This window comes from Actinosynnema sp. NPDC004786, assembly GCF_053601135.1.
The window spans coordinates 47,146-162,240 of record NZ_JBSGBG010000003.1; the positions used below are offsets into that span (position 1 = coordinate 47,146).

The window sequence follows — 115,095 nt, forward strand, 5'->3', positions numbered from 1 at the left end:
CGGCACCGCGCCCACTGCCCGCACCGCGCCCACTGCCCGCACCGCGCCGACGCCGGCACCGCGCCCACTGCCCGCACCGCGCCCACTGCCCGCACCACACCGACGCCGGCACCACACCGACGCCGGCACCACGCCCGTGCCGCGCCGACGCCCGCCATGGCGGGAGCCGGGCTCTTGTCACGCGGGTGCGGCGCGTCCCCCAGCCGCTCCGCCGCACGGTCGGGCCGCGCACACACCCGCACGACGCTCACGCCATGCCCACCCGTGGCGGGAGCGGGGTTTCCGTCACGCGGGGTGCAGCACGTCCCGCAGCCGCCCCGCCGCACGGTCGAGCTGGGCCCGCGACGGCAGCACCGCGCCGCCGACCCGGGTGAACTCCGTGAGCCCGAGGTCCGCGAAGAAGAACGGCGGCATCGCGTGCACCAGCAGGTCCGCCGACCGCTGCCCGCCGCCGCGCGGGTTGAGGATCAGCCGGTCCACCCACGCGTCGACCCGGAAGACGGTGTCCGCCAACGGGTGCACCCGCACGTCCAGCCCGTGCCCGCGCAGCACCGCGACCACGTACAGGTCACGCAGGAACCCCAGGAACTCCGACACGACCCGGTTGCGCAGGGCGGCCCGCCCCTCCGGACCCGCCTCGGCCACCACCTCGCGCGCCGGCGTCCACAGCATCGCCCGCGTCCGCTCGTCGGCCTCGCAGAACTCCCGGAACTCCGGCCAGCCGGGTAATCGGCCCAACGCCTCGACCACGTGGTGCGCCACGTGCGCGAAGGCGAACTCCGGCCGCCACTCCCGGATCAGCGGCACGTCGGCCGGCCCCGCCCGCGGCGCGCTCCGGCACGCGGCCTCGACCTCGTCGGCGGTGATCCGGTGCACCGCCACGGCCTCGTGCGCCATCACGTGCGCCACGACGTGCTTGCGCCTGCCGTACCAGTGGTTGAAGTGGAACCGGGTCTCCTGGGTGACGTTGAACAGCCGGCGCACTTCCATCGCGGTGGTCATGACGCGCAGAGTACGGACGACCACCGACAGTTCCGGCGAAACCGCAGGTCAGGTGATCTTCAGCTGCGCCCGGTCGGCCGCCGAGCGGCCCGCGTCCCACCCCGCCGCGCTGCGCACCACCGTGCTCTTGGCCACGGTCCGGGTGAACATCGCGCCGAAGTACTCCTCCACCGCCTTCTTGCGCTCGGCCAGCACGGGCAGCAACCGGTCGTCCTCCGGCACCTCGTTCGCCGACCGCAGCCGTTCCCCGATCCGGTGCGCGTACGACAGCAGGAACGACTTGCGGAACGCCGCCGACCGCTCCTCGTCGCCCTTGCGCGCCCCGTCGCCCGCCGCGACCATCGCCCGCGTCGCCTGGACCAGCAACGACGCCGACAGCAGCTCCACGATCTCCAGGTCCAGCTCCTCGCCGACCAGCGCCACGAACCCGAGGTCGTACACCACGGCGCGGCAGCGGTTCGCCTCCGCGACGACGTGCACGATCTGCGCCTTGCCGTCGAAGTACCGCTTGTCCAGCCACAACCGCCGCGACGTCGTGGACGGCGCCTCCGCGGGCATGCGCTCCAACGCGTGCCGCGTGACCAGCTCCTGCGCCTTGGCCGACAACGCCTCCGCCTCGTCCGGGAACGCCGTCGACTCGGCCTTGGCCAGCAGCCCGCGCACCCGGTTGAGGATCTTCGGGTCGACGTGGTGGTGGTCGAACGCGGCCAGGGGAGTGCCCGGCACCGGCACGATCACCGGCAGGGCGGGCAGCGTGAGCAGCACCCCGAGCACCGCCACCGCGGCGGCCACGGCGTCGTCGCGCAGCTCGATGTGCCGGGCGGCCCACTGGTCGAGGTGCGGTTGGCCGGTGTCCCACCAGACCGTCGCGCCGATCTCCGCCAACTGCTCGCGCCAGCGCGGGTGCAGCGCCGGGTACCGGGACGCCTCCGACGCCAACGAGTCGACGAGGAACGACAGCGCGCGCTCGTCCTCGTTGCGCCTCACGACCTCGTACACGTCGTACGGCAACCAGCCGTGCTCCCACAGGTGCTCGAACGCGCGCCTCAGCACGGCCCGCACGGCGTCGTCCACTTCGGCCGGTGAGAGGGGGGAGGTGCGCGGCAGCCGGGCGCGGCGGTTCACCGCGGCCCGCCACAACGCCTCGCGCAGGGAGTCCACGACCGCCGATTGTCCCCTTTCGGGTGCGGTGTCGGTGCGGCCGGTGCGCGTTGCGGCCCGACCCGGCGGTCGACGTGCCAGCCTCGCGCGGTGATCCGGAAGACCCAGGGGCCGAAGCGGCGGCCGATCGTGGTGGTGCACCGTCCACAGGGGATGCCGCTGACCGCGGCGCAACGCCGGGTCCTGCACCGCTGCCACGGCCTGCCGCGCCTGCTCGACCCGCTGGAGGCGGAGCTGACGGTGAGCTGCGCGGTCGCCGACGTGCGGCCGGACGAGGAGTTCTGGGCGGGCCTGATCGAGCACGCGGTGTCGCTGCCCAGCCGCCGCAACCACACCCTGCTGCGCGTGCTGGCCGCCGTGCTCACCGGCCGCCCGCGCGAATGGGCGGGCAGCGCCGTCACTCCGGCGGGACCACCCCTGACCGCCGGCCGCGCCTGGATCTGCGACCGCTCGCTGGATGCCGGCTACCTGGCCCTGATCTGCGCGTACGCGTTCGCCGACGACGAGCACGGCATGGTGTTCCTCATCGACGAGCTGGCGGGCGGCCTGGTGCGCCGCGCCTTCGTGACGCGGGACGTCACCGCGGCCCACCACCGCCTGTCCGAACAAGGCCCGCTGGCGCCGATCGGAGCCGAGGCCGCGCACTGGCTGCTGGCCAAGTCCTACGACCGCCTGGACCGCGACCCCGACGCCACCGTCGACCCGGACGTCCGGCGGACGCGCCTGCTGGCGAACCGGCGGATCGCGCTCGCGTTCGGGTGAATCCGTTCGATTACCTTTATTTGCGGATTGGAGTGGTCGCGGTCGCCTGCCCCGCTGGTCCGAATGGCGAAAAAATTCCCTCAACAGGGCAATATCTGGACCGCCTCCGCATACCGTACGGTCGTGTTGTTGGTCGATTTGACACGCCACGGGGGTAGCGGATGTCACGATCAGGCGAGGATCGGGAAGGCGCGGTGGGTGCGGACAACGTGGTGTCCGGAGTGGTCTCCGGCGGTGCCGTGCAGGCCGCGGTGGTGCACGGGGGGATAACGTTCCACAATGCACCGTCCACTCCGCCGCCCGTGCCGAGGCAATTGTTGGGGGCCCCGGCGCATTTCACCGACCGGGCCGCCGAATTGACGGAACTGGACGAGGCGCTGGTGGAGAACCGGCGCGCCGGAACCCGCATGTTCGCGGTCCTGAGCGGCCCGGGAGGTGTCGGCAAAACCGCGCTGGCACTGCATTGGGCGCACACCGCGCGCGACCGGTTCACCGATGGCCAGCTCTACGTCGACCTCGCCGGGTTCAGCGGATCCAGCCCGGTGCCGCCGGAGGACGCGCTCGGCCTGTTCCTGCGCAGCCTCGGCGTGCCGTCCCGCGAGGTGCCGGTCGAACTCGCCGAGCAGGCGGCCCTGTACCGGTCGCTGACCGCGGACAAGGAGCTGCTGGTCCTGCTCGACAACGCCCACTCGGCCGCCCAGGTGCGTCCCCTGGCACCGAACTCGCCGTCCAGCGCGGTGCTGGTGACCAGCCGCAACCGGTTGCCGGGCCTGGTGGCGGAGGGCGCTCGGCTCGTCGACGTGGGTCCGCTCGGCAAGCTCTCGGCGGTGCGGTTGCTGGAGAAGGTCGCGGGCAAGCGCCGGGTCGAAGACGACCCCGAACGGGCCGAAGCCCTGGTCGGCATGTGCGGTGGCCTGCCGATCGCGGTCCGTGTGGCGGCTGCGAGGCTCGCGAGCCGTCCCCAGTGGTCGGTGCGGAAGGTCGTCACGGAGTTGAGCGATGAGCGCAGTCGGCTGTCGATGCTGTCCGCGCCCGAGTTGTCGGTGCAGACGACGTTCGACCTCTCGTACCGGGCGCTGCGGCCCACCGCGGCGGCCCTGTACCGCGGCCTGGCGCTGCACCCCGGCAGGGAGTTCGGCGCCTCCGTGGCGACGACGGTGGTGGATCGGGGCACGTCGCACGCGTTGCTGGAGGAACTCGTGGACGGCAACCTGGTCGAACCCGTCGGCGAGAGCAGATACCGCTTCCACGACCTGCTCCGGCTGCACGCGCGGAGCAAGGCCAACGCCGAGGACGAAGCCGAAGAGCGGGCACGCACCGTGCGGCGGATGGTCGAGTGGTACCTCCGCGGCGCGATGGCGGCCGATCTGGTCGTCACACCGCATCGGCGCAGGCTGCCCTACGAGTTCCTGACCGCGTCGGAGGACCTGCCGGAGTTGCCCGACCGCGAGTCGGCGTTGGCGTGGCTGGAGGAGGAGCGGGCGAACCTGATCACGTGCGGTCGGGTCGCCGCGGAACGGGAGTGGTGGGAGCTGGCCTGGCACCTGTCCGACGTGCTGTGGCCGCTGCTGCTCCACCACAAGCACTACCGCGACCGACTGGAGATCGACCAACGCGGTGTCGAGGCGGCCCGCCGGTGGGGCAACCGGTTCGCCGAGGCCGACATGCTCAAACGACTCGGCATGGTGTGCACCACGGTCGGCCGGTTCGACGAAGCCCGGGACCACCTGCAAGCCTCGACCGCCGTCGCGGAGGCGATCGGTGACCCGCGGGGCGCGGCCGACGCGACCGAGGCGTTGGCGTTGCTGCACGTGGCACGCGGCCGGCTCGCCGACGCGGTCGCGCTGTTCGAGCAACTGGCCCGGACGAACCGGGAATTGGGGAACCGGCGGAGCCTCGGCCTCACGCTGATCAACCTCGGGCGGGCGCTGACCGGTCTCGGCCGGACCGGCGAGGCGTCGGGGGTGTTGCTGGAGGCGGCGGCGCAGTTCCGCGACCTGGACCCGCCCGACCCGTACAACGCGGCACGGGTCGTGCTGGCCCAGGCTACGGCACACCTGCGCGCCGGCGACCTGCCGCTCGCCCGCAGCACGGCAAGCAGCGCGTTGAACGTGTTGAGCGCGCTCGGCTCGAAGCAGGGCATGGCCGAGTCGCATCACCTGCTCGCCGAAGCCGCAGAGCGGCAAGGGGGCGTTGAGGAGGCCGCAGAGCACTGGCACCAGGCTCTGCGGCTCTACACCGAGATCGGATCCTCACAAGCCGACCACATCGCCCAGCGGCTCGCCGGGCCGGACCGCCGCCCCCAGCCACCCGCACGCGACAGCTGACCGGAGCGCCCGGTGGTTCGCGCACCACACGGGCAGGCCGCGCGTGCTCAACGCGCGCGGGTCCAGCCTCGCCACGTGCCACGCGTAGAGCGACTGCACGGCCGAGAGCACGACCGCCTCGACGTCGAGGCAGCGCGCCGTGGTGGCGGAGAACGTCAACTCGACCACCTGGCCGAGTTCCGTCCGCACCACGATCCGGTCCACCGACACGGCCGCGGCCAGCGCGGCGAACGGGTTGTCGCGCAGCATCCCCGCGGTCGGGTCCTCGTCCGACGCGGTCGTCTCACGCACGACGACATCGGCCAGCCCGTCCGACCCGGTCGTCCACCGCACCACCGGTTCGTTCATCGCGACTCCGCGGGTGGCGTCGGGACCGGCGGCACGGCGCGGTGCCGTCCCGGTTCGGGGATGTCGAGCAGCTCGTACATGACGCGCCGCAGCTCCGCCGACGACCGGCCGGGCTGGGACGTCAGCCGCTCGCGCACGGCGTCGCCGAGTTCAATCGACTGTGCCGCAGCGCGCTCGAACAACTCGAGCACGGGCGTGTCCGGCACCAGCCGGGGCGCGGTGCGGCGCAGTAGCTCCTGCGCCGACCCGCTGGACGTCGCGACCCGCACGGGCGCGTCGACCAGCACCACCGGCCGACCGATGGCCGCCGCGTACACGCCGACCGACCCGTGGTCGGCCACGACGTGGTCTGCGGCGATCAACGCGGCGCGCCAGTCGACGTGCGGCCCGACCACGACCAGACCCGCGTCCCGGCACTCGGCCAGCCACGCGTCCACCTGCCGCCTGCCGTGGCCGAACCACGCGCCGGGGTGCACCAGCGCCACCACCCGGAACCCCTGCGGCGTCAACTCCTCCAGCAGCCGCGGCAACAGGTCCTCGAACCGGGCGAACAGCGAATCCAACCCCCAGGTCGAGCTGACCACCACGGCGCGCCGGTCGGGGCCGATGCCCAGCGCGGCCCGGTACGCGTCGCGGTGCGGGAGGCTCGCCACCAGCCGGTCGTAGCACGGGTCACCCGCGACGACGGCCACGTCGAGCGCTTGCGGGCACTGCCGACGCAGCACGTCCCGTTCGTCGTCGTGCGCGAGGACCAGCGCCTTCGCCAGCACCCGGCCGTTGTGCAGGAGCCGTTGCGCGTCCAACCCGTAGACCACCGGCTCCCCTCCGGTGGTGAACGACTTCCCGTACCCCGCGCCGTGCGGCATCAGCACCACCGGCGCGTGCAACTCGTGCAGCCCGCCGTAGGACGCGGCGACGGCCAGGTCGAACCTCTCCCGGACCGCCAGCTCCCACGGCCACACCATCCCGCCGGTCGACCGCAGGAACTCGGCGACCCCGTTGCTGAAGACGTCAGGCGCCTGGGTGAAGACGACCTGGAGCCTCGTGTCGGTCTCGATCAGCTCCACGGCTTCCAGCAGGCGCTGCCCGCTGGTGACCGTGTGCACCACGGCGAGGACCGACAGGCACCCGGCGCGGCTGACCCACTGCGACGCGTCGAGCCCGATCGGCACGCGCGGCCACTCTGGACGTGTCATGCACTCCCCCTCGTGCTCCAATCCCTGGGAGAAGAGTGGCGGTCGCGTTTGCCACCGACTTGCAGTTCGCTTGCATCTGCCGATCGTCGTCCGGTCATTTAGGCAATTCGGACGCAAATCCACCGCGGAGTCTGCGGAACCTGCAGTGTGTGAAGCACACTGTGGGCAAGGGCAAGCTGGCCAGCGAAAGGATGACGCTGGTGGAGTTCAAGATCATCGGAAAGACGCGATTACACATCGACGGGAATGATTTCGATCTCGGGCCGGCCAAGCATCGTGGCGTGCTCACATTGCTGCTCTACCACTTCCCGAGGCCGGCCCAAGTGGACACCATTGCGCAAGTGCTGTGGCCGGGCAGTACGCCGGAGCAGGTGAGACGCAACCTGCAGCCGATCATCAGCAGGCTGCGTTCCATTCTGGCCAAATCCGGGACAGGTGCCTCGATCCCCAAGGAGGGCAACGCCTACCGGTTGGTGTTGCGCGATGCCGACCTGATCGACTACCACCGTTTCCGCAATCTGGCGGCGAAGGGGCGTGAGGCTGCGTCCCGGGGTGACCACCGCAGTGCGAAGGCATTGCTGCGCGATGCGCTGTCGTTGTGGAACGGCCGGCCCCTGGAAGAACTCGGCGGGTTGTGGGCCGACCATTGCCGTGACCAAATGGAGACATTCGACCGGGTGCCCGCGTTCTACGCGTTGCTCGACAGTCAGCGTCAGCTCGGTGAGCACCTGGAGGTGATGGCCGAGGCCGGCAGGCTGACCGCCACCCTGGCGCCGGACGAGGCCTTCGCCGGTCTGTACATGCGCTCACTGGACGCGCTCGGGCGTTACTCGGCAGCACTCGACTTCTACGCCGTGTTCAGCCAACGGTTGTTCGAGCACGTCGGCGCGGAGCCCGGACCGGAGCTGCGTGACCTCTACCGCAGCATCCTGCGCAAGCAGGAGAGCACCGCGCTGCCGGGCGAGACGGCGCCGCACCAACTGCCACGGCCCGCCCGAAACTTCACCGGCCGCGAAGATCTGCTGGCCGAGCTCGACGCCCTGGTCGGCGACGGCGACCAGGGCCGGGTCGTCGCCCTGCACGGCATGCCCAGCGTGGGCAAGAGCCAGCTCGCACTGAAGTGGGCCGCGCGGCACCGAGACCGGTTCCCGGACGGGAACCTGTACCTCGAACTGCGCGGCGCCGGACCGGGTACGAGGGTCGCAGCCGACGACGTGCTGGCGTTCCTCCTCCGGTCGCTGGGCGCCGAGCGAATACCCGCCACCGGCGGCGAGCGACAGTTCGAACTGCGCCGGCTGCTGGCCAACCGCAGGATGCTGATCCTGCTCGACGACGCTCACGAGAGTGCGCAGGTCAGGCCCGTCCTGGCGGCTACGCCGCGATGTCTCACGATAATCACGAGCCGCACCCGGCTGATGGGACTGAAAGTCCTCGACCACGTCGACCTGGTATTCGTGCCCCCACTGTCCACCACCGACTCGATCACCCTGTTGCGCAACGAGATCGGTCACGAGCGCAGCGATCGCGACCCGGGGGCGTTGAGAGACCTGGCGGGTCTGGCGGACGGGCTGCCGTTGGGCTTGAGGATCATCGCGCAGAACGTCGCGAACCGGCCGAACACCTCGATCGGCGATCTCGTCGACGAGTTCAAGGGCCAGGACGGGCTGGGGATCCTCGGGTCCGTGCACGACAGCGACGACGAGAGCGCCACGCTGCCCGCGGCCTTCTCCTGGTCGTTCCGCGACCTCCCTCGGGATACCGCCCGGATGTTCCGGCTCTTGGCGTTGAACCCGACCGCCGAGTTCGACGCGGACGCGGCCGTCGCGCTCCTCGGCGAGCCCTACGAAGTCGTCAACGCGCACCTGAGCACGCTGGTCCGCGGCAACCTGCTCGACTACGGCGTCGTGCCACGGCGTTTCCGGCTCCACGACACGCTGTACGGCTACGCCCTGCTCCTCATGCGTCGCGATGAGCCGGCCCAGGCGCGCAGGAGTGCGATGACGCGGCTCCTCGACTGGTACCTCGCGTCGTCCGGTTCCGCCGCGCACATGCTGGACCCGCAGACCTCGCCGGTGCCGCCACTACCGGGTGTTTCCGCGACACCGGTGACGTTCGCCGATCAAGCGGACGCGTTGCGGTGGCTCACCAGGGAACGCGCGAACCTGGTCGCCGCTGTTCCCCACGCCGTGCGCCACGGGTTCCACCAGCACGCCTGGAGGCTGTCGGCGAACTTCCACGAGGCGTATGATCGGTCCGGGTATTTCGAGGACGTACTCGTCAGCCATCGTGCCGCGCTGAAATCCTGCACGGCTCTCGGTGACCTGGAAGCGCTGAGTGGTACCCACAGCAATGTCGGGATGATGCTCTACCGCCTGCACAGGTATGCCGAGGCGCGAGAGCATTTCCAGGCCGGTTTGGAACTCGCCCAGTCCATCGGCGCGCACGAGATCCAGCTCATCTGTTCGCACAACCTGGCCGGCATCAAATTGGCGCTGGGTGAAGTCGGCGCCGCGATCGAGTTGTATCACGAAACCCTGGACGCGGTGCGGGAGTCGGGCTACCGGGACGGTGAGGCGTACGCGCTGAACGAACTCGCGAATGCTTATCGGAAGGCCGAGCGGGACGATCTCGCTCTCGACTACTACTGCCAAGCACTTGCGATTCGCCGTGCCATCGGCCACATCCGCGGCGTGGCCACGACGCTCACGGACCTCGGTCGGCTCCTCTTCGACAAGGGTGAGCCCGAGGAGGCACTGCATCGGCTCGTGGAGGCGCTGTCGCTGCACCCGAAAGGCGGTGACCGGGCTCGGACCGCGGACGCGCTCGTGGCGCTGACCGAGGTGGAGTACGACCTGGGCCGGTTCGCCGAGGCCATCGGCCACGCCGAGGAGGCGGCTTCGACCTGCGACGTGATCGGGGCACGAGACGGACAGGGGCGTGCTCTGCACGTCTGGGGTCATGCGCTCGTCGCGGTCGGGCGCGTTGACGAAGCCGAGGAGAGGTGGGTGCGAGCCGCCGAGGTGCTTCGCGGAGTGCAGGAGGTGGAAGTTCGGATTTTGTGGGAGCACCTGCAAAATGTGAAGGAGATTCGCAATGCCATCCCTCACCCCCGCGCGCCTCTTCCCGAGCTGAGTGGAACTCCCTCGCGCGAGATTACGGAGCGTCATCAATGGGAACGTTCTCACACGATCAAGTGAACGGTCAGGAGTGGCGATCGAAAGGTTATCCATCATAAGTTGCATCTCTTTCTCACGAAAGAGTGGGTGATACCCGGACGAGGGGTACCCGGTGCGATGTGGCCCGTGGGGCGATGATCTACTACCGCCGTGTTGCATACGCTCACCTCAGCATGCAAGGCAGTCGTCATTGCGTCGGCCGCACCCTTCATCGCCGCTGTATTCATGCTCGGAGGCAGCGGCGAGGCGTCCGCGACACCGTCCGATGGCGGGGGGACAACACAAGCGGCTGTCCCGGCTGCGTCCCCCGGCCTGATCTGGATCTGCTGGCCAGGTCGAATCGGCTGACCGACCGATCCGCTTCCACGCCCGAAGGAGACCTGATGGGATCGTACTTACGAAGAACTTGCAGTACCCGTCGTAGAACGTCCGAGGCGCCAACCTGAGAAGTGGGCGGGAACACACGTTCCCGCCCACGCCGTTGTGACGTTGCGGTGGGTCACAAAGAGAGAAGGGCCACCACAACGTGGTAGCCCTTCTCTGGTGGTGCGCCGCCAGGGACTCGAACCCCGAACCCGCTGATTAAGAGTCAGCTGCTCTGCCAGTTGAGCTAGCGGCGCGTGGACTGTCTTGCTCCGTCCGACGTGGAGAACATTAGCACAGCGTCTTACCGGGCTCCCAATCGCCTGGTCAGGGCCGGTGTGCCGCCCTGGTGCAGGGGGAACTTCGCCTTGGTAACGATCCAGCATCTCGGGCAACATCGTCAACCCTCCAGGCGTCACCTTGTCAGGGCACGTAGACGGCCTGCTGTTGCAGGCCGTCGCGGCGTTCTGGGGATGAACCGGAGGATGGGGATGCACCGCAAGCGGGGGGCGCGCAGAGCGCTGGGAATCGTCGCGATCGGGTTGGTTGCGACGTTGATCACAAGTTGCTCGTCCGGTTCGGCGGCGACCGGGGACGCCGCCGGCGGCGAGACCCCGACCACCTCGTCCACGCCCCCGCCCAAGCCGGTGTCGCTGAGCACCGGCCCCGCGGACGCGGCGGTCGACGTGGCGCCCGGCGCGCCGGTCGTCGCCACGGCCACCGACGGCAGGATCACCTCCGTCTCGCTGACCAACCCCGAGGGCAAGGTCGTGGCGGGTGAGTTGAGCGCCGACGGTCTGCAGTGGACCAACACCGAACCCCTGGGCTACCAGAAGACCTACACGCTGACCGTGACCGGCGAGGGCGCGGACGGCAAGCCGGTGACCAAGACCTCCACCTTCACCACGGTCAAGCCGCGCACGCAGACCCTGCTGGCGGAGGTGTTCCCGCTCGACGGCATGACGGTCGGCGTCGGCCAGCCGCTGCACTTCAAGTTCGACGAGCCGGTCACCGACAAGGCCGCGGCGGAGGCGATGATCTCGATCACCACCGAACCGCGCGTCGAGGGCGCGTTCTACTGGTTCGACGACCAGAAGGTGCACTGGCGCCCCCGCGAGTACTGGACGCCCGGCACCAAGGTCGCCATCAACGCCCGCATCTACGGCAAGCACCTCGGCAACGGCGTCTACGGGCAGGAGGACCACGTGTCCTCGCTGACCATCGGCGACGCCGTCATCCACGAGGCCGACGGCCAGACCCACCAGGTCGTCACCAAGATCAACGGTCAGGTCGCGCGCACCATGCCGACCTCGATGGGGGACGCGCAGAACACCACCCCCACGGGCACCTACGTGACCATGGAGAAGTACGACCACATGGTGATGGACTCCCGCACCTACGGCCTGTCCCTGGACGCGGGCGGCTACGTGACGCCGGTCGACTGGGCCGTCCGGATGTCCCACTCCGGCATCTTCTTCCACGGCGCGCCGTGGTCGGTCGGCGACCAGGGCCGGCGCAACGTCAGCCACGGCTGCCTGAACCTCTCGCCCGAGAACGCCAAGTGGGTGCACGACATCTCCAAGCCGGGCGACGTCGTCATCGTCACCAACTCCGGCGGCCCGGCGCTGGAGCCCACCGACGGCTACGGCGACTGGCAGATCCCGTGGGAGGAGTGGGTCAAGGGCGGCAAGCGGTAGGGCTCACAGGTCCGTGACGCGACCCGCCGCCACCGCGAGGCGGCGGGTCGTGCGCACCGCGTCCAGCATCCGCCGGTCGTGCGTCACCAGCAGCAACGTGCCGGTGTAGGACTCCAGCGCGGACTCCAGCTGCTCGATCGCGGGCAGGTCCAGGTGGTTCGTGGGCTCGTCCAGCACCAGCAGGTTCACCCCGCGCGCCTGGAGCAGCGCCAGCGCCGCACGCGTCCGCTCGCCGGGCGACAGCGAGGCCGCCGGCCGCAGCACGTGCGCCGCCTTCAGCCCGAACTTCGCCAGCAGCGTCCGCACGTCGGCGGGGGCCAGGTCCGGCACCGCCGCGCCGAACGCGTCCAGCAACGGCTCCCCGCCCAGGAACAGGCCGCGCGCCTGGTCGATCTCGCCCACCACCACGCCGGAGCCCAGCGACGACGACCCCGACGCGAGCGGCACGCGGCCGAGCAGCGCCGCCAGCAACGTCGACTTGCCCGAGCCGTTCGCGCCGGTGATGGCGATCCGGTCGGCCCAGTCCACCTGGAGGTCCACCGGTCCGAGCGTGAACGACCCCCGCGTCACCACGGCCGACCGCAGCACCGCCACCACCGCGCCGGACCGGGGCGCGGCGGCGATCTCCATCCGCAGCTCCCACTCCTTGCGGGGCTCCTCGACCACGTCCAGGCGCTCGATCAGCCGTTCGGTCTGCCGGGCCTTGGCCGCCTGCTTCTCGGTCGCCTCGGTGCGGAACTTGCGCCCGATCTTGTCGTTGTCCGGGGCCTTGCGCCGGGCGTTCTTGACGCCCTTCTCCATCCAGGCGCGCTGAGCCCGGGCGCGCTCCTCCAGCGACGCGCGCGTGGCCGCGTACTCCTCGTAGTCCTCGCGGGCGTGCCGGCGGGCGATCTCCCGTTCCTCCAGGTACGCCTCGTAGCCGCCGCCGTAGGACCGCACCTGCTGCTGCGCCAGGTCCAGCTCCACCACGCGCGTGACCGTGCGGGCGAGGAACTCGCGGTCGTGCGACACCACCACGACGCCCGCCCGCAGCCCGGTCACGAACCGCTCCAGCCGGGCCAGGCCGTCCAGGTCCAGGTCGTTGGTCGGCTCGTCGAGCAGGAACACGTCGTACCTGCTCAGCAGCAGCGACGCCATGCTCGCCCGGGCCGCCTGGCCGCCGGACAGCGCGGTCATCGGCAGGTCGAGGGACACGTCCAGGCCCAGTTCGGCGGCCACCTCCAGCGACCGCTCCGGCAGGTCCGCGCCGCCCAGCGCGAGCCACCGCTCCAACGCGTCGGAGTAGCCGTCGTCGCCGGTGCCCGCGGTCAACGCCTCGGTGGCCCGGTCCAGCTCCGCCTGCGCCGCCGCCACGCCCGTGCGGCGGGCCAGGAACTCGCGCACCGTCTCGCCCGGCCGCCGCTCCGGCTCCTGCGGCAGGTGGCCGACGGTCGCGGTGACGGGGGAGAGGCGGATCACACCGCGCTCGGCGGGCAGCAGCCCCGCCAGCGTCCGCAGCAGGGTGGACTTGCCCGCGCCGTTGACGCCGACCAGGCCGACCACGTCGCCGGGCGCGACGACCAGGTCCAACCCGGAGAACAGCACGCGGTCGCCGTGCCCGGCGGCCAGGTCTTTCGCGACGAGGGTGGCGCTCATGACGACTCCAGGGCACAAGACAGACGCCCCCCGACGAGGCGTCGAGGGGCGTTGCGCTTGGGGTGAGTGACGGGACTTGAACCCGCGACACCTGGGATCACAACCCAGTGCTCTGCCAGCTGAGCTACACCCACCAAGACCGGCTGACCCGGCGCGTGAAGCATACAGTGCCCCACCGCCAGGTCTGAAATCGGCCCTACTCCGGCCGGTCGGCGGCCAGCAACTCGGCCGCCACGGCCTGCGCCTGCTCCGACGTCGGCCCTGGTTGGGGCACGAACGCCGTGCGCCGGTAGTACGCCAGCTCGCGGATCGACTCCTTGATGTCGGCGAGCGCGCGGTGCGCCAGGCCCTTGCCCGGCTGCGCGTAGTAGATGCGCGGGTACCAGCGGCGGCACAGCTCCTTGATCGACGACACGTCGACCATCCGGTAGTGCAGGTGGGCGTCCAGCTCCGGCATGTCGCGGGCGATGAACCCGCGGTCGGTGGCGATCGAGTTGCCGGCCAGCGGCGCGGTGCGCGGGTCGGGCACCCACTCCTTGATGTAGGCGAGCACCTGCGCCTCGGCGTCGGCCAGCGTCACGGTGGACCGCCGGACCTCCTCGGTGAGCCCCGACTTGGCGTGCATCTGCATGACGACGTCGGGCATCGAGTCGAGCGCGGTGTCGTCGGCGTGGATCACCACGTCGACCCCCTCGCCGAGCACGTTCAGCTCCGCGTCGGTCACCAGCGCCGCGATCTCGATCAGGGCGTCCTTGCCCAGGTCGAGGCCGGTCATCTCGCAGTCGATCCACACCAGGCGATCCATCACCCGCGCGAGCCTAGTCGGCCGGTCGCGCCGGCCCCGCGCCGCTTCGGGTGGCGGCCCCTACCAATCTCATTACGCTCGGGGCAATGACGGCCCAGAGCGACATCGCAGCCGGTTACGCGTCCGAGGGCGCGGCCGTGGAGCTCGGCGCGGTGCTGGTGGACGGTCGGGTGGAGCCGACCGCGCGGGTGCGGCTGCCGCTGGCCACGCTGAACCGGCACGGCCTGGTCGCGGGCGCCACGGGCACCGGCAAGACGAAGACGTTGCAGCTCGTCGCGGAGCAGCTGTCGGCGGCGGGCGTGCCCGTGGTGATGGCCGACGTGAAGGGCGACCTGTCCGGGCTGTCGCGGCCGGGGGAGGGCGGCGAGCGGGTCGCCGCGCGCGCCGCCGAGACGGGGGACGACTGGCGGCCGGAGGCGTGCCCGGTGCAGTTCCTGTCCCTGGGCACGGGCGGCGCGGCGGTGCCCGTGCGGGCGACCGTGACGAGCTTCGGGCCGATCCTGCTGGCGAAGGTGCTCGGGCTGAACGACACCCAGGAGTCCACGCTGGGGCTGATCTTCCACTGGGCCGACTCGCGCGGGCTGCCGCTGCTGGACATCAAGGACCTGCGCGCGGTGATCACGCACCTCACGTCCGACGAGGGCAAGGCGGACCTGAAGGGCCTGGGCGGGGTGTCGTCGGCGACGGCCGGGGTGATCCTGCGGTCGCTGGTGAACCTGGAGGCGCAGGGCGGCGACACGTTCTTCGGCGAGCCGGAGCTGGACCCGCGCGACCTGATGCGCACGGTCGACGGGCGTGGCGTGGTGTCGCTGCTGGAGTTGGCGGATCTGCAGGCCCGGCCCGCGTTGTTCTCCACGTTCCTGATGTGGTTGCTGGCGGAGCTGTTCGAGGTGCTGCCGGAGGAGGGCGACCTGGACCGGCCGAAGCTGGTGTTCTTCTTCGACGAGGCGCACCTGCTGTTCGCGGACGCGTCCAAGGCGTTCCTGGAGCGCATCACCCAGACGGTGAAGCTGATCCGGTCCAAGGGCGTCGGCGTGTTCTTCTGCACGCAGTTGCCGACCGACGTGCCGAACGCCGTGCTGTCGCAGTTGGGCGCGCGGGTGCAGCACGCGTTGCGCGCGTTCACGCCGGAGGACCAGGCGGCGTTGGCGAAGACGGTGAAGACGTACCCGACGACGCCGCACTACGAGCTGGACCGGGCGCTGACGTCGTTGGGGACGGGCGAGGCGGTCGTGACGGTGCTGAGCGAGAAGGGCGCGCCGACCCCGGTGGCGTGGACGAGGTTGCGCGCGCCGCGGTCCTTGATGGACACGATCGGGCCGGAGGCGATCGAGGAGGCCGCGGCGTCGTCCGAGCTGCACGGGAAGTACGCCGAGACGGTGGACCGCGAGTCGGCGTACGAGAAGCTGACCGCGAAGGTGGCTCCCCCCGGGCACGATAAGGCCGCCGAGCACGAGGAGGCCCCGGAGCAGGAGGAGCCGGCCGAACGCCGTCGCGCACGCGAGGAGCCGGGCGTGGTGGAGCAGGTGCTCGGCAACACGGCGGTGAAGTCGTTCCTGCGCTCAGCCGCGAGCGCGCTCGGCCGCGAGATCACCCGCGGGCTGTTCGGGACCAGTCGCAAGCGGCGGTGAATGCGCGTGGGACCCACGTGGTCCACGTGATATCCTGTGGTCGTGTCGAAGCGGAACGTCACACTTCAACTGGATGACGAGGTCATCAAGAAGGCGAAGGTGTTGGCGGCGCGTGAGGGCACCTCGCTCAGTGCCCTGCTGGCGCACCAGATCACCGTGCTCGTGGCGGCCGACGAGCGTTACGAGGCGGCCAAGCGGCGCGCCTTGGCGGCACTCGACCACGCCTCGGACCACGGTGGTCTGTCCTGGAACCGTGAGGACCTGTACGACCGGTGAGCGATCACACCCGACGTGTCTTCGTGGACACGAACGTCCTGGTATACGCCCACGACTCGGCCGCGGGCGACCGGCACGTCATCGCGCGGGACCTCCTGCGCCGCCTCTGGGCCGACGGCACCGGCGCGTTGAGCACCCAGGTGTTGCAGGAGTTCTACGCCGTCGCTACCCGGAAGCTGAAGCCCCCCATGACGAAGGCCGAAGCCCGCCGGATCGTCGCGGACTACGGCGAGTGGTGCGTGGTCGACACGGACCCGCTGCTGATCGTGTCCGCGAGCGACCTGGAGGAGCGGGACACCTTGTCGTTCCGGGACGCCCTGATCGTCGAGGCGGCCCTGCGCGCCGGCGCCGGGACGCTGGTGTCCGAGGACCTCCAGGACGGTCGCGTGTTCGTGACCCTGACCGTGCGCAACCCGTTCGCCGGCGGAGGTTGATCAGCCGCGAGCGCGCTCGGCCGCGAGATCACCCGCGGGCTGTTCGGAACCAGTCGCAAGCGGCGGTGAGGGTTTGACCTTCAGGGACAGGAACGCGGCCGTGACGCTGAGCAGGCCGGCCGCGTACCAGGCCGGGGCGTAGTTGCCGAAGTGGTCCCGGGTGAGGCCGGCGGCGGTGGCGGCGAAGGCCGCGCCGATCTGGTGCGAGGCGAAGACCCAGCCGAAGACGACCGGGGCGGACAGGCCGAAGACCTGGCGGCACAGGGCGACGGTCGGCGGCACGGTGGCGACCCAGTCCAGGCCGTAGAAGATGATGAACACGAGCATCGACGGGTGCACCGAGTCGTGGAACAGCTGCGGCAGGACGAGCAGTGACGCGCCGCGCAGCGCGTAGTACACGGCCAGCAGGACCCGCGAGTCGACGCGGTCGGTGAGCCAGCCCGACAGCACCGTGCCCACGATGTCGAAGACGCCGACCAGCGCGAGCAGGCCCGCGGCGGTGGTGGTGGGCATGCCGTGGTCGTGGGCGGCGGGGATGAAGTGGGTGCCGACCAGGCCGTTCGTGGTCGCGCCGCAGATCGCGAAGCCCGCCGCCAGGAACCAGAACGGGCCGGTGCGCGCGGCCCCCGCCAGCGCGCCCAGGGCCCGGCGGGCCGCGCCCCCGGTCGGCGCGGGCGCCGGCACGACCGCGTCCCCGCCGTACGGCGGCACGCCCAGGTCGGCCGGGTGCTCGCGGAGGAACAGCAGCACCAGCGGCACGACCGCGAGAGCCGCGACGGACACCACGACCGACGCGCTGCGCCAGCCGGACGACTCCGACAGCGCCGCCACCACCGGCAGGAACACCAGCTGGCCCGTCGCGCCGCCCGCGGTGAGGATGCCGGTGACCAGGCCCCGGTGGCGGACGAACCACCGGCCGGTGATGGTGGCCACGAACGCCAGCGCCATCGACCCGGTGCCCAGGCCGACCAGCACGCCCCAGAACAGCACCAGCTCCCACGCCGTCGACATGAACACGGTCAACCCGCTGCCCACCGCGACCAGCGTCAGCGCCGAGGCCACGACCTTGCGCACGCCCAGCCGCTCCATCAGGGCCGCGGCGAACGGCGCGGTCAGCCCGAACAGCAGCAGGTTCACCGACACGGCGAAGCCGATCGTGCCGGTGGACCACCCGAACTCCCGCCGCAGCGGTTCCACCAACGCGCCCGGTGCGGCCCGGAACGCCGCCGCCCCGACCAGCGCGACGAACGCGACGCCGGCGACCACCCATGCCCAGTTCTGCCTGCTGCGGATCACGTCGGCAAGCTTCGGCGATGCCGCCCCGCCGCGAACAGTGGCTCGAATGCCATAGTGGGTCGAGATCCAGCCAAGATCACGGTTCGAGGAACGGGCGCAGCAGACCCGGCACGGCCTCGTCGGCCACCGCGAGCCCGTCCGCCTCCGCCACGTCGATCACGTGGTACGCCCCGTCACCCGCCGCGGTGGTGGCCGAGATCGTGACCAGGCCCGCGCGCCGCTGGAAGAACGAGCGCGAGACGCGCCAGCCGATGACGCCGGTGCGTTGCAGCGCCACCGTCTCCCGGATCGCCGAACCCGCGCGGGCGACCAGGTACCGGTCGGTCAACGCGTGGCCCAGCGACCGGTAGCGGTCCCAGCCCAGCGCGGCGGAGAAGGGCACCAGCGCCAGCACGACCTGCCACGTCCAGCTCGGCGCGAACCACGCCAAGACCGCCGCGAGCGCCAGGAGCGGCACGACGGCGCGCACCATCCGCCGGCGCAGGGCGGCCACCGGGTGCCGGCGCAGCGGCGTCCCCGTCGGCGACTCCTCCTGCCGCAGCACGGCCGCGGACACCCGGTGCGCCTCGGCCACCGGCGCGGGCGGCAGCAGGAGGTTGCTCTCGCCCTTGCGCCCCAGGCCCGTGGTCACGGTCTTGGCGTGCGCGCCGCGCCCGGCCCGCAGCAGCAGCGGCTCGACCAGCTCCACGCCCCGAAGCCGTTGCTCGGCAACGGAAACCGACCGGGTGGTGAGCAGGCCCCGGCGCACCCGGACGGTGTCGTCCGGCTCGCGGGTCAGCCGGTAGCCCCAGAACTGCACCACGTACACCAGCACCGAGCCCAGCGTCGCGATCAGCAGCACCGCGCCGCCGAACAGGGCGATCGTCAGCCCGAGGGGCTGGGCGGCGACCCAGTGCACGGCCTCGCTCATCGGGTCGAACACCTCGATGTCCAACTCGCGCACCAGGTTCGCCACGAAACCGAACAGCGCGCCCGCCGCCACGAGGCCGGACAACGTCAGCGGCGCGTACCGCAGCCACCGGTTGTCCCACTGGGACAGCACGACGCCGGTCCGCTCCTCCTCCGCCGCCGCGCCGGTCGCCGGGACCTCCGCCTTGGCGATGGTGAGCAGCAGCACGCGCAGCCGTTCCGCCTCGGCCGACGACACCGCGTCCAACGTCAGGCCATCCTCGCCGGGCTGGTCGCGCTGCCCCGTGCCGACCCGGATCGCGGACAGCCCGAACAGCCGGTGCCCGAGCTTCGCGGTCAGGTCGACGGTGCGGATCCGGTCCCGCGGCACGGCCAGGCGCTTGCGGACGACCAGGCCGGTGTGCATCTCCACCTGCTCGGTGGTGATCCGGTACCGGGTGGTGAGCCAGCGCAGCAGGCCGAACAGCACGATCGCGGCGATCACGCCCAGGCTGACCAGGATGCGCCACGTCTCGCCCTTGCCCAGCACGAGCAGGCCGACGAACACCGGCACCAGGCCGAGCAGCTCGTTCAGCGGCCGGACGATGAGCATGCGCACGTCCAGCCGGTGCCAGTCCACCACCGGCTCCACGTGCTCCGGCGCGGCGGGCAGCTCCGTGGTCACGTGGCATCACCCGGCGTGGCCTGCGTCGTCGTGGTCAGCTCGTCGGCCAGCCGCACCGCCTCGTCGTGCTCCAGGCCCTCGATCAGCACGGGCCCCGCCGCCGAGGCGGTGGTGACGGTGACCGTGGACAGGCCGAGCAGCTGCTGCAACGGGCCGCGCTTGGTGTCCACGGTCTGGATGCGCGACACCGGCGCGATCCGCCACTCCTGGTTCAGCCAGCCGGCCAGCGTGTAGACCGCGTCCGGGGTGGCCTCCCAGCGGTGCACCCGGTACCGCCACCGCGGCATCACCAGGGTGTGCGCGACGCCCAGCACGAGCGTGGCCAGCGCCGCGGTCACCTGCCACGGCGACGCCACGAAGAGCAGCGCCACCGCCTGCGGCGCCAGCAGCACCGCCCAGCCGATCACCGCGTGCAGGGTCCAGAGGGTGATCGACTTGCGGCTCACCTGGTGCCGCGGCGCACGCAGGCGCAACACTTCGTTGCTCACGCCGTCCACTGTGCCTCAACGCCGGGCCCGCGTGTGCGCCAACCCGACCCGCGGCGCCGTCAGGGACGGCGCGACCCGGTCACGGCTGCGCGCTGTACGGCGCCTGGAACACCCTGGCCGTGGCGCTCTCGCCCTGGACGGCGACGGCGGTGGGCACGCCGACGACGACCGCGAGACCGGCGCAGATGGCGAGCGCGGCCATGATCCTGTGCAGGGAGTGCACAACCATCGTCGAACTCCGTTTCGATCGTAGCGGCGTGGTCGGCAGGGGCAGCCGGACCCGATCCGCGGGTGACGCCGAAGAGCGTCCAAGCGGAGCATGGCACACGGCGGTCCTCACGGTCATCACCCACTTCCGCCCCTGCTCGTTGGGCAATACCCCCGGAGCGGGAGCCCCGATCGTCGGGGACATCCCACCACTTCCGGTAACGAGCCCGGAACCGGGAAGTGACTCAGTCGCGCGCCGACCGCGCCCTCGGCTCCTCGTCCAGGTCCACCCACCACACCGCCGCGCCCGCCCGGTCGCGCACGCCGATGGTCCGGTAGATGCGCTGGAGGTGGTTCTGCACGGTCTTGGGCGACAGCCCCAGCTCCGCCGCGATGCCCGTCGTGCTCTCGCCGGCCGCCACCCGCCGCAGCACCTCGATGCCCCGCTTGGTGAGGCCCGCGCGCAACGCCCGCGCGATCCGCCGGTTGTCCTGCTCCGCGGTGGCGGAGCTGCGCAGCGGGTCCGGCCGCGCCACCCGCGCCGACCGCGGCCCGAACGTGCGCTCGGCCAGCTGGTCGACCAGCCGCGCGGACAGGTCGTGCTCCCGCATCCGCAGCAGGTCACGACCTTCCTGCAACTCCCACAGCCGGTACTGCTCCAGCTGGGACCGGGCGTGGTGCAGCGCCGAGTCGAGCTTCCCGGCCCGCTCGAAGGCCACGCTCAGCGCGCCGTGCGCCCGCACCGCGACCTCGCGGGCCAGCGCGCCCATCGCCAGCTCCGCCGCCCGCGTGAGCAGCCGCACCTGGTCGTCGTAGCGCTCCCGCACGCCGCTGATCCGGGCCCGCGCCATCAGCAGCTCGGCCCGCAGCACGGGCCGGTCCTGCCCGGCCAGCAGCCGGTCGGCCCGCTGGCACGAGCGCAGCGCCCGGTCCACCTCGCCGAGGTCCAGCCGCACGTGCGTGAGCAGCAGGTTCAGCCGGGCCATCCGCAGCGGCTGGTCCAGGTGCTTCCACCGGTCCCGGGCCTGCGCGCACAGCTCCTCGGCCCGCCGCAGCTTGCGCGTGCACGGTTCGCCGTCCAGGCTGCACCGGCTCGCCGCCGACCGCGCCAGGCAGTGCTCGTGGTACTGGGTGCGCAGGACGTTCGCCTGCTCGAACAGGATCGAGCCGATCAGCTCGACGTCCTTGGTCAGCTCGGCCAGGCCCAGGGCGCGCGCCAGCGAGTGCAGCGACCGCTCCCGCGAGTCCAGCCGCAGCTCCACCACGGCCTGCGCGAACCCGCACCACGCCTGCAACCCGACGTGCCGGTTGGCCGCCGCGATGGCCCCGACCCGGTCGATGGTGTCCAGCGCGCCGGGCAGCAGGCCGCGCTTGCCCAGCGCCACGGACTGGACCAGCACGCTGTGCGCCACGCCTTCCGCGTCGTCCAGCCACGAGAACGCGGCCACCGCCTTCTCCGCGGCCTCCAGCGCGTCGCCGGGACGTCCCTCGTCCAGCGCCATCCGGGCCTCGCGCAGGTTGGTGACGGCGGCCTCGCGCGGATCGGCCGCTCGCTGGACCGGAATGGTCATCGTGTGGTCGCCCCCGTGCGCCGCTGCCGGACTGCCGCACGGCCGACGGTACTCACCGCAGCTCCCGCTTCAGCACCTTTCCCGTCTCGTTGCGGGGCAGGGCGTCGAGGAAGACCACCTCCCGCGGCACGGAGAACCTGGCCAGGTTGGCGCGCACGTGCTCGCGCACGGCGTCCTCGTCCAGCGCTCCGGGCTCGTCGCACACCACGTACGCGGCGAGCCGTTGGCCGAACCGCTCGTCCGGCACGCCGACCACGGCCACCTCCCGCACCCCGGCCAGGCCCGCGAGCAGGTCCTCGACCTCGCGCGGGTACACGTTCTCGCCGCCGGAGACGATCATCTCGTCGTCGCGGCCGGAGACGAACAGCAGGCCGTCCGCGTCGCGGTGGCCGACGTCGCCGGTGGACATCAGGCCGTCGCGGACCTCCTTGCCCGCGCCGTTGGTGTAGCCGTCGAAGAGCATGTCGTTGGCCACGAAGATGCGGCCGGTGACGCCCGCGGGCACCGGGGCGCCGTCGTCGTCCAGGATCGCGAGCCGGGTGCCGTGCGGCGGCCGGCCCGCCGTGTCGGGGTGGCGCGCCAGCTCGTCGGGGCGGGCGATGCTCACCCACGACACCTCGGTGGAGCCGTAGAGGTTGTAGAGGACGGGGCCGAACTCCGCCAGGCACCGGCGCGCCACCGGGGGCGGCAGCGCCGAGCCGCTGGACGCGATCACGCGCAGCCCCGGCAGGTGCGGGCGTTCGGGCAGCTCCAGCACGCGTTGCAGCATCACGGGCACGACGAACACCGCGTCGGCGCGGTGCTCGCGCGCGTCGGCGAGGACGAGCGCCGGGTCGAACCGGCGGCGCAGCACGAACGTCGCGCCGAGCACGAGCCCGATCTGGAACGCGGCCAGGCCCCAGGTGTGGAACAGCGGCGCGGGCACGGAGAACCGATCGCCCGCCCGGAGCGGGATGCGCGAGAGCAGCGCGGCGGCGGGCGTGAGGCTCGCCGGTTCCGGCCGCCGGGCGCCCTTGGGCGCGCCGGTGGTGCCGGAGGTCAGCACGATCATCCGGCCGCGCGGCGGCCGGCCGGGCAGCGGCGTGGCGGGGGAACCCGCGATGAGCTGCTCCAGCGTCTTGCTCCTGGTCGTGCCCTCCACCCACGCGATGACCCGGCGGACCTTGCGCGGCGCGTGGGTCAGCAGGCCGCGGAACTCGGTGTCCGCGACGACCACGGAGACGTCCTGCTCGCGCAGCACGGCGGTGATCTGCCCCGCGCTCAACCCCGTGTTGAGCAGCACGGTGTGCGCGCCGAGCTTCACGCAGGCCGCCACCGTCTCGACGAACCCGCGGTGGTTGCGGCACAGCACCGCGACCTTCGAGCCCGCCCGCACGCCGAGGTCGTGCAGGCCGTGCGCGAGCCGGGTGGTGCGCTCCTCGACCTCGGCGTAGGTGAGCGCGCCCGCGTCGTCGATGATCGCGGGCCGGTCGGGGTGCCGAGCCGCGCCGGTGGCGAACCCGAACGCCACCGTGATGTCCCACTTGAGGTAGGCGTCCAGCACGCCGAGCAGCCGTCCCGGACCCATCGGCCGCACGACGCCGGCGCGCACGAGCGTGACCAGGGCGCGCAGCACGCCCAGCGCCCGCCTCACCGCGCCACCCGCGGGGTCGCCGGGCGGTCCCGGTCGGCGTCGAGCGGCGACGCGGGGTCGCCCGGCCTGGCGAAGTAGGTGCTCACGGGTTCGATACTGACATTACCTACCCGTGAGTAGGAAGAGTGCGGGGTGAAATCGGCGACCCCGCGATCAGATCTCCGGGGTGCCGGACGCGTTCACCACGGCGTCGCGCAGGGCCGCGCGCAGGCGCCCCACCTCCAGCGGCGTCAGCACGGCCGCCTCGCCCGGCGGCACGGTCACCACGACGTGGCCCTGGCTGACGAAGACGGTCATGTCACGTCGGCGCGACGCGATGTCGCGGCAGGAGATCTGCCACTCCTTGCCTGTGTTCACTGCCCTTGCCCTCCAGGGTCTCGACACGGGTGCTCGGACCAGTCCGGGCGCTCGCGGTGGGGAGACGCACGGGGGTTGGTGCCATGACGGGACTTCCGCCGGGCGATCGCGCCGAGCTGTCGTTAGCCTCGCACGCGTGCGTCGCCGCAGTCACCTGGAAGGGTGAGAAATGGGCTGGAACCGCAACGGATCGTGATGTTCGGGCGGTGTTCGGTGCCCTTACAGGCAGGAGCCGCTGTCCGGCCGGTGGTCCGAGGCGATCAGGCGCTGGAGCAGCTCGTGCAGGCCGCGGGCCTCGTCCGGCGTCAGGTCCGCGGTGAACTCGCGCTCCACCTGGGCGTGCAGCTCCTCGACCGCGCACTGCACGGCCCGGCCCTGCTCGGTGATCACGGGCACGCGCACCCGCCGGTCGGTCGGGTCCGGCTTGCGCACGATCAGGCCCGCGCGTTCCAGTCGGTCCAACTCCGCGGTGAGGGTGGTCTTGTCCAGCCCGAGCGCGTGCCCGAGGGCGAGCTGGGTGCGCCGGAACTCCTCGCTGGCCAGGGCGGTCAGCACGATCTGCCCGCGCGTGGTGATGCCGTGGCGGCCCGCCGCCTCCTGGGCGACCGCGCCCAGCTTCTGCGCCGCGCGGTGCAGCAGCCAGTTGAGGCCCGCGCGGCTCGTGCAGCCGGGGTCGGCGGGGTGGTCCATACCCCCGAGCATACGCGAGGTGTGAGATATTCTGATCTGGGAATATCTTGACGCGGAACTACTCCGGTCATATGTTCTGAATCAAGAACTTCTTGGGGAGGAACAATGTCCCACCTGCTGCACATCGACACGAGCCTGCGCTTCGAGGGCTCGGTGTCGCGCGAGGTCACGAGGGGTTTCGCGGACGCGTGGCGGGCCGCGCACCCGGACGGCGGGGTCACCTACCGCGACCTGGCGGCCGACCCGCTGCCGCACGTGGACCCGGCGTCGCTCGCGACGCGGGGGACCGAGGCCGACCGCCCGCTGGAGCGGCTGCTGGTGGCCGAGGTGAAGGCCGCGGACACCCTGCTGCTGGGCGTGCCGATGTACAACTACGGCGTCCCGTCGAGCCTCAAGGCGTGGCTGGACTGGATCATGGTGCCGGAGCTGTTCGTCGACCAGGCGACGGGCGAGGGCCCGCTGACCGGCAAGCGCGTCGTGGTGGTGACCGCCCGGGGCGGCTCCTACGCGCCCGGCACGCCGCGGCACGCGTTCGACTTCCAGGAGCCCTACCTGCGGGCCGCCCTCGGCATGATCGGCCTCGACCGCGACCTGGAGTTCGTGCACGCCGAGTTGACCATGGCGCACACCGCGCCGCAGCTCGCGCAGTTCCGCGAGCAGGCCGTCGCCTCGCTGGAGGACGCGCACCGCGCGGTGCGCGAGCTGGCCGCCGCCTGAGGGGGAGGGGGTGGCGGGCCGGCTCGGGGACGGCCCGCCACCTCGGCGGAGACGATCTCCCGGGCTGTCACACTGGTCCGGGAGGTGCGATGTCCGAGCCGATCGCCGCGGTCGTGGTCCGTGCCGCCGAGCTGACCGCCCGGGGGCTGCCGCGCCAGGCGATCGAGCTGCTCCGGCCGGCGCTCCTGGTCAACCCCCTGCACGGCGAGGCGTGGTGCCGGCTGGCCGCCGCGCACCTCGACGCGGGCGAGCCCGACCCCGCGCTGGACGCGGCGAAGCGCGCCCTGGTGCTCGACGGCGACCCGGCGTGGGCGCAGCGGCTGACCGCGTTGGCGTTGAGCGAGCTGGGCCGGCACGTCGAGGCGGTGGTCGCGGCGCGGGAGTGCGTGCGGCGCAAGGCGGGCGACTGGCGGTGCCAGGTGGTGCTCGCCGAGGTGCTGGCGAACAGCCCCGACGGGCGGCAAGAGGCCGTGGCCGTCGCCCGGGAGGCGACGCGCCTCGCGCCGACCGAGGCCCGCGCGTTCCAGGTGCTCGGCGACGCGGCGCTGCGCGTGCGCGACTGGGGCGTCGCCGAACGCGCCTATCGCACCGCGTTGCGCCTGGACCCCGACGCGGACGACGTCCGCGCCAACCTGGCGACGGTGCGGCGCAAGCGCGGCGGCGCGCCCATCCCGCCGCCGTCCGGCGAGGCGCTGACCGCCGCGCACGCCGTGCTCTGGCCCGCGTTGTCCAGGGTCGCCGCGCTGCTGGTCGCCGGCGGGCTGCTCCTGCTGCTCGCGGGCATGCCCAAGCCGACGCCCGCGCTCGGCTGGTTCGCCGCCCTGCTCGTGGTCGGCTGCCTGGTGGTCGTGGGCGCGGCGTCGCTCCGGGCGCCGCGCGCGGTGCGACGGGCGGTGGTCCGCCTGCCCGCGCACCGGCCCCAGGTCGCCGTGGTGGCGACGATGTTCGGGCTATCCGCGGTGGTGCTGCTCGGGTGGGCGGTGGCGCTGCTGCTCGGCGCGACGACGATGCAGCCGTTGGTGATCGCCTGGCTGTGCGCGCTGCTCGGCGGAACCGTCGTCGTCCTGGGCGGCGGTCGGTAGCCTGGTGCGGGGAAGGAGTCCGATGACCCGGCGCGCGCTGCTCGCGATCCTCGCGTTGATCGCGGGTTTCGTCGTGTCCGGACCCGGCCCCGCCACCCCCGTCGAGGCGGTCGCCGCCGTCTCCTCGACGGTGGACGCGGCCCACCTGCCCGGCACGGCCGCGCGCACCACCACCGCGCACCCCGTGCAGGTCCACCTGGGCCAGCCGCTGGACGGCGTCCAGCCCGCGGTGCACGTCCCGCCCGCGCCGCCGGTGCGGGTGGACGTCCTCGACCCCACCCACGCCACGCCCGAGCACGCCGGCCAGGCGCCGCTCGGTGAGCGCGCGCCACCCCCGACCTCCGGTAGCTGAACCCCCCACCGTTCACCTCACCCGGAGGTCCCTCCACCATGCCGCGCCCCGACGCGCGGCGAGCGTTGATCGTCCGCGGGCTCCTGGCCCTCGGCGTGCTCGCCGCGTCCGCGTTCACCCTGCTCACCGTCCAACCGCGCCTCGGCCTCGACCTGCGCGGCGGCACCCAGATCGTGCTGGAAACCCCGTCCGAAGCCACCTCCGACGCCACCGACCGCGCGATGGAGGTGCTGCGCCGCCGCGTCGACGAGCTGGGCGTGGCCGAACCCGTGCTGGCCCGCTCCGGCGACCACCGCATCGTGGTGGAGCTGCCCGGCGTGCAGGACCCGACCGAGGCCATCGAAGTGCTCGGCCGCACGGCGCAGTTGCGCGTGCAGCCGGTCACCGGAGTCGGCGACGTGCCCACGCCCGAGGGCGACTCGGTCGGCCTGGGCGAGGTCGTGATGACCGGCGAGGGCATCGAGGACGCCCGCGCCACGCCCAACGCGCAGGGCGTCGGCTACGTCGTCGGCGTCGACTTCCAGGGCGACGCGCCGCGCGCGTGGCAGCGGGTGACCGCCGAGGCGGCGTGCTCGCCGCCGGGCGACCCGAAGCGGCGGGTGGCGTTCGTGCTGGACGACGAGGTCGTGTCCGCGCCGCAGGTCGACCCGTCCGTCGCCTGCGGCACCGGCATGATCGGCGGCAGCACCCAGATCACCGGGCGGTTCAGCCAGGCCGAGGCCGAGGAGCTGGCGCTGGTGATCCGGTCCGGCGCGCTGCCCGTGCCGGTCGAGGTGGTGGAGCAGCGGACCGTCGGCCCGACGCTCGGCGCGGAGGCGATCGAGGCCAGCGCCCGCGCGGCCGTCATCGGCGTGGCGCTGACCGGGCTGTTCCTGCTGTTCGTCTACCGGCTGGCCGGGCTCGTGGCCGTGGTCGCCCTGGTCGGCTACGCGGCCGTCGCGTACGCGGCGATGCTGGCGATCGGGGCGACGTTGACGTTGCCGGGGTTGGCCGGGTTCGTGCTCGCCATCGGCATGGCGGTGGACGCCAACGTGCTGGTGTTCGAGCGGTCACGGGAGGAGTTCGCGCGGCGCAAACGCTTGCCCCGCTCGGTGGACGAGGGGTTCCGCGGCGCGTTGAGCGCGGTCGCGGACTCGAACGTCACCACGCTGCTGGCCGCGGGCCTGCTGTTCTGGTTGGCCACCGGCCCGGTCAAGGGGTTCGGCGTCACGCTGTCGATCGGTGTGATCGCGTCGCTGTTCAGCGCGTTGGTGCTGAGCCGGGTGCTGCTGCGGCTCGTCATGCCGGTCCTGGAACGGCGGCCCCGGTGGAGCGGGCTGCACTCGTTGGGCCGGGTGCGGACCTGGCTGACGCAGCGGGGGATCGAGCTGTACCGGCGGCCCCGGCGCTGGCTGCTCGTGGCCGGCGTCGTGGTGCTCGCGGCCATCGGCGGGTTGTTCGTGCGCGGGCTGGAGCTGGGCGTGGAGTTCACCGGCGGGCGGATGCTGGAGTTCACCGCGGCGTCGGTGGACACCGGCCGGGTGCGGGCCGAGCTGGCGTCCGCCGGGTTCGGCGACGCGGTGGTGGTGACGTCCGGCTCCGACGGCCTCTCGGTGCGCACCGGCCCGATCGACTCGGCCGCCGCGACCAGGCTCGGCGAGGCCGTCGACCGCGCGACCGGCGGGGCGGAGCAGGTCAGCAACGAGCTGATCGGCCCCAGCCTGGGTTCGGAGCTGCGGCGCAACGCGCTGATCGCGCTGGCCATCGCGGTGGCCGCGCAGCTCGTCTACCTCGCCGTGCGCTTCGACTGGCGGCTCGGCGTGGCCACCGTGGTGGCGCTGGTGACGGACGTGGTCGTGCTCGTCGGCGCGTTCGCGTGGCTGGGCAAGACCGCCGACGCGGTCTTCCTGGCCGCGCTGCTCACCGTGATCGGCTACTCGGTGAACGACTCGGTGGTGGTGTTCGACCGGGTGCGCGAGCTGCGGCGGACGCGTGCGCCGTTCCCCGACGTGATGAGTTCGGCGGTGCTGCAAACCCTGCCGCGCACCGTGAACACGGGCATCGGCGTGCTGTTCGTCCTGGCGGCGCTGCTGGTGCTCGGCGACGGCTCGCTGGCCGACTTCTCCACCGCGCTGCTGATCGGCCTGGTCGCGGGCACGATCTCGACCGTGCTGACCGCCGCGCCGGTGGCGATCGTTTTGGAGGGCCGCCGCCGATGAGCACGCGGTCGCCGTCCGCGTGGCCGTCCACAACCGACACACCGGCCGCGGCCGGTCCGCGGTCGGACCGGCTCACGCGGCTCCTGCCGAAACGGCCGGTCGTGTAGCAAGGTGTGCACATGACCGGATTCGCCGCGTACCAGAACGAGATCTACCTGCAAGGGCTGGCGGGGACCGTGCCGCCGTTCACCACCGACCCGGAGGGGTTGGAGGCGTCCGCCCGGGAGCGGCTCGGGCCGGGGCCGTTCTGGTACGTGGCGGGCGCGGCCGGTGGTGGGGCGACGGCGCGGGCCAATCGGGAGGCGTTCGACGACTGGCGGATCGTGCCGCGGATGCTCACCGACGCCACCGAACGGCACCTCGGCACGTCGTTGCTCGGCACGGACATGCCCGCGCCGGTGTTGCTCGCGCCGGTCGGGGTGCAGTCGATCCTGCACCCCGACGGCGAGCTGGCGACCGCGCGGGCGGCGGCGGAGTTGGGAGTGCCGTTCGTGCTGTCCACGGCGTCCTCGCACACGATCGAGGAGGTCGCGGAGGCCGCCGGTGACGCCGCGCGCTGGTTCCAGCTCTACTGGCCGAACGACCCGGACGTGGCGGCGAGCATCCTGGACCGGGCGCGCAAGGCCGGGTACACGGTCCTCGTCGTCACGCTCGACACGTGGACGCTGGCCTGGCGGCCGCACGACCTCGACCAGTCGTACCTGCCGTTCCTGCGCGGCGTCGGCACGGCGATCCCGTTCTCCGACCCGGCGTTCCGGGCCGGGCTCGCCGCGCCGCCCGAGCAGGACCGGCCGATGGCGATCCTGCGGTGGGTGCAGCTGTTCACCGGCGCGGACCGGTCGTGGGACCAGTTGTCGTTCCTGCGCGAGCACTGGGACGGGCCGATCGTGCTCAAGGGCATCCAGCACGTGGACGACGCGCGCAAGGCCGCGGACGCCGGCATGGACGGCATCGTCGTGTCCAACCACGGCGGGCGGCAGGTGGACGGCGCGGTCGGGTCGCTGGAGGTGCTGCCGGAGATCGCCGACGCGGTCGGCGAGCGGGTCGAGGTGCTGTTCGACTCCGGCATCCGCAGCGGGGCGGACATCGTCAAGGCGTTGGCGTTGGGCGCGAAGGCCGTGCTCGTCGGCCGCCCGTTCGCCTACGGCCTCGCGCACGGCGGCCAGGTCGGCGTCCGGCACGTGCTGCGGGGCCTGCTCGCCGACTTCGACCTGACCCTCGGCCTGTCCGGGCACCGCAGCCCGGCCGAACTCAACCGCGAGGTGCTGCGTCGGCGCTGAGCTGCCGCAACCGGTGCTGCACGGTGGCGAAGTCGGCCGGCTGCACGGTGATCCACGGCGTGCCGTCGCCGCCGGTCGTCTTCGCCGACAGGTACCGGCCGCCGACCGTGTCGAAGTACGTCAACGGCGCGGCGCACCGGTGCTTGCGCCCGAACCGGTCCCGGCGCGCGGCGTAGAGCTGGCCGCCGCCGGTGCGCCGCTCGGCCAGCAGCCTGCGCAGCTGCTCCACCTCGGCCGCGTGCCCGCCGGTCGGCCTGCTCGCCTGCAGGAACGACCCGCCGTCCTCGTCCGGCCGGGGTTGGCGCGGCTTGTCGTGCAGCGCGTCCGCGGGCAGCGAGAGCACGGGGCCGCGCCCCGGCTTGGCCTCGGGCAGCACGGACACCAGGGACGGCACCGCGTCCTCGGCCCGGACCGGTTCGAGCACGAAGTGCCGGTCCGCCCGCAGCACGACGCGCAACGCGTCGTCACCGGACTGCGCCACCAGGGCGGTGCGCGTCGCGTCGTCGCCCTGGTTGAAGAACGCGTAGTACTCGACGCCCGCCTCGGCGATCAGGCGCAGCGACCGGGCGAGGTCGGCGTGCACCTGCCTGCCGCGGGCGAGGCCGAGCCGTTCCAGCTCGTCCCAACCGCGGCGGGCGAGGTCGGCCAGCCCGGTGACGTCGCCCTCGGCCAGCCGGCCGCGGTCGAACTCGACCTGCGTCAGCAGCGCGTTGTGCAGCGTCGGCAGGCCCTCCGCCTGCCACGCGTTGTAGAGCGCGACGACCGGGACGGCCACCCTGGTGCGCAGCACTTCGCCTCACTCCCCGATGACGGGCGGTGCCACCAGCGTCCCGTCGCCGAAGATGTCCTCGGTCTCCTGCAGGTACGACGCGGACTTGTGCTCCTTGTCCTCGTCGCCCTGACCACGCGCGCCGCCGGCACCCATGCCCGCGCCCATCCCGGCCGCGCCGGGACCGCCACGCGCGCCGGCCGAGCCGCCGGGCCCGAACCCACCGGAACCACCGGGCCCGAAGCCGCCGCGACCCTCGTTCGGCCCCAGCGCGCCGGACGCCCCGCCGGGTCCGAACGCCCCGCCGGGACCGAACGCCCCGCCGGGACCGCCGCCGCCGGGCCCGCCCATGCCGGGCATGCGCCCCGCGCCGAGGCCGCCTCCGCCACCACCGCCGCCGCCGGGCATGCCGGGACGGCCGCCGCCGGGCACACCCGGTCCGCCGGGCACGCCCGGGACCCGGTTGCGGGGGTTGTTGGGGTTGCGCGGGTCGTTCGGGTTGCGGGGGTCGTACGGCAACCGCGGGTCGTAGGGCAGCCGGGGGTCCTGCGGCAGCCGGTCCTTCGGCAGCTCCGGCGGCCGGTAGCCGATGTCCGGCTGGGGCCGTTGGGGATCCGGCTGGACCCACGACGGCCGGGTCGTGTTGTCGGTGGTCGTGCCCGGCGGCGTGACCTGCGGCGGCTCGGTCCACGAGGGCTTGGTCGTGCCGGTGCCGGTGCGATCGGTCGTGCCGTCGTCGGCGCCCTTGCCGGTGCCGGTCTCGTCCTCGCCTTCCCGGCCGGGCTTGGGCGGCGGGATGACGGTCTTCTCCTGCTCGACGTTCCCGGTGATCTCGTCGGGCTCGGGGAAGTACGGCATCGAGTTGCCGGCCGACGTCGTGGCGCTGCCGTAGGTGTTCAGCACCTGGAGGTTGTGCGAGTTGACCTCCTGGCTCTGCTCGACCGCGTCGTCGTAGTCGGTGTTCCACGGGATCGCGTCGTTGTACCAGGGCTTGTCGGGCACCTGGACGGGTTCCCGCAGGCTGCCCTTGGCCTCGCGGAACGCGCGGCTGATCTCGCCGGTGTTGTCGCCCGCCGACGTGGCCAGGTCGCCGGTCACCTCCGACCAGCTCGCCAGCGGCGTGGTGTTGGAGCGGGCCGCGTCGCCGGCGGCGCCCTCCCAGACCGCGCCGGACGCCCGGACCGCCGCGTTGATCATCTCGGCGATCTCGCCGTGCCCGGCGGCGATCCCGAGCCAGGTCTCACGACTGGCGTCCGTGGTCTGCTCGGGTCCCCTGCCCTCGTGGAACCAGCCGTAGATCGCTTCCGGGGCCACGCACATGTTGAGCAGACCCTGGGCATCGCTGTCGACGGCCACGTCCTACCCCTTCAGGTTCCCGATCACGGTCTCCGCGATCTCGCTGGACACGGAACACGGTTCGGTGTACTCGGGCAGCTTCTTGTCGTTGACGCGGACCTGCACCGCGAAGCCCTTGCCCTCGGCCACGCCGACGGCGGTCGAGCACGCGCCGTGGGCCGCGTCGGTCAGGTCGCTGTTGACCGCGGGGTACCCGGCCACCTGGGTCGGCTCGAACACCGGGAGGTCCTCCCGGTTGGCGTAGACGCCGTTCAAGCCCTTGCCCTTGTCCAGCACCACGAAGACGAAGCTCGTGCCGAGCGCGCGGTCGTCCGGGTACCACTGGCAGGCCGTGCCCGCCGGGTCCGGGCGTTCGGTGCCGGCCTTCGTCACCCCCCGGGCGGAGAGCTGGTCGGCCTTCAGCGCCGCGCACGGGCCGCTGAACTTGGCGAGGTCCAGTTCCGGCCCGGTGATGGCCGGGACGTCCCCCGTCGCCGCCGAGGTCGTGGTGGCCCCCGCCGCGGCGGTGCCCGTGCTGTCGACCGGTGTCGGGGTGCCGTCGTCCTTGGTCGTGCACCCCGACGCGACCAGGAAGGCCGCCGCGGACACGATCACCAGCGCTGCTCGCCTCACGCCTGATTCCCCCCGCCCCTGAAGGCGTCGGTGTTCGCCTGCTCCTGGCCCTCGTAGTTGTCCAGGGAGGCTTGGATGCTCTGGATCGTACGGTTGAGGGCCTCGATCGCCTTCAGGCTCGCCCACCCGTAGCCACCGGGATCACCGCCGGCGGTCTGGGCGATCGTCGTCGCCGCCGACTCGCTGTAGGGATCGTTGCCGGGCCCTCCGGAGATCGTGAAGGTCCACGCCTGGTCGTAGAGGCTCTGCAGCCGGTCGCGGGCGTCGGCCAGGCCGTCGATCAGCTTCTGCGCCTGTGCCAGGTCGACGGTGAAGTGCGTCTGACCTGCCACGAGACCGGAACCCGCCGGGCCGGCGGACACCGTGTCCGCCACGAACCCGATCTTGCCGATGAGACCGCCACCCCCGGCGTCCACCATCGTCGCGCTCCCCTCACGCCGAACTACCGGAAGTGATGATGGCACAGGGTCTTCGCCCCGTCGGGGCTTCCGGAACGGTTACTCCTTCCGGGGAACGGCGTCCGATTCGTTCAAGACGCGGTAGTGCGGTCGGGCCTACCGTCGAGCGCATGATCGAAGCAGCTCGTTCCTTCATCCGGCTCAACGCGCGGGTCCTCGAACAACGGCGGTTCCTGCACCTCTTCGAGGGCGGGTCCGGTGACGCCGTGGCGACGGCGGTGCTGGCCTACCGCAACGACGACGGCGGGTTCGGGCACGCGCTGGAACCCGACGGGCGCGGGCCGGACAGCCAGCCGCTGCACACCTACACCGCGTTGTCGCTGCTCGCGGAGGTGGGCCGGACCGAGCACGCGCACCCGGCGTGCGACTTCCTGGCCACGATCGCCAACCCGGACGGCGCGGTGCCGAATTGCCTGGACACGCCCGGCGCGCGGGCCCCGTGGTGGCAGCCCTCCGGCGAGAGCGACCTGCTGGTCACGGCGTTGCTGGCGAGCGCCCTGCACCGGATGGGCGTCGAGCACCCGTGGCTGGACGGGGCGACCGAGTTCTGTTGGCGGCGCATCGCCGGGCTGACCACGTCGCACCCGTACGAGGTGAACGCCTGCGCCCGCTTCCTCGACCACGTGCCCGACCGGCCGCGGGCGGAGCGGGAGGCCGAACGGCTCGGCGCGCTGGTGCGCGAGCAGGGGTTGGTGGACCTCGGCGACGGGCGGGCCCCCGAGGGGTACGCGGCGGGGGAGACGCACAAGCCGCACCAGTACGCGCCGACGCCCGACAGCCTGGCCCGCCGCTGGTTCAGCGACGAGGAGATCGGCGCGGACCTCGACGCGGTGGCCGCCGCGCAGCAGGACGACGGCGGGTGGACGTTCCCGTGGGCCGCGTGGACGCCCGTGACGACCTACGAGTGGCGGCCCATCGTCACCATCGAGGCATTGCTGGCGCTGCGCGCCTACGACCGGATCAGCTGACCCAGCGGCACGCCGGCCAGGTCGCGCACCTCGCGCGACAGGTGCGCCTGGTCCGCGTACCCGGTGCGGTGGGCGATGTCGGCGAAGGGCACCCCGGCCCACGCCAGCTTGACCGCCCGGTCGAACCGCAGCACCCGGTGCAGCACCTTGGGCCCGTAGCCGAACGCGGCCAGGCTGCGCCGGTGCAGTTGCCGTTCGCTCAGGCCCAGGTCGGAGGCCAGGTCGCCGACGCTGGTCGAGGACACGGCCGACGCGATCGCGCGCACCAGGGGCGCGGGCGGCGTTTCCCGCAGCCGGTCCAGCGCGGCCGCCGCCAGCACGTCGCACGGGTCGTCGGCGGCGCCCAGGGCGTCCTCCAGGCGGGCCGACGGCCCCCACAGCTCGGCCAGCGGCACGCGCTGGTCGCGCAGCTCCACCCCCGGCACGCCGAACGCCGCCGGCCCCACGCCGGGACCGAACCGCACGCCGAACACCGTGCCCGGGCCGAGGGCCGTCAGGTGCCCGACCGTGTCGGGACCGGCCACGAACACCGCGCCGGCGCCGGCCGCGTAGATGATGTCCGTGCACCCGTCGGGCACCACCAGGGCCGGGGCGTCCGACGTCGCGGTCCGGCGCCAGACGCACGCCAGACCGGGGAACGGGCGTTCCGCGTACACCCCGCCGATGGTAGTGGCGGGCCGCGCAAGGAGGAGGCGTGCGCGGCCCGCCACGGGCTCTCACGTGCCGAAGCGGATCCAGTTCAGGCTCACGTACGGCGCGGGCTGGCCGCTGGTGAACGTGATGTAGACGTCGTGCGTGCCGGTGACGCCCGAGATGTTCGCGGGCACCGTGCGCCAGCTCTGCCAGCCGCCGGTGTCGGCGATGGCGAAGCTGCCGATCGGCGCGGCGGTCGGGCTGTCCAGCCGGACCTCGACCAGGCCGCTCACCCCGCCGGTCGCGCCGGACGCGGCCCGGGCGACGAACTGGGTCGCGGTGCGCGAGCCGAACCGGACGCCGGAGAACCGCAGCGAGTTGCCGTTGGCCAACTGCGCCACCGCCTGGCCGCCGTCACCGGACACGATCGTGCCGCCGGACCGCGACGTGGCCTGCTCGGCCTGGATGTCGCTGAACGCGTCCCACCCGCTGCCGCCGGGAGGGTTGGTGGTGGTCGTGGTGGTGGGCTGCGTGCCGCCGCCCGCGGTCCACACCGCCACGTAGTCCACCACCAGCGAGTGACCGGACTGGGTCGCCGAGGTCGGCGTGCCGAAGCCCGCGACGCCGTTGGGGAACGCCCCGCCCATGGCGAGGTTCAGCAGCAGGAAGTAGCCCGCGTGGCCGGTCATGTTGTTCCACGTGGTCGCGTCCATCTGGTTCTGGGTGACGCTGTGGAACTGCTGGCCGTCCACGTACCAGCGCAACGCCTTGGGCGAGCTGCTGTCGTCCCACTCGAACCGGTAGGTGTGGAACGCGGACTGGCACGTCGAGCCGGGGCACGCGCGGCTCGCGCCCAGGCCGTTGGTCTCGTTGCACGGCCCGCCGGGGTTCACGCCGCAGTGCAGCACGCCCCACACGGAGTTGATGCCGTTGACGTTCTCCATGATGTCGAACTCGCCGATGGCGGGCCAGTTCCAGTAGTTGCCCCGGTACGGCGAGCCGAGCGCCCAGAACGCGGGCCAGTAGCCGAGCGCGGCCTGGCCGGTGACGTTCGGCATCTGGATGCGGCCCTCGATGGCGAGCTTGCCGCCCGCCGGCGGCCGGAAGTTCGACCGCTGGGTCTCGATCCGGGCCGACGTCCAGTTGCCCGAGCCGTCGCGCAGGGCGGTGATGCGCAGGTTGCCCGAGCCGTCGAGCTTGATGTTGTTCGTGCTGTTGGTGTAGTTCTGGATCTCGCCGGTGCCCCAGTTGCCGGGACCGCCGGGGTAGCCGTGGCCGAGGTCGAAGATCCAGTTCGAGGACGACGGCAGCGTGTTGGCCGCGCCGTTGAAGTCGTCGCTCCACTGCAACGTCCAGCCCGACGGGGTGGACGGCACCGAGGCGTTGGCCGACAGGGTCGCGACGACCGCGAGCGGCACGGCGGTGATGAGTGCGGCGGCGGTGGCGACGACCCGTCGTCGTCGGCTCCGGCTGGGCTCCATGAGCGGTGACCTCCTTGTCACTGTCCTGGGCGTTCGGCACGGACACCGTGCCCGCGCACTCATGAGAGCGCTCTCATGATGATCGTTCAAGCGACCGAACGGCGCAAAAGCCCGCTACTTGGCGTCGGCGTAGCTGTCCACCGGCACGGCCTTGAGCGGGAACCGGACCGGGGTGGCCCCGAACACCAGCCGCGACGCCTCCTCGCCCGCCGCCGTCACCTCGGCGCACACCACCCCCGCCAGTTCCTCCGGGCAGTGCACCAGCACCTCGTCGTGCTGGAAGAACACCAGGTGCGCGCCGCGCGCCGACCGGTGCAACCGCCGCCGCAGCGCGCCGAGCAGCGCCGCCGTCCAGTCCGCCGCGCTGGCCTGCACCACGAAGTTGCGGGTGAACCGGCCCCAGTCCCGCGCCGCGCGCCGGGACCGCCGCAGCGCGTCCTCGCCGTCGTCGGTGTCGCCGGTCGCGGCGTGCCACGCCTCCGACGGCGGCGGGCTCGTGCGGCCGAGCCGCGAGCGCACCACGCGCCCCTGCTCGCCCGCGAGGGCGGCGGCCTCCACGTACCCGACCGCCTCGGGGAACCGGCGGCGCAGCACCGCCATCGCCGGACCGGCGTTGCCGCCCGTGCCGCCGTACATCGCGGACAGCATGGCGGTCTTCGCCTTGCCCCGGTCGCCGTCGAACGCCTCCGCCGCGAGCGAGGTGTAGAGGTCGTCGTCCGTGGAGACCTCGGTGAACCGGTGGTCGTTCGCCAACGCCGCCAGCACCCGCGGTTCGAGCTGCGCCGCGTCCGCCGCCACCAGCTTCCACCCCGGGTCGGCCCGCACCGCCTTGCGCAGCGTGCGGGGGATCTGCAACGCCGCGCCGCCGCGCGTCGCCCACCGCCCGGACACCACGCCGCCCACCACGTAGTCCGGTCGGAACCGGCCGTCCGCCACCCAGGTGTCCAACCAGGACCAGCCGTGCGCCACCCACAGCCGGGCCAGTTCCTTGTACTCCAGCAGCGGCTCGACGGCCGGGTGGTCGACGCCCTTGAGCACCCACGCCCGCGCCGACGGGATGTCGATGCCCTCCCGCGCGAACGCGCGCACGATGCCCGGCGGGTGGTCGGGGTTGACCGGCTTGCCGCCGAACGCGGCCGTGATCCGGTCCGCCAGCTCCGCGAGCCGCGCCGGCCGCGCGCCGTTCACCGGGCGCGGGCCCAGCGCGTCGACCAGCAACGCCTCGTGCACGTCCGCCCGCCACGGCAGGCCGAAGTGCGTCATCTCCGCGGCGGCCAGCGCGCTGGCCGACTCGGCGGCGAACAGCAGCCGCAGCCGGTCCGCGTGCGGCAGCGTGGCGACCAGCCGCTGCTGCTCCGCGTGCACGGCGACGACCGCGTCCACCGGGTCCTCGTCGCCGGGCAGCGGTTGCTGCTCCGGCTCGAACAGGGTCGGCTGCGACTCGCGCCTGCGCGGACCCTGGTCGACCGGCACGGGCAGCCCGCGCAGCCGGGCCAGCGCCGCGGCCAGCCCGCGCGGCTCGGCGTGCCGGCCCTGGTAGGCCAGCAGCAGGTACTCCACGTGCGCGAGGTCCTGGCACCGCTCGACCCGCACCCCGTGCGCCAGCAGGTCCGGGTAGACCTCCGCCGTCTCCGCCCAGACCCACCGGGGCCGGTGCCGCGCCTCCAGCTCGGCCACCGCCGCCGCCAGGTCCGAGGTCCGCACCACCGGGCCCTCGGGCACGCCCGCGTCGGAGAGCGCGCGCAACCGCCCCGCGTTCCCGCCGTCCGACACCAGAGCCATGAGCACGTCCCCGATTGTGCTCGCCGGCACCGACAGTCCCGGTGGCCGCCGGTCACCCGATCGTGGCGGAGGCGTGCGGGCCAGGATGTGCCGGTGGACCGCACCCCCTCGCCCGGTGAGCTGCTGGACCCCAGGCGGGCGGTGGTGCCGTTCCACGGCCGGGTCGAGGAGCTGGCCGCCCTGACCCGGTGGCGCGACGGCGACGGGGTGCTCTCCGTGCTGCTCCTGCACGGCCCGGCCGGGGTGGGCAAGACGCGGCTCGCGGTGCACTTCGCCGCCGGCTCCACCGTCCGCGTCGTGGACGACGCCGACCTCATCCCGTGGCACGACCTGCGCTACCTGATCTCGGCGGCCACCGACCGGACCCGGATCCTGCTGGTCGCGCGCGACGCCGGTTGGTGGTGGTCCGCGGTCCGGCAACGCGCGGCCGACCTCGGCTGCGCCTGCGCCGAGCTGGCCGTCGAGGCCCGCCCCGACGAGCACGGCCCGTCCTTCGCCGCCGCCTGCGCCCACTTCGCCGACGTGCTCGGCCGGCCCTGCCCGACCGTGATGCCGCCGGACGTGCCGACGCTGCACGACCTGCACCTGGCCGCGCTCGCCGCCGTGCACGGCGCGTCCGCCGACGACCCGGTGGGGCTGGTGCGCCGGCTCATCGCCGTCGACCCGAACCCGCCCACCCGCGGCCGGTTGGCGGAGGACGTGCTGGCCGTCACGCTGCTGGACGAGCGGATCACGCCCTCGCGCACGCCCGAGGCCCTGGAGACCCTGCTCCGCGCCGCCGACCGCTGGCCGCACGTCCGCCGCCGCGCCGAGGAGCTGTTCACCACCGAGCCGGACCTGGCCCGCACCGCCACCTGCGCCACCCTGCGGGCGCTGGTCGAGTCGCCGACGGCGGCCGCGGCCGTCGCCCGGCACGTGTTCGACGACCCCCGGTTCCACGGCGACCCGCTGCCCGCGCTGCTCACCCGGACCCTGCTCGACCACCGCGCCGCCACCGCCGGGAAGCCGGAACTCGCCGAGCTGCACGGCGTGCTGGCCGCCCGCGCCGCCCTCGCCGGGCTCCACGAGGAAGCCCTCGCCGCCGCCCGCCAGGAGGTCGCCCGGTACCGGGAGCTGGCCGAGGAGGACCCGGTCGAGCACCGCCCGGCGCTCGTCGACGCGGTGGCGGACCTGGCGTTGCGCCACGTCGCCGTCGGCCGCCCGGAGGACGCGCTGGCCACGTCGGAGGAGGCGGTGGCGCTGTGCCGGGTCGCCGCCGCCGAGGACGAGGACTGCGTGCCGCACCTGGCCGGCGCGCTCGACCGGCTCGGCCAGCGGTACGCCGCGGTCGGCCGCCGGGACGAGGCGCTGACGGCGGTCGGCGAGGCCGCCGCCCGCTACCGCGACCTCGCCGCCGCGCACCCGGCGCTGTTCCGGGTGGACCTGGCCAAGGTCACCCACCACCACGCGGTGCGGCTGTTCGACGCCGGCCGCCCCGACGAGGCCGCCCGCGTCACGCGGCTCGCGCTGGCCCGGTGGCGCGAGGTGGCCGAGGCGGACCCGCGCTACGAGGCCGAGTTCGCCCGCACCCTCGCCGCGCTCGCCGACCTGCTGTCCGGGCAGGGCAGGCGGGACGAGGCAGTGCCGGTGGTGGAGGAGTCGATCGGGGTGTTGCGCAGGCTCGCCCGCGCCAACCCGCGCGACTTCGAACCGGAGCTGGCGGGCGCGCTGGGCGGGCTGAGCGCGTTGCTGGGCGCGCTCGAACGCGACGCCGACGCCGTGCGCGCGGCCGAGGAGGCGGTCCTGGTGCGCCGCCGGATCGCCCGTGACGGCGACCCGCACGCCGTCGGCCACCTGGCGGTCGCGCTCGGCGACCAGGTCGAGGTGCTGCGCGGCCCGGAGCGCCTCACCGCCGCCGAGGAGGCGGTGGAGCTGCTGCGCCCGCTGGCGGTCCGCCACCCGGTCGACCACCAGGTCCCGTACGCCGTCGCGCGGTCGCGGCTGGCCCGGCTGCTGCTCGCCGCCGGCCGCGAGGACGAGGCGCGGCGGCTCGTGGACGAGGTGCTGGCGGTGGCGCCGCGGTTGCCGCACCGACCACCGGTCGCGCACGCGGCCACGCTCGCCTCGGCGTTGCGGGACCTCGCGGACAGCCTGGCCGCGCACGACCACGGCCACCTCGCGCTGCGCGCCGCCGAGCAGGTGGTCGGCATCCGGCGCGACCTGCTCGGCCGCAGCCGGTCCGCGCCGGTCGCGTACGCCGTGGCGCTGCACCGGACCGCCGTGCTGCTGCACGACCGGTCCGACCCGGAGGCGTCGGGCCGCGCCCGGCTGGCCGTGCTCGTGTGGCACCTGACCCACACGGCCGACGAGCTGGCCGCCGAACCCCGTTACGCCGACACGTTGTCGCTGTACGCGCGGGTGTGCGCCGAGTCGGGCCGGCACGTGGAGCGCGCGCTGTCGTTGGCACACCGGGCGATGGTGGTGCTGCGCAACTCGCACGCCACGCCGGACGTGTTCATGCGGGCCGAGGAGGCGGTGGACGCGGTGGTCCGGGCGCACGCCGACCCGGAGGCGGCGCGCGCCCGGATGCGCGCGATGTCGGAACCGGCTAACCCGTGGTGACCAGCGAGCGCAGGAAGAACGCCACGTTCGCGGGCCGCTCGGCCAGCCGCCGCATGAAGTAGCCGTACCACTCGTCGCCGTAGGGCACGTAGACGCGCATGCGGTTGCCCGCGGCGGCGATGCGGCGCTGCTCGTCGGGCCGGATGCCGTACAGCATCTGGTACTCGTAGCTGTCCGGCGACCGGTCCGCGGCCAGCTCGCCCGCGATGGCGATCAGCCGCGGGTCGTGCGAGGCGACCATCGGGTAGCCCTCGCCCGCCATCAGCACCTTCAGGCACCGCACGTACGAACGGTCCACATCGGACTTGTCCTGGTACGCCACCGACGCGGGTTCCCGGTACGCGCCCTTGCACAGCCGCACCCGCGACCCGGCGTGCGCGAGGTCGCGGCAGTCCTGCTCGGTCCGCTTGAGGTACGCCTGGAGCACCGCCCCCACCCACGGGAAGTCCACCCGCAGCTCCCGCAGGATGCCCAAAGTGGAATCGGTGGTGGTGTGGTCCTCCATGTCCAGGGTGACCGTGGTGCCGACCGCGCCGGCCGCCGCGCAGATGCGGCGGGCGTTCTCCAGCGCGATCTTCTCGCCGTCCACGGGCAGGAACTGGCCCACCGCGGACAGCTTCACCGACACCTCGGCCCGCGCGGTGTGCCCGGCGCGGTCCAGCCGGGCCAGCAGGTCCAGGTACGCCTCGACGGTGGCGTCGGCCTGCGCCACGTCCCGGGTGTCCTCGCCGAGGTGGTCGAGGGTGACGTACCGGCCGTCGGCCAGCACCTCGCCGGTGGTGGCGACGGCCGCGTCCACGTCGTCGCCGGAGATGAAGCGCTTGACCACCGGCCGGGTCAGCGGGGTGCGTTCGACCAGCTCGCGGATGGCGCCGGAGCGCGAGGCGGCGAGCAGCGCGGAGCGGAGCATGATCACCCCTGGTGCGGGTAGCGGTAGGAGGTCGGAGCCGCGAACGTCTCCTTGATCGACCGCGGGCTCACCCAGCGCAGCAGGTTGTGCACCGAGCCCGCCTTGTCGTTGGTGCCCGACGCCCGGCCACCGCCGAACGGCTGCTGGCCCACGACCGCGCCGGTCGGCTTGTCGTTGACGTAGAAGTTGCCCGCGGCGAACCGCAGCTCGTTCTGCGCGTGCACGATCGCCGCCCGGTCCTGCGCGATGACGGCGCCGGTCAGCGCGTACGGCGCGGCGCCCTCCATCTGCCGCAGCACGGTGTCGTAGTCGGAGTCCTCGAAGACGTGCACGGCCAGCACCGGGCCGAAGTACTCGGTGGTGAACACCTCGTGCTCCGGGTCGCTGCCCAGCAGCACGGTCGGCCGCACGAAGAAGCCCTCGGAGTCGTCGGCCGTGCCTCCCGCGACGACCTCCAGCCTGTCGTCCGCGTGCGCGGCGCGGAGCACGCCGGACAGCTTGTCGAACGCGCGCCGGTCGATGACCGCGCCCATGAAGTTCGACAGGTCCGTGACGTCGCCCACGGTCAGCGACTCCACGTCGGCGAGGAAGTCGTCCTTCACCCGGTTCCACACCGAGCGGGGCAGGTAGGCGCGGGACGCGGCCGAGCACTTCTGGCCCTGGTACTCGAACGCGCCGCGGACCAGCGCCGTGCGCAGCACGTCGAGGTCGGCCGACGGGTGCGCGAGCACGAAGTCCTTGCCGCCGGTCTCGCCGACGATGCGCGGGTAGGACCGGTAGTTCGCGATGTTCGCGCCGACCTGGCCCCACAGGTGCCGGAACGTGCGGGTGGACCCGGTGAAGTGGATGCCCGCGAGGTCCGGGTCGGCCAGCGCGACCTCGGACACGGCCAGGCCGTCGCCGGGCAGCAGGTTGATCACGCCGGGCGGCAGGCCCGCCTCCTCGAGCAGCCGCATGGTCAGGTGCGCGGCGAAGCTCTGCGTCGGCGACGGCTTCCACAGCACCACGTTGCCCATGAGGGCGGGCGCGGTGGGCAGGTTGCCCGCGATGGCGGTGAAGTTGAACGGGGTGATCGCGTAGACGAAGCCCTCCAGCGGGCGGTGGTCCGTGCGGTTCCACACGCCGGGGGAGGACTGCGGCTGCTCGGCCAGCAGCTGCCGGCCGAAGGAGACGTTGAAGCGCCAGAAGTCGATCAGCTCGCAGGCGGCGTCGATCTCGGCCTGGATCGCGGTCTTCGACTGGCCGAGCATGGTGGCCGCGTTGAGCGTGGCGCGCCACTTGGTCGCGAGCAGGTCGGCGGCGCGCAGCAGGATCGCGGCGCGGTCGTCGTAGGACATCGCGCGCCACGCGGGCGCGGCCTGCTTGGCCGCCGCGATGGCGTCGCGGGTGTCCTGCCGGGTGGCGCCGTGCAGCGTGCCGAGGACGGCGCGGTGGTTGTGCGGCTGCACGACGTCGAAGCGCTCGCCGCCGCCCACCCGCTGCTCCCCGCCGATGGTGAGGGTCAGCTCGACGGGCTCCTTGGCCAGCTCGGCCAGCTTCGCCTGCAGCTGCGCGCGCTCCGGGGTGCCGGGCGCGTAGCCGAGGACGGGCTCGTTCACCGGTGCGGGGACCGCGGTCACGGCATCCACAAGCAGCTCCTTCGCCACAGGGTTGGGGTTGTCCCCACGGTAGGACTTCCAACCCTGCGACCCGTTGTCCGCACGTCTAGGCTTGGCCCCCCGTCGTTGTGGAACTGGACAAAAGATGAGCCTGCGGCAGGTCCTGATCGCGCTCGGCGATCCGCTGGTCGAGGTGCAGGTCGCGCCGCACGGGCTGGAGGCCGACGTCCTCGACGTGGTCATCCTCGACCCGGACGACACGCCGGACGTGCGGCACGGCGACCTCGCGCTCGTCGTCGGCGCGCGCGGCCGGGCGGCGGCGCCGCTGGTCAGGGCCGCCGGGGCGGGCGGCGCGGCGGCCGTGGCGGTCAAGGTGGACACCCCGTCGCCGGTGCTGCGGCAGGCGGCGGCGGACGCGGGCGTGGCGTTGCTGGCGGTGCGGCCCGAGGTCCGCTGGGAGCACTTGGAGGCGCTGGCCCGGGGCGTGGTGCACAACGCCCGGGTGACGGCCGACGCGGGCGCGGGCGAGGTGCTCGGCGACCTGTTCGGCCTGGCCCAGACGATCGCCTCGCTGACCGGCGGCATCGTCAGCATCGAGGACACCGCGAGCCGCGTGCTCGCCTACTCCCGCTCCACCGACGAGGTGGACGAGCTGCGCCGGCTGTCCATCCTGGGCCGGCAGGGACCGGAGCCGTACCTCAAGATGCTCCGCGAGTGGGGCGTCTACCAGCGCCTGCGCTCCGGCGAGGACGTGGTCCGCATCGAGGAGCGGCCCGAGCTGGGCATCCGCCGCCGCATCGCGGTCGGCATCCACGCCGGCAAGCAGCCGCTCGGCACGATCTGGGTGCAGGAGGGCGGCACGCCGCTGACCGAGCGGGCCGAGCGCGCCCTGCTCGGCGCGGCCCGCGTCACGGCCCTGCACCTGGTGCAGCAGCGGGAGCCGGCCGCCGCGTTCCGGGAGAACCTGCTCGCGTCCCTGCTCGACGGCCGGATGGACGCCGGGGCGATCGCCGAGCAGATCGGCGCGGACCCGGAGAAGCCCGCCGCGGTCGTGGTGTTCGCGCTGCGCGGCCAGGAGCACGCCGACCGCACCGAGCACGAGCTCCGCCGCGCCGAGATGACGAGCCTGATCTCCGTGCACGCCGCCGCGTACCGGCGCAGCGCCCTGGTCAGCCAGCGCGGCGGCCGCACGTACGCGCTGCTCACGGACCTGCCGCCGAAGGCGCCGCTGCTCACGTTGACCAAGGAGATCGTGGCCGCCGCGCGCAAGCACATGAACCTGCGGGTGCAGGGCGCGATCGGCTCCACGGTGCCCACGGTGGACGAGGTCATGGTCTCCCGGGCGGAGGCGGACCGGGTGCTCGACGCGATGTCCCGCGACCTCGACGCCGAGGTGGCGACGCTGGAGGACGTCCGCTCGCAGGTGCTGGTGAGCGAAACCCTCGCGCTGCTGGCCGAGCACCCGCGCATCCGCGACCCGCGGCTCGACCGGCTGGACGGCGAGCTGGCCCGTTCCCTGCTGGCCTACCTGGACGACTTCGGCGACGTCAAGAGCGCGGCGGCGAAGCTGCACGTCCACCCCAACACGCTGCGGTACCGCGTCCGACGTGCGGCGGAGGTCGGCGGGTTCGACCTGGACGACCCGCTGGTGCGGTTGTTCGCCCAGTTGCAACTCAGGCTGGCCTGAGCCGGCCGCCCGGCGCGCCGTACCCTGCCGGGGGTGAGCACCCAAGCCCGCGGCAGCGATTTCGCTGAACTGTCCAGGTTGGTCAAGCAGCAGGGGCTGCTGGACCGGCGCATCGGTTTCTACGTCACGTTCCTGGTCGTCGTCATCGCCGCGTTCGGCCTCACCGGGGCCGCGATGGTGCTGATCGGCGACTCGTGGTGGCAGCTCGTGCCGGCCGCCGTGCTCGGTGTCGTCTACACCCAGATCGCGTTCCTCGGCCACGACGCGGGGCACCGGCAGGTGTTCGCCGACCACCGGGCGAACCAGACCGCGGGCCTGCTGCTGGGCAACCTGCTCATCGGCGTCGGCTACGGCTGGTGGATGGGCAAGCACACCCGCCACCACGCCAACCCCAACCACGAGGACGAGGACCCGGACGTCGACATCGCCGTGCTGGCGTTCAGCGCCGAGCAGGCCGAGCGCAAGCGCGGCTTCTTCCGCTGGGTCGTCAAGCACCAGGCGTACCTGTTCTTCCCGTTGCTCCTGCTGGAGGGCTTCAGCCTGCACGTGATCAGCACGGCCGCCGCGGCGCGCCGCGAGGTCAAGGGCTGGCGGCTGGAGCTGGTGCTGCTGGCCGTGCACTTCGCGGTCTACCTCGGCGCGGTGTTCCTGCTGATGTCGCCCGGCAAGGCGCTCGTGTTCATCGCGATCCACCAGGGCGTGTTCGGCGTCTACATGGGCATCTCGTTCGCGCCCAACCACAAGGGCATGCCCGTCCTGCAGGCGGGCCACCAGCTCGACTTCCTGCGCAAGCAGGTGCTGACCTCCCGCAACGTCACCGGCGGCTGGTTCACCGACTTCCTGCTCGGCGGCCTGAACTACCAGATCGAGCACCACCTGTTCCCGAGCATGCCGCGGCCGCACCTGCGCCGGGCGCAGGCGCTGGTCCGCGACTTCTGCGGGCGGCACTCGGTCTCCTACGCCGAGTGCGGCCTGTTCACGTCGTACGGGTTCGTGCTGAAGTACCTGCACGAGGCGGGAGCTGAATTGCGCGGTACAGGAAAGCTCGCTCCAGCAGGGTCCAGGTAGTCGTCGTCACCAGGTAGATCCCGGCCGCCAGCGGCAGCACGGCGGCGATCAGCACCGTGCCGAACGGCATCAGCCGCAGCAGCCTCGTGAACGGCGGCTGCGGCCCGCCGGCCCGCGCCGCGACCGCCGCCTGCCAGCGGGACGTCCCGAACGCGACCGCCGCGAGCACGGCGAACAGCGCCAGGAACACCGGCGTGTGCGCCCACACGCCGAACCAGTGCGTGCCCAGCGGCACGCCGAGCAGCGTGCCGTCCAGCAGCGGGTTCGGCGTGGTGACCAGCCGGTACACGACCATGAAGAACGGCACCTGCACCAGCGCGGGCAGGCACCCGGCCAGCAGGGACGTGTTGTTGGACCGGTACAGCTCCATGGTCTTCTCCTGGAGCTTGACCCGGTCCTTGCCGTACCTCTCGGTCAGCGCGCGGACCTCGGGCGCCAGCGCGGCGCGGGCTTTCTCGCCGCGCACGGCGGCACGGCTGAGCGGGTGCATGAGCAGTCGGACGACGACGGTGAAGGCGACGATGGCCAGGGCGGGCGTGGCGAACCCGGCCAGGGCCGAGCCCAAAGCGTGGAACAAGGGGGAACTCCGTCCTCGGAGCAAGGGGGGACTGCGGGCCGTCAGGAACTGAGGCCGAGTCCCGGTGCTCGAGGACGGGGGCGTCCCGCCGCGTCGGGGTCGCGCAGCCGCAGGAACGCGGCGCGCAGGGACTTCTCGCGGATCGACAGCGACCGCACCCACGCGGGCGCGCCCTGCACCACCGGTGAGGCGGTGAGCAGCAGCAGCACGAGGGCCACGGCCGTCACGGCGGCCAGCACCTCGGTGGGCGTGGTGAGCAGGCCGAGGGCGTAGAGGGCCGGCAGGCACAGCGCCAACAGCAGCCGCAGCCTGGCCATGTCCCACCTCCCCGCGATCTCAGTCCACTGTACCCACGAGGGCGGGCCGCGCGGGGTGGTCGTAGCGCACCGTCACGTCGGCCTGCGGCTCGTAGGAGGCGTACGCGGGCAGCGTCCACCGCCACTCGTCGGGCATCTGCCGGTCGAGCGCGCCCGCCGACAGCCACAGGTGCACGGCCAGCTCCGCGGGCAGCCACTTGTCCAGCAGCATCGTGCCGTCCAGCAGCAGCACGCCGCCCGCGCCCAGCGTCACGTAGTCGGCGCGGTGCGCCCGGTCCGTGGCCGCGTTCCACAACGCGGGCAGCACCCGGCCGGACCCGCCGGGGTCGAGCGGTTCCAGCACCTCGCGCAGCAGCCCGCCCACGTCCAGCCACGAGTCGCGGAACGAGTCCGGGTCCTCGTGGCCGTACTCCAGCCGCACGGACGCCGGCCGCAGGTAGTCCCCGGCCGAGACCCGCAGCACCGGCCGCCCCAACGCGCGCAGCGGGTCCACCAGGGCGTCGGCCAGCTCGCCCGGCCTGGTCGGCGGGGCGCCGTCGACCAGCACCCGGGCCCAGGTCGAGCGCGGCAACGCGTCGATCCGCGCGACCAGCTCGTCCACGAGGGCCCGCGGGGAGAGGGGGACGACCTTCACGGGACCGGGTGGCCCTCCCAGCCGGCGGGCAGCCGCGGCACCGGCCAGTCCGGGTCCGGCTCCCACCGCCCCCACGCCGGGTCCCACCAGGTGTCGCCCGCGATCAGCATGGCCTCGACCTCCTTGGCCGTGCGGCGGATCGACTCGGCCTCCTCGGAGCCGTACTTGCCGTCCGCGACCATCTCCTCGAACTCGTCGCGGTCCAGCTCGCGCCAGTCGCCGTCGACCGGCACCCAGAAGTCCAGCGCGTGGTCGAGCGTGTCGAAGCCGAAGGGCGTGCGGCGGAACGGCGCCTGGAGGTTGAGGTAGAAGCCCGCGAACCGGCGGTCGTCGCCCTGCCAGTACAGGTCGACGGAGTAGGCGTCGCCGGGGCGGTGGAGCTGGAGCTTGCCGATCCCGGTCCAGCTGGTGCGGCCCAGCTCCTGCCAGTGGTGGGTGCGCGGGTGGGGGTGGAAGCCGAACTCGGTGCCCGGCGCGGTGTAGACGACGAGCAGGTCCGGCCCGTCCCGCACCACCCGGGTCGGGGTGACCGCCCACGGTTCGTCGTGCAACACCTCGCGGCGCAACGCCACGTCCCCCGGCTGGAAGTACCGCATGCCGATCAGGCTAGTGTCGCCGGCCGCCGGCTCGCGGTCAGGCCAGGGCGCGTCGCAGCCGGGCCGCCGCCACCTCGCGGCGCGGGTCGGTCCGGGGCAGCAGGCGCACCAGCCGCTCCAGCACCGCCGCGTCCTCCGCCACCAGCCCGAACGCCCACAGCGCCGACACGTCGCCGCGCTCCAGCACGCCCCGGCGCAGCGCCGCCGCCAGCTCCTCCCGCTCCTCGCACACCACCGGCGCGTCCGACCGGGCGAGCAGTTCGCCCCGGTACGCCGCCGCGGCCGCGCCGACGTCGCCGGACCGCACCGCGTCGCGCACGTCCAGGAAGTCGCCGCGCACGTGCGCCGCCAGCCGGTACGGCCTGGTCAGCAGCACCCCGCCCAACCGGTCGCGCAGCCGGTGCAGCTCCGCGCGCACGGTCGCCGGGTTGCCGCGCTCGCCGTACACGTGCAGGGCCACCTGCTCGGCCGTCAGCCCGCGCGGGTGCAGGGCCAACGCGGTCAGCAGCTCCGCGTGCCGCAGCGACAGCGGCAGCGGCCGCCCGTCCAGCGACGCCGCCACCTCGCCCAGGAACCGCAGCGCGAGCACGGGTCTGCGGGCGCCCCGCCGCGGCACCCGCAGCAGGTACCCCTCGTCCAACCGCTCCAGGACCGCTTCCCGCCCGTCGGCCAGCCGCACGCGCCCGTCGCCGACGTCCACCCGGGAGGTCAGCAGGCCGTGCGGTTCGGCGGCCAGCACCCGGCCGGTCGGGCTCAGCAACGCGCCCGGCTCGCCGCGCAGGCCGATGAGGTGGCGCATGTTCACCGACCGCAGCCGCTCGTCGCGGGCCGCCAGCCGGACCTGCAACTGGCCCTCGGCCAGCCGCGCGGCGGCCGACACCAGCGCCACCATCGCCGGGTGCGTGCTGCTCAGCGGCCCGCTCACGTCCACCACGCCGACCGTGCGGCCGGTGTCCGGGTCGCGCACGGGGCTCGCCGCGCACGTCCACCCGTGGTAGGTGCGCACCAGGTGCTCGGCGGAGTGCACGGTCACCGGCCGGCCCACCGCCAGCGCGGTGCCCATCGCGTTCGTGCCGATCGCCTCCTCGGCCCAGCACGTGCCCTCGGTGAGACGGACCCGCTCGGCCAGGCCGCGCACGGACGTCGCGCCCTCGCACCACAGGACGGTGCCGTCCGCGTCGGTGACGATCATGACGTGCTGCGCCTCGTCGGCGATGCCCACGAGCGTCTCGCGCAGCACCGGCAGCGCCGCCGCCAGCGGGTGCGCCGCGCGCCGGTCGGCCACCTCCGCCGGGTCGAGCACCACCGGGGCCTCGTGCCGGTCGGGGTCGATCCGGGCGGCCAGCGACCGCCGCCACGACTCCACGATCAGCTCCCGCGCGCCGCGCGCCCGGCCGCCGCCCAGCACCGCGTCGCGCACGTGCGCGAGCCGTCGCGGGTCCGGTTGCATGGCGCCTCCCCGGACCAGGATGGCCCCGCCCGGCGGACCGCGGCAAGCACGTCGCTGATCCGTTCGGGTGCAACGCGACTGCAACGTTGCGCGGACCACGCTGCTGCGCACGACCAGCGCGAGGGACGTGGGAGGGGACATGGCGAGGTACGCGGCGCCGGGGGAGCCGGGCAGCGCGGTGACGTACCGGGACCGGTACGACCACTTCATCGGCGGCGAGTACGTGCCGCCGGCCCGGGGCGGCTACTTCGCCGACCGTACCCCCGTCACCGGCGAGGTGTTCACGGAGGTGGCGCGGGGCACGGCGGCGGACGTGGACCGGGCGCTGGACGCCGCGCACGGCGCGGCCCGCCGGTGGGGCCGCACGCCGGCCGCCGAGCGGGCCACCGTGCTCACCGAGATCGCCGACCGGCTGGAGGACCACCTCGACGCCCTCGCCGTGGCGGAGACCTGGGACAACGGCAAGCCGATCCGCGAGGCGCTGACCGCCGACCTGCCGCTCGCGGTGGACTGCTTCCGCCACTTCGCGGGCGTGGTCCGGGCGCAGGAGGGCGGCCTGTCGCAGCTCGGCGAGGACCTCGTCGCCCACCGCTTCCCGGAGCCGCTGGGCGTGGTCGGCCAACTCGTCCCGTGGAGCTTCCCGCTGCTCGCGGCGGCCTGGCACCTCGCGCCCGCGCTGGCCGCCGGCAACACCGTCGTGCTCAAGCCCGCCGAGCAGACCCCGGCGTCGATCCACGTGCTGGTCGGCCTGATCGCCGACCTGCTGCCGCCCGGCGTGGTCAACGTCGTCAACGGCTTCGCCGCCGAGGCCGGGATGCTGCTGGCCGCCCACCGCCGGGTCGCCGAGGTGGTGGCCGCGCCGGACCAGGGCGGCCGGAGCCCGGTCGTGGTCTTCGCCGACGTGGCCGCGCGGCGCGACGCGCTCCACGAGCGGGCGTTGGAGGGCTTCGCCCTGTTCGCCCTCAACCAGGGCGGGCCCGGCGCGTGCCCGTCCCGCGCGCTGGTCCAGAGCCCGGCGTACGACCGGTTCCTGGCCGACGCCGCCGAACGCGCCGGCGCGCTCCGGCAGGGCCACCCGCTCGACCCCGGGACCGAGGTCGGCGCGCAGGTCGGCCGCGAGCAGGTGGACAAGGTGCTCTCGTGCGTCCGGGCCGGCCGGCGGGAGGGCGCGCGGGTGATCCTCGGCGGCGAGCGGGCCGACCTCGGCGGCGAGCTGTCCGGCGGCTACTACGTCGCCCCGACGATCCTGGAGGGCGACCACGGGATGAGGGTCTTCCAGGAGCCGGTCCCCGGGCCGGTGCTGTGCGTGACCCGGTTCGACGACTTCGACGACGCGGTGAAGACCGCCAACGGCACGCCGTGCGGGCTCGGCGCGGGCGTGTGGTCCCGCGACGCGGGCGTGGCCTACCGGGCGGCCCGCGAGCTGCGGGCCGGCCGGGTGTGGGTGAACAGCCACCACGCCCACCCCGCGCACGCGGCGTTCGGCGGCGGCCGGCCCGGCGGGAACGACCGGGCGGTGCTCGACCGGTACCAGCGGACCAAGGACCTGCTGGTCGGCTACCCGGAGCAGGGGCGATGAGACCAGGAGGGGGAGCCGGTGCCCCTCGGCTCCCCCTCCACCGCCGTCACCTCGTCCAGGGCACCTGCGGCGAGGCGTAGTAGTTCACGCCCATCACGTCCCACCGGTCGGCCTGCGCCGCCAGCCGGACCTTGAACCGGTCCCAGTCGTGCGTCGACCACGGCGACCAGCCCAGCTCCGCGATCGCGGGCAGGCGCGGGAACGCCAGGTGCTCCAGGTCGGCGGAGTCCGTGATGGTCTCGCTCCACAGCGGCGCCTCGACGCCGCGCACGGCCGTCGCGGGCAGCCCCTCGATGTACGCGCCGGGGTTCCAGTCGTACGCGTCCTGCACGTCGGTGTACCCGGCCCAGCTCAGCCCCAGCCGGGTGTTGGCGTCGTACTTCATGTCCAGGTACGCCTTGGTGGCGGGCGACAGCACGATCTCGCTGCCCCGCGCGGCCGCCTCGACCATGTCCGGCGCCACCGTCTTCGTGCCCCAGAACTGCGGCACCGCGGCGGCGGGCGGACCCGCCTTGACGAACTCGTGCCAGCCGGTCGCGGTCTTGCCGTGCTTGGCCACCAGCGGCAGCACCCGGTCCATGAACAGGTTGAAGTCCGGGTCGGTGGTCGCGTGCGCCTCGTCGCCGCCGATGTGGACGTACTCGCCCGGCGTCAACGCCGCCACCTCGCGCAGCACGTCGTCCACGAACCGGTAGGTGATGTCCTTGTCGATGCACAGCGAGCTGAAGCCGACCTCGATGCCGGTGTAGAGCGGCGGCGCGACGCCGTCGCAGTTCAGCTCCGGGTACGACGACAGCGCGGCGTTGGTGTGGCCCGGCATGTCGATCTCCGGGATCACCGTGATGTGCCGGGCGGCGGCGTAGGCGACGAGGTCCTTGTACTGCTCCTGCGTGTAGTACCCGCCGGGGCCGCCGCCTACCTCGGTGCTGCCGCCGTGCGCGGTCAGGTTGGGCCAGCTCTTGATCTCCAGCCGCCAGCCCTGGTCGTCGGTCAGGTGCAGGTGCAGCCGGTTGACCTTGTAGAGCGCGATCTGGTCGATGTACCGCTTCACCTCGGCCACGGAGAAGAAGTGCCGGGCCACGTCGAGCATCGCGCCCCGGTGGGCGTAGCGGGGGTAGTCCAGCACCCGGCCGCCGGGCGCGGTCCACGGCCCGCGCTGCTTCGTCTTCGCCTCCACCTTCGCGGGCAGGATCTGCCGGAACGTCTGCACGCCCGCGAACAGGCCCGCGGCCGTGCGCGCCCGGATCAGCACACCCCGCTTGGTCACGTCGAGCTGGTAGCCCTCCGTGCCGACGCGGGCGTCCGCGCCGACGAGCAGCAGCGAGATGTGCCGACCGGACGCGCCCGGCACGACCGGCAGCCGGTAGCCCGTGGACGGGCGCAGCACACCCGCCAGGAACTCGCCGACCTGGCGCGCCCCCGCCGAGCCGGGGTGGGTGTAGATCCTGGTGTCGGCGGTGAGCGTGAACGTCACGCCCGGCCGCGGGGTGACAGTGACGGGGGCGGGCACGATGTGCTGCAACGGCGTCTCCGGAGCTGCTTGGGCGGGCACGGCCGCGGCTGTCGCGCCGACGAACAGCAGCGCGACGAGCGCTCGACCGAACCCGCGCCGTCCGGCGCCTTCTGTGAGAAGCACTGACGTCCTCCTGGCCAGCGTGGATCACCGAGCGGCGGCTCCAGCCACCGTTACAGCCGCACCGGGAGGTGTCAAGGTCCAGACCAATTACCGCAGCTTCGGCCTCCCCAGCCCTCGCCACACGGCCGGGAAGCGCTCCTCGACGCGCCGGGCCGCCGCCGTCTCCAACCCGTGCAGCAGGCCGAAGGTGAAGCCGTTCTCCCCGTCGAGCTGCGCCTTCGCGCCCAGCTCGCGCAGCACCGGCCGCGCCACCACGCCGTCCTGGTGCTCGCCGAGCAGCTCCTGCACCGCCTTGACGCGCTTGCGGTACTTCTTCGCCCGCTTGCCGAACACCGGTTCGGACAGCTCCACCGCGTACCGCAGCCGCTTGGCGGCCTTGCGCGCCTCGTGGAGCGCGATGTCGTCGTCCGCGCCCTCGGCCCGCTTCGCCAGCCTGCGGTAGGCGCGGTCGACCAGGGCGGGCAGCTCCTTCGTCGCCTTGCGCGCCGCGGCGGGCGTGAACGGCGGCTCGGCCGCCAGCGCGTCCACCGCGTCGAGCAGGGCGAAGTACCGGTCGCTGTCCAGCGCCGCCACCGCGGCTCCGTGCGCGGCGGCCTCCAGCGGGGCGAAGTGGCGGGTGAGCTGGGCCTGCACCGGGCCGAGCACGAGGACCGGGTCCAGGCCGGCGACGCGGCCCTCGAACCGGGCGCGCAGCACCTCCAGGTCGCGGGCCTCGCCGAGCACGCCCGCGAGCCACTTCAGCTCGTCGGTCAGCTCGCGCGTGGCGTCGCGGTCCACGATCGTGCCGAACGCCTGGAGCGCGCTGCGCATCCGTCGCGTCGCCACGCGCATCTGGTGCACGGCGTCGTCCTCGCCCCGGCGGACCCGCGGGTCCTGGTGCTTCAAGGCGTCGGCCTGCGCGCGCAGGTAGGCCAGCACCACATCGCCGGCGGACTTGCCGTCCCCGGGCGGCGGCGCGGCGGGCGCCACCCGGTCGGCCAGCAGGCGGGACAGCTTCGCCGACGACGCGGACCGCGCGATGCCCGCCGACGCCAGCCGCTCCTCGACGCGGTCGAGCAGCGCGACGTCGCCGCGCTCGCCCAGCTCGACCTCGATCTCGCGCCACGAGTCGACCGCCGAGTCGTCGGTCAGGGACTGCCCGGACACCAGGTCCTCGACCACCTCGGCGAGCAGCCGGCCCTTGTCGTCCGCGAGCTGCCAGCGCTGCCGCGTGGTCTGGATGCGCGCCACCGGCGCCAGCCCGCGGCCGCGGGCGTGCACCTGCACCAGCGAGCCGAGCTGCCGCGGCGGGGTCTTGGCCGCGCGGCCCGGCGGCAGCCGCACCTCCTCGCGGGTGTCCGCGCCGACCGGCAGCTTCAGGTGCCAGCCCGCGTCGTCGCCGCCCGTGCGGCGGCGCAGCGTCAACCCGGCGCGCGCCAACCTCAGGTCCTCGGTGTCGTAGTAGACCGCTTCGAGTCGTTGTTCCTCGGGGCCCGCCACGGCGGCGACGCCGGGCAGGTCGGCCAGGTCCGGCAGCGCGGCGCCGCCGGGGGCCTCGTATTTGCGTTCCGTCTCGTGCACCGACCTCGACATGTATCAGACATACACCGTTCGAGGCCGGTTCAGGCATGTGCGAGGAGCTGTCACGGTCGGTGATTGAACGTTAACCAACTCGGGGGTTTGTGTCGGCCCGTCCGCGTGGTTTTCCGGTTTCGTCCCTGGACGCGGCATCCGGGTGCGGTTGGCTGATCGCGTGCCCACAGAGAAGGAGCGGCTCGACGAGGTCGAGCCGACCGTCGCCGACCTCGTCGCCACGACCCAGGCGCTGTCGGCGGAGCTGGAACGGGTGAGCGCCCGCCTGCACGTGCTGGAGCGCAGGCTCGCCGGGGCGGGCTCGGGGCCGGACGAGGACCTCGACTCGACCGAGGGCATCACCGCGACGGTCACCGCGCTGCGCGCCGCGTGGGACGCCGAGCAGGAGCTGCTGGCCGACTCCGTCCGCGCCGAGCTGCAGGCCGAGGTCTCCGAGTACGAGTCGCTCAGGCAGCAACGGGACGCCGGGCTGGCCAAGCTGTCGGCGGGCCGGATGCCGCGCTTCGAGCGGGACGCGTTGCAGCACGAGGTGCAGAACCTGGACTGGCGGGTCAACGCGCAGGAGGCGGGCGCGATGGCCGCCGCGCAGCGGTTGGCCGCCGACCGGCTGGCCGCCGAGGAGCCGTGGCGCGCGGACGCCGTCGTGGCGGGGGAAAAGGCGCGCGAGGAGGTCCTCGACATCGCCCGCCGCCGGCTGCACCGCGCGCTGGCCGCCGACACCCGCCTGCCGCTGTGGTTCCGGGTCGGCCTGGGCGAGATCACGAGTCCCGACCCGAGCCGCTGGGTGGAGGCCGCCGTGGCGCTGGTCGCCTACCGCCTGGAGTACGGCGTCACGGACCCGATCTCGCCGCTGGGCGAGGTGCCCTCGGCCGGCTCCGGCTTCGCCGCGTGGGTCCGCCGGGCCGAGGCGCACAACGACATCGTCGACCAGTTGGAGACGCTGCGCCCGTAGCGCCCGTAGCGCCCGTAGCGCCCGTAGCGCCCGTAGCGCCCGTAGCGCCCGTAGCGCCCGTAGCGCCCGTAGCGCCGTGCCCCGTGGTGGCCGCGGGTCAGCAGGTCTTGAGCATCGCGCTCAACGCGTCGTGCTCCGCCTGGTCCACGGTCAGCGAGTACAGCGTCTTCACCGACACCACGGCCCGCGCGTACGTGCACCAGTACGCCTCGACCGGCGGCTTCCACTTCGCCGCGTCCTGGTCGCCCTTGGCCCGGTTGCTGCTCGCCGTCACCGCGATGAGCTGCAACCCGCCCAGGTCGTTGGCGAACTTCTCGCGCTGCTCGTCGGTCCACTTGTCCGCGCCCGAGCGCCACGCCTCGGCCAGCGCCACCGTGTGGTCGATGTCGATCTCGCTCGCGTTGGTCACGACCACGTTGTCGTAGGCGCTGGTCCACGTCCCGCCGGTGATCTTGCAGCCGGCGCCGACCTGCACGTCCGCGCCCTGCCGCTGCAACACCACGTCCCGCGTGTCGCACCCGTCGCCCTGGCTGCTCCAGTGCGGGAACCGCTCTCGGCTGTAGCCCGTCATCTTGCCCTCGGGCGCCACGGTCAACGCGGCGAGCTGCGCCGCCGGGTCCGCGCCGGGCGCGGGCGGGTCCGACGGCCCCGGCGCGGTGGGCGAGGTGTCCGGGGTCAGGACGTCCGTCCCGCACCCGGCGATGATCATCAGGATCATCACGACACCGCTGACAACCGTGGTCGACCGCTTGCCCCTCATGCCACCATGATCAGCGATGATCGCCCGGACCGGAACACCCGGGCCGAAATCGCCCCGGACAAACCCGAACGCGAGCCGCCTTCGACGGCCGTTCGACGCCGGGGTCGCTCAGGGGCGGCTCGTGAGGTACCCGCCCATGTGCGTGAAGTACTCCGCGGCGCCCAGCTCCCGGCCGTCCTCCGTGCGCACGCGCTTGACCAGCAGCGCGTGGTTGCGGCCCCGGCGGGCCAGCGCGCCCGCGACGATCGCCACGCCGTCGCCCTCGCGGTAGAAGATCCGACCGGGCGTGCCGCCGTAGCGCCCCTGGGACACCTCGGCTTCGAGGATCTCCAACCGCTTCCCCTTGTGGAACGCGAACGCGCTCGGGTACGGCGCGCACTGGGCGCGGATCAGCCGGTCCAGCTCCTCGGCCTCCCACGTCCAGTCGATGCGCAGGTCCTCCTCCGCGCGCTTGTGGAAGAAGCTCGCCTTGGAGCGGTCCTGCTTGGTGAAGTCCGTGCGGCCCTTGGCGATCTCGGCCAGGCCGTCCACCGTGATCGGGCCGAACAGCTCCAGGGTCTTGTGGAACAGGTCGGCCGTCGTGTCGCGCGGGCCGACCGGGACGGCGCGCTGGAGCACGATGTCGCCCGCGTCCAGCGTCTCGTCCATCATGTGCGCGGTGACGCCGACCTCCTTCTCGTCGTTGATCAAGGCCCAGATCAGCGGCGAGAAGCCCGCGTAGGCGGGCAGCAGCGAGTCGTGCACGTTGAGCGTGCCGTGCTTGGGGAGGGTGAAGATGTGCGGCGGGATCCAGGTGCGCCAGTTGGTCGCGACGATGACGTCCGGCTCGACCTCCTTGAGGCGCTGGAACAGCTCGTCGTCGTCCGGCCGGTTGCGGATGATCGTCTCGACGCCGTGCTCGGCGGCCAGGTCCGCGACCGAGTCGCTCCAGATGCGCTCGTAGGCGTGGTCGCTCTTGGGGTGCGTGACGACCAGCACCACCTCGTGCTCGGAGTCCAGCAGGGCCTGGAGCGTGCGGTGGCCCCAGGTCTGGTAGCCGAACATGACGACCCGCATGGGAGCTCCTCCTTGGATAGGCTCGCCTAAGTTATCCAACCCTAACCTAACTAGGTTGGGCTAGCCTGGGCGGGTGATCCTTGATCTCAAGGTGGTGAACGGGCGGGTCGTGACCATGGACCCGGACCGGCCGGCGGCGTCGGTGATCGGTGTCTGGGCCGGGCGGGTCGTCGGGGTGGACGACGACGTGGCGGACCTGCCCGCGCGGCGCGTGGTCGACCTGGACGGCGCGGTGGTGCTGCCCGGGTTCATCGACGCGCACAACCACCTCGCGTGGGCCGGCCGGGCGGCCCGGATCCCGGACGTCTCCCCGTGCACGTCCGTCGCGCAGGTCCTCGACGTGCTGCGCGGCGCGGCCCGGTCCTCCGGCTGGGTCGAGGCGGCGGGCTACGACCACCGCGCCCTCGACCGGCCGCTGACCTCGCGGGACCTGGACGCGATCGGGCCGCGGGTCTACGTGCAGGACGTCTCCGGGCACGCGTGCGTGGTGAGCGGCGACGTGCTCGCCGAGCTGCCCGCCTCGGCGTTGCGCGAGGCCCAGCGGGACCAAAACGGTGCGCCGACCGGGTTCCTGGCCGAAGGCGCGCAGACGGCCGTGCGCGCGCTGCGGTTGCCGTACTCGTTGGACGACATCGCGGCGGACGTCGAAGCGGGGACGCGCCAGTGCCTGCGGGAAGGCGTGGTGCTCGCGGCCGAGGCCGGCGTCGGCGGCGGCCTGATCGGCAGCAGCCCGCTGGAGGTCGAGGCGTACCAGCGCGCGTCGCTGCCGATCCGGGTGCAGCTCATGGTGTCCGCGGACCGCCTCGAACCGGTGGCCGCGCACGCCGCCGACGGCATCCGGCGGGCCGTGCCGCTGGGCCTGCGCACCGGCCTGGGCGGCGACCGGCTGTCCATCGGGCCGCTCAAGCTGTGGACCGACGGCGGGATGATCGCCCGCACGGCCGCGTTGACCCGGCCGTACGAGGGGATGGAGACCTCCGGCCAGCTCCAGGACGACCCGGAGTCGATGCGGGCGGCGATCGTGGACGGGCACGCCGCCGGGTGGCAGCTCGCGGTGCACGCGATCGGCGACCGCGCGATCGACTTCGCGCTCGACGCGCTGGCCGACGCGCAGCGGGCCGTGCCGCGGTCGGACGCGCGGCACCGGATCGAGCACTGCGGGCTGGTGCGGCCCGACCAGCTGGACCGGATCGCGCGGCTGCACGTGATCCCGGTGGTCCAGCCGACCTTCCTGTGGGCGTACGGCGACGACTACGCCGCGATCATGGGCCCCGACCGCGCACCGTGGATGTACCGCGGCAAGGCGTTCCTGGACCGCGGGATCGTGGTGGCGGGCAGCTCGGACCGCCCGGTGGCGGACGGGAAACCGTTGCGCGCCATCCAGTTCATGGTCGAGCGGCGGTCGAGGACCGGGCGGGCCATCGGCCCCGACGAGGCCGTGGCGGTGCGGGACGCGATCGCCGCCTACACGACCGGCGCCGCCTACGCCTGCCGGGTCGACGACGTGCTGGGCGTCATCGCGCCGGGCCGGCTCGCCGACTTCGCCGTCCTCGACGCCGATCCGCTCACCTGCGACGTGTCCGCCATCGGCGACATCGGCGTGGTGGCCACGGTCGTGGGCGGCGAGTTCGCCCACGACCCGGCCGGCTTCACCGGGTGACCACCCGGGGTCAGGCGCTCATCCGCCAGTGCACGACGTACCCCGCCGCCTCGGCCGCGATCAACGCGTCGAGCTTCGCGAGGTTCGTCCGCCGCGACATCCGGAACGCCCGGCCGCGCCGCGCGTCGAGCACGAGCGGCTCCGCGCCCGGCAGCGTGTCGGCGAGGGTCTGCTGGAGGATGCGCAGCCCGACGTTCGCCGCCTCCTGCGTCATCGGCGTCTCCTTGACGTACACCAGCACCGCCGACCGCGACCCGTCCGGCCGGCGCAGGCCGAGGTGCGGCCGGACCCGCAGCGCGAGGTCGCCCGCCTGCCACCGGGCCGCGCCCGTCGGCACGCCGGTCGCCCTCGTGGCCCGCAGCCAGGGCAGGAAGCCCTCCCGCAGCTCCTCGTACGCCCGCGGTTGGCCGGCCCGCGGCTGCCGGTGCGCCGCCTCGACCGCCTTGTCCAGCTCCGCGGCCGGGTCCGGCGAGTTCGCCGCCCGGCGCATGGCGTCGCGCATCGGGTTGTAGAAGCCCGCCACCCACTGCTCCGACGACAGGTAGATCCGCCGCTGCTCGGACACGATGCTGATCCGGCCACGCTGGCCGCTCATGACGTACTCGGTGAAGGACAGGGCGGTGACGCTGATCGGCTCCACGGCAAGCTCCCCTCGCGCGCGATCGAACTCGTGTTCGATTCTACCGCCGGGGTCCGACAAAGCGCGGGCGCTGAACGGGGTATCCGCAGGTCGGACGGGATCGGACCCGCACCGCGCGAACGCCGTCCGGCGCAGCGCCTAAGCTGCGTCCGGGGGAAGGAGCGAGCCGTGGCCGAGCGACCGGACATCGATCTCACCAGGCCGAGCGCCGCACGCGTGTACGACTACTACCTCGGCGGCGCGCACAACTTCGCGGTCGACCGGGAGATGGCCGAGCAGGCGATCTCGATGTGGCCGGAGCTGCCGCTGATCATGCAGGCCAACCGGGCGTTCCTGCGCCGGGCCGTGCAGTTCTGCGTGGCGCGGGGCGTGACCCAGTTCCTCGACCTCGGCTCCGGCATCCCGACCGTCGGCAACGTGCACGAGGTCGCCCGCGACGCCGACCCGCGCTCGTGCGTGGTCTACGTCGACAACGACCCCATCGCGGTGACGTACAGCCGCACGATCCTCGGCGACGACCCCCGGACCGCGGTCGTCCTGGACGACCTGCGCCGCCCGGACGACGTGCTGGCCCAGGCCGCCGTCACCGACCTGCTCGACTTCGACCGGCCGGTCGCGGTGATGATGGTCGCGGTGCTGCACTTCGTGCAGGACGACCCGGCGAAGATCATCGCCGCCTACCGCGACGCCGTCGCGCCCGGCAGCTACCTGGTCCTCTCGCACGCCACCCACGACGGCCAGGACGCCCAGGCCGACGAGCACACCGACCTGTACCGGCGGCGGACCGCGACGCCGATGACGATGCGGTCCAAGGCCGAGGTCGAGGCGTTGTTCGAGGGCTACGAGCTGGTCGAGCCCGGCGTCGTGCACCTGCCGCTGTGGCGGCCCGCCTCGCCGGAGGACGTGGACGAGCACCCGGAGCGGTTCGCCGGGCTGGCCGCCGTCGGCCGCAAGCGCTGAGGGCGAAAACCGAGGAGTTCGCACCTTCGAGTGACCATGCCCCGTCGGCCATCCGCGATGTTGTAGTTTCGTGACCTGGCAGGTGCGGCTGCCACCGAGGCTCCTCCTGACCCGGATGGAGTGGGTGCCTCCAGAGCGCGTTCGAGCGACGTGCCCGCATGTCCGCCGGTTCCCGGGGCTCGGTGCCGCGAGCCCGGTGCGTCGACCGGGCGGCGTCCGCGGAGGTTCTCGTGTCGACAAGCTCCCCGCACCTGCTCAAGCGCTACTGGTGCACCGGAGAGACGCCGAACATGGTGCGCAGGCAACGCGGTGACGCGGGTGTCGAGCCAGGTTCGTCGGTGCCGTGCGCCCGCACGCCGGGCCAGCGCCGGCTGGAGGCGGCGGTGCTCCAGGCCGCCAACCGCACCATGGCCGGCATGCGGCGGCGCGGCCACCCGCTGCGGCCGACGTCCCTGGTCGTCCGGGTGCGGCCGGACGCGAAGTCGCTCGGCCTGCGCGTGCACGACGCCGCGCTGGAGCACCTGCTGGCCGAGGTGCTGCCGGTGGTCGTGGGCGACCGGGTCCGCGGCGTGCCGGGCCTGCGCGTGCGGCCCCGGCGCGACCACCTGGACCTGCGTTCGGCCGACGGGGAGGTGCGCCTGCTCGGCGTCACCCGGGAGCGCTGGCGGCGGTGCGTGGCCGCCGGTCTGCCGGTCGACCTGGCGCTGAGCGCCGACCTGGACCCGCGCGAGTCCGCGCCGCGCGCCCCGGTGCCGGCGGACCTGATGAGCGGCGTGCTGCGCCGGCTGCCGCTGTGGCGCGGGGCCGCGTGGCTGGACGGGATCGTCGTCGGGGACGTGCTGGAGCTGTACTGGCGGGGCGGTCCGCCGAGCGGCGCGGTGGCCGCGATCCTGAGCGGATCGGCGTGCGGCATCCCGGACTCGACCGCCGTGCCGCACCGGTTCCGCGACGCCGTGCGCGGTGTGGCGCTGTCGGCCGCCGACCCGCGCGCGGCGGTCCGCGCGGCGGAACCGGAGTGGGCGTGGTCCGAGTGGCTCGCCGCCACCGCGCCCGGACCGGCCGTCGAGGAACGCGCCGTGCGGCCGACGCGCGAGCGGCCCGACCTGCCCGACGTGTGGGAGCTGGACGAGATGCGGGAGGCGTTGGCGTTGCGCGACATCACCGCGGTGTACCGGCTGCTGACCCACCACGGCGTGCCGCGCGACCGGATCGCCGCGCTGACCGGCCAACCGCACGACGACGTGGACCGCGTGCTGTCCGGGGCGAAGGTCGAGTCCTACCAGACGTTGACCGACATCGCCGAGGGCCTGGGCGTCCCCTTGGGCTACATGGGCCTGGCGCACGACGAACCGGTCGAGGCCGACGCCCCGTGCCAGTGCGCCGCCCTGGACGAACGCACCAAGCGCGACCGCTTCCTCGTCCACGCCGCCCTGGTCACGGTCGGCTCGACCGGCGTGACGTGGGGCTGCCCGGCCGCGAGCTGCCGTTCCGCCCGCCCGGTGTGACCGGGCTACCCCAGTTGGTCGCGGCGGCGGGTCAGGTAGGCGGTCTCCGCCGTGTTGCCGGCCAGCTCGATCGCCCGGTCGTAGGCCGCCCGCGACTCCCGGCCCCGGCCGAGCCGGCGCAGCAGGTCGGCGCGGGTGGCGTGGAAGGCGTGGTAGCCGGCCAGCCGGGGTTCGAGCCGGTCCACGGCCGCCAGCGCCACCTCCGGGCCGTCCAGCTCGGCCACCGCGACGGCCCGGTTGAGCGCGACGATCGGGGAGCGGTCGAGGCGGACGAGCTGGTCGTAGAGGGCGAGGACCTGCGACCAGTCGGTGTCGCGGATGTCGCGGGCGGACGTGTGCACGGCGTTGATCGCGGCGAGGATCTGGTAGCGGCCCGGGGCCACCCCGGCGGCCAGGCGTTCGCGCACCAGCCGGTGCCCCTCGGCGATCAGGTCCGCGTCCCAGGCGCCCCGGTCCTGCTCGCCGAGGGCGACCAGCTCGCCGCCGGCCGAGACACGGGCCGTGCGGCGGGCCTCGGTGAGCAGCATCAGCGCCAGCAGCCCGGCGACTTCGCCGTCCCGGGGCAGGAGGGTCCGGATCAGGCGGGTGAGCCGGATCGCCTCGGCGGTCAGTTCGTGGCGCACGGGGTCGGTGTCGGGACCGGTGGCCAGGTAGCCCTCGTTGAAGACCAGGAACAGCACGGCGAGCACTCCGCCGACGCGGGCCGGGAGGTCCTCGGCGGACGGCACCCGGTACGGGATGCCGGCGGCCTTGATCTTGGCCTTCGCCCGGGTGATCCGCTGTCCGACGGCGCCCTCGGTCATCAGGAAGGCACGGGCGATCTCGGGCACGGTCAGGCCGCCGACCATGCGCAGCGTCAGCGCCAGGCGCGCTTCCACCGCCAACGCCGGGTGGCAGCACGTGAAGATCAGCCGGAGCCGGTCGTCGTCGATGACGCCGAGGGGCTCGGGCGGGTCGTCGTCGTGCGCCATCCGTGCCTCCTTGTGCTTGTCCTCGCGCCTGCTCTCGCGCCGGATGCGGTCGATCGCCTTGTGGGTGGCCGTGGTGGTGAGCCACGCGCCGGGGTTGGGCGGCACACCATCGGCCCGCCACCGCTCGACCGCGGTCGCGAACGCCTCGGCCGCCGCCTCCTCGGCGACGTCCAAGTCGCCGAAGCGCTTGGCGAGGGCGGCCACCACCCGCGCCCACTCGTCGCGGTGGGCGCGGGTCACCGCCTCCTCGACGACGTTCACCGGAACGGCCGGACCTCGATCTTGCGGTCGCACACCCTGGACGCCTCGGCGGCGAGCCTGAGCGCCACGTCCAGGTCGGGGGCCTCCCACACCCAGACGCCCGCGAGGTACTCCTTGGACTCCACGAACGGCCCGTCGCTGAACACCGGCTCCCCACCCCGGTTGTCCACCACCGTGGCCGCCTCGGTGTCCGCGAGCCCGCCCGCGAACACCCAGTGGCCCTCGGCGATCAGCCGTTCGTTGAACTCACTGATGGCGGGCTGCCGGTCCGTGCGGCCGGGGTTGCTCTTGTCGTCGATCACCGAAACCAGGTACTGCATCGCTGGATCCCTCCTGCGGACGTCGGGGGCGTCGACCCCATGGTCGCGCCCCGACCCTCGGCGCCGCCCCTCGCGGGCGGCCTCACCCCTGCTACGAACGCGACCGGCCCGATCCGACAACACGGACCCGAACTTCTTCGAGATTTTTTGGGCTCGCCCGCCGCCTCGGCGCTCGAACGTCCCCTGAACAGCCAAAACGGCCGGCACTCACACCCGTGGGGTGTCCTGGAGTGCCGGCCGCCCAAGCCGTCGATCATCGGCGCTCTACTGCGCCCCCGGCAGGATTCGAACCTGCGACCTCGGGATTAGAAGTCCCTCGCTCTCTCCACTGAGCTACGGAGGCTGGAGGGGCTGTTGACCACGCGGCGTAGCAGTGTGGCCGCCCCACCGGACACATCGTCCGGAAGACTCGTCGCGTTTCCGGTTCCCGCCGGAAGGGTGATCAAGATGGCCGAAAAGTGATGTGGATCACTTTTGTGCGGCCGTCGAGTCGCGCGCGACGAGGGTTACCGCCACTCTGGTCGGCTCGCCCGGTCTGCCGCCGTCCAGCAGTCGGAGTGCCAGTTCGCCCGCCTGACGGCCTTTCTCGGCCAGGGGTTGACGCACCGTAGTCAACGGCGGGTCCGAGTGGGCGGCTGCCGGCACGTCGTCGAAGCCGATGACGGACACGTCGTCGGGCACGCGCAGCCCGAGGTCGCGCACCGCCTGGAGCGCGCCGAACGCCAATTCGTCCGAAGCGCACAGCAGCGCCGTGGGTCGGGGCGAGCCGGAGAGCAACGCCCGCGCGCCCGCACGGCCCAGTTCACGGCTGCTCGCCGCGCACTCCCAGACCGGCGTGCCCGCGCCCGTCACGTCGAGGTACCCGTGCAGCCGGTCCCGCGTCACGCGGAACGACGTGGACGCCAGCCGCTCGGGCGTCACCGGCCCGTTGCGCCCGTCCGGGTGCAGCGCGAACGTCACCACGCCGAACCGTCGGTGCCCCGAGTCCCACAACGACGACGCCGCCAGCCGCGCACCGCCGTAGTCGTCCACCTCCACGCGCGCCGTGTCCGGCAGCACGGGCTGGTCGATCACGACCATCGGCAGCCCGCGCGCCCGCACGGCCGCCAGCGCGGGGGCGTCGTCCGGCAGCGAGTACGCCACCACGACGTCGGCCTGCGCCCGCGCCACCGTCTCCGGCCGCGGTCCGCCCTTGTCCCGCCCCGGCATCAGCACCAGGCAGTGGTCGTGCCCGTCCACGGTCGACGCGAGCCCGTCCAGCACGATCGACAGCGCCGGGTCCGCGAACGACGCCGACAGCCCCTGGCCGAGCATGAACCCGACGGCGGCGCTGTGCCTGGTCGCCAGGCTGCGCGCCACCGGGTCGGGCCCCGCGTAGCCGAGGGACGCCGCCGTCTCCAGGATCCGCTCGCGCAACGCGGCGGAGAGCTGGTCCGGCCGGTTGTACGCGTTGGACACCGTGGCGCGCGACACGCCGACCACGCCGGCCACCGTGTCGAGCGTCGGTTTGCGAGGGCGGTCCACGTGGTGAGCGTAACCAGGTAATCGGATGGACGTTCTGAAGCGCTCTAGTTCACACTCGGACCATGCCCACGCCACGCCTCGCCGTCTTCGCGGTGTTCCTGTTCAACGGGGCGCTGTTCCTGTCCTGGGCCGCGCGCATGCCCGCGTTGGCCGCGCAGGTCGGCGCGACCGAGGCCACGCTCGGCCTCGCCCTGTTCGGCGCGAGCGTCGGCCTGGCGGTGACGGCGCCGTTCGCGGCGCGCGTGTGCGCCCGGGTGGGCGCGCGGAAGCTGGTCCTGGCCGGGGCGGCGGTCACCGTGGTCGCCGTGCCGTCGCTCACGCTCGCCGACACGCCGTTCCAACTGGGGCTCGTGCTGTTCGCGCTCGGCTCGTGCGGCGCGTCGATCGACGTCGGCATGAACGTCGCCGCGGTGGCCGTGACCCGCAGCCTGGACCGGCCGCTGATGCCGCAGTTCCACGCGGGTTTCAGCGTCGGCGGCCTGGTGGGGTCGCTGGGCGCGGCGGCCGCGGCGGGCGCGGGGTGGGGCCTGACCCGCCACCTCGTCACGGCCGCGGTGATCGGCGCGGTCGCGATGGCGTGGGTGATCAGGGCCGTGCCGGGCGAGACCGGGGAGACCCCCGGCGCCGTCCGGGACGACCGTCCGGTCCTCAAGCGGCCGTTGTTGTGGCTGCTCGCGACCATCACGCTGTTCTCGGCGATCGCGGAGGGCGCGGCGTCGGACTGGTCGGCGCTGTTCTTCGTCAACGAGCGCGGTGTCGGTGAGGCGGCCGCCGCGGCGGCGTACGCCGGGTTCTCCATCGCGATGGCCGTCGCCCGCCTGCTCGGCGAGCCCGCGCAACGCCGGTTCGGCCCGTACCGGCTGCTGGCCTCGGGCGCGGTGGTGGCGGCGACGGGCCTGGCGCTGGCGGTGCTGGTGCCGTTGCCCGCGGTCGGCTACGTCGGGTTCGGCCTCGCCGGCCTGGGCCTGGCGTTCGCCTTCCCGGTGATCATGGACCTGGCCGGCGACGCGGGCAAGCGCGCCGACGGCACGGGCGGCGAACGGGAGATCGGCCTGGTGACGACGGTCGCCTACACCGGTTTCCTGCTCGGCCCGCCGGTGGTCGGCGGTCTCGCGCACGTGAGCAACCTGTCGATCTCGCTGGGCTTCGTGGCGTTCGTGATCGCGCTGATGGTGCCCGCGGTGCTGCTGGCGCGCCGGTCCCGCGCCCGCGAGCTCACACGACGGGGAGCTTCGCCAACGCGGCCTTGAGCAGCGGTTGCATCGTGGCCAGCATCTGCTCGGGCACGCCGGACGGCTGCGCCATCGCCACCAGGACGCTGCGGTTGGCGTTCACGGCCAGCGTCGCGGTGCACGCCGTCTCGCCGCCGGTCGGCTCGCACAGCACCCAGGTCGAGTGCCCGTCCACGACCACCTCGTGCCCCTTGGCCTGCCGCGTCCGCACCTGCTCGTACTTCTGGTAGAGCGCGGCGACCACCGTGCGCCCGGCCTGCGAGCCGTCGTCCAGCACGTACTGGCACGACTCCTGGATCACGTCGTCCTTGCGCGCGGGTTCCTTCTTGAACGGCCCGATCGACTTCAGGTCGTCCTTGCTGAGCAGCGAGCACGGCTCGACGCCGACGACCGTGCGCGGCTTGGCGATCTTCGGCGCGGCGCCCGACCCGGCGGAGGTGGTGGTCGCGGGCGTGACCCCGGCCTCGGGCAGCGCGTCGCCGTTGACGGAGTAGCTGCACCCGGACGACAGGAGCACGGCGAGGGCCACTGCGGGCAGCGCGCGGGTACCGGTCACGTCCCGCAACGGTAGTGGGTGTGATCTGCGCACGTCCGGCGGTTGGTGAGGGTGCGGTCGCGCCGCCTACGCTCGTGACGTGCCCACTGAAGCGCCTTCCCGCACCCGGCGGACCGGTCTCGTCCCCCTGCTCCTCGTCGGCACGACGATAGCCGCGCTGGTCGCGGCGGGGTTGCTCGTGCTCGTCGGGGCCGACGCGTCCGGGCTCATCGTGGTGCGCGTGGTGACCGAGGCCGCCGCCGTGGTGACGGTCGGCGCGCTGCTGCTGGCGGCGTTCCTGGTCCCCCCGCAGGGGAGCGGCACGCTGGCGGCGGACGGCTACGCGGCCCTGCGCACGGCGGGCTGGGCGGCGTTGGTGTGGACGGCGGGCGCGGTGCTGGCGGTGCCGTTCACGGTGGCCGACGCGTTGGGGCAGCCGGTGACGGCCCTGCTGGAGCCGTCGGTGCTGTTCCAGGTCGCGGGGCTGGTGGAGCAGGCGAAGGCGTGGATGATCACGGCGGTGGTCGTGGCGCTGCTGGCGTTGGGCTGCCGGCTGGTGCTGTCGTGGGGCTGGACCGTGCCGCTGTTCTTCCTGTCGGTGTTCGCGCTGATGCCGGTGGCCGTGACGGGGCACTCGTCGGGCGGCGGCTCGCACGACGTGGCCACGAACAGCCTGCTGTTCCACCTGGTCGGCGCGGCGTTGTGGGTCGGCGGGCTGATCGCGCTGCTCGCGCACGGCCGGCGGGGCGGCGACCACCTGGGGCTCGCGACGTCGCGGTTCTCCAAGCTGGCGCTGGTGTGCTGGCTGGTCATGGCGGTGTCCGGCGTGGTCAACGCCTGGGTGCGGCTGCCGCTGGACCAGGTGTTCGGCAGCGACTACGGCCTGCTGGTGGTCGGCAAGACGGTCGCGCTCGTGGTGCTGGGCGTCGTGGGCTGGTTCCAGCGCGAGAAGAGCGTGAAGGAGGTCGTGGCCACCGGCTCCGGGCGTTCGCTGGTGAAGCTGGCGGGCGTCGAGGTGCTGCTGATGTTCCTCACGCTGGGCCTGGCCGCCGCGTTGAGCCGCACGCCGCCGCCGGTCGAGGGCCGCGCCCTGCCGAGCACGGTCGAGCTGCGCATCGGCTACGACCTGTACGGCGAGCCGACGCTGGGGCGGCTGCTGTTCGACTGGCGGTTCGACCTGGTCTTCGGCTCGATCTTCATCGCGCTGGGCGTGTCGTACCTGCTGGGCGTGCGGCGGCTGCGCAAGCGCGGCGACAAGTGGCCCGTCGGTCGCACGGTGGCGTGGGTCGCGGGGTGCCTGACCGTGGTGTTCGCCACGTCGTCCGGGGTCGGCCGGTACGCGCCCGCGATGTTCAGCGTGCACATGGAAGCGCACATGCTGCTGTCCATGCTCGCGCCGATCCTGCTGGTGCTGGGCGGTCCGGTGACGTTGGCGATGCGGGCCCTGCCCACCGCGGGCAAGGACAACCCGCCGGGGCCGCGGGAGTGGCTGCTGGCGTTCGTCCACTCGCCGGTGGCGAAGGTGCTGACCAACCCGTTCGTGGCGTTGGCGCTGTTCGTGGGCTCGTTCTACGGCCTGTACTTCTCCGGCCTGTTCGACTCGGCGCTCGACTACCACTGGGCGCACCTGCTGATGAACGCCCACTTCATCCTGGTCGGCTACGTCTTCTACTGGCCGGTGATCGGCATCGACCCGTCGCCGAACCGGCTGCCGCCGCTGGGCCGGCTCGGCCTGCTGTTCGCCTCGATCCCGTTCCACGCGTTCTTCGGCATCGTGCTGATGAGCTCCCAGACGGTGATCGGCGACAACTTCTACCGCTCGCTGGGCCTGCCGTGGGTGACGTCGCAGCTGGAGGACCAGCGGCTCGGCGGCGGCATCGCGTGGGCGGCCGGCGAGCTGCCGCTCATCGTGGTCATGGTCGCGCTGCTGGTGCAGTGGGCCCGGTCGGACAGCCGCGAGGCCCGCCGGGCGGACCGGCGGGCGGACGCGGACGGCGACGCGGACCTCGCCGCGTACAACGCGATGCTGCGCAAGATGTCCGGCAAGGAGTGAGGACTACAGCGGTCGCTTGAACCCCTGCACCGCCACGGCCCACCCTGCGGCGGCCAGCACGGCGCTCGTCACCAGCGCGCCGACCACGCCCGTCACGGGCTGGGCGAGCGCCAGGGACCGCGCCGCGTCCACCGCGAACGTCAACGGGTTGACGTTCGCGATCGCCTGGAGCCACCCGGGCAGGCCGGTGATCGGCACGTACGCGCTGGAGGCGAACATCAGCGGGAACATCGCCAGGAAGCCGACGGTCTGCATCAGCTCGGCGTTGCGCAGCCACGCGGCGATGGCCAGGAAGATCCAGCCCAGACCCCAGCCGACGGCCAGGGCCAGGGCGAGCGCCGCCACCGTGCCGGTCACGCCGCCCGCGGGCGCGTAGCCGAACACCGCGACCGCGAACACCAGCATCAGCAGCAGTTGGGCGGCCGAGCGGACCAGGTCGGACAGGCTCCGCGCGACCAGGACCGAGCCCGGCCGGATGGGCAGCGAGCGGAACCGGGCCAGCACGCCGTTCTTCATGTCGGTGACCAGGCCCACGCCCGCCTGCAACGCCGACTGCATGGCGGTGTTGACCAGGATCGCGGGCATCAGGAAGTCGATGTAGGCCACGCCCTGCGGGAAGCCGGGGGTGTTGGCGATGCCGGCGAAGATCTGGCTGAACAGGGTCAGCATGATCAGCGGCTGGAGGATGCTGAACACGATCATGCGCGGGTCGTTGACCAGCGTGCGCAGCGAGCGCTGGGTCAGCACGAGCACCTGCGTGCCGAAGTCGGTGCCGCGCCAGCGGGGCGCGGCGGTGAGGGTCGTCATGGGGTGGCTCCTGTTCAGGCCGCGTGCTGCGCGAGGGTGAGGTAGACGTCGTCCAGGGTCGGCTCGCCCAGGGCCAGCTCGGTGGCCTCCAGGCCGACCTCGTCCAGCGCGCGGACCACGACGGCGATCTCGCGCGAGGACGTGACGGGCGCGGTCAGCGTGTTCCGCGCCGGGACGGGGTGCAGGCCCGCGCGCTCCAGTGCCCCGGCGGCCTTGGGGACGTCCGAGACGTCCGCCAGCGTCACGGTGACCGTGCGCCGGCCCACCTGGGCCTTCAGCTCGGCGCTGGTGCCCGCGGCGACGACCTTGCCCTGCGCGAGCACCGTGATCGAGTCGGCCAGGCGGTCGGCCTCGTCCAGGTACTGGGTGGTGAGCAGGACCGTGGTGCCGTCGGTGACCAGGCCCTCCACGATCTCCCAGAGGCCCAGCCGGCTGGCCGGGTCCAGGCCCGTGGTCGGCTCGTCCAGGAAGATCACCTCGGGGTGCCCGACGAGGCTCGCGGCCAGGTCGAGGCGTCGCCGCATGCCGCCGGAGTAGGTGCGGGACGGCCGCTTCGCCGCGTCCGCCAGGCCGAACAGCTCCAGCAGCTCCGAGCCCCTGGTCCTGGCCTCGCGCGGGCTCGCGCCGAGCAGGCGGGCGATCAGGACCAGGTTGTCCAGGCCGGACAACTGCTCGTCCACGGCGGCGAACTGGCCGGTCAGGCCGATCCGGCTGCGCACCTGGTGCGCCTGCGCGACCACGTCGAACCCGGCCACCCGCGCGTGGCCGGAGTCCGGCGGGAGCATCGTGGTGAGCACGTTGACCAGCGTGGTCTTGCCCGCGCCGTTGTGGCCGAGCAGGCCGAGCACGGTGCCCTTCGGCACGGCGACGCTCACGCCGTCGAGCGCCTTCTGCGCGCCGAACACCTTGCCGACGTCGGTCGCCTCGATCATCAGGTCTGCCACTCGTTCCCCCTCAGTTCTCTTTGAGCACGCCGTGCAGGAACAGCTCGACGAGCTGGTCCGCGTCGGCGGTGACGTCGCTGAAGCCGTTGCCCTGCATGCGGTTGGTGAACACGAGCCCGAGCAGCAGGCGTGCGGCGAGGGACGGGTCGACGCGGAGGTCGTCGTCCGGGCCGAACAGCGCGGCGACGTGCTCGGTGATGCGTTGCATCTCGACCGGCGGTCCCTTGTGCTCGCGCTTGGTGTCGTGCCCGTCGTGCGGGTCGTAGCCGGAGTCCCGGAGCACGCTCATCAACTTCCACATCCGGTCCAGGTAGCCGGAGACGGCGCTGATGGCCCAGGACAGGCGGCGGGCCAGGGTGTCGGCCTGTTTCGCCTGCTCCAGGAACTCCAGCTCGGAGTCCACCGCGAGCACGCTGCGCACGCAGGTGTGGATCAGCTCGCGCTTGTCCTTGAACGCCCGGAAGACGGTGCCCTCCGCGATGCCCGCCGCCCTGGCGATCTGGCTGGTCGTCACGTTCGCGCCGTGCTCGAACAGCAGCGGGACGGTGGCGGTGACGATCGCCTCGCGACGGTCCTCGGGGCTCATCGCCGGCGCGCGTCGACGGCGTTGGGTGGTGTCCTCGGGCATGGTCCGAGCATAGGAGTGAGTCCTCACTCATGTCAACGAGTGAGCGCTCACTCATGTCGATTATGCATGTCTCACGAGTTGTCCACAGATCCGGAACCGCCCCTGTCCACGACCCGGACCGCCCGGCAACCTGGTCCCAGGCGATCACCACGAGGAGGCGGACATGGCCTACAACGAGTCCCGGGTCACCGTGTGCGGCAACGTCGCGAGCGCGGTCACCCGCAGCACCGTCGGCACCGGGTTCAGCCGGGCGAAGTTCCGGCTGTTCACCGCCGAGCGCGTCTGGGACGCCGAACAGCGGACCTGGGAGGACGGCGCGCGGATGTTCCTGTCGGTGTCGTGCTGGCGGATGCTCGCGGACAACGCGCACGCGTCGTTGAACAAGGGCGACCCGGTCGTGGTCACCGGGCGTTTGACGATCAAGGAGGTCGAGTACGAGGGCGCGGTGCGCCCGCTCGTCGAGATCGAGGCCACCGCGATCGGCCACAACCTGGCCCTGTGCACAGCCGTGCCCACGCGCACCAGGCACACACCGGACGCCGTCGAGGCGCGGGCCGCGCCGGAGATCGCCGCTCCCCGCAAGGCGGACGACCTGCCGCTGATCGTTATGGGGGAGGTGGACCGCCCGGCGACCGACCCCGTGCCGGCGGCCCGCTCGAACGCCGACCACGTGGCGGCGGACCGGTCGAACGCCGACCGCGTCCCTGCGGCCCGCTCGAACGCCGACCATGCGGCGGCGGCCCGGCCGAACGCCGACCACGCGGTGGCGGCCCGCTCGAAAGTCGACCGCGCGGTGGCGGCCCGGTCGAAGGTCGACCACGCGGCGGCAGACCGGACGAACGCCGACCGCGTGCCTGCGGCCGGCTCGAAAGTCGACCGCGTGGCGGCGGACCGGCCGAGAGCAGACCGTGTGGCGGTGAACCGCCCGAAGGTTGACGGCGCGGCGGCGGACCGACCAAGGGAGGTGGCCGAGGTGCCGTTCTGAGCCGACCGCCCCCGTCACCCTCCCGACCCCGCTTTCACCCCCCGACACCCCTGACACCACCCGCCGAGCAGGTCCGCCGGTCGGTGTCGGCGGCACTCGCCCGCACGCGGCGGCTTCCGCGGAGCCGCTGTGCCGGTCAAGTGACCGGCTGTCCGGGGCGCGGAGCCATCCGTCCTGGCCGAGGCATCGCTCGCACGACGCCCGTCGCCCAGCTCCGTACCGCCTGCGGATGGCGGGTCGGAGCAGGCGGGGGCGTGCCGGGCGGTGGCGGACGCCGTGCCGGCAGCCGACCCGGTTGCTCGCGGCGCGGCTGCCGGAGTCCCCGTCGGAACGCCCGACCGGGACGTGGCGTGTGGTGGCCGGCGCGTGTGGTGGCGTCGTGGGGAAGTGGACGAGTCGGCGTTGGTCTTCCCGGGCGACGCGGGGCGTCCGAAGGCAGTGTCCGAAGTGCCGCTCTGGGCCGATCGAGCTACAAGGGCTCCCGGCGGCCCGATCGGCGGAGACAATGCGCGGGCAGTCGTCGCCGTTGTGAGCGTGGAGGAGGGAGGTCGTCGGGCCGGCGCCAGGGCCGGGTCCGCACGCAGGCATCGGGGGTTGACAGCGCACCGAGTTCGCGCATGGGGTCGGAGTCGCTGGTCGCAGGGTCGCGCCAGGCATGCCCAGGGGTCGTGTTACGTCTGTGGGTGACCCACGTTCGCGTTAACTCTGCGTTGTGCCCACGTCCGTTGCCGGCGTCCGAGGTTCGGGCCCGATCGGCACCGCTCTACGATCGCGGGCATGGCCGAGTACGTCTACACCATGAAGAAGGTGCGCAAGGCGCACGGGGACAAAGTCATCCTGGATGACGTCACCATCATGTTCCTCCCCGGTGCGAAGATCGGCGTTGTCGGTCCGAACGGCGCCGGCAAGTCGAGCGTGCTGAAGATCATGGCCGGCCTGGACACACCGGGCAACGGCGAGGCGTTCCTCTCGCCGGGCTACACGGTGGGCATCCTCCAGCAGGAGCCGCCCCTGAACGAGGAGAAGACCGTCCTGGGCAACGTCCAGGAAGGGCTCGGCGACATCAAGGTGAAGCTCGACCGCTTCAACGAGATCGCCGAGAAGATGGCCGTCGACTACTCCGACGAGCTGATGGAGGAGATGGGCCAGCTCCAGGAGGAGCTGGACCACGCGAACGCGTGGGACCTCGACTCCCAGCTGGAGCAGGCGATGGACGCCCTGCGCTGCCCGCCGCCGGACGCGGACGTGAAGACGCTCTCCGGTGGTGAGCGCCGCCGGGTCGCCCTGTGCAAGCTGCTGCTGAGCAAGCCGGACCTGCTGCTGCTCGACGAGCCCACCAACCACCTGGACGCGGAGAGCGTCCTGTGGCTGGAGCAGCACCTGGCGCAGTACCAGGGCGCGGTCCTGGCCGTCACCCACGACCGGTACTTCCTCGACAACCTCGCCGAGTGGATCCTGGAGCTGGACCGCGGCCGGGCCCACCCGTACGAGGGCAACTACTCGACCTACCTGGAGAAGAAGGCCGAGCGGCTGGCGGTCCAGGGCAAGAAGGACCAGAAGCTGCAGAAGCGGCTCAAGGACGAGCTGGAGTGGGTCCGGTCGGGCGCGAAGGCCCGCCAGGCCAAGTCCAAGGCCCGCCTCGGCCGCTACGAGGAGATGGCCGCGGAGGCGGAGAAGACCCGCAAGCTCGACTTCGAGGAGATCCAGATCCCGCCGGGCCCGCGCCTGGGCAACGTCGTGGTCGAGGTGGAGAACCTCAAGAAGGGCTTCGGCGACCGGGTGCTGATCGACGGCCTGTCGTTCAGCCTCCCGCGCAACGGCATCGTCGGCGTCATCGGTCCGAACGGCGTCGGCAAGACGACGCTGTTCAAGACCATCGTCGGCCTGGAGGAGCCGGACGCGGGCACCGTCCGCATCGGCGAGACCGTCAAGCTGTCGTACGTCGACCAGAACCGCGCGGGCATCGACCCGAAGAAGAACGTGTGGGAGGTCGTCTCCGACGGCCTGGACCACATCCACGTCGGCAACGTCGAGATGCCGTCGCGGGCGTACGTCAGCGCGTTCGGCTTCAAGGGCCCGGACCAGCAGAAACCGGCGGGCGTGCTGTCCGGTGGCGAGCGCAACCGGCTCAACCTGGCGCTGACGCTCAAGCAGGGCGGCAACCTGATCCTGCTGGACGAGCCGACGAACGACCTGGACGTCGAGACACTCGGCTCGCTGGAGAACGCGCTGGAGCAGTTCCCCGGCTGCGCCGTGGTCATCTCGCACGACCGGTGGTTCCTCGACCGCGTGGCCACGCACATCCTCGCGTGGGAGGGTTCGGACGAGAACCCGTCGCAGTGGTATTGGTTCGAGGGCAACTTCGAGGGCTACGAGAAGAACAAGATCGAGCGCCTCGGCGCGGAGGCGGCCAGGCCGCACCGCGTGACCTACCGCAAGCTCACACGGGATTGAGAGCCGGGTACCTACATCGTGGCGGCCAGGGGCGAGGCGCAGGCGGACGTCGAGGTGAGCACGCTGGTCGTGCCCGCCTGGCGGCTGCGTTGGCGGGCACCGGAGCTTGCTCTGGTGCTGGGCGAACGCGCCGTCGCGCTCGCCTCCACCCGCCGTGACGAGGTGGACCGGTTGCGCGCGGAGGCCCTGGTGGTCTTCGCGAGCAACCGCATGGGCCGGGGCGTCCGGATCGCGGACCGGGCGCTCGACGCGCTCAAGGCGGCCGAGGCGGCGTCCGAGCGGGAGACGGCCTGGCGGCTGCGGGTCGAACTGGCCGACAGCGCAAGGTCGGTCGGCGCGCCCCTCACCGGGTTCGCCGCCGTCCGCCCGGTCCTCGAAGCCGAGGACGTCCCGCCGGGCCTGCGGGCCACCGCGCTCGTCCAGGCGAGCGAGTGCCTGGTGTCGGTGGGCCGGGGCGCGGCGCTCGCGCGGGCGCTGGACGAGGCGGACGGCCTCTACCAGGCCGACCCGCTGCTGGACCACGACACGACCCTGCTGCACCGCGGCCTGCTCCGCGCGTCCGCCGCGGGCCAGCACCGGCGCTGGGGCGACCTGCGGGCGGCGGAGGCCGCCGCCCGTGACGGCCTGGCGCTGCTGGACCGGCTCAAGGAGCCCGCGTCGGACAACGGCCAGGTCCGCGGCAGGCTCACGGTCGAGCTGGTCTGCGCGCTGATGGACCTGAACAAGCCGGGCGAGGCGTCCGAGGTCGGCACGCCCCTGCTCGAACGCCCCGTGCGCGCGCCGTCGGCGGCCACCGCGGGATGGCTGCGCCTGGCGCTGGCCACCAGGGTCCACCTGCCCGCGGGCCGGGTCGACCAGGCCCGCGACCTGCTCCGCGACGCCGCCGACAGCGCCGAACGGCACCAGCTCGACACCCTGCTCGCGGAGAGCCTGCTGGCGCTGGCGCACGTCCACGAGGTGGCGGGCGACCTGGCCGAGGCCCTGGCCAACCTGCGCTCCGCCCACGCCGCCGAACGCCGGAGGGCCAGAGCGGTCTACGCCGTGCGCGCCAGGCTGGCCGCCGAGTTCGCGGGCGTCCACCGCCAGCCGGCGGGGGGCGGCCTGCACGACGAACTGGCCGCGCTCCTCCGCGACGGCGGCGCTCCGACCGCCACGCCGCCCGCCGACCCGAACCTGGCCCCCGAGGTCAAGCAACAACTGCGCCAGTGGCGTCCGGTCCAGATGCACCGCAACGAGGGCGTCCGGGTGAAGCGCTCCCGCCGTGCCGCGGAGGACATGACGGTCGAAGGCATCTCCGCCGCGAGGGCGCACGCCGCCGATCGCTGGCGCCTGGTCCAACCGTTCGGCGAGACGGAAACCGACCGCGAACCGGGCGGCCGCCGCCGGGCACCGGAACCGACGCCCGAGACGCCCGGCACGAGCGTGCTCGGCAGCGCCGGGGCCGCCACCCAGGGACGCCCTGAACACGCGAGGAGCGGCCAGGCCAGGCCCCTCGCCACCCCGACTCCCGCACCAGACCCCACCTCACCACCACCGGCCGCCACCGCAATGCCGCCCGCCGACACCACGCCGACCACCACCACGCCGACCACCACCACGCCGACCACCACCACGCCGACCACCACCGCAGCCCCGACCTCCGGCACCACGCCGGCCGGCTCGGCGGTTCCAACGGAGAGCGCGGCCGAACCGGGCACCGGTGTGGCAGCGGCAGACACCGCCGTGCCACCTGGCACCGCCGGGCTGGTGGGCATTCCAGGTCTGGCGGGCCTGGCGGGGATCGGGGGATCGGGCCGGGCCGGGGGAGCGCTCGGCGACCCGGTAGCGGCAGGAACCGCTGCGACGGTCGACTCGCTGTCGACCTCGAACGCGCCGAACCCGAACGCGCCGAACCCTCCAGCCGCGTCCGCAGCCGCCCCGCCGGCAGCCACTCCGCCGGCAGCCACTCCATCGGCACCGACCGCGCCCACGGTGCCCGCACCTGCTGCCGCCCCCGGTGGTGCGTCGGACAGCGGTTTCTCGCAGTCGGCGGAAGGCGAGTCGACCACCCCGGCTGCCTCGACCACTCCGGCTGCACCGACCACCTCGGCTAGCTCGACTGCCCCGACCGCCCCGACCGGTGCGCATGCGCGCGAGGCGCGGCAGCTCCCCGAGCCGGCGGCACCGCTGGTCGGCGGGTGGCCGCCCCACTCGGCGGCCGGCGCGCGCCCCGCGTCCTCCGACGCCCCCGGGCAGGGCACGCCGGGCGACACCGCGCACGGGGAGGGCACGCAGCGGTTCTCCGCCGTCGCCGGCGGTCCGACGCGTCCCGGTGACGCGGTGACCGAGCCGCCCGCCGCCTCGCTCGGTGACGTGACGTTCTCGGCGGGGGAGGCTTCCGCCGCGTCGGTCGGTGACGTGGCGGTCCCAACGGGGGAGGCGTCGGTCGCGGAAGCGGCGTCGCCGGTGGGCGAGTCTTCCCCCGCCTCGGCCGGTGGAGCGGTCTCGGCTGGTCGAGCGGTAGCGGCCGGAGGGGCTTCCGGCGCGGCGGTTGCTCCCGGCGCGGCGGTTGATGGGGCGGCCGGTGGAGCGGTGTCGGCGGGCGAGGCTGCCGGTTCGGGTGACGGCGTGGCCGATGGCAGTGAGCGCAGCGTGCCGGCGGCCGGGTTGATCGCCGCCGCGGGCGCGGTACGCAGTGGGCGGCGGCGGGCGGCGCGGGAGGCCGAGGAGGGGGAGCGTCCCCCCGGCGACTCCGGGTCCGACCCGAACGTGCTGGACGCGTTGAAGGCCGCCGGCCTCCTCGACCCCCAGCGCGCCGGCGGCCGGCGGCGGGCTCCCGAGGCCGACGACGAAGCCCCCGCCCGGCCCGAGCCCGAGCCGGACGCGGTGCAGTGGCGCGTGGAGCCACCGCCGCGGCTGCGCGGCGAGGAGCCGACGCCGCCGGTCGACATGTTCGACTCGCCGACGATGGTCCAGCCGGTCGTGCGCGACGACGTGCCGCCGACCGGGCTCGGCGCGGCCTTCGTGAAGGGGCCCGTCATCCCCACGGCGCGGGTGCCGGAGCCGCCGGACTTCCCGTTGCCGCCCGTCCTCGACTTCCCGATGGCGTTGTCCGACTTCACGGCGGCGGAGCCGGAGTCGCGGCCCGTCTTCCCGCCCGACGACGTGGTTTCGACGCCCACCCCGCAAACGGCCACGCCCACCGCGCAAACCGTCACCGGCGGTCAGGAAACGGTTACCGCCGGGCCGGAATCGGCACCCGACGACCCAGTCGGGGAAACCTCCCCCGCCGGGGCGGAAAGGGCTCCCGCCCCGCCGTTCCGCCCGACCGGGTTCCTCGGCGCGGCCGATGTCGAAGCCGATCACGACGACGAGCCCGAGCCCGACGCCGGAACGCGCGTCGAGGCCACGACTGTGCCCGAAATCACCCCGGAGCCCGCACCCGGGACCGCGTCCCGGCCGCCCGCCGAGGACCTGCCGAAGGAACCGTTCGTCACGGCGGTCGTGGTCGGCGGCAGGACCATCGACCTGCCCCCCCTGGTCGAACCGGACGCCCCCACGTCCGACTCGCCCAGCGCCACGCGGGCCTCGCGCCGCCACAAGAGCGACCTCAGCCTGGCCGAACTGCTCGCCGAGGCCCTCGTCGCCTACGAGGACGCCCGGCGCGAGGACGAGGCGGCCGGCCGCGTGGACGAGGACACCGTGCCCATCCCACCTGTCGGGAACCCGCCGCCGGAGTCGGACGCCGAGACGACCGCTCCCATCCAGCGCGTCGACCCGACCTCGCGGTTCGACACCTGGACGCTTCCCGAATCCTGAACCGATTTGAGGTTCTAATAAGGTTTCCCGCCGGTAACAAAGGCGGGAAATAAGCCCCGCCACGGTGAATTTGCCACTTTCCGGCAAGTTGTTCGATTCAGTGAGAGGGTTGTGGCGAACGGGTTCGCGTGCGTCTGGTTAGGTGGTGCGCGGACCCGGTACACAGAGGTACCGGATAGCGTGGAGTCGCCTGAACATGACCTCGACTGGAGCCCCGACCCGATCCGGACCCGCCGCGCGCGACGTCGGCGCGGCCCGCCCGGCCAGTCCCGAACAGGCTCGTGACGACTTGATCGAACGGGCCGCCGCCAACGCCCCCGAGCTGGCCGACCTGATCCGCCTGTACTACCGCCACGTCCCCGCCGAGGAAGTCAACGACGACGACCCGGTGGACCTGGTGGGCGCGGTGCGCTCGAACTACCAGCTCGCCGAGACCCGGGTGCCGGGTCGCCCGGTGGTGCGGATCCTCAACCCCACCCGCGCGCACGACGGCTGGACGTGCCCGGCCACGGTCGTGCAGGTCGTCACCGACGACATGCCGTACCTGGTCGACTCGGTGGCCTCCGAGCTGACCCGCGGCGGCGTGCAGGTGCAGCGGGTGGTGCACCCGATCGTCGTGGTGCGCCGGGACGTGGTGACGGGCGCGTTGCAGGAGGTGCTGCCGACCGCCGACCCGGCCGCCCCGCCCGGCGACGCGATCGCCGAGTCGTGGATGCACATCGAGGTCGACCTGCTCACCGACCCGGACCGTGCGCGCGAGCTGGAGACGAAGCTGCACGCCGTGCTCAACGACGTGCGCGAGGTCGTCGAGGACACCGAGAAGATGATCGGCACGGCCCTCAAGCTCGCCGAGCGCCTGGAGTCGGACCCGCCGCCGCTGCCCGGCCACGAGGTCGCCGACGGCGCGAACCTGCTGCGCTGGCTCGCGAACGACCACTTCACGTTCCTCGGCTACCGCCGCTACGAGCTGCTGCACGACGACCCGGCGACGGACGGCGAACCCGCCCTGCGCGCGGTCCTGGCCAGCGGTCTGGGCGTGCTCAGACAGGACAGCCTCGCGGCGCGCAGCCTGACGGCGGGCCCGGACGCGGGCGCGCAGGCACTGTCACCCGAACTCCTGGTCCTGACGCAGGCCAGCGCCCAGTCGAGCGTCCACCGGTCGGTCTACCCCTACTACGTGGGCGTGAAGACCTTCGACGCCGAGGGCAACGTGACCGGCGAGCACCGGTTCCTGGGCGTCTTCTCCACCACGGCGCTGCACGAGGACGTGCTGGACATCCCGGCCGTCGAGCGCCGGGTCCGCGACGTCATCCACCGCGCCGGCTTCCCGCTGCACTCGTACTCGGGCCAGCGGATGCTGGAGGTGATCCAGAACTACCCGCGCACCGAGCTGTTCTCGGTCGACACGGACACGCTCTACCAGACCGTCACGGGCGTGATCGCGCTGGCCGAGCGCCGCCGGCTGCGGCTGTTCCTGCGCCGCGACCCGTACGGCCGCTTCTACTCGTGCCTGGTCTACCTGCCGCGCGACCGCTACACCACGACGTCGCGGCTGGCCATGCAGGAGGTGCTGATCGACCAGCTCGGCGGCATCAACCTGGAGTACAGCGCCCGCGTCGGCGAGTCCGCGCTGGCCCGCGTGCACTTCACCGTGCACACCGACCCGAGCCGCCTGGCCGAGCCGGACACCGGCTACATCCAGCAGCTGCTGGCCGAGGCCGTGCGGTCCTGGGACGACCGCATGGTGGAGGCGGTGCTGGAGGACCGCGGCACGGGCCTGGGCGCGGAGTCGTCGTCCGAGCAGGGCCAGCGGATCGCGGCGGCGTTCCCCGAGGCGTACAAGGAGGACTTCACCGCGGCCGAGGGCCTGGCGGACTTCCGGCGCATCGAGGCGCTCCGGCCCGGCGACCTGGACCTGGCGTTCTACGCGCCGCGCGACGCCGAGCCGGGCGAGCGGCGGTTCAAGCTGTTCCTGGTCGGCGCCCGCCTGACGCTGTCGGACGTGCTGCCGATGCTCCAGCGCATGGGCGTGGTCGTGGTGGACGAGCGGCCGTACGAGCTGAGCCTGGACGACGGCGTCGAGTGCTGGATCTACGACTTCGGCCTGCGCCTGGACCAGGCGACGCTGGACAAGCTGGCCGCCGAGGACGAGGAGTCGGTGCGGACCCGCTTCCAGGACGCGTTCGCCGCGGCGTGGCGCGGCGAGGCGGAGGTGGACGGCTTCAACACCCTCGTGCTCAAGTCGGGCGTCACGTGGCAGCAGGCGGCGATGCTGCGCGCCTACGCCAAGTACCTGCGCCAGGCGGGCACGCCCTACAGCCAGGACTACATCGAGGACGCGGTGCTCGGGCACACCGACGTCGCCACGGCCCTGGTGCGGCTGTTCGAGACCCGGTTCGACCCGTCCGTGCCCGACGAGGAGCGCGGGGACCGCACCGAGCACCTGGCCGCCGAGATCACCGCCATGATCGACGACGTGACCAGCCTCGACGCGGACCGCATCCTGCGCAGCCTGCTCACGCTGGTGCAGGCCACGCTGCGCACGAACTACTTCGTCCGCGACGTCGACGGCAACCCGCGCCCGTACCTGGCGGTGAAGCTCGACCCGCGCGCGATCCCGGACCTGCCGCAGCCGCGGCCGCGGTTCGAGATCTTCGTGTACTCGCCCCGGCTGGAGGGCGTGCACCTGCGGTTCGGCCCGGTGGCGCGCGGCGGTCTGCGCTGGTCCGACCGGCGCGAGGACTTCCGCACCGAGATCCTGGGCCTGGTGAAGGCGCAGGCGGTGAAGAACGCGGTGATCGTGCCGGTCGGCGCGAAGGGCGGGTTCGTGGTCAAGCGGCCGCCCGCGCCGACGGGCGACCCGGGCGTGGACCGCGAGGCGCTGCTGGCCGAGGGCGTGGCCTGCTACCGGCAGTTCATCTCCGGCCTGCTGGACCTGACCGACAACCTCAACGCCGGCACCGTCCTGCCCGCGCCGCAGGTCGTCCGGCACGACGGCGACGACACCTACCTGGTGGTCGCGGCGGACAAGGGCACGGCGTCGTTCTCCGACATCGCCAACGAGGTGTCGAAGTCCTACGGCTTCTGGCTGGGCGACGCGTTCGCGTCCGGCGGGTCCGTGGGCTACGACCACAAGGCCATGGGCATCACCGCCCGCGGCGCGTGGGAGAGCGTGAAGCGGCACTTCCGGGAGCTGGGCGTCGACACCCAGACCGAGGAGTTCACCGTCGTCGGCGTCGGCGACATGTCCGGCGACGTGTTCGGCAACGGCATGCTGCTGTCCGAGCACATCCGCCTCGTCGCGGCGTTCGACCACCGGCACGTCTTCATCGACCCGAACCCGGTCGCGGCCGCCTCCTACGCCGAGCGCAAGCGGCTGTTCGAGCTGCCCCGCTCGTCGTGGGACGACTACGACCGCTCGCTGATCAGCGACGGCGGCGGCGTGTGGCCGCGCACGGCCAAGTCGATCCCGGTCAGCGAGCAGGCCCGGGTGGCGCTGGGTCTGCCGGAGGGCGTGGTCAAGCTGTCCCCGCCGGAGCTGATGAAGGCGATCCTGCTCGCGCCGGTCGACCTGCTGTGGAACGGCGGCATCGGCACCTACGTCAAGGCGGGCGCGGAGTCGCACGCCGAGGTCGGCGACAAGGCCAACGACGCGATCCGGGTCAACGGCGCGGACCTGCGGGTGAAGGTCGTCGGCGAGGGCGGCAACCTGGGGCTGACCCAGCGCGGCCGGATCGAGTTCGCCCGGGTCGGCGGACCCGACGGGCACGGCGGCAAGGTCAACACCGACGCGCTGGACAACTCGGCCGGCGTGGACTGCTCCGACCACGAGGTCAACATCAAGATCCTGCTGGACGAGCTGGTCCGCGACGGCCGGCTCGACCAGGGGCAGCGCAACGAGCTGCTGGGCCAGATGACCGACGAGGTCGGCGAGCTGGTGCTGGCCGACAACTACGCGCAGAACGCGGTGCTCGGCGTCTCCCGCGCGCACGCCGCGCCGATGCTGTCGGTGCACGCGCGCCTGGTGGCCGATTTGGAGCAGCGCGGCGTGCTGGACCGCACGCTGGAGGCGCTGCCGAGCCCGGCGGAGTTCAAGGCCCTGGAGAAGGCGGGCCAGGGGCTCACGTCGCCGGAGCTGGCCACCCTGCTCGCGCACGTCAAGTTGGCGCTGAAGGAGGAGGTGCTGGCGAGCGACCTGCCGACGATCGACGTGCTGGCCCGCCGGCTGCCCGACTACTTCCCGAGCGAGCTGCGCGAGCGGTTCGCCGACGCGATCGGCAGCCACCCGCTGTCCCGCGAGATCATCACCACGGTGCTGGTCAACGAGGTCGTGGACGGCGCGGGCGTGTCGTACGCGTACCGGCTGGCGGAGGAGATCAGCGCGTCGGCCACGGACGCGGTGCGCGCGTACACGGTCGTCACGGCGATCTACGACCTGCCGTCGATCTGGCGGGAGATCCGGGCGCTGGACAACGTCGTGGCGACCGAGGTGCAGGACGACATGGTGCTGGAGACCCGGCGCCTGCTCGACCGGGCGTCGCGGTGGCTGCTCACCAACCGCCCGCAGCCGCTGGCGGTCGGGTCCACGATCAGCCGGTTCGCCCCGGTGGTCGCCGAACTCGCGCCGCGCACGATCGACATGCTCCAGGGGCGCGAGAAGGAGTCCGTGATCGAGCACGTCGAGCGGCTGGTGGCGCACGGCGTGCCGGTGGAGCTGGCGCGGCGGATCGCCGGGCTGCTGTTCACCTACGGGCTGCTGGACGTGACCGAGGTGGCCGAACTCGCCGAGCGCGAGGAGGGCGAGGGCGCGACCGGGCAGGAGCGGACGCACGAGGAGACCGCGGAGCTGTACTTCGCGCTGTCCGAGCACCTGGACGTCGACCGGATGCTCAGCTCGGTGTCGAACCTGGAACGCCTGAACCGCTGGCACGCGCTGGCGCGCCTGGCGCTGCGGGACGACTTCTACTCGTCGCTGCGGTCGATCACGATCGACGTGCTGCGGACGGCCGAGCCGGGCGACACCCCGGAGGAGAAGATCGCCGCGTGGGAGCAGGCCAACTCCTCGCGCCTGGGCCGGGCGCGGGCCGCGCTGGCGGAGATCAACCGGGTCAGCAAGCTCGACCTGGCGACGCTCTCCGTGGCCGCCCGCCAGGTCCGCAGCATGATCCGCTGAGGTCCGCGGGGTGTCGCGGTCGACCGACCGCGACACCCCGGACCCCGCCCGACCGGGTCGGGCTAGTTGCGCCAGGTGTCGTTCAGCGCCGCGGGTGACGTGGCCGTGCGGTTGCCGCCGCTCTCCCAGGTCACCGCGCCGCCCGCGTCCTTGCGGATGTACTTGTACTGGAACGACGTCCCCGAGGGCAGCGACACCGAGCCCTTCCACACCGGGTACGAGGCCGACGACAGCGCCACCGCGGCGGCCGGGTTCCACGCGCCCAGCGACGGGTGGTCGCCGACCACGAAGATGTTCTGCCCGAACGACGTGGTGGCGTTCACCGCGAACGACGCCGTGCCCACCGGGTTGCCCCCGCCGCCGGTCGCGCCCACGTGCAGCGCCAGCGCCTCGCCCGCGCCCAGCGTGGCCGTGACCTGGCCGTTCGACCCCACCGTGTACGCGACGCACCCCTCCTGCTGCACGTTGCAGTACGACCCGGCGGGCAGCGAGGTCTGGAACGTCCGGGTCAGCGGCGCCGACTCCCGGTTGATCGCCACGAACCCCTTGTTGCCCCGGCCGAACGCGATGGCGTCGCCGCCGTTGTCCCACCAGTTGACGACCGCCGTCCCGGACACCGCGTTGCGGAACCCGACCATGGACGCGATCTGCGTCCACCGGTGCTGGCACTTCCACCCGGACGTGTAGCACTCCGACCCGGACGGCGGACCGGCGTCGTGGTTGGAGAACTCGTAGCCGGAGTACACGTTCGGCGAACCGTAGGGCCACGCCAGCATGAACACGTTCGCCAGCGTGTAGGTCGAGCCGTCCTTGTAGCTCAGCGTCGACCCGTTGCGCTCGGTGTCCCAGTTGTCCACGAACGCCCGTGCCTGGCCGCTCGGCAGGAAGCCCCACGACTGCCCGAACGTGCTCAGGTACGCCAGGTTCTCGTTGGCGAAGATCCGCTTGATGTCGTAGGCGTACCGGAACTCGTCCACGTCACCCGAACCGGTGTACTCGCCCGGCTGCACGGCCTCGCCCGCGCCGTAGATCACCTCGTGCACCCAGTACACGTTCGGGTTGCTCAGCCGCGCCTTGATCGCCGACAGGTCGGCCGCCGCCATGTGCTTGGCCGCGTCGATCCGGAACCCGTCCACCCCGAGCGAGATCAGGTGGTTCAGGTACGCCGCGATGCGCCCGCGCACGTAGTCGCTGCCGGTGTTGAGGTCCGACAGCCCGACCAGCTCGCAGTTCTGCACGTTGTCGCGGTTGCGGTAGTCGCTGATGTGCGACCGGCACGAGTGGAAGTCCTGGTCGCCGTAGATGCCGGGGTAGTTGTACTTCGTGTACGACGAGCCGCCGGTGCCCGTGCCCGACCCGGCGCTCATGTGGTTGATCACCGCGTCCGCGATGACCTTCACGCCCGCCGCGTGGCAGGTGTTCACCATGGTCCGGAACGCCGCCTCGTCACCGAGCCGCCCGGCGATCCGGTAGCTGACGGGCTGGTAGGAGGTCCACCACTGGGACCCCTGGATGTGCTCGGTCGCGGGGGAGACCTCCACGAACCCGTAGCCCTTGGGTCCGAGCACGTTCGTGCACTCGGCGGCGACGCGCGAGAACGGCCACTGGAACAGGGTCGCGGTCACGTCCTTGGCGGACGGCGGCGTCGCAAAACTTTGCGGAACGGCCAAAAGGCTGAACAGGAGTACGGCTATCGCGCCCAAGGCGCGTCGACTGGCGGAAACCACGATGTCTCCTAGGTGGCAGGGGATGTGCTCTAGGTCATACCAGTCGGAAGACTTGCTGAAAACACTTGCAAAGTATTTCATTGCCCTCCGGCGGAACCGATCCGGAAGGACTCCCCATGACGCAGGACTGGTGGCGCGATGCCGTCATCTACCAGGTCTACGTGCGCAGCTTCGCCGACTCGGACGGCGACGGCGTCGGTGACCTGCCCGGCATCCGCTCCCGGCTGCCCTACCTGGCCGACCTCGGCGTGGACGCCGTCTGGATCACGCCGTTCTACACCTCGCCGATGGCCGACGGCGGCTACGACGTGGCGGACTACCGCACCGTCGATCCCCTCTTCGGCTCGAACGACGACGCGCGGGCACTGGTCCGGGAAGCGCACGAGCTGGGCATCCGGGTGATCGTGGACCTGGTCCCGAACCACACCAGCGACCGGCACGCCTGGTTCCAGGCCGCGCTGCGCGCCGCGCCGGGCTCGCCGGAACGCGCCCGCTACCACTTCCGCGACGGCCGCGGCGACCAGCCGCCGAACGACTGGGAGTCCGTATTCGGCGGTCCCGCCTGGACCCGCGTCCCCGACGGCCAGTGGTACCTGCACCTGTTCGCGCCCGAGCAGCCGGACCTGAACTGGGACCAGCCGGAGGTCCGCGACGAGTTCCTGGACGTGCTGCGCTTCTGGCTCGACCTGGGCGTGGACGGCTTCCGCATCGACGTCGCGCACGGCATGGTCAAGGCCGACGGCCTGCCCGACGTGGGCACGCCCGGCCACCTCAAGCTGCTGGGCACCGAGGCGCTGCCGTTCTTCGACCAGGACGGCGTGCACGAGATCTACCGCGACTGGCGCAAGGTGCTCGACTCCTACCCGGGCAGCCGGATCGGCGTGGCCGAGGCGTGGACGCCCAGCCCCGAGCGCACCGCCCGCTACCTGCGCGCCGACGAGCTGCACCAGGCGTTCAACTTCCACTACCTGACCGCCGAGTGGAACGCCGCCGACCTCAAGCAGGTCATCGACGACTCGCTGGCCGCGATGCGCCCGGTCGCCGCGCCGACGACGTGGGTGCTGTCCAACCACGACGTGCAGCGGCACGTGACGCGGTACGGCAGCGTGGCCCGGGCGCGCGCCGCCGCGCTGCTGATGCTGGCGCTGCCCGGCAGCGCGTACGTCTACCAGGGCGAGGAGCTGGGCCTGCCCGAGGTGCTGGACCTGCCCGACGACGTGCTGCAGGACCCGGTGTGGGTGCGGTCCGGGCACACCGACCGCGGCCGCGACGGCTGCCGCGTGCCGATCCCGTGGACGCCGGACGGCCCGTCGTTCGGCTTCGGCGACGGCGGCTCGTGGCTGCCGCAGCCCGCCGACTGGGCGCGGTTGAGCGTGGCGAGCCAGCTCGGCGACCCGAACTCGGTGCTGGAGCTGTACCGCAGCGCGCTGCGCGTGCGGCGGGAGCACCCGGACCTCGGCGCGGGCTCGGACGTCGAGTGGCTGGACGTGCCGGAGGACGTGCTGTCGTTCCGTCGCGGGGCGTTCACCTGCGTGGTGAACTTCGGCCCGGACGTGGCGCGGCTGCCCCTCGACGGTCACGTGGTGCTCGCCTCGGGCGGTTGCGCCACCGAAGGCGCGGACGTCCTCGTGCCGCCGGACACGACCGTGTGGCTCTCGCGCCCGTAGAGTCACCCGGTGTGACAGCGCGGCTCAGTGACATCGCGACCCAGGCAGGCGTGAGCGAGGCGACGGTCAGCCGGGTCGTCAACGGCAAGCCGGGCGTCTCGGCCGCGACGCGCCAGGCGGTGGTCGCCGCGATGGACGTCCTCGGCTACGAGCGCCCGCCCCGGCTCCGCCAGCGCAGCGCCGGGCTGATCGGGTTGATCACCCCCGAGTTGAACAACCCGATCTTCCCGGCGTTCGCGCAGGTCATAGAGCAGGTGCTGACCCGCGACGGGTACACGCCGGTGCTGTGCACGCAGACGCCCGGCGGCTCCACCGAGGACCAGCTGACCGAGATGCTGGTCGACCGGGGCGTCACCGGGATCGTCTTCGTGTCCGGCCTGCACGCCGACACGACCGCCGACAAGGACCGGTACGTCAAGCTGGCCGGTCGCGGCGTGCCGTTCGTGATGATCAACGGCTACACCGACCAGGTGTCCGCGCCGTTCGTGTCGGTGGACAACCGGGCGGGCGTCCGGCTCGCCGTCTCCCACCTGGTGGAACTGGGGCACGAGCGGATCGGCCTGGCCGTCGGACCGCCCCGGTTCGTGCCCGCGCAGCGCATGGTGGAGGGCTTCACGCTCGTCCGGCCGCAGGCCGCCGACCTGGTGGAGCACTCGCTGTTCTCGGTCGAGGGCGGCCAGGCGGCGGCCAACGCCCTGCTGGACCGCGGCTGCACGGCCATCGTGTGCGGGAGCGACCTGATGGCGTTCGGCGCGATCCGCGCGGCCCGCCACCGCGGCCTGGACGTGCCGCGCGACGTGTCGGTGGTCGGCTTCGACGACTCCCCGCTGATCGTGTTCGCCGACCCGCCCCTGACCACGATCCGGCAACCGGTCGAGGCGATGGGGCAGGCCGCCGTGCACGCGTTGCTGGAGGAGATAGGCGGCACGCTGAGGAGCCCCCTCTCGGGCACGCACGCCGAGTTCGTGTTCCAGCCCGAGCTGGTGGTGCGCGGCTCGACCGGCGCGCGACCGAGATGACGCTGCTCGCGCGCAGGATGCGGGCCCAACGGCTCTCGCACCCGGCCGCCGGCGTCACGGACCTGTTCGCCTCCGTGTTCGCCCTCCAGGCCCAGGACGTCCCGGCGGCACGGCTCGCGGCGCGCGCCCGGGGCGTGCGGTCCCTGGACGGTCCCCTGGTGCGCACCTGGGCGATGCGCGGCACCCTGCACCTGCTGCACGAGGACGACCTGTGGGTCGTGCGCCTGCTCGGACCGACGTTCATCGCCGCCGGACGGCGCCGCCGCGCGCAGCTCGGCCTCACCGACGAGCTGTGCGAACGCGCGCTGCCCGCGCTCCGCGAGATCCTGACCGAGCCGCTGGACCGCGCGGACGTCGTGCGCCGCCTGGCCGAGGTCGGCCTCCCGCTCGACCCGAAGTCGCAGGCCCCGGCGCACCTGCTGGCGTTCGCCGCGCACTCCGGCGTGCTGTGCCGGGGCCTGGACGACACCTACCGCCTGCTGCGCGTCGACGCCGAGCCGCGCGGCGTGGACGAGCTGTGGCGGCGCTACCGGCGCGCCTACGGCCCGGCCACGCCCGACGACTTCGCCGCGTGGAGCGGCCTGCCCAAGCGCGAGGTGAAGGACCTGCCCGAGGTGGCCGACGAACCGGCCGAGCCGACCGGTGCGGTCCGCCTGCTGGGCCACTTCGACCCCTACCTGCTCGGCTACCGCGACCGCTCCGCCGCGCTCGCGCCCCGGCACGCGCCGCTCGTGCAGACCGGCGGCGGCTTCCTCACCCCGCACGTCGTGGTCGACGGACGGGTGGTCGCGGTGTGGCGGCGGACCGGCGCGCGGGTCGAGGTCCACCCGTTCGGTGAACGTCCCGACTTGGCGGAGGAGATCGCCGACCTGGGCCGGTTCCTCGACCTGGACGTCCGCTTAACCTGGGTGTAGCACGTCGATAAGGTCACGTCACGCATCGACACCGGGAGGCGCGTTCAAGTTGGGTGTGTTCGTCACGGGTGTGCGCCCGCGCTGGTCCGACATGGACGCGTTCGGCCACGTCAACCACGCCAACACGGTGACCTTGCTGGAAGAGGCCCGCATCGACCTGCTGTTCACCGAGGCGGCCCGGCACGGCGTGCCGGAGATGTCGCAGGGCATGGTGGTGGCCCGCCTCGTGGTGGACTACCTCGCGCCGGTGGTGTTCACCGGTGACGAGGTCCGCGTCGAGCTGTCCGTGCGGGAATTGAAGTCCGCGTCGTTCACGTTGGACTACACGGTCCGCGGCAGCCGCCAGGAGGGCAGCCCCGTCGTCACGACGGCGGAAACCCTCATGGTGCCGTACAACCTGACGGCCGGACGCCCGCGCCGTCTCCTCGAAGCCGAGCGCGACTTCCTCGCCGGCTGGCGTGCCGGAGGTAATGGTGCCTGAGTTGGTCCTCGCCGACCCCGCCGAGCGGGACGACCTCGGCGCGTTCGTCGCCCGTGCCGTGCGGCTGGACGGCCAAGCGGTGGTGCGGCTGCGCAACCGGGCGTCCGGCGGCCTGGTGGACGCCTGGGTCTCGACCCCGTTCGACACCCTGGCCACCCGCACCGTGGAGGGGCGGATCACGCCCGCCGACGTGACGGTGTCCGGGACCGATCTGCTCACCGGGCTGGCCGTGGTGCGCAGCGAGACCGTCGACCCCGGCCCGGCGCGCGACATGATGTGGCGCTCCGCGCTGCCGCCCGTCGCGGGCTGGCTGCCGGTGGACCGGCTGCCGGGCAGCGTCGTGTCCGAGCTGGCGGAGAAGGGCGTGGAGGTGGCGCGCGAGAACGCGGGCCCGCGCGGCACGCCGCCCGCCTCGCTGCTCGACCAGACGGTGATCACGGTCAGCGGGTCGGGGCTGGACGTGAAGGTGCCGATGCGGTGCCTGTTCGCGTTGTCCGGCATGGGTTTCCTGGGCGGCGACGACGTGCGCATCACCGCGACCGACTCGTGGCTGCGCATCGACGCCCGCTTCGGCGCGGTGGTCCGCCGCCGCCACTCCATGCTGCCGCTGCTGGTCTGACCCCGACTGGGCGCGGCCGTCCGGGACGGCCGCGCCCGCCTGTCCCGCTAGACCAGCCAGACCGCCGTGTCGGGCGGCAGCAGGCTGCCCTCCATCGGGCCGCTGGCCAGCAGCACCTCGCCCGGCGGCAGCGGCACCGGGCCGCCCGAGGTGTTCAGCGCGCAGATCAGCCCGCCGCCCTTGCGCCGGAACGCGAAGCAGCCGGGCGGCGCGCCGTACCACTCCAGCTCGTCGCCGCTGAAGGAGCCGTGCGACTTCCGCAGCTCCAGCGCGTGCCGGTAGAACGACAGCATCGACTCCGGGTCCTCGAGCTGCGACTCGGCGGTGAGGCCGGCCCACTCGTCCGGCTGCGGCAGCCAGGTGCTCACGCCCTGGGAGAAGCCGAACGGCGGCGCGTCGCCCTCCCACGGCAACGGCACCCGGCACCCGTCCCGGCCGCGCTGGGTGTGCCCGGACCGCAGCCAGATCGGGTCCTGCAACGCCCAGTCCGGCAGCTCCACGTCCGGCAGGCCCAGCTCCTCGCCGTTGTACAGGTAGACCACGCCCGGCAGCGCCAGCTGCACCAGCGCCATCGCCCGCGCCCGCTGCGCGCCGATCGCGCCACCGCCGTACCGGGTCACGTGCCGCGGCACGTCGTGGTTGGACAACGTCCAGGTCGGCGGCGTGTCCAGGCCCTGGACAGCGCCCAGCGAGCGCTCGATCGCCGACCGCACCGCGTCCGCGTCGAACGACGCCTCGACCAGCCGGAAGTTGAACCCGAGGTGCAGCTCGTCGGGCCGCACGTAGCGGGCGAACCGCTCGTCGTCGGCGACCCAGATCTCCCCGACCGCCATCCGGCCCGGGTACTCGTCGATGACCTTGCGGATCATCCGGTGGACCTCGTGCACCCCGTCGTTGTCGAACCGGGGGTCCAGCGAGTTGTCGTGCATCACCCCCGCGCCCAGCCGGGCCCGCGGGTCGATGTTCGGCAACCCGAAGGGCTTGGCCATGCCGTGCGCGACGTCGATGCGGAACCCGTCCACCCCGCGGTCCAGCCAGAACCGCAGCGTGCGCGCCAGGTCGGCGGCGACCTCCGGGTTGTCCCAGTTCAGGTCGGGCTGCTCGGGGGTGAACAGGTGCAGGTACCACTGGCCGTCCGGGACCCGCGTCCACGCCGGCCCGCCGAACTGGCTCGGCCAGTTGTTCGGCGGCACGGACCCGTCGAACCCGCCGCCGTCCCGGAAGATGAACCGGTCCCGCTCGACCGAACCCGGCCCGGCCCGCAGCGCGGCCTGGAACCAGGGGTGCCGGTCGCTGGTGTGGTTGGGGACCAGGTCGATGGTGACGCGGAGGTTGTGCGCGTGCGCCTCGGCGACCAGCCGGTCGAACGCGGCCAGGTCGCCGAACAGCGGGTCGACGTCACGGGGATCGGCCACGTCGTAGCCGTGGTCGGCCATGGGCGAGGTGAAGAACGGCGTCAGCCAGAGGGCGTCCACGCCGAGGAGCTCCAGGTAGCCGAGCCGGGAGCGGATGCCGTCGAGGTCGCCCACGCCGTCGCCGTTCGCGTCGGCGAACGACCGCACGTAGACCTGGTAGAAGACGGCGTCACGCCACCAGGCGGACTCGTCGGCGATCTCTGGTCGGGGATCGGAGGATCGTCGCACGAGGAGTCATCCTGCCATTCGCGACCGACAGCACGACCCCGTTCGGGGGATCAAGGATCACACCCAGGCGTTCATCATGCTGTTCGCGGCCATCTCCAGGTACGCCCAGAGCACCTTGCGGTGCTCGGGGTCGAGGTCGACCGAGTCGACGCCGACCTTGATGCAGCGCAGCCAGGCGTCCCGTTCCGCGGGACCGATGACGAACGGCGCGTGCCGCATCCGCAACCGGGGGTGACCGCGGGTGTCGGAGTAGGTGTGCGGGCCGCCCCAGTACTGCATGAGGAACAGCCGGAACCGCTCCTCGGCGGGACCGAGGTCCTCTTCGGGGTACATGGGACGCAGGATCGGATCCTTCGCCACTTCCTCGTAGAAGCGCGCGACGATCTTGTGGAACGTCTCGTACCCGCCCACTGCTTCGTAGAAGTTGTCCGGAGGCGTGGTCACCCCTCCATCCTGCCTCAGCCGGGCCGCTCCGGACGTGGCCGGGGTGGCCGCCCGGTCCCGGCGGCGGTTGGCGAAGTGGTGGCGCACCGCCGCCGTCGCTGGTGACCGCCGCGCGCGGCACCCCATCCTGTGCCCGACGGCCCCCGCCGTGAGGGAGGACACGACATGGGCGAGGCCAACGCGGCGCTCCTGCACTGGTTCCGGCAGGCCGGGTGGACGCAGCTCGAACTGGCGCGCGCGGTCGGGCGGCTCGGCCAGGCCCGCGGCCACAACGTCGCGCCGGACAGCTCGCGGGTGCGGCGGTGGCTGGAGGGCGAACGGCCCCGGCACCCGGTGCCGGAGCTGCTGGTGGCGTTGTTCGCCGAACGGCTGGGCCGCCCCTTCACCGCCGCGGACCTCGGGCTGGCCGCGACGCCCACGACCCACGACCGGGTCTCCTGGGACCACCGGACCCTGGTCGCCACCGTGCAGGACTTCACCAGGAGCGATCTGATGATCAAACGCAGGGATGTGCTCGGCGCGACGGCGGCCCTGGCCACGGGCGCGGTGCTGGAGGGCAGGCTGGCCGGCTGGCTGCACCCCGACTCGCCGCCGCCGGCCGCGCCCGCGCTCGGCCCTGGGCGCATCGGCACGGCCGAGATCGCGGAGCTGGAGGCCGCGACCGGGACGTTCTGGACCTGGGACGCCCAACGCGGCGGCGGCCTGTACCGGGAGGCCGTGGTGGGGCAGCTCAAGGCCATGGCGGACCTGCTGGACCACAGCTACCCGGACGCGATCTCCCGCCGGTTGTTCCGCTCGACCGCGGACCTCGCCCGGCTGGCCGGCTGGATGTCCCACGACGTCGGGCTCCAGGTGACCGCGCAGCGGTACTTCACCCTGGCCCTGCACTGCGCCAAACGGGCCCGCGACACCGGGCTGGGCGTCGAGGTGCTGTCTCGGATGGCCCGACAGATGGTGCACGTCGGCAAACCGCGGGAGGCCCTGTCGCTGGTCGCGCTGGCCCGGCGCGGTTCGGCGGGCCGGCTCGACCCGATGGCGTCGGCCATGCTCGCGACCTGCGAGTCGTGGGCGCACGCGACCCTCGGCGACGTCGAGGCGGTGGACCGGGCGGTCGGGGACGCCGAGTCGCACTTCGCGAAGGCCGACCCCGACGAGACCCCGGCCTGGCTGTCCTACTTCGACCGGGCGGGACTGGAGGGCATGGCGGCCCTGTCCTACCGCACCGCGGCCGAGCACCGGCCCGGCACGGAGCGCAAGGCCGAGCCGCACCTGGCCGAGGCGCTGCGCCTGCGCCGGGCCACCTACCAGCGGTCGAACCTGTTCGACGTCATCTCCCTGGTGGGCGTCCGCGTCCTGCAGGGCGAGCACGCGGAGGCGAACCGCCTCGCGTCCACCCTGCTGAGCCCGGCCGGCCGGATCAGCTCGACCCGGACCTTCGACCGCATCAACGCCATCCGCGACCGCGCCGAAGCCGACTCCGCCCACGCCAAGGACGCCCGCCCGCTGGTCGACACCCTGACCGCGCTGACCGCCGCCTGACACCCCGGCCAAGCCGCGGTCCGGCCCGTGCCTCGGCCGGGCGGTGGCCCGATCAACGCCCTGGTCGTGCGCGCGGCCTGACGACTACGCGGCAGTCGCGCACGGATCGCTGCTCGGCCCGGACCGCAGCCCGGATCCGGTCGGGTCGGGATTGGGCCGATCCGGGATCGCGATGGGCCGGGATCGCGATGGGCCGGTGTTGGGTGCCGGTGGCGGGTGCGCCGTGGCGTGGGGCGGTCGCGGGCTCGGCCGGTGGTGGTGGGCCGGTCGTGGGCTTGGCCGGGTGTGGGCCTGGTCGGTGGCGAGTGGGGTGGTGGGTGCAGGCGGTGGCGGGGTGGGTGCGGTTGCACGGCCCGCCCCGCCACCGGCCGGTCTCACGACTTCAGCGAGATCCCCGCCTCGTCCAGGGCGGGCATCAGGCGTGCGCGCAGGGCGCGCTGGACGGCCCACTGGCGGCCCGGCCGCACCTTCACCGTCACCCGCATCGTGATGCCCTCCGGCGTGACCTTCTCCACGCCCAGCACCTGCGGCTTGTCGGTGACGTCCTTGGCCAGCGACTCCTCGGCCGTCGCCTCGGTCACGGCCCGGGTCAGCACCTCGGTGGCCGAGGCCAGGTTCGCGCCGTAGGCGAGCGGCAGGTCGACCACGGCCACCGCGAAGCCCTGGGACGAGTTGCCGACCCGCATGATCTCGCCGTTGCGGACGTACCAGACGGTGCCGTTGGTGTCGCGGATCGTGGTGATCCGCAGCGCCACCGCCTCCACCGTGCCGGTCGCCGGCCCGAGGTCCACCACGTCCCCGACGCCGTACTGGTCCTCCAGCATCATGAACATGCCGGACAGGAAGTCCTTGACCAGGTTCTGCGCGCCGAAACCGAGGGCCACGCCGAGGATGCCCGCCGAGGTCAGGATCGGCGCGGGGTTCATCCCCAGCTCGGTCAGCACCTGGATGAACGCCACGCCGAACACGATGATCGTGACGAACGACTTGAGCACCGAGCCGATCGTCTTGGCCCGCTGCTCGCGCCGCTCGGAGACCAGCGCGCCCAACGCCTGCGGCGCGCGTTCCCGCAGCGGCTTGAGCAGCTTCGGCTTGCGCCCGCCGTTGCCTCGGGTCATCCGGTCGATCAACCGGCGGAGCAGGAACCGGACCACCACCGCGATGATCACCGTCAAGGCGATCCGCAACGCACCCTCGGCGATCTTGGGCCCGTTGACCACCCACCACTCGACGGCGAGGGTCGACTCCACGTCCTCCAGCACCAGCTCAGTCCTCCGCTCACAACTCCAGGCCGGTCGCCCAGGCCAAGAAGGTCAACTGGTCCACGGCCAGGCCGACCGACCGGCTCACCGATCGGCCCGCGTGCCCCACCTCGGTCTCGCGGCGGAGCAGCACCGGGTGCTTGGTCGGATCACTCGACGTCGCGTGTTGCAGCGCCGCGCACATCTTCCGGGCGTGGTTGGGGTCCACGCGGCTGTCCGACTCGAAGACCGTGAACAGCACCGAAGGGTACTCAACGCTCGGCCGAACCCGGTGGTACGGGGAGTAGGCCAGCAGCCACTCCAGCTCCTCGGGCACCGACGCGGAGCCGTACTCCTCGGCCCACAGCCGCCCCAGCAGGAAGTTCTCGTAACGGACCATGTCGAGCAGTGGCGCCGAGCACACGACCGCCGCGTACAGCTCCGGCCGCTGGGTCAGCGCCGCCCCGACCAGCAGCCCGCCGTTCGACCCGCCCATGATCGACAACTGCTGCGGCGTGGTCCAGCCGTCGGCGATCAGCCGCTCGGCCGCCGCGTGGAAGTCGTCGAACACGTTCTGCTTGTGCTCCCGCATGCCCGCCCGGTGCCATTCCTCACCCTCCTCGTCACCGCCCCGCAACGACGCGTGCGCCCAGACGCCGCCCGCCTCGACCCACGCCAGCGTGGTCGCGCTGTACCCCGGACCGCGGCCCACCGCGAACCCGCCGTAGCCGGTGAGCAGCGCCGGCCGGGGCAGGTCCGGCTGCCGCGCGCCGGACACCACGAACATTCGCACGACCGTGCCGTCGGATGACGTGTACGAGACCTGTTGTGTGGACAACTCGGGGAGGGTCACCGTTCCGGGTGCCGCCGCGTGCAGCTCCGTCCGGCCCTCCGAGAGCGAGTACCGGTACACCGACAAGGGCGTGGTGAAGTCCGACCAGCCGAACCACAGCACGTCCCGGTCCGCAACGGTCGCCGCGTCGGCTGTGGACAACCCGTGCACCGACCCCGTCCCCGGCAGCGGGATCTCCCGCAGGTGCTCGCCCGTCACGGGGGAGTGCAGGTGCAGCTCCGACACCGCGTGCCGGGTCCGCAGCACCACCAGCGACCCGTCCAGCCACGTCACCGCGTCCAGCACCGAGTCGGGCTGCTCGGCCACCAGCTCGGTCCACTCCGTCGGCCGCTCCGGGTCGGCCACGCACAGCCGGAACCGGGGCGCGTCGCGGCTCGTGCGCAGGTAGAGCCGCCCGTCCGGCTCGACCGACGCGGTGCACTGCACGTCGTCGGAGTCCAGCACGACCGGCCGCAGCTCGCCGGAGCCGTGCAGGTCCGCGATCCACACCGAGTCGCGCCGCACGGTGCCGGGCGCGCCGTTCACCAGCAGCCACCGGCCGTCCTCCGACAGCGACAGCCCGTAGTAGTAGGTGTGGTCCAGCCCGTCGCCGTGCACGTTCACGTCCTCGGACGCGGGCGAGCCCACCCGGTGCCGCCACACCCGCCGGTGGAACTGCCGCTCGTCCTCGGGCACCAGCGCCGGGTTCACCCGCCGCACGTAGAAGAACTCCTCGCCGCCGGGCAGCCAGCCCACCGGCGAGTACCGGCAGCGGTCGATCGGACCGTCCAGCAGCTCCCCGGTGTCCACGTCCACGACGTGCAGCAACGAGTGCTCGTCGCCGCCGACGGACACCTGGTAGGCCAGCCGGGTGCCCTCGCGCGAGGGCGACCACCGGTCGAGCGTGGTCCGCCCGGACGGGTCGAGCGCGGACACGTCCAGCAGCACCCGCTCCACGCCGTCCACCAGCACGTACAGCACGGGGTGGTCCTGGTCCGGCCCGCGCCGGGTGTAGAACGCGCGCCCCGCCCGCCACACGGGCGTGCCCACGGAGCCGGTCCGCATCAGCTCGCCCAGCCGGGCGGCCAGCGCCTCGCGGCCGGGCAGGGCGTCCAGCCACGACCGCGCCAGGGCGTCCTGCGCGGCGGACCACGCCTCGGTGCGGGGGTCCGCAGCGTCCTCGAGGGCCCGGTAGGGATCGGCCACCGCGTGGCCGTGCAGGTCCTCGACGAGGTCGAGGCGCGGGGCGTCGGGGTAGGTGATCGTCGCAGGCAGCGCTGCGCGGGAAGCATCGGTCACCTTCCCCAGCGTAGCCGGCGTGATGAAAACCATCACCGATAGGTGCCTGTTCACCGGGGTTTCGCCCACGGCTTCGTGACACGTCACATATCACAGGTGATTTTTGGGGTCGATCTGTGGTCTGCTATGGCTGAACCGGTGGAGGTGGTCGCGTGCCAGACCGACAACCCACCCCGATCGGCGCCCTGGTGAACACCGGGATCGCGTCGTCGGTCCCGTCCGGCCAAAAACAGCTCTCGGCGACCGCCGTGCACGCCGTGGCCGGCGGGGAGGGAACCGGTCCGGCCCCCGTGGCGCTGCCCTGGGGCAGGCGCAAGGTGCTGCTCCTCAACGCCACGTTCGAGCCCCTCACCGCGCTGCCGCTGCGCCGTGCCGTGGTGCTCGTGGTGTGCGGGAAGGCGGAGGTCGTGCACGGCGACCCGGCGGGTGCGGTGGTGCACTCCTCGACGTCCCAGGTGGTCGTCCCGTCGGTGATCCGGCTGGCGAACTACGTGCGGGTGCCCTACCGCGGCCGCGTGCCGCTCACCCGGGCCGGGCTGATGCACCGCGACCGGTACCGCTGCGCGTACTGCGGCGGCCGCGCCGAGACCATCGACCACGTGGTGCCGCGCAGCCGCGGCGGCCCCCACTCGTGGACGAACTGCGTGGCCTGCTGCGCCAAGTGCAACCACCGCAAGGCCGACAAGCTCCTCTCGGAGCTGGGCTGGCGGCTGCGCGTGGTGCCCAGCGCTCCCCGCGGGCCGCACTGGCGGCTGCTGGCCGGCGTCACCGAGGCCGACCCGCTCTGGCTGCCCTACCTCGGCGAGCCCGCGGCCTGACGCCCGCCCTCACACCGACACGACCCGCTCCGGGCCGTCGTCCGTGATGCGCACGGATCCCGACGTGATGCGCACGGAACCGGACGTGATGCGCACCGATCCGGACGTGATGCGCACGGACCCCACGGTCGTGATCCGGACGGAGCCGTCCGTCGCCCCGGTGATGCGAACGGAGCCGGCGTTGGTGGCCCGGACGGAGTCTTCGGAGGTGATGCGGACCGAGTCGGCCTGCACCGACGGAGGCTGAACAGTGGTAACGCTCTGCTCCGATTGGGTGTACGACGAAAGGGTGAGGGCGGCGACCAGAACGAGGTTCAGGGTGTACATGTCGTGTCCTCCGAGACTCATCGGGCGGGAATTGGTCTCCGGATTCGGATGCGCAAGACCCGTACAGGTGAAAAGCTAGAAGCCGAGTGGGCCCAGGACAAGACGCCAAACCGGCCGCCATTCGCCTCCGTCCGGGGGAAGGCCGACCGGGCGTACGCGCTGCGACGATCGAGCCGGAGAGCTAGTGCATTCGGCACCGATGAGTACCGAGAGTGACGTCGTCCCAGGTAGGGGTCACGCGGATCACACACGCACATGCCAAGTGGCGAGGCCACATCACGGACAGCCGTGCACCGGTCGGGCCGGGGGCGGCGTCCCGGGATGCGGTCACCGCCCTCCGCGTAGTCCCGGACCGCGCCCGCGGGGGCTCGTTCACAGTTCTCCGGGCGGTCCGACGCCCCCGCGCGCCGGGGCCGACCCCCACCAGTGCGGAGACGGGTGCCCCTCGCCCTGAGGTGACCAGGCCGATCGGTTACCGTAGCCGCCGTGACCATCGTGGAGACCGTGCTCGTCTTCGCGCTGATCCCGCTGGCCATCTACGGCGTGATCACGCTACTGACGCTGAGGCCGAAGGCCACCCGCATTCAGCGGTACCGGCCCGGCCAGGAGTGGAACTACGCCCCCGTCTGGTGGACCGCGAACCCGGCGGGCCTGCCCGGCGGCGCGCACCAGGCCGTCCCGGCCCCGGTCGAGGGCCGCACCGCCAAGGGAGGTGCCCGTGGCAACTGGTGAGCTGACGAAGGCGGAGGTGGACCCGTCGACCCTCCCGGTCGGCACGGTCGTCACCAACAGCGGCCGGGTGTCCGCCGCGAAGATGTACGAGCCGCACGCCCCGAGCCTGCCGTTCACCCCGGTGCAGCTCGCGAGCCTGGACGAGGCGCTGACGCTGGCCAGCCGCACCACCGGGCTGGACTTCAGCGTGTACCTCGGCGAGCTGGGGGCGGACTCCCGCGCGCGGGCCGAGGAGCTGCACGCGAGCACCACGCGCCCGTCGCACGCCGTGCTCGTCGCGGTGTCGCCCGGTGAGCGCCGGGTCGAGGTGGTGACCGGCGAGGAGTCCCACCGCCGGATCGCCGACCGCGGCGCGAAGCTCGCGGTGATGAGCATGGTCGCCTCCTTCAAGGAGGGCGACCTCGCGGGCGGCCTGGTGAGCGGCCTGCGGATGCTGACCGACCAGGCGGGCCACGCGCCCAGGACCGCCTGACGCACGACGACGTGAAGGCCCCGGCGAACCTCGCCGGGGCCTTCGTCGTCAGCGGGCCTTGAGCGCGTTCACGAACGCCCTGAGGCGCGCCGGGCTGACGTCGAGGACGACGTCGGGGTTCTTGCTGTCGCGCACCGCGCCGAGGTGGTGGGCCACCTCGACGCAGTCACTGCTGGCGCTGCTCTTGCTGGACTTCTTCCATCGCAGGGTCATGAGACTCCCGTCGTCCGGCGCTGCACCTCCTTCGCGATGATCTCGAACGACTGCTCCGGGCTCATCGCGACCTTGAGCAACTCTGGCACGCACGCTTCGAAAGCTGCCACCGCTTCGGGCTCCTGCACGAACACCGAACTGACGGCGTTCTCCAGGTGCGCGAACGACGTTCCGTCGCACTTCAGCAGCAAGAAGGAGCCGCAGAGCCCGGGGTGCCAACCGGTGGTGGTGGGCACGATTCGCAGGTCGACGTTCTCGTGGGCGCTCATCATCAGCAGGTGGTCGAACTGCTCGGCCATCACCGCGGAACCCCCGAAGTTCTGGCTGAGCACACTCTCGCCGATCAGGGCGGTGTAGTGGACCGGGTTGCGGCGGGTGAGGATGTCGCGTCGGCCCATCCGGACGGCGACGCGGGTGGCCACCTCCTCGTCCGGGATGCGCGCGGCCTCCATGATCGTGCGGGTGTAGGAGCTGACCTGGAGGAGACCGGGCACGAGCAACGGCGACCAGCTCACGACCTCCCTGGCCATCTGCTCGACCTCGACCAGTGCGGCGATCTGCACCCGTCGTTCGGGCATCTGGATCACCGCCAGGGGTGATCCGCTCGGGTCGTCGGTCATCGCGAGGATTTCTTCGCGATCCCGCTCGGAGATGTGCAGGGGTTCGAGGATGCGGATGACTTCGGTCCGCGTCGGCACGCGCAGGCCGTTCTCGTTGCGCGAGAGCAACGAATGTACGATGCCAATCTTCTTTGCGAGTGCGCGTTGGCTGAGATTGTTGGCCTTTCGTGCGTTGCGCAGGCGCGCTCCCAAAGCGATGGCCTTCGAGGTATTGCGGTTCATGGGAATGCACCTTAAGGCTGGACCGGTGGTCAAGTCTCTCGCTCGAAAAGGGTATTGACCGGCTGTTGCGTGCCCGACCAAGGTGTTGTGCACCAGCTACCGGCCAGTCCGCACGCTGGTCGGGCATGCACGGCGGGTGGTGGAGCGCGCGGGGAGTGCGCAGCGCCCACCACTCGCCGTGCCTTTTCATTCGCAGTGTGAACGGGGTTGTCGATGGAGTCCGAAGAAAAGCCGCCTGCGCGGCTGAGCACCGCCCGCAGCAGGGAATTGGGAGAGGAGTTGCGCCGGGTCCGACACCGGGCGCGGCTGTCCTCCGGTTACGTCGCCGAGGCGTTGGGGTGGTCGTTGGGGAAGTTGTCGAAACTCGAAACCGGCAGTCGCGGCACGAGCGCGTGGGAAATCGGGACGCTGCTCGGCCGGTGCGGCGCGGACAAACCGACGCGGGACCGGATCCTGGCGTTGGCCAGCGAACTGGACACGGGCAGCTTCCTGCGGCTGCACGACCCGTGGCCGGACACGCTCACGGCGCTGTCGATGCACGAGCACGCGGCGCGCACCGTGGCGACCTACGAGCCGCTGGTGGTGCCGAGCCTGGCGCAGACCGAGGACTACGCGTACGCGTTGACCAACGACCGGGAGATGACGCAGGCGCGCATGGACCGGCAGGACACGCTGCGCAGGCCGGGCGGCCCGGAGACGGTCATCTACATCCACGAGGCCGCGTTGCGGGTCGTCGTGGGCGACGCGAAGGTGATGCGGGACCAGATGCTGCGGCTGACGCTGATGTGCGGGTGGGCGCGCATCAGCCCGCGGATCGTGCCGATGAGCGCGCCGTCGCACGAGGCGCTGCGCCACGCGGCGACGGTGCTGACGTTCGCCTCGCCGATCAAGCCGCTGGCGTACGCGGAGACCGAGGCGGCGACCGTGTTCCACGACGACCCGGACGCGGTCAGCGCCTACCAGGTGAAGATGCGCCGGCTGGACCAGCTCGTCCTGACCGCCGCCCAGTCGCGCGACGTGTTCGCCCGGTGGGCCGACGCCTACGACCGCGACACCCGCTCGGCCCCGGACGCGCGACGGGACGAGGCCTGAGGCCCCGCCCCGTCGCGCACGTCGAACCGTCAGGAGCGGTCGAACTCCTGGGCCGCCAGGGCCCGCACGATGCCCGCACGGCCCTCCGACACCAGCCGCCGCAGGGCCGGCGGGCGCTCCTCGGCCAGCCACTCGTCGGCCGCCGTCACGGTGTCCTTCGAGATGGACCACGAGGGGAACAGGCCGACGACCATCGACTGCGCCCGCTCGCTCGACCGGCGCTCCCACACGTCGGCGACGTCGGCGAAGTACCGCGCCACGAACGGCTGGAGCAGCTGCTTCTGACCGGGGTGCTGGATGCCCGCGATGATCGCCTCCGACACCGCGTTCGGCAGCTCGTCGTCGTTCACCGCGCGGTCCCACGCCTCGGCCTTGGCCTCGGCCGTGGGCCGCAGCGCCCGCGCCGACTCGGCCTTGCGGTGGCCGGTCGCGGTCGGGTCGCGCTCCTCCTCGGCCTGGATCTCGTCCAGGCCGGCGGCGCCGTGCGCGACGAGCGCGTGCAGCAGCCGCCAGCGCAGGTCGGTGTCCACGTCGAGGCCGTCGAGCACGTCCGTGCCGTCGAGCCACCCGCGCACGACCGCCAGCGTGGCCTCGTCCAGCACGGACCCGGCCAGCGCGTTGACGAACGCGAGCTGGTGGTCCGAGCCGGGCTCGGCGGCGCGGGCCAGCTCCAGCGTGCGAGTGGTGAACCTGCGCCAGCCCTCGTCGCGCCACGACGCGTCCGCGTACGACGACAGCGCGGTCTGCGCCTGGAGCAGCAGCCGCTGCACCACGCCGACCTCGGTCTCCGCCTGCAACCCGCCGAGCACCAGGTTCACGAAGTCGCGGGCCTTCAGCTCGGCCTCACGCGTCATCTCCCACGCCGCCGACCAGCACAGCGTCCGCGGCAGGGGCTCGGCGATGTCGGCGATGTGGTCGATCAGGGACGCCAGCGAGTCGGCGTCCAGCCGCATCGTGCAGTAGGTGAGGTCGTCGTCGTTGACCAGCACCAGCTTGCCGCGCGGCACGCCCACCAGGTCCGGCACCTCGGTGCGCTCGCCGGACACGTCCAGCTCGACCCGGTGCGTGCGCACGAGCTTGCCGTCGTCGTCCGAGTTGTACACGCCGATCGCCAGCCGGTGCGTGCGCAGCTCGCCCGCGCCCGGCCGGGCCCCGCCCTGGAGCACGGCGAACTCGGTGAACCGGCCCTCGTCGTCGACCGAGAACTTGGGGCGCAGCAGGTTCAGGCCGGTGGTCTCCAGCCACTGCGCGCTCCACCACGACAGGTCGCGGCCCGACGCCTCCTCCAGCGCGTTGAGCAGGTCGGCCAGCGTGGCGTTGCCCCAGGCGTGCTTGCCGAAGTACACCCGCAGGCCGGACAGGAAGTTGTCCAGCCCCACGTACGACACGAGCTGCTTGAGCACCGACGCGCCCTTGGCGTAGGTGATGCCGTCGAAGTTGACCTCGACCGCCTGGAGGTCGGGGATGTCCGCGGCCACGGGGTGCGTGGACGGGAGCTGGTCCTGCCGGTACGCCCACGACTTCTCGATCTTGGCGAACGTGGTCCACGCCTGCCGGTACTCGGTCGCCTCGGCCTGCGCCAGCACCGACGCCCAGGTGGCGAACGACTCGTTCAGCCACAGGTCGTCCCACCAGCGCATGGTCACCAGGTCGCCGAACCACATGTGCGCCATCTCGTGCAGCACGGTCTCGGCGCGGCGCTCGTACAGGTAGCGGGTGACGCGGCTGCGGAAGACGTAGTCCTCCAGGAACGTGACGCAGCCGGCGTTCTCCATCGCGCCCGCGTTGAACTCGGGCACGAAGCACTGGTCGTACTTGCCGAACGGGTAGGTCACCCCGAACGCGCGGTGGTAGAAGCCGAAACCCTGCTTGGTCTCGGTGAACAGCCGCTCGGCGTCCATGTGCGGGGCGAGCGACGCGCGGCAGTAGATGCCCAGCGGGATGGTGGTGTCGCCGTCGCTGAACTCGTCGCGCCACTCCGCGTACGGGCCGGCGACCAGCGCGACCAGGTACGTGGACATGGGCTTGGTGGTGGCGAAGACGTGCGTGTCCGCGCCGCCCGGACCGTCCACAGTGGACTCGATCGCCGCGTTGGAGACGACCTTCCAGTGGTGCGGCGCGGTCACCGTGAGGTCGTAGACCGACTTGAGGTCGGGCTGGTCGAAGCAGGCGAACATGCGCTTGGCGTCCGCCGTCTCGAACTGCGAGTACAGGTAGACCTCGCCGTCCACCGGGTCGACGAACCGGTGCAGGCCCTCGCCGGTGTTCATGTACCGGCAGTCGGCCTCGACGGTCAGTTCGTTGACCTCGGCCAGCTCGGGCAGGTGGACGCCGTCCTCCTCGCGGTACGCGGAGACGTCCAGCTCGTGCCCGTTGAGCACGGCGCGGTGCACGTTGGCGGCCACGATGTCGACCCACGAGGACGCGCCGGGGGTGCGGCTGCGGAAGGCGATCGTCGTGGTGGAGCGGAACGTGTCCGAGCCGGGCTTCCCGCCGCCGTCGGTCAGGTCCAACTCGATCCGGTAGGAGTCGACTTCCAGAAGCGCAGCCCGCTGCTGCGCCTGGTCGCGGGTGAGGTTGGGTGCCGCCACTGGTCACCTCGTCTGCCGACGCCGCGGGACCTCGGCGCCGGCCTCGTCGGAACGGGACTGGGTGTCGAGTCGGTGAACACGACAGTCGCATCCAATCACGTGGGACCCCCGGAAGTGGACTGGCGTCCGAGGGAAGACTGCGCGGGGCCGGCCGGTTGTGCACGATTGGAGCGCCGGCGCCGGCGCGCCGTGCACACGAACAGCCACGGAGGGACACCGCATGTCGACAGAGGGACGCACGAAGGTCGACTTCTACTTCGACCCGATCTGCCCGTTCGCGTGGATCTCGTCCCGGTGGATCCTCGAGGTGGAGAAGCAGCGCGACCTCGACCTGAACTTCCGGGTCATGAGCCTGTCCGTGCTCAACGAGGGCCGTGACCTGCCCGCCGACTACCGCGCCATGCTCGACCAGGGCTGGGGCCCGGTGCGCGTCGCGATCGCCGCGGCCAAGCTCAAGGGCGACGGCGTGCTGCGCGACCTCTACACCGCGCTCGGCACGAAGATCCACAACGAGGGCCTGGGCAAGGACCGCGAGTACGACAAGGCCATCGCGCTGGCGCTGGAGGAGGTCGGCCTGCCCGCCGAGCTGGCCGCCGCCGCGCACACCGACGAGCACGACGAGGAGCTGCGCGCCAGCCACCACCGCGGCATGGACCCGGTCGGCGAGGACGTCGGCACGCCCACGATCCACATCGACGGCGTGGCGTTCTTCGGGCCGGTGCTGACGAAGATCCCGCGCGGCGAGGACGCGGTGCGGGTGTTCGACGGGGCGCGGGCGCTGGCCGGCTACCCGTACTTCTTCGAGCTGAAGCGGACGCGGACCGGCGGCCTGGACTTCTCCTGACGCGCTCGGTGTGACACTCTTGGGCACGTTTCGTCCAGGGGTGTCACACCGTCTCCGGGGAGTCCGCCGTGATCGAGGTCGTCAACCCGACCACCGAAGAAGTCGTCGGCACCGTCCGCGCCGGCACGACCGGTGACGTGGACGCGGCCGTGACCAGGGCGGTCGCCGCGTTCCCGGCGTGGTCGGCGACGCCGCTGGAGACCCGGCTCGCCCTGGTGCGGTCGGTCGCGGACGCGCTGGAGGCGCGGGCCGAGGAGTTCGCCGCGACCATGACGAAGGAGATGGGCACGCCCATCACGTTCGCCTCCCGCGTGCAGGTGCCGAACCCGGTGGGCATCGCGCGGGGCGTGGCGGACGTGCTGGCGGGCGGCTACTTCGACGGCGAGGAGATCGGCAACTCGCTGGTGCTGCGTGAGCCGGTCGGCGTGGTCGCCGCGATCACCCCGTGGAACTTCCCGTTGCAGCAGATGGTCGCGAAGGTCGTGCCCGCCCTGGCCGCGGGCAACGCGGTGGTGCTCAAGCCGAGCGAGCTGGCCCCGCTCACCGCCGACCTGCTGGCCTCGGTGCTCTCCGACGCCGGTGTGCCGCCGGGCGTGTTCTCGCTGGTCCACGGCTTCGGCCCGGTGGTCGGCGAGGCGTTGGCCAGTCACCCGATGGTGGACATGGTGTCGTTCACGGGTTCGACGCGGGCCGGTCGGCGGGTGGCCGCGCTCGCCGCCGAGACGGTCAAGCGGGTGGCGTTGGAGCTGGGCGGGAAGTCGGCGAACGTGGTGCTCGACGACGCCGACCTGACCCGCGCGGTGAAGATCGGCGTCGCCAACGCGTACATGAACAACGGGCAGGCGTGCAGCGCGTGGACCCGGCTGCTGGTGCCCGCCGACCGGCACGACGAGGCGGTGGAGATCGCCGTCGCGGCCGCGGCCAAGTACGAGCCGGCCGACCCCGCCCTGCCCGGCACGCGCCTCGGCCCGGCGGTGTCGGCGGCCCAGCGCGACCGCGTCGTCGGCTACATCCGGCGCGGCGTCGAGGAGGGCGCGAAGCTCGCCCTCGGCGGCCCCGAGCGACCGCTGGAGCGGGGTTTCCACGTCGCGCCGACCGTGTTCGGCGACGTGCGGCCGGACATGGCGATCGCGCAGGAGGAGATCTTCGGGCCGGTGCTGTCCGTCATGCCGTACGCGGACGAGGACGACGCCGTCCGCATCGCGAACTCCACCATCTACGGCCTGGGCGGCGCCGTCTTCTCCGCCGACCCCGAGCGCGCGCTGGCCGTGGCCAAGCGCCTGCGCACGGGCCAGGTGGACATCAACGGCGCCGCGTTCAACACCCGCGCCCCGTTCGGCGGCTACCGCCAGTCCGGCAACGGGCGCGAGTTCGGCGCGCACGGCCTGGACGAGTTCACCGAGGTGAAGTCCGTCCAGCGCTGATCCGGTCCACGCGACCGCGAGAGTCCGACACCCACACCGCGAGAGTCCTACGTTCACACCACGTGAATTCAACGCCCAGCGCCGGGACGTGTGCGTCGAGCATTGAACTCGGGGTGCGTGGGCGTTGGACTCTCGCGCGGTGGGCGTTGGACTCTCGCGGGTTGGGGTCAGGCGCGCAGGACGCCGTCGGCCAGGCGGGGGACGGCGGTGCTGACGTCGACCTCGCCGGCCAGGGCCACGTCGCCCGCGTGACCGGCGGCGATCAGCTCCCGGCCCGACACGCAGCCCGCCAGCACGTCCGCCACGGACGCCCGCGCGTACACCTCGGCCGCCAGGGCGGCCTCCACCGACGCCGACCCGTACCCGAGCAGCGCCGCCATCACCGCGCCCGCGCCCAGCAGGTCCTCCACCGCCGGCCGCAGCGGCCCGGCCCCGTCGGACTCCGCCAGGTTCAGGCCCCACCGCTCCCCGGCCGGCACGACCCCGATCGGCCCGCCCGCCGCCAACGACCGCGCCGCCGCGGCCACCGCCCGCGCGTTGCGCAGGCACCCGGCCAGCACGATCGACCCCGTCGACGCCGCCACCGAGCACAACGTCGCGCCGTTCGGCGACGCCAGCTCCAGCACCTCGCCGGGCGGCACCGACACCAACGACGACGGCCGCAACGTCCACGACCGGTCGGCCGGCGGGGCCGCCGAGGCCCGGTCGGCCCAGTGCACCGGCCGCACCGCGCCCCCGCGCGCGACCACGACGTCCACCGCCGTGGAGAACGACAGCACGTCCACGACCACCAGCACCGCGCACCGCCCGCCGAGCGCGGTCACGCCCTCGACACCCCATTCCAGCCGGAGCCGGGAACCCTCTTGTCCGAACACCCGGCCCAGGATGGCAGACTTGCTGACGTGCGCGTTTACCTGGGATCGGACCACGCGGGCTTCGAGCTGAAGACCCATCTCGTCAAGCACCTGACCGACGCGGGCCACGAGGTGGTCGACGTCGGACCGGCCGAGTACGACGCGGAGGACGACTACCCGCCGTACTGCATCGAGGCCGCCCGCCGCGTGGTCGCGGACGAGGGCAGCCTGGGCATCGTCATCGGCGGCTCCGGCAACGGCGAGCAGATCGCCGCGAACAAGGTGCCGGGCGCGCGGGCCGCGCTGGCCTACAGCGTCGAGACCGCGAAGCTGGCCCGCGAGCACAACGACGCCCAGCTCATCGGCATCGGCGGCCGGATGCACACCACCGAGGAGGCGTTCGCGATCGTCGAGGCGTTCCTCGCGACCCCGTTCTCCGGGCAGGAGCGGCACGCCCGCCGCATCGCCATCCTCGGCGAGTACGAGCGCACCGGCGAGGCGCCGGCCCTGCCCTGATGCCCGAAGGCCACACGCTGCACCGCCTGGCCCGGCTGCACCAGCGGCGGTACGCGGGCTCGACGGTCCGGGTGTCGAGCCCGCAGGGCAAGTTCTCCGCGTCCCTCGTGGACGGCCGGCTCTTCGAACGGGCCGAGGCGCACGGCAAGCACCTGTTCCACGTCTACGGCCCCGACGCGACCGTGCACGTCCACCTGGGCCTCTACGGCACGTTCACCGAATCGCCCCACCCGGTGACGGACCCGGTCGGCGCGGTGCGGATGCGGCTCGTCGGCCCCACCCACTGGACGGACCTGCGCGGCCCGACGCGTTGCGAGGTCCTGACCGACGTCGAGGTGGACGCCCTGCACGCCCGGCTCGGCCCGGACCCGTTGCGCGGCGACGCCGACCCGGACCGGGCCTACGCGCGCATCGCCCGGTCCCGCCAGTCGATCGCGGTGCTGCTGATGGACCAGACCGTGCTCGCGGGCGTCGGCAACGTCTACCGCGCCGAGGTGCTGTTCCGGCACGGCGTTCACCCGTACGTGGCGGGCCGCGCGATCGACCGGGCGCTGTGGGACGACCTGTGGCTCGACCTGGTCGTGCTCATGCGCGCCGGCGTGAAGATCGGTCGCATCGACACCGTGCGGCCCGAGCACCTGCCCGAGGTCACCGGCCGCGCGCCGCGCCAGGACCGGCACGGCGGCGAGGTGTACGTCTACCGCCGCACCGGTCAACCGTGCCTGGTCTGCGGCACGCCCGTCGCCGCCGCCGAGCTGGCCGGCCGCAACCTCTACTGGTGCCCGACCTGCCAACCGGCCTGACCGGGTCAGATGTCGAAGCCGCCGAAGTCGCCGCCGCCACCCCAGTCGCCGCCGCCGAAGTCGCCGCCGTAGTCACCACCGGCGTCCCCGGCGTCGCCACCCGCGTCGCCGCCGTCCCCACCGTCGCCGCCGCCGTCGTCACCGGCCGCCACGGCCGCGGGCACCCCGACCATGCCGACGAACATCGCGTTGAACAGCATCATCGACCCGAACGTCCACGCGCCGGCCACGAGCGCGGGCTTCCACCACGGCTCGGAGTACCAGCCCTGCGGCACCGGCCGGCCCGCCACGACACCGCCGGGGTAGTAGTGCGGCGTCTGCGCGCCCGGCTGCGGCGAGGCGACGTACCGGTGGCCCTCCACCGTGACGTCCCGCTCCTCCGAGACCTTGCCCGCGCGGCTCTGGCCGGTGAGGTCCGGCAGCTCGGGGCCGGGGTCGAGGCCCATCGCGACGCGCGCGGCCCGCACGTAGTACAGGCCCTCCATCGCGGTCTGCGTGACCAGGCGGCACTGCTCCACCGTGCGCGCCTGCTCCATCTGCGACCCCGCCGCGGTGAACCGCTCGGACGCGTCGGCCAGCGCCTGCTGCGACGCGACGTCCGTGCCGGTCAGGTTCATCACCTGGCCGCCCAGCCGCTCCACCCAGCGGCGCGCCTCGGCCTGGGCGTCCTCCAGCTCCCGGCGGCGCTTCTCCGCGGCGGACCGGGCCGAGTACCAGATCACCCCGGCCAGGGCGAGCAGCACGAGCAACACGATCGTGGTGGTCATCGACCCTCCCGATGCTTGATGCCCGGAAAACGCCACGCACGGTGCGGAGGTTCCCGAAACGGTCAGAACACCTCCGTGCAGTGGGGCTCCCGATCACCCAGGAACGCATGTGACAAGGCGTTCAGCGCACCGTCCGTGACCTCACTCACCCGCTGGGCGCGGGCCAGCGTCGTCAACCGCGTCCCGCCCAGGTAGGCCGCGCCCAACGCCTGCACGTCGAGCACGACGTCCGGGTCGTCGTCCACCCGCTGCACGGTCGCCGTGCCGTCCTTCACCGTGAGCCGCCACCGGCCCGCGTTCCACGGGCAGAACTCGTCCGACACCTCCAGCACGGCGTCCACGTCGGAGTTGTAACGCCGCCCGGCGAGCGCGCGGTCGACGTCCACCAGCCGCACCCACAGCGCGTCGGACCGGCTGCGCAGCGCGAGCCGCACGTCGTCCAGCAGGTGCAGCACCGGGTCGTCCGAGGCGGTGTAGAACTTCAACTCGCCCACCAGGTCCAGGTCCAGCAGGTACCGGTAGAGCGCCGCGTACGCCTCGTCCGTGCGGGCCGCGATCTCCCGCACGTGCAGCTCGTTGCGCGGGCCGCGTTCCTGCCAGTCCTGCTTGACCCGGTAGACCGCGTAACCCTGCGGGTGCACCGCGTAGCGGTACGCCGTGAGCCCGTCGCGGTCCCGCTCGGTGTCGGCGAAGTAGGCGTCCCAGGCGGCGTCCGTGCGGCTCAGCCACCCCGTTCGGCCCGGCCGCAGCTCGTCGTACACGGTCTTCATGAACGGCATGGCCTCGTCCCGCGAGACCTCGCGCACCCGCTCGCCGTCGATCGACACGCCGGGGCGGAACGCCGCGTCACCCGGCACGGACAGCCGGGCGAACTCGCTGGCGAGCCCGTACCCGAAGCGGGGGTAGATCGCCGCCTCCGACGCCCACAGCGCGGCGACGGCCTCCCTGCCCTCGTCGTGCAGGGTGTGCAGCTGCGCCCGCATCACGCGGGTGAGCACGCCGCGGCGGCGGTGCCCCGGTTTCACGGCGACCGCCGTGACCGCGGCGAGGGGCTGCGGACCCGCGCCCGGCACGGTGATGTCACGGGTCTGGACGCCACCGCCGCCGATCAGCTCGTCGCCGTCGAACACGGCGTGGTAGCGGTCCGGCTCGAACAGGTCACGCCACCGTTCGAGCTGGTCCTCGACGCTGTCGGCGAGGAAGGCGGAGTTGAGGACGCGTTGGTACGCCGCGAGTTCGTCCGCGGCCAGGGTGCGGATGGTGAGCGCCATCTCCCGTTCATACGCTGCCGGGCGTTCACGCGCGAACCCAATTCCGGCACGCGCGCCGGTTTCCCGGAACCGGCCGGTGATCGGCCGTCCGGGGAGCAGACTGTGCGCGTGAGGAACCTGCGCGTGGTCCTGAGGTGCCTGGTGACCTTCGGCATCGGCTTCCTCATGGTGGTGCTGGCGATCCGCTTCGGCGAGGCTTTGTGGCGCGCGGTGTCGTCCTGAGCGCCCTAGCGGGGCGTGACGAAGCAGAACTCGTTGCCGGCGGGGTCGCGGAGCACCTGGAAGCTGCCCTGCTCGTCGGTGTGGACGCCGCCCAGCGCGGTCGCCCCCAGTCCGGTGGCCCTCCGCGTCGCGGCGGCGATGTCGGGGACGTCGATGTCCAGGTGCAGCCGGTTCTTCACGGCCTTCGGCTCGGGCACGGGCTGGAACGAGAGGCGCGGCCAGCCCGGCGGCACGACGTGCGCCCACCCGTGCGCGCGGAGGACCGGTTCGCCCCCGAGCAGCCCGGCCCAGAACCGCACGAGCCGGGACGGGTCGGGGCAGTCCACCACGATCTGGTTCAGGCGCATGGTCCCATCATGAGGCGACGTGGGACCCGTTCGTCTGGCCAAAGCGTCGTGGCTCACAGGCGACCGAGAGCCGCGGCCCCCGATCGTGACGGTCCGGTGTGGACTGACCGGCGTACCACTACGACTACCCCGACGCCCGCAGCCACCATGACCGCCAGCCCGCCCACGGCGTCCCGCCGCTCGCCCCGGAGACGCCTATGTGCGCAACACCGGCGGACAGGGCAGATTGGGTTCTGCGCTATTTCCCAATTCATTTCCAATGGACGTTGGACGACCTCGTTGACGGACGCCGTGAGCGACCCGTCCTGGCCTCAGTGGAACCGGGTGGAACCCGACCGCCTGATCGCGGAAGCTCCGAGGCCGACGACGTGGCGGAGCACTTCGTTCTCCTGCGATCGGAGTTGCGGGAAGCCGTCCCAGCCCTTCACCACTTCCCGCAACCCTCTCGACGGGCCTCGCACGTGCCATCGGGGTAATGACCTCAACCCGTCGCCGAAAGCTTAAAACGCTCCACCGAACCCAAGTCAACCCAATCCACCACCCCCAACCGCGTGAATCTCCCCCGTGATCACCCCACCGGCCCTCATTCCCCACAGCAGCCAATCCGATCACCAGCCCCACACCGATCCCTCCACCCTCAATCCGCTCCCCACCGGTCCCTGCTCATCGCCACTCGTTCATTGTCCGGGACCCCGCCAAGCTGCCCAGGGTGCCGGGCTGGGTCTGGTCGCGCGCGGCCCACTCGATGTCTGAAGCCGGCTTGCGCTGTCGTTGCTCGACGGTTGAGAGGGCTGTCAGCGGAGTTGGCTTCGTGGGAGGACGAGCAGTTCGCGGTGCGCGATGCGCTCTGGTGGGCAGATATGACGACCAGTCCAGATGGCGAAACGACGACCGTAGGTGATCGGCTCGCTGAGATCCGCGAGCGCTATGGGTCGGAAGACGTCGTGACCGTATTCATCGGGCAGGCTGAGCCGGAGTTGGTGGCCGCGGTCGAGAGGAGTGAGGAGCGTCTACGGGAGTTCCGGCACGGTCAGGTGGTGAAGTAGGGCTTCGGCCGGTTCTCGGTCTCTTTTTTGATCTCGCGGATGACGGTGTGGCTGATGGTCTCGCCTACGTCTTGGGCTCCGCCGGGGATGGAGTAGAGGTCGTTGTCGGTGCGGCGGATCATGAGCAGGCGGCCTTGGTCGTCTTGGACGAACGCGGTCACGGCTACGACGATGTTGGGGTCGTTGTAGGTCTTGATCAGGCTTGGGTTGTCGACCAGGCCGCGGCGGTGCCGGGGACACGGGGGTCGGTGGAGGTTTGTCCAGCGTTCACGCCGGTCGCCTTGGCGATCTGGTCGAGGCCGAAGCCGTTGCGTAGCAACGAGTGTTGACGACCAGGCGTGCCGAGGGAGCCACGGTGGTGCCCGGCACCGGTGCCGGGCGAAGGTCGGGTACAGCCTGCGCGCGACAAGGATGCGTCAAGTCCGCGCGACCCCGGTGGCTGACATGGTCCGTTGGCATGTCACCGCTGACCTGCCGATCCGGGCCGAGCCGCCGGTGTTCGCCGGGAGGGTGGGGTTCCGGCTCGGCAACGCGGCTCCGGTCGTTGATCGTGACGCGTTGCCACGTCTGGCCCAGGCGCTCGCCGAGGGCGGACTCACGGACCGGGTGGGCACAGTTCCACCCACGCCGCGCTCGTCTCCCCGCACGCGAGGGGCACGGAAGATCCGCAGGAAGCGAAAGACCGCCCTAAAAGGACGGTCCGTGAGGGCTCTACCAGCGAGAAGAGTAGAGAGCGGGTGACGGGAATCGAACCCGCATGACCAGCTTGGAAGGCTGGGGCTCTACCATTGAGCTACACCCGCATCGCGGCCACCGGGGTGGGCGCGTGGTTAGCTTAGCCGGTCGCGATAGGCTGAGGTGGACCGGGGCGTGGCGCAGTTTGGTAGCGCACCCGCTTTGGGAGCGGGGGGTCGCAGGTTCAAATCCTGTCGCCCCGACCAGGTCAGAGGCTCTTTCCTCCTCCGGGGGGAGAGGGCCTCTACCCGTCTGGGGAGAAATCCGGGAGACGATCATGGTTTCAGGGGTCATCTCACGACGTCCAAAGCAACCCTCGGAGACGCCTCCGGTGCCCTGGGTTGACGCGCCGTAGGGCCTCAGCGAGCGCCGTCACGGGTGATCTAGGGCACATCTCCGCCCTGATGTCGAGCGCTGCCTCCCACCCGCTGTGAGACCGTCCAACAGCCGCGGCTGCATGTCCGCCGTCACGTGGGAGTAGCGGCCCCTGGAGCGAGCCGTCCTGGTGGCCCATCCGGTATCCCTCAGCACCGCCGGCGTTCCCGGCTCGACCATCAGCGTCCGGTGCGAGTGGCGCCGGCCGTGCGGTGTGAGGCCAGGGGCTACCGGAACACGGCAGGCATCGGCACGGCCGCCAGCGTTGCGTCCGCGTGCGGGCACCCGCCGGCCACGGTCGGCCAGCAGCGGCACCGGGCGCGCGTCGTGCGGGGCCTTGCGCGGATACCAGCCGCTCACCGCCGGCGCGAACAACCACGTCGCGAACCCGTTGCGGCGCCAGTGCGCCGCGATCTCCCCGTCCGCTTGGCCTCGCACGAACCCGAGTTCGGCGATCGCGGCCAGCACGTTCGCCCGGGTCACGTCGACGACCCGCTCTGGGTGGTTCAGCACGTTGGACACGGTGCCGGTGGACACGTCGGCCCGGCGTGCCACGCCGATCGCTTCGCGCCGGTCCGGCGGGCGGCACCGTTCGCCGTGCCGAGCCCACGGAATACGTAGGTCCGTCCGTGGCACGTGCACAGCTTCGGCGAGGTGCGCCCGATGTGGTCATAGACCAGCTTCGACAACCAGCTCGGCAGATCGACGTCACGGTAGGAGTCGTCTTTCGGCGGGCACCGGTGAAACTCGCTGGTGTCCAGGGTGATACGCCGTTCCGCGGCGCGCGGACACATCCTGCCATGATGTTGCGGCTACTTGATCTCATTGAGTGCGGCGCAGCCACATAGCTCCCTCTGTTGTCGTTCTGTGGCGCCGCGGCTCCATCCTTCCACGGCGCCTGCGTGGAAGAGCCGACGTCCGAGGCGTACGGCCTGGTGGCTGTGCAGTCGTCCATCGGCGGCGAACCTCGACACGGTCCTGTGGTAGATCCCGACGTACTGTGCAGCTTCCTTGGTACTCATCCACCTCGGGCGCTTCGGAACCGATTCGTCTCGACTGGAACGACTGACGACTGTTGTTGTGCAGCAGAGATCGCCAGTTCGCGCGTGATGACGACGAGTGCTTGGGCGACACTTGCGAGTTTTCCGCCGTAGCGAGCAAGCTGGGGTGGCGAATGCATGGACGCAGTGTCCGGGTTGGGCCATTGAGGCGCGTCATGTCGTTCGTTACCGACCACGATCGTGGCGCTCAGAGGAAGCCGTGTGACGCCGAGCGGTTGGTTGTGCCGGCCCGAACCGGCACGGTCGGCACACCTCCGCACAGACCGCCACGGGCCCGGACGGCGCAGCTCAGGGCGCGTTGTGCAGGCCGTGGACACGTCGGCACACGGTTGCCGCTGTCGGCATGCGCCGACCCTGTGCGGCCTCCAGGTCGGACCGTCGCCCTCTTCGGGAGGGCGGCAGACGATGCGTACCGCCTCTTCGGGGACGTAACGCTAGGCCGGTTGGCTTCGACGTTTCTAACACCCGTCCACGATCTGCTGGAGACGACATGACGACTGACCCTCTGCCCCCGTTATCTCCTGACCAACTCGCGGTCCAAGGCGCCTCCGGCCGCAAG

General features: G+C 72.8%; 97 protein-coding genes, 5 tRNA genes and 2 pseudogenes (1 of these 104 only partly in view). 44 read left to right on the top strand and 60 right to left on the bottom strand.

The window, feature by feature from the left end:
- Positions 1–285: 285 nt before the first annotated feature.
- Positions 286–1,002 carry a hypothetical protein gene (locus ACWEFJ_RS03685; protein WP_449712818.1) on the bottom strand — a complete coding sequence of 239 codons (717 nt, stop codon included), beginning with the start codon at positions 1,000–1,002 and terminating at the stop codon, positions 286–288.
- Positions 1,003–1,050: 48 nt separating this feature from the next.
- On the bottom strand, positions 1,051–2,163 hold the full coding sequence (locus ACWEFJ_RS03690; RefSeq protein WP_449712819.1) for a DUF2786 domain-containing protein: 1,113 nt from the start codon (positions 2,161–2,163) through the stop codon (positions 1,051–1,053).
- A 90-nt stretch (positions 2,164–2,253) separates the two neighbouring features.
- Between ACWEFJ_RS03690 and ACWEFJ_RS03695 the strand changes: the two genes are divergently transcribed.
- Together ACWEFJ_RS03695 and ACWEFJ_RS03700 are read left to right on the top strand one after the other, a co-directional pair.
- Positions 2,254–2,925: a hypothetical protein gene (locus ACWEFJ_RS03695; RefSeq protein WP_378092993.1), complete on the top strand. Its 672-nt coding sequence runs from the start codon at positions 2,254–2,256 to the stop codon at positions 2,923–2,925.
- Between the two features lie 356 nt (positions 2,926–3,281).
- Entirely contained in the window at positions 3,282–5,252 is a 1,971-nt protein-coding gene (locus ACWEFJ_RS03700) for a tetratricopeptide repeat protein (RefSeq protein WP_449712820.1), read from the top strand.
- Here the strand turns inward: ACWEFJ_RS03700 and ACWEFJ_RS03705 are convergent.
- Positions 5,178–5,600 carry a hypothetical protein gene (locus ACWEFJ_RS03705; protein WP_449712821.1) on the bottom strand — a complete coding sequence of 141 codons (423 nt, stop codon included), beginning with the start codon at positions 5,598–5,600 and terminating at the stop codon, positions 5,178–5,180. The genes ACWEFJ_RS03700 and ACWEFJ_RS03705 overlap by 75 nt on opposite strands.
- Positions 5,597–6,796 (bottom strand): hypothetical protein, encoded by a 1,200-nt coding sequence (locus ACWEFJ_RS03710; protein ID WP_449712822.1) that lies wholly within the window; start codon positions 6,794–6,796, stop codon positions 5,597–5,599. Before ACWEFJ_RS03710 ends, ACWEFJ_RS03705 begins: the two co-directional genes overlap by 4 nt.
- 149 nt (positions 6,797–6,945) lie before the next feature.
- Here ACWEFJ_RS03710 and ACWEFJ_RS03715 point away from each other — a divergent pair, with 149 nt between their 5' ends.
- Positions 6,946–9,993, top strand: coding sequence for a tetratricopeptide repeat protein (locus ACWEFJ_RS03715; protein WP_449712823.1), 3,048 nt, complete (start codon positions 6,946–6,948; stop codon positions 9,991–9,993).
- Between the two features lie 523 nt (positions 9,994–10,516).
- On the opposite strand, the gene ACWEFJ_RS03720 is transcribed toward ACWEFJ_RS03715, so the two are convergent.
- Positions 10,517–10,592 (bottom strand) — tRNA-Lys (locus ACWEFJ_RS03720).
- 234 nt (positions 10,593–10,826) lie between these two features.
- Here ACWEFJ_RS03720 and ACWEFJ_RS03725 point away from each other — a divergent pair.
- On the top strand, positions 10,827–12,032 hold the full coding sequence (locus tag ACWEFJ_RS03725) for a L,D-transpeptidase (protein ID WP_449712824.1): 1,206 nt from the start codon (positions 10,827–10,829) through the stop codon (positions 12,030–12,032).
- 3 nt (positions 12,033–12,035) lie between these two features.
- Here ACWEFJ_RS03725 and ACWEFJ_RS03730 read toward each other — a convergent pair whose 3' ends face one another.
- The 3 genes from ACWEFJ_RS03730 to orn form a co-directional block, all read right to left on the bottom strand.
- Complete coding sequence (locus ACWEFJ_RS03730) at positions 12,036–13,667, bottom strand: ABC-F family ATP-binding cassette domain-containing protein (RefSeq protein ID WP_378084333.1); 1,632 nt, start codon at positions 13,665–13,667, stop codon at positions 12,036–12,038.
- Between the two features lie 58 nt (positions 13,668–13,725).
- Positions 13,726–13,801, bottom strand: a tRNA-His gene (locus ACWEFJ_RS03735).
- A gap of 62 nt (positions 13,802–13,863) precedes the next feature.
- Positions 13,864–14,475 carry an oligoribonuclease gene (gene orn, locus ACWEFJ_RS03740; protein ID WP_378084332.1) on the bottom strand — a complete coding sequence of 204 codons (612 nt, stop codon included), beginning with the start codon at positions 14,473–14,475 and terminating at the stop codon, positions 13,864–13,866.
- 83 nt (positions 14,476–14,558) lie between these two features.
- On the opposite strand from orn, the gene ACWEFJ_RS03745 reads away from it, so the two are divergent.
- Genes ACWEFJ_RS03745 through ACWEFJ_RS03755 form a run of 3 tightly spaced genes read left to right on the top strand, consistent with a single transcriptional unit; the run spans position 14,559 to position 16,813 of the window.
- Positions 14,559–16,103, top strand: a complete 1,545-nt coding sequence (locus ACWEFJ_RS03745) for a helicase HerA-like domain-containing protein (protein ID WP_449712825.1) — start codon at positions 14,559–14,561, stop codon at positions 16,101–16,103.
- Between the two features lie 42 nt (positions 16,104–16,145).
- Entirely contained in the window at positions 16,146–16,379 is a 234-nt protein-coding gene (locus ACWEFJ_RS03750) for a DUF6364 family protein (RefSeq protein ID WP_449712826.1), read from the top strand.
- Positions 16,380–16,402: 23 nt separating this feature from the next.
- On the top strand, positions 16,403–16,813 hold the full coding sequence (locus ACWEFJ_RS03755; protein WP_449712827.1) for a PIN domain-containing protein: 411 nt from the start codon (positions 16,403–16,405) through the stop codon (positions 16,811–16,813).
- Here ACWEFJ_RS03755 and ACWEFJ_RS03760 read toward each other — a convergent pair whose 3' ends face one another.
- The 8 genes from ACWEFJ_RS03760 to ACWEFJ_RS03795 form a co-directional block, all read right to left on the bottom strand.
- Positions 16,814–18,109 (bottom strand): MFS transporter, encoded by a 1,296-nt coding sequence (locus ACWEFJ_RS03760; RefSeq protein WP_449712828.1) that lies wholly within the window; start codon positions 18,107–18,109, stop codon positions 16,814–16,816.
- A 76-nt stretch (positions 18,110–18,185) separates the two neighbouring features.
- The gene (locus ACWEFJ_RS03765) at positions 18,186–19,682 is read right to left on the bottom strand and encodes a PH domain-containing protein (protein ID WP_449712829.1); all 1,497 of its coding nucleotides are present in this window, start codon (positions 19,680–19,682) and stop codon (positions 18,186–18,188) included.
- Positions 19,679–20,170: a PH domain-containing protein gene (locus ACWEFJ_RS03770; RefSeq protein ID WP_449712830.1), complete on the bottom strand. Its 492-nt coding sequence runs from the start codon at positions 20,168–20,170 to the stop codon at positions 19,679–19,681. Before ACWEFJ_RS03770 ends, ACWEFJ_RS03765 begins: the two co-directional genes overlap by 4 nt.
- Before the next feature lie 79 nt (positions 20,171–20,249).
- Positions 20,250–20,399, bottom strand: coding sequence for a hypothetical protein (locus ACWEFJ_RS03775; RefSeq protein ID WP_378084319.1), 150 nt, complete (start codon positions 20,397–20,399; stop codon positions 20,250–20,252).
- Positions 20,400–20,622: 223 nt separating this feature from the next.
- Complete coding sequence (locus ACWEFJ_RS03780) at positions 20,623–21,948, bottom strand: response regulator transcription factor (RefSeq protein ID WP_378084318.1); 1,326 nt, start codon at positions 21,946–21,948, stop codon at positions 20,623–20,625.
- Positions 21,949–22,000: 52 nt separating this feature from the next.
- Positions 22,001–23,515, bottom strand: a complete 1,515-nt coding sequence (locus ACWEFJ_RS03785; protein ID WP_378084337.1) for an AMP-binding protein — start codon at positions 23,513–23,515, stop codon at positions 22,001–22,003.
- A gap of 219 nt (positions 23,516–23,734) precedes the next feature.
- A complete protein-coding gene (locus ACWEFJ_RS03790; protein ID WP_378084316.1) occupies positions 23,735–23,938 on the bottom strand; it encodes a hypothetical protein in 204 nt (67 codons plus the stop codon).
- A gap of 219 nt (positions 23,939–24,157) precedes the next feature.
- A complete protein-coding gene (locus tag ACWEFJ_RS03795; RefSeq protein WP_378084315.1) occupies positions 24,158–24,628 on the bottom strand; it encodes a MarR family winged helix-turn-helix transcriptional regulator in 471 nt (156 codons plus the stop codon).
- Between the two features lie 105 nt (positions 24,629–24,733).
- Between ACWEFJ_RS03795 and ACWEFJ_RS03800 the strand changes: the two genes are divergently transcribed.
- The 5 genes from ACWEFJ_RS03800 (at position 24,734) to ACWEFJ_RS03820 (ending at position 30,257) form a co-directional block, all read left to right on the top strand.
- The gene (locus tag ACWEFJ_RS03800; protein ID WP_378084313.1) at positions 24,734–25,345 is read left to right on the top strand and encodes an FMN-dependent NADH-azoreductase; all 612 of its coding nucleotides are present in this window, start codon (positions 24,734–24,736) and stop codon (positions 25,343–25,345) included.
- Positions 25,346–25,434: 89 nt separating this feature from the next.
- On the top strand, positions 25,435–26,427 hold the full coding sequence (locus tag ACWEFJ_RS03805) for a tetratricopeptide repeat protein (protein WP_449712831.1): 993 nt from the start codon (positions 25,435–25,437) through the stop codon (positions 26,425–26,427).
- Between the two features lie 22 nt (positions 26,428–26,449).
- The gene (locus ACWEFJ_RS03810) at positions 26,450–26,779 is read left to right on the top strand and encodes a hypothetical protein (RefSeq protein ID WP_449712832.1); all 330 of its coding nucleotides are present in this window, start codon (positions 26,450–26,452) and stop codon (positions 26,777–26,779) included.
- Positions 26,780–26,817: 38 nt separating this feature from the next.
- Positions 26,818–28,977, top strand: coding sequence for a protein translocase subunit SecD (gene secD, locus ACWEFJ_RS03815; RefSeq protein WP_378084308.1), 2,160 nt, complete (start codon positions 26,818–26,820; stop codon positions 28,975–28,977).
- Between the two features lie 119 nt (positions 28,978–29,096).
- A complete protein-coding gene (locus ACWEFJ_RS03820; protein WP_449712833.1) occupies positions 29,097–30,257 on the top strand; it encodes a lactate 2-monooxygenase in 1,161 nt (386 codons plus the stop codon).
- On the opposite strand, the gene ACWEFJ_RS03825 is transcribed toward ACWEFJ_RS03820, so the two are convergent.
- From ACWEFJ_RS03825 to ACWEFJ_RS03840, 4 genes are read right to left on the bottom strand one after another with little or no spacing between them, the layout of a single operon-like run.
- On the bottom strand, positions 30,229–31,047 hold the full coding sequence (locus ACWEFJ_RS03825) for an ESX secretion-associated protein EspG (protein WP_449712834.1): 819 nt from the start codon (positions 31,045–31,047) through the stop codon (positions 30,229–30,231). The genes ACWEFJ_RS03820 and ACWEFJ_RS03825 overlap by 29 nt on opposite strands.
- A 6-nt stretch (positions 31,048–31,053) precedes the next feature.
- Positions 31,054–32,382 carry a PPE domain-containing protein gene (locus ACWEFJ_RS03830; protein WP_449712835.1) on the bottom strand — a complete coding sequence of 443 codons (1,329 nt, stop codon included), beginning with the start codon at positions 32,380–32,382 and terminating at the stop codon, positions 31,054–31,056.
- 3 nt (positions 32,383–32,385) lie between these two features.
- Positions 32,386–32,994 (bottom strand): DUF3558 domain-containing protein, encoded by a 609-nt coding sequence (locus tag ACWEFJ_RS03835; RefSeq protein ID WP_449712836.1) that lies wholly within the window; start codon positions 32,992–32,994, stop codon positions 32,386–32,388.
- A complete protein-coding gene (locus ACWEFJ_RS03840) occupies positions 32,991–33,413 on the bottom strand; it encodes a hypothetical protein (protein WP_449712837.1) in 423 nt (140 codons plus the stop codon). The genes ACWEFJ_RS03835 and ACWEFJ_RS03840 overlap by 4 nt, the downstream gene beginning before the upstream one ends.
- Before the next feature lie 149 nt (positions 33,414–33,562).
- Between ACWEFJ_RS03840 and ACWEFJ_RS03845 the strand changes: the two genes are divergently transcribed.
- Entirely contained in the window at positions 33,563–34,420 is an 858-nt protein-coding gene (locus ACWEFJ_RS03845; RefSeq protein WP_449712838.1) for a hypothetical protein, read from the top strand.
- Here the strand turns inward: ACWEFJ_RS03845 and ACWEFJ_RS03850 are convergent.
- The 3 genes from ACWEFJ_RS03850 to ACWEFJ_RS03860 form a co-directional block, all read right to left on the bottom strand.
- Positions 34,402–35,076 (bottom strand): helix-turn-helix domain-containing protein, encoded by a 675-nt coding sequence (locus tag ACWEFJ_RS03850; RefSeq protein ID WP_449712839.1) that lies wholly within the window; start codon positions 35,074–35,076, stop codon positions 34,402–34,404. The two genes, ACWEFJ_RS03845 and ACWEFJ_RS03850, sit on opposite strands and share 19 nt — an antisense overlap.
- A gap of 60 nt (positions 35,077–35,136) precedes the next feature.
- Positions 35,137–36,534, bottom strand: coding sequence for a carbohydrate-binding protein (locus ACWEFJ_RS03855; protein WP_378084295.1), 1,398 nt, complete (start codon positions 36,532–36,534; stop codon positions 35,137–35,139).
- A gap of 114 nt (positions 36,535–36,648) precedes the next feature.
- Positions 36,649–38,316 carry a bifunctional 3'-5' exonuclease/DNA polymerase gene (locus ACWEFJ_RS03860; protein WP_449712925.1) on the bottom strand — a complete coding sequence of 556 codons (1,668 nt, stop codon included), beginning with the start codon at positions 38,314–38,316 and terminating at the stop codon, positions 36,649–36,651.
- Between the two features lie 93 nt (positions 38,317–38,409).
- Between ACWEFJ_RS03860 and ACWEFJ_RS03865 the strand changes: the two genes are divergently transcribed.
- A complete protein-coding gene (locus ACWEFJ_RS03865; protein ID WP_449712840.1) occupies positions 38,410–40,917 on the top strand; it encodes a tetratricopeptide repeat protein in 2,508 nt (835 codons plus the stop codon).
- On the opposite strand, the gene ACWEFJ_RS03870 is transcribed toward ACWEFJ_RS03865, so the two are convergent.
- Together ACWEFJ_RS03870 and pruA are read right to left on the bottom strand one after the other, a co-directional pair.
- A complete protein-coding gene (locus tag ACWEFJ_RS03870) occupies positions 40,904–41,827 on the bottom strand; it encodes a proline dehydrogenase family protein (RefSeq protein ID WP_449712841.1) in 924 nt (307 codons plus the stop codon). The two genes, ACWEFJ_RS03865 and ACWEFJ_RS03870, sit on opposite strands and share 14 nt — an antisense overlap.
- Positions 41,828–41,829: 2 nt before the next feature.
- Positions 41,830–43,455, bottom strand: a complete 1,626-nt coding sequence (gene pruA / locus ACWEFJ_RS03875) for an L-glutamate gamma-semialdehyde dehydrogenase (protein ID WP_449712842.1) — start codon at positions 43,453–43,455, stop codon at positions 41,830–41,832.
- Positions 43,456–43,570: 115 nt separating this feature from the next.
- Here pruA and ACWEFJ_RS03880 point away from each other — a divergent pair, with 115 nt between their 5' ends.
- Both ACWEFJ_RS03880 and ACWEFJ_RS03885 read left to right on the top strand, forming a co-directional pair.
- Positions 43,571–45,112, top strand: coding sequence for a PucR family transcriptional regulator (locus ACWEFJ_RS03880; RefSeq protein WP_449712843.1), 1,542 nt, complete (start codon positions 43,571–43,573; stop codon positions 45,110–45,112).
- Positions 45,113–45,145: 33 nt separating this feature from the next.
- A complete protein-coding gene (locus tag ACWEFJ_RS03885) occupies positions 45,146–46,180 on the top strand; it encodes a fatty acid desaturase family protein (RefSeq protein ID WP_378084285.1) in 1,035 nt (344 codons plus the stop codon).
- Here ACWEFJ_RS03885 and ACWEFJ_RS03890 read toward each other — a convergent pair.
- The 5 genes from ACWEFJ_RS03890 to ACWEFJ_RS03910 are packed head-to-tail and all read right to left on the bottom strand — an operon-like array spanning position 46,089 to position 49,754.
- Entirely contained in the window at positions 46,089–46,757 is a 669-nt protein-coding gene (locus ACWEFJ_RS03890) for a YidC/Oxa1 family membrane protein insertase (protein ID WP_449712844.1), read from the bottom strand. The two genes, ACWEFJ_RS03885 and ACWEFJ_RS03890, sit on opposite strands and share 92 nt — an antisense overlap.
- Positions 46,758–46,798: 41 nt before the next feature.
- Positions 46,799–47,074: a DUF6412 domain-containing protein gene (locus ACWEFJ_RS03895; protein WP_378084281.1), complete on the bottom strand. Its 276-nt coding sequence runs from the start codon at positions 47,072–47,074 to the stop codon at positions 46,799–46,801.
- Positions 47,075–47,093: 19 nt separating this feature from the next.
- Complete coding sequence (locus tag ACWEFJ_RS03900; RefSeq protein ID WP_449712845.1) at positions 47,094–47,708, bottom strand: uridine kinase; 615 nt, start codon at positions 47,706–47,708, stop codon at positions 47,094–47,096.
- On the bottom strand, positions 47,705–48,304 hold the full coding sequence (locus tag ACWEFJ_RS03905) for a DUF402 domain-containing protein (protein WP_449712846.1): 600 nt from the start codon (positions 48,302–48,304) through the stop codon (positions 47,705–47,707). The genes ACWEFJ_RS03900 and ACWEFJ_RS03905 overlap by 4 nt, the downstream gene beginning before the upstream one ends.
- 37 nt (positions 48,305–48,341) lie before the next feature.
- On the bottom strand, positions 48,342–49,754 hold the full coding sequence (locus ACWEFJ_RS03910; RefSeq protein ID WP_449712847.1) for a GAF domain-containing protein: 1,413 nt from the start codon (positions 49,752–49,754) through the stop codon (positions 48,342–48,344).
- Between the two features lie 139 nt (positions 49,755–49,893).
- Here ACWEFJ_RS03910 and ACWEFJ_RS03915 point away from each other — a divergent pair, with 139 nt between their 5' ends.
- Entirely contained in the window at positions 49,894–51,333 is a 1,440-nt protein-coding gene (locus ACWEFJ_RS03915) for an aldehyde dehydrogenase family protein (protein WP_449712848.1), read from the top strand.
- A gap of 46 nt (positions 51,334–51,379) precedes the next feature.
- Here the strand turns inward: ACWEFJ_RS03915 and ACWEFJ_RS03920 are convergent, their stop codons facing one another.
- Positions 51,380–52,969: a beta-N-acetylhexosaminidase gene (locus ACWEFJ_RS03920; RefSeq protein WP_449712849.1), complete on the bottom strand. Its 1,590-nt coding sequence runs from the start codon at positions 52,967–52,969 to the stop codon at positions 51,380–51,382.
- Positions 52,970–53,056: 87 nt separating this feature from the next.
- Complete coding sequence (locus ACWEFJ_RS03925) at positions 53,057–54,529, bottom strand: CYTH and CHAD domain-containing protein (RefSeq protein WP_449712850.1); 1,473 nt, start codon at positions 54,527–54,529, stop codon at positions 53,057–53,059.
- Positions 54,530–54,701: 172 nt separating this feature from the next.
- Here ACWEFJ_RS03925 and ACWEFJ_RS03930 point away from each other — a divergent pair, with 172 nt between their 5' ends.
- Positions 54,702–55,493: a hypothetical protein gene (locus tag ACWEFJ_RS03930; protein ID WP_378084271.1), complete on the top strand. Its 792-nt coding sequence runs from the start codon at positions 54,702–54,704 to the stop codon at positions 55,491–55,493.
- Positions 55,494–55,590: 97 nt separating this feature from the next.
- Here ACWEFJ_RS03930 and ACWEFJ_RS03935 read toward each other — a convergent pair whose 3' ends face one another.
- Positions 55,591–56,253, bottom strand: coding sequence for an HNH endonuclease family protein (locus ACWEFJ_RS03935; RefSeq protein WP_449712851.1), 663 nt, complete (start codon positions 56,251–56,253; stop codon positions 55,591–55,593).
- Between the two features lie 108 nt (positions 56,254–56,361).
- A complete protein-coding gene (locus tag ACWEFJ_RS03940) occupies positions 56,362–57,309 on the bottom strand; it encodes a methionyl-tRNA formyltransferase (RefSeq protein WP_378084267.1) in 948 nt (315 codons plus the stop codon).
- 73 nt (positions 57,310–57,382) lie between these two features.
- Here ACWEFJ_RS03940 and ACWEFJ_RS03945 point away from each other — a divergent pair, with 73 nt between their 5' ends.
- Complete coding sequence (locus ACWEFJ_RS03945) at positions 57,383–58,969, top strand: amidohydrolase (protein ID WP_449712852.1); 1,587 nt, start codon at positions 57,383–57,385, stop codon at positions 58,967–58,969.
- A gap of 10 nt (positions 58,970–58,979) precedes the next feature.
- Here ACWEFJ_RS03945 and ACWEFJ_RS03950 read toward each other — a convergent pair whose 3' ends face one another.
- Positions 58,980–59,609, bottom strand: coding sequence for a hypothetical protein (locus tag ACWEFJ_RS03950; RefSeq protein ID WP_378084264.1), 630 nt, complete (start codon positions 59,607–59,609; stop codon positions 58,980–58,982).
- Between the two features lie 168 nt (positions 59,610–59,777).
- On the opposite strand from ACWEFJ_RS03950, the gene ACWEFJ_RS03955 reads away from it, so the two are divergent.
- Entirely contained in the window at positions 59,778–60,569 is a 792-nt protein-coding gene (locus tag ACWEFJ_RS03955) for an SAM-dependent methyltransferase (protein ID WP_449712853.1), read from the top strand.
- Between the two features lie 230 nt (positions 60,570–60,799).
- Positions 60,800–62,074 carry a hypothetical protein gene (locus ACWEFJ_RS03960; RefSeq protein WP_378084260.1) on the top strand — a complete coding sequence of 425 codons (1,275 nt, stop codon included), beginning with the start codon at positions 60,800–60,802 and terminating at the stop codon, positions 62,072–62,074.
- Between the two features lie 5 nt (positions 62,075–62,079).
- Here ACWEFJ_RS03960 and ACWEFJ_RS03965 read toward each other — a convergent pair whose 3' ends face one another.
- From ACWEFJ_RS03965 to ACWEFJ_RS03980, 4 genes are all read right to left on the bottom strand, one after another.
- Positions 62,080–63,306, bottom strand: a complete 1,227-nt coding sequence (locus tag ACWEFJ_RS03965) for an RNA polymerase sigma factor (RefSeq protein WP_449712854.1) — start codon at positions 63,304–63,306, stop codon at positions 62,080–62,082.
- Positions 63,303–63,626 carry a YciI family protein gene (locus ACWEFJ_RS03970; RefSeq protein WP_449712855.1) on the bottom strand — a complete coding sequence of 108 codons (324 nt, stop codon included), beginning with the start codon at positions 63,624–63,626 and terminating at the stop codon, positions 63,303–63,305. Before ACWEFJ_RS03970 ends, ACWEFJ_RS03965 begins: the two co-directional genes overlap by 4 nt.
- A 270-nt stretch (positions 63,627–63,896) precedes the next feature.
- Positions 63,897–63,969, bottom strand: a tRNA-Arg gene (locus ACWEFJ_RS03975).
- A gap of 125 nt (positions 63,970–64,094) precedes the next feature.
- Positions 64,095–65,150 carry a LacI family DNA-binding transcriptional regulator gene (locus ACWEFJ_RS03980; protein ID WP_378084255.1) on the bottom strand — a complete coding sequence of 352 codons (1,056 nt, stop codon included), beginning with the start codon at positions 65,148–65,150 and terminating at the stop codon, positions 64,095–64,097.
- 62 nt (positions 65,151–65,212) lie between these two features.
- On the opposite strand from ACWEFJ_RS03980, the gene ACWEFJ_RS03985 reads away from it, so the two are divergent.
- Positions 65,213–66,400: an MFS transporter gene (locus tag ACWEFJ_RS03985; RefSeq protein WP_449712856.1), complete on the top strand. Its 1,188-nt coding sequence runs from the start codon at positions 65,213–65,215 to the stop codon at positions 66,398–66,400.
- Here ACWEFJ_RS03985 and ACWEFJ_RS03990 read toward each other — a convergent pair.
- Positions 66,366–66,938 carry a DUF3558 family protein gene (locus ACWEFJ_RS03990; RefSeq protein ID WP_449712857.1) on the bottom strand — a complete coding sequence of 191 codons (573 nt, stop codon included), beginning with the start codon at positions 66,936–66,938 and terminating at the stop codon, positions 66,366–66,368. The two genes, ACWEFJ_RS03985 and ACWEFJ_RS03990, sit on opposite strands and share 35 nt — an antisense overlap.
- A gap of 79 nt (positions 66,939–67,017) precedes the next feature.
- On the opposite strand from ACWEFJ_RS03990, the gene ACWEFJ_RS03995 reads away from it, so the two are divergent.
- Entirely contained in the window at positions 67,018–68,970 is a 1,953-nt protein-coding gene (locus ACWEFJ_RS03995; protein ID WP_449712858.1) for a cytochrome c oxidase assembly protein, read from the top strand.
- Positions 68,971–68,973: 3 nt separating this feature from the next.
- On the opposite strand, the gene ACWEFJ_RS04000 is transcribed toward ACWEFJ_RS03995, so the two are convergent.
- Genes ACWEFJ_RS04000 through ACWEFJ_RS04010 form a run of 3 tightly spaced genes read right to left on the bottom strand, consistent with a single transcriptional unit; the run spans position 68,974 to position 71,349 of the window.
- A complete protein-coding gene (locus ACWEFJ_RS04000) occupies positions 68,974–69,777 on the bottom strand; it encodes an ABC transporter permease (RefSeq protein WP_378084248.1) in 804 nt (267 codons plus the stop codon).
- Positions 69,778–69,791: 14 nt separating this feature from the next.
- Positions 69,792–70,721 carry an ATP-binding cassette domain-containing protein gene (locus ACWEFJ_RS04005; RefSeq protein ID WP_449712859.1) on the bottom strand — a complete coding sequence of 310 codons (930 nt, stop codon included), beginning with the start codon at positions 70,719–70,721 and terminating at the stop codon, positions 69,792–69,794.
- Positions 70,722–70,731: 10 nt separating this feature from the next.
- Complete coding sequence (locus ACWEFJ_RS04010; RefSeq protein ID WP_449712860.1) at positions 70,732–71,349, bottom strand: TetR/AcrR family transcriptional regulator; 618 nt, start codon at positions 71,347–71,349, stop codon at positions 70,732–70,734.
- A gap of 163 nt (positions 71,350–71,512) precedes the next feature.
- On the opposite strand from ACWEFJ_RS04010, the gene ACWEFJ_RS04015 reads away from it, so the two are divergent.
- The 4 genes from ACWEFJ_RS04015 to ACWEFJ_RS04030 all read left to right on the top strand — a co-directional run bounded on the left by ACWEFJ_RS04015 (position 71,513) and on the right by ACWEFJ_RS04030 (position 83,759).
- Positions 71,513–72,334 (top strand): single-stranded DNA-binding protein, encoded by an 822-nt coding sequence (locus ACWEFJ_RS04015; RefSeq protein WP_449712861.1) that lies wholly within the window; start codon positions 71,513–71,515, stop codon positions 72,332–72,334.
- 777 nt (positions 72,335–73,111) lie between these two features.
- Positions 73,112–74,788: an energy-dependent translational throttle protein EttA gene (gene ettA, locus ACWEFJ_RS04020; RefSeq protein WP_378084240.1), complete on the top strand. Its 1,677-nt coding sequence runs from the start codon at positions 73,112–73,114 to the stop codon at positions 74,786–74,788.
- Positions 74,789–74,806: 18 nt separating this feature from the next.
- Positions 74,807–78,586 (top strand): hypothetical protein, encoded by a 3,780-nt coding sequence (locus ACWEFJ_RS04025; RefSeq protein ID WP_449712862.1) that lies wholly within the window; start codon positions 74,807–74,809, stop codon positions 78,584–78,586.
- Between the two features lie 196 nt (positions 78,587–78,782).
- Positions 78,783–83,759 carry an NAD-glutamate dehydrogenase gene (locus ACWEFJ_RS04030; protein WP_449712863.1) on the top strand — a complete coding sequence of 1,659 codons (4,977 nt, stop codon included), beginning with the start codon at positions 78,783–78,785 and terminating at the stop codon, positions 83,757–83,759.
- Between the two features lie 62 nt (positions 83,760–83,821).
- On the opposite strand, the gene ACWEFJ_RS04035 is transcribed toward ACWEFJ_RS04030, so the two are convergent.
- A complete protein-coding gene (locus ACWEFJ_RS04035; RefSeq protein WP_449712864.1) occupies positions 83,822–85,384 on the bottom strand; it encodes a carbohydrate-binding module family 20 domain-containing protein in 1,563 nt (520 codons plus the stop codon).
- Between the two features lie 218 nt (positions 85,385–85,602).
- Here ACWEFJ_RS04035 and ACWEFJ_RS04040 point away from each other — a divergent pair, with 218 nt between their 5' ends.
- Genes ACWEFJ_RS04040 through ACWEFJ_RS04060 form a run of 5 tightly spaced genes read left to right on the top strand, consistent with a single transcriptional unit; the run spans position 85,603 to position 90,186 of the window.
- Positions 85,603–87,153 (top strand): glycoside hydrolase family 13 protein, encoded by a 1,551-nt coding sequence (locus ACWEFJ_RS04040; RefSeq protein ID WP_378084232.1) that lies wholly within the window; start codon positions 85,603–85,605, stop codon positions 87,151–87,153.
- 11 nt (positions 87,154–87,164) lie between these two features.
- On the top strand, positions 87,165–88,172 hold the full coding sequence (locus ACWEFJ_RS04045) for a LacI family DNA-binding transcriptional regulator (RefSeq protein WP_378084230.1): 1,008 nt from the start codon (positions 87,165–87,167) through the stop codon (positions 88,170–88,172).
- Positions 88,169–89,086 carry a DNA glycosylase AlkZ-like family protein gene (locus ACWEFJ_RS04050; protein WP_449712865.1) on the top strand — a complete coding sequence of 306 codons (918 nt, stop codon included), beginning with the start codon at positions 88,169–88,171 and terminating at the stop codon, positions 89,084–89,086. The genes ACWEFJ_RS04045 and ACWEFJ_RS04050 overlap by 4 nt, the downstream gene beginning before the upstream one ends.
- Before the next feature lie 49 nt (positions 89,087–89,135).
- Entirely contained in the window at positions 89,136–89,567 is a 432-nt protein-coding gene (locus ACWEFJ_RS04055; RefSeq protein WP_378084226.1) for an acyl-CoA thioesterase, read from the top strand.
- Positions 89,560–90,186, top strand: a complete 627-nt coding sequence (locus ACWEFJ_RS04060; RefSeq protein ID WP_378084224.1) for a hypothetical protein — start codon at positions 89,560–89,562, stop codon at positions 90,184–90,186. The genes ACWEFJ_RS04055 and ACWEFJ_RS04060 overlap by 8 nt, the downstream gene beginning before the upstream one ends.
- 47 nt (positions 90,187–90,233) lie before the next feature.
- Here ACWEFJ_RS04060 and ACWEFJ_RS04065 read toward each other — a convergent pair whose 3' ends face one another.
- The gene (locus ACWEFJ_RS04065) at positions 90,234–91,829 is read right to left on the bottom strand and encodes a glycoside hydrolase family 13 protein (RefSeq protein ID WP_378084222.1); all 1,596 of its coding nucleotides are present in this window, start codon (positions 91,827–91,829) and stop codon (positions 90,234–90,236) included.
- A gap of 57 nt (positions 91,830–91,886) precedes the next feature.
- Positions 91,887–92,273 carry a globin gene (locus tag ACWEFJ_RS04070; RefSeq protein WP_378084219.1) on the bottom strand — a complete coding sequence of 129 codons (387 nt, stop codon included), beginning with the start codon at positions 92,271–92,273 and terminating at the stop codon, positions 91,887–91,889.
- A gap of 165 nt (positions 92,274–92,438) precedes the next feature.
- Here ACWEFJ_RS04070 and ACWEFJ_RS04075 point away from each other — a divergent pair, with 165 nt between their 5' ends.
- Entirely contained in the window at positions 92,439–93,812 is a 1,374-nt protein-coding gene (locus tag ACWEFJ_RS04075; protein WP_449712866.1) for a hypothetical protein, read from the top strand.
- A gap of 374 nt (positions 93,813–94,186) precedes the next feature.
- Here ACWEFJ_RS04075 and ACWEFJ_RS04080 read toward each other — a convergent pair whose 3' ends face one another.
- Together ACWEFJ_RS04080 and ACWEFJ_RS04085 are read right to left on the bottom strand one after the other, a co-directional pair.
- Positions 94,187–95,074 carry a mechanosensitive ion channel family protein gene (locus ACWEFJ_RS04080; protein WP_378084215.1) on the bottom strand — a complete coding sequence of 296 codons (888 nt, stop codon included), beginning with the start codon at positions 95,072–95,074 and terminating at the stop codon, positions 94,187–94,189.
- Positions 95,075–95,090: 16 nt separating this feature from the next.
- Positions 95,091–97,184: a prolyl oligopeptidase family serine peptidase gene (locus ACWEFJ_RS04085; protein WP_449712867.1), complete on the bottom strand. Its 2,094-nt coding sequence runs from the start codon at positions 97,182–97,184 to the stop codon at positions 95,091–95,093.
- A gap of 152 nt (positions 97,185–97,336) precedes the next feature.
- Between ACWEFJ_RS04085 and ACWEFJ_RS04090 the strand changes: the two genes are divergently transcribed.
- The gene (locus ACWEFJ_RS04090; protein WP_378084211.1) at positions 97,337–98,002 is read left to right on the top strand and encodes an HNH endonuclease; all 666 of its coding nucleotides are present in this window, start codon (positions 97,337–97,339) and stop codon (positions 98,000–98,002) included.
- A 9-nt stretch (positions 98,003–98,011) separates the two neighbouring features.
- On the opposite strand, the gene ACWEFJ_RS04095 is transcribed toward ACWEFJ_RS04090, so the two are convergent.
- Positions 98,012–98,329 carry a hypothetical protein gene (locus ACWEFJ_RS04095; protein WP_378084209.1) on the bottom strand — a complete coding sequence of 106 codons (318 nt, stop codon included), beginning with the start codon at positions 98,327–98,329 and terminating at the stop codon, positions 98,012–98,014.
- 486 nt (positions 98,330–98,815) lie between these two features.
- Here ACWEFJ_RS04095 and ctaJ point away from each other — a divergent pair, with 486 nt between their 5' ends.
- The gene (gene ctaJ / locus ACWEFJ_RS04100) at positions 98,816–99,061 is read left to right on the top strand and encodes an aa3-type cytochrome oxidase subunit CtaJ (protein ID WP_378084207.1); all 246 of its coding nucleotides are present in this window, start codon (positions 98,816–98,818) and stop codon (positions 99,059–99,061) included.
- The gene (locus tag ACWEFJ_RS04105; protein WP_378084205.1) at positions 99,048–99,533 is read left to right on the top strand and encodes a DUF5130 family protein; all 486 of its coding nucleotides are present in this window, start codon (positions 99,048–99,050) and stop codon (positions 99,531–99,533) included. Before ctaJ ends, ACWEFJ_RS04105 begins: the two co-directional genes overlap by 14 nt.
- A 48-nt stretch (positions 99,534–99,581) precedes the next feature.
- Here ACWEFJ_RS04105 and ACWEFJ_RS04110 read toward each other — a convergent pair whose 3' ends face one another.
- Positions 99,582–99,746, bottom strand: a complete 165-nt coding sequence (locus ACWEFJ_RS04110; protein WP_449712868.1) for a DUF397 domain-containing protein — start codon at positions 99,744–99,746, stop codon at positions 99,582–99,584.
- Positions 99,743–100,588, bottom strand: coding sequence for a helix-turn-helix domain-containing protein (locus ACWEFJ_RS04115; RefSeq protein WP_449712869.1), 846 nt, complete (start codon positions 100,586–100,588; stop codon positions 99,743–99,745). Before ACWEFJ_RS04115 ends, ACWEFJ_RS04110 begins: the two co-directional genes overlap by 4 nt.
- Before the next feature lie 213 nt (positions 100,589–100,801).
- Between ACWEFJ_RS04115 and ACWEFJ_RS04120 the strand changes: the two genes are divergently transcribed.
- Positions 100,802–101,680 (top strand): helix-turn-helix domain-containing protein, encoded by an 879-nt coding sequence (locus tag ACWEFJ_RS04120; protein WP_378084199.1) that lies wholly within the window; start codon positions 100,802–100,804, stop codon positions 101,678–101,680.
- A gap of 29 nt (positions 101,681–101,709) precedes the next feature.
- Here ACWEFJ_RS04120 and pepN read toward each other — a convergent pair whose 3' ends face one another.
- Positions 101,710–104,271 (bottom strand): aminopeptidase N, encoded by a 2,562-nt coding sequence (gene pepN, locus ACWEFJ_RS04125; RefSeq protein ID WP_449712870.1) that lies wholly within the window; start codon positions 104,269–104,271, stop codon positions 101,710–101,712.
- Between the two features lie 220 nt (positions 104,272–104,491).
- Between pepN and ACWEFJ_RS04130 the strand changes: the two genes are divergently transcribed.
- Complete coding sequence (locus ACWEFJ_RS04130; RefSeq protein ID WP_378084192.1) at positions 104,492–105,115, top strand: mycothiol-dependent nitroreductase Rv2466c family protein; 624 nt, start codon at positions 104,492–104,494, stop codon at positions 105,113–105,115.
- A gap of 56 nt (positions 105,116–105,171) precedes the next feature.
- Positions 105,172–106,539, top strand: a pseudogene (locus ACWEFJ_RS04135) (aldehyde dehydrogenase family protein); the annotation flags it as partial.
- A gap of 167 nt (positions 106,540–106,706) precedes the next feature.
- On the opposite strand, the gene ACWEFJ_RS04140 reads toward ACWEFJ_RS04135, so the two are convergent.
- On the bottom strand, positions 106,707–107,414 hold the full coding sequence (locus tag ACWEFJ_RS04140; protein WP_449712871.1) for a 2-phosphosulfolactate phosphatase: 708 nt from the start codon (positions 107,412–107,414) through the stop codon (positions 106,707–106,709).
- 27 nt (positions 107,415–107,441) lie between these two features.
- Here ACWEFJ_RS04140 and ACWEFJ_RS04145 point away from each other — a divergent pair, with 27 nt between their 5' ends.
- Both ACWEFJ_RS04145 and ACWEFJ_RS04150 read left to right on the top strand, forming a co-directional pair.
- Positions 107,442–107,909, top strand: a complete 468-nt coding sequence (locus ACWEFJ_RS04145; RefSeq protein WP_378084189.1) for a ribose-5-phosphate isomerase — start codon at positions 107,442–107,444, stop codon at positions 107,907–107,909.
- A complete protein-coding gene (locus tag ACWEFJ_RS04150; RefSeq protein WP_449712872.1) occupies positions 107,909–108,712 on the top strand; it encodes an Fpg/Nei family DNA glycosylase in 804 nt (267 codons plus the stop codon). Before ACWEFJ_RS04145 ends, ACWEFJ_RS04150 begins: the two co-directional genes overlap by 1 nt.
- A gap of 5 nt (positions 108,713–108,717) precedes the next feature.
- Here the strand turns inward: ACWEFJ_RS04150 and ACWEFJ_RS04155 are convergent, their stop codons facing one another.
- The 3 genes from ACWEFJ_RS04155 to ACWEFJ_RS04165 form a co-directional block, all read right to left on the bottom strand.
- Positions 108,718–109,479 carry a hypothetical protein gene (locus ACWEFJ_RS04155; protein ID WP_449712873.1) on the bottom strand — a complete coding sequence of 254 codons (762 nt, stop codon included), beginning with the start codon at positions 109,477–109,479 and terminating at the stop codon, positions 108,718–108,720.
- Positions 109,480–109,541: 62 nt separating this feature from the next.
- A complete protein-coding gene (locus tag ACWEFJ_RS04160) occupies positions 109,542–110,750 on the bottom strand; it encodes a GNAT family N-acetyltransferase (protein ID WP_449712874.1) in 1,209 nt (402 codons plus the stop codon).
- Positions 110,751–110,977: 227 nt separating this feature from the next.
- Positions 110,978–111,319 carry a VOC family protein gene (locus tag ACWEFJ_RS04165; protein WP_378084184.1) on the bottom strand — a complete coding sequence of 114 codons (342 nt, stop codon included), beginning with the start codon at positions 111,317–111,319 and terminating at the stop codon, positions 110,978–110,980.
- An 833-nt stretch (positions 111,320–112,152) separates the two neighbouring features.
- On the opposite strand from ACWEFJ_RS04165, the gene ACWEFJ_RS04170 reads away from it, so the two are divergent.
- Entirely contained in the window at positions 112,153–112,365 is a 213-nt protein-coding gene (locus tag ACWEFJ_RS04170; RefSeq protein WP_449712875.1) for a hypothetical protein, read from the top strand.
- A 17-nt stretch (positions 112,366–112,382) separates the two neighbouring features.
- Here ACWEFJ_RS04170 and ACWEFJ_RS04175 read toward each other — a convergent pair.
- Together ACWEFJ_RS04175 and ACWEFJ_RS04180 are read right to left on the bottom strand one after the other, a co-directional pair.
- Positions 112,383–112,565: pseudogene (locus tag ACWEFJ_RS04175) on the bottom strand (NUDIX hydrolase); the annotation flags it as partial.
- Positions 112,566–113,097: 532 nt separating this feature from the next.
- Positions 113,098–113,168, bottom strand: a tRNA-Gly gene (locus ACWEFJ_RS04180).
- Between the two features lie 61 nt (positions 113,169–113,229).
- Between ACWEFJ_RS04180 and ACWEFJ_RS04185 the strand changes: the two genes are divergently transcribed.
- A tRNA-Pro gene (locus tag ACWEFJ_RS04185) sits at positions 113,230–113,306 on the top strand.
- A 166-nt stretch (positions 113,307–113,472) separates the two neighbouring features.
- Here ACWEFJ_RS04185 and ACWEFJ_RS04190 read toward each other — a convergent pair.
- Complete coding sequence (locus ACWEFJ_RS04190) at positions 113,473–114,012, bottom strand: LacI family DNA-binding transcriptional regulator (protein ID WP_449712876.1); 540 nt, start codon at positions 114,010–114,012, stop codon at positions 113,473–113,475.
- Between the two features lie 275 nt (positions 114,013–114,287).
- Positions 114,288–114,680, bottom strand: coding sequence for an excisionase family DNA-binding protein (locus ACWEFJ_RS04195; RefSeq protein ID WP_449712877.1), 393 nt, complete (start codon positions 114,678–114,680; stop codon positions 114,288–114,290).
- A 346-nt stretch (positions 114,681–115,026) separates the two neighbouring features.
- Between ACWEFJ_RS04195 and ACWEFJ_RS04200 the strand changes: the two genes are divergently transcribed.
- A protein-coding gene (locus tag ACWEFJ_RS04200; RefSeq protein WP_449712878.1) for a hypothetical protein crosses the window boundary here: on the top strand, positions 115,027–115,095 show its 5' end (the start). It continues 450 nt past the right edge of the window; the window shows 69 of its 519 coding nt (coding positions 1–69); the start codon lies at positions 115,027–115,029; its stop codon lies beyond the right edge, outside the window.

Bases quoted from the DNA above. Each gene is read 5' to 3' on its own strand.
- ACWEFJ_RS03855 (WP_378084295.1), bottom strand. From the start codon at position 36,534: ATGGAGCCCAGCCGGAGCCGACGACGACGGGTCGTCGCCACCGCCGCC.
- ACWEFJ_RS03860 (WP_449712925.1), bottom strand. From the start codon at position 38,316: ATGGCTCTGGTGTCGGACGGCGGGAACGCGGGGCGGTTGCGCGCGCTC.
- ACWEFJ_RS03840 (WP_449712837.1), bottom strand. From the start codon at position 33,413: ATGGTGGACGCCGGGGGTGGCGGTCTCATCGGCAAGATCGGGTTCGTG.
- ACWEFJ_RS03710 (WP_449712822.1), bottom strand. From the start codon at position 6,796: ATGACACGTCCAGAGTGGCCGCGCGTGCCGATCGGGCTCGACGCGTCG.
- ACWEFJ_RS04010 (WP_449712860.1), bottom strand. From the start codon at position 71,349: ATGCCCGAGGACACCACCCAACGCCGTCGACGCGCGCCGGCGATGAGC.
- ACWEFJ_RS03725 (WP_449712824.1), top strand. From the start codon at position 10,827: ATGCACCGCAAGCGGGGGGCGCGCAGAGCGCTGGGAATCGTCGCGATC.
- ACWEFJ_RS03870 (WP_449712841.1), bottom strand. From the start codon at position 41,827: ATGCTCCGCTCCGCGCTGCTCGCCGCCTCGCGCTCCGGCGCCATCCGC.
- ACWEFJ_RS03940 (WP_378084267.1), bottom strand. From the start codon at position 57,309: ATGCGGGTCGTCATGTTCGGCTACCAGACCTGGGGCCACCGCACGCTC.
- ACWEFJ_RS03935 (WP_449712851.1), bottom strand. From the start codon at position 56,253: ATGAGGGGCAAGCGGTCGACCACGGTTGTCAGCGGTGTCGTGATGATC.
- ACWEFJ_RS04150 (WP_449712872.1), top strand. From the start codon at position 107,909: ATGCCCGAAGGCCACACGCTGCACCGCCTGGCCCGGCTGCACCAGCGG.
- ACWEFJ_RS04110 (WP_449712868.1), bottom strand. From the start codon at position 99,746: ATGACCCTGCGATGGAAGAAGTCCAGCAAGAGCAGCGCCAGCAGTGAC.
- ACWEFJ_RS03785 (WP_378084337.1), bottom strand. From the start codon at position 23,515: ATGGGTCCGGGACGGCTGCTCGGCGTGCTGGACGCCTACCTCAAGTGG.
- ACWEFJ_RS04120 (WP_378084199.1), top strand. From the start codon at position 100,802: ATGGAGTCCGAAGAAAAGCCGCCTGCGCGGCTGAGCACCGCCCGCAGC.
- ACWEFJ_RS04115 (WP_449712869.1), bottom strand. From the start codon at position 100,588: ATGAACCGCAATACCTCGAAGGCCATCGCTTTGGGAGCGCGCCTGCGC.
- ACWEFJ_RS04130 (WP_378084192.1), top strand. From the start codon at position 104,492: ATGTCGACAGAGGGACGCACGAAGGTCGACTTCTACTTCGACCCGATC.
- ACWEFJ_RS03775 (WP_378084319.1), bottom strand. From the start codon at position 20,399: ATGGTTGTGCACTCCCTGCACAGGATCATGGCCGCGCTCGCCATCTGC.
- ACWEFJ_RS03730 (WP_378084333.1), bottom strand. From the start codon at position 13,667: ATGAGCGCCACCCTCGTCGCGAAAGACCTGGCCGCCGGGCACGGCGAC.
- ACWEFJ_RS03905 (WP_449712846.1), bottom strand. From the start codon at position 48,304: ATGCGGTACTTCCAGCCGGGGGACGTGGCGTTGCGCCGCGAGGTGTTG.
- ACWEFJ_RS04160 (WP_449712874.1), bottom strand. From the start codon at position 110,750: ATGGCGCTCACCATCCGCACCCTGGCCGCGGACGAACTCGCGGCGTAC.
- ACWEFJ_RS03880 (WP_449712843.1), top strand. From the start codon at position 43,571: ATGAGCCTGCGGCAGGTCCTGATCGCGCTCGGCGATCCGCTGGTCGAG.
- ACWEFJ_RS04050 (WP_449712865.1), top strand. From the start codon at position 88,169: ATGACGCTGCTCGCGCGCAGGATGCGGGCCCAACGGCTCTCGCACCCG.
- ACWEFJ_RS03910 (WP_449712847.1), bottom strand. From the start codon at position 49,754: ATGCAACCGGACCCGCGACGGCTCGCGCACGTGCGCGACGCGGTGCTG.
- ACWEFJ_RS03795 (WP_378084315.1), bottom strand. From the start codon at position 24,628: ATGGACCACCCCGCCGACCCCGGCTGCACGAGCCGCGCGGGCCTCAAC.
- ACWEFJ_RS03685 (WP_449712818.1), bottom strand. From the start codon at position 1,002: ATGACCACCGCGATGGAAGTGCGCCGGCTGTTCAACGTCACCCAGGAG.
- ACWEFJ_RS03820 (WP_449712833.1), top strand. From the start codon at position 29,097: ATGACCGGATTCGCCGCGTACCAGAACGAGATCTACCTGCAAGGGCTG.
- ACWEFJ_RS04195 (WP_449712877.1), bottom strand. From the start codon at position 114,680: ATGGCCCAACCCGGACACTGCGTCCATGCATTCGCCACCCCAGCTTGC.
- ACWEFJ_RS04030 (WP_449712863.1), top strand. From the start codon at position 78,783: ATGACCTCGACTGGAGCCCCGACCCGATCCGGACCCGCCGCGCGCGAC.
- ACWEFJ_RS03800 (WP_378084313.1), top strand. From the start codon at position 24,734: ATGTCCCACCTGCTGCACATCGACACGAGCCTGCGCTTCGAGGGCTCG.
- ACWEFJ_RS03805 (WP_449712831.1), top strand. From the start codon at position 25,435: ATGTCCGAGCCGATCGCCGCGGTCGTGGTCCGTGCCGCCGAGCTGACC.
- ACWEFJ_RS04165 (WP_378084184.1), bottom strand. From the start codon at position 111,319: ATGCGCCTGAACCAGATCGTGGTGGACTGCCCCGACCCGTCCCGGCTC.
- secD (WP_378084308.1), top strand. From the start codon at position 26,818: ATGCCGCGCCCCGACGCGCGGCGAGCGTTGATCGTCCGCGGGCTCCTG.
- ACWEFJ_RS04095 (WP_378084209.1), bottom strand. From the start codon at position 98,329: ATGTACACCCTGAACCTCGTTCTGGTCGCCGCCCTCACCCTTTCGTCG.
- ACWEFJ_RS03845 (WP_449712838.1), top strand. From the start codon at position 33,563: ATGATCGAAGCAGCTCGTTCCTTCATCCGGCTCAACGCGCGGGTCCTC.
- ACWEFJ_RS04075 (WP_449712866.1), top strand. From the start codon at position 92,439: ATGGGCGAGGCCAACGCGGCGCTCCTGCACTGGTTCCGGCAGGCCGGG.
- ACWEFJ_RS03780 (WP_378084318.1), bottom strand. From the start codon at position 21,948: ATGACCATTCCGGTCCAGCGAGCGGCCGATCCGCGCGAGGCCGCCGTC.
- ACWEFJ_RS03810 (WP_449712832.1), top strand. From the start codon at position 26,450: ATGACCCGGCGCGCGCTGCTCGCGATCCTCGCGTTGATCGCGGGTTTC.
- ACWEFJ_RS04155 (WP_449712873.1), bottom strand. From the start codon at position 109,479: ATGACCACCACGATCGTGTTGCTCGTGCTGCTCGCCCTGGCCGGGGTG.
- ACWEFJ_RS04015 (WP_449712861.1), top strand. From the start codon at position 71,513: ATGGCCTACAACGAGTCCCGGGTCACCGTGTGCGGCAACGTCGCGAGC.
- ACWEFJ_RS03915 (WP_449712848.1), top strand. From the start codon at position 49,894: ATGGCGAGGTACGCGGCGCCGGGGGAGCCGGGCAGCGCGGTGACGTAC.
- ACWEFJ_RS03895 (WP_378084281.1), bottom strand. From the start codon at position 47,074: ATGGCCAGGCTGCGGCTGCTGTTGGCGCTGTGCCTGCCGGCCCTCTAC.
- ACWEFJ_RS03705 (WP_449712821.1), bottom strand. From the start codon at position 5,600: ATGAACGAACCGGTGGTGCGGTGGACGACCGGGTCGGACGGGCTGGCC.
- ACWEFJ_RS03985 (WP_449712856.1), top strand. From the start codon at position 65,213: ATGCCCACGCCACGCCTCGCCGTCTTCGCGGTGTTCCTGTTCAACGGG.
- ettA (WP_378084240.1), top strand. From the start codon at position 73,112: ATGGCCGAGTACGTCTACACCATGAAGAAGGTGCGCAAGGCGCACGGG.
- ACWEFJ_RS04040 (WP_378084232.1), top strand. From the start codon at position 85,603: ATGACGCAGGACTGGTGGCGCGATGCCGTCATCTACCAGGTCTACGTG.
- ACWEFJ_RS03970 (WP_449712855.1), bottom strand. From the start codon at position 63,626: ATGCAGTACCTGGTTTCGGTGATCGACGACAAGAGCAACCCCGGCCGC.
- ACWEFJ_RS03745 (WP_449712825.1), top strand. From the start codon at position 14,559: ATGACGGCCCAGAGCGACATCGCAGCCGGTTACGCGTCCGAGGGCGCG.
- ACWEFJ_RS04000 (WP_378084248.1), bottom strand. From the start codon at position 69,777: ATGACGACCCTCACCGCCGCGCCCCGCTGGCGCGGCACCGACTTCGGC.